This is a genomic window from Aquimarina sp. AD1, assembly GCF_003443695.1.
GTDB lineage: Bacteria > Bacteroidota > Bacteroidia > Flavobacteriales > Flavobacteriaceae > Aquimarina > Aquimarina latercula.
In genome coordinates this window covers 1,812,501-1,927,843 of record NZ_CP031966.1, presented here as the reverse complement: position 1 = coordinate 1,927,843, position 115,343 = coordinate 1,812,501, and the positions used below count along the sequence as shown (strand labels likewise).

Sequence of the window (115,343 nt, the reverse complement as noted above, 5' to 3'; positions counted from 1 at the left end):
CGATTATAGCAACCGTGAATGCTACGGGTACGTATGTAAATGTAGCCGAAGTAACGGCTAGTGATAACTTTGATCCTGACAGTACACCAGACAATGATGTATTGGCCGAGGATGATCAAGATGATGCAGATCCAGGCGTTGCACCCGTAAGTGATTTATCGCTTAGTAAAGGCGTTGTATTAACAACAGATGCAGATGGTAGTACGACTGCTACTGCAGGAGATACGGTTACCTTTACCGTTACAGTAAGTAATGGCGGTTCGGCAAATGCTACTGGCGTTGAAGTAACGGATCAGGTTCCAAATGGGTATACGATTGTAGGTACTCCAACGGTAAGTCAAGGTACGTATACCGTAGGTACTGGCGTTTGGGATATTGGTACGATCAATACGAGTGGTACAGCTACCTTAACGATTATAGCGACTGTGAATGCTACGGGTACGTATGTAAATGTAGCCGAAGTAACGGCTAGTGATAACTTTGATCCTGACAGTACACCAGACAATGATGTATTGGCCGAGGATGATCAAGATGATGCAGATCCAGGCGTTGCACCCGTAAGTGATTTATCGCTTAGTAAAGGCGTTGTATTAACAACAGATGCAGATGGTAGTACGACTGCTACTGCAGGAGATACGGTTACCTTTACCGTTACAGTAAGTAATGGCGGTTCGGCGAATGCTACTGGTGTTGAAGTAACGGATCAGGTTCCAAATGGGTATACGATTGTAGGTACTCCAACGGTAAGTCAAGGTACGTATACTGTAGGTACTGGCGTTTGGGATATTGGTACGATCAATACGAGTGGTACAGCTACCTTAACGATTATAGCAACCGTGAATGCTACGGGTACGTATGTAAATGTAGCCGAAGTAACGGCTAGTGATAACTTTGATCCTGACAGTACACCAGACAATGATGTATTGGCCGAGGATGATCAAGATGATGCAGATCCAGGCGTTGCACCCGTAAGTGATTTATCGCTTAGTAAAGGCGTTGTATTAACAACAGATGCAGATGGTAGTACGACTGCTACTGCAGGTGATACGGTTACCTTTACCGTTACAGTAAGTAATGGCGGTTCGGCAAATGCTACTGGCGTTGAAGTGACGGATCAGGTTCCAAATGGGTATACGATTGTAGGTACTCCAACGGTAAGTCAAGGTACGTATACTGTAGGTACTGGCGTTTGGGATATTGGTACGATCAATACGAGTGGTACAGCTACCTTAACGATTATAGCGACTGTGAATGCTACGGGTACGTATGTAAATGTAGCCGAAGTAACGGCTAGTGATAACTTTGATCCTGACAGTACACCAGACAATGATGTATTGGCCGAGGATGATCAAGATGATGCAGATCCAGGCGTTGGTCCCGTAAGTGATTTATCGCTTAGTAAAGGCGTTGTATTAACAACAGATGCAGATGGTAGTACGACTGCTACTGCAGGAGATACAGTTACCTTTACCGTTACAGTAAGTAATGGCGGTTCGGCAAATGCTACTGGCGTTGAAGTGACGGATCAGGTTCCAAATGGGTATACGATTGTAGGTACTCCAACGGTAAGTCAAGGTACGTATACTGTAGGTACTGGCGTTTGGGATATTGGTACGATCAATACGAGTGGTACAGCTACCTTAACGATTATAGCAACCGTGAATGCTACGGGTACGTATGTAAATGTAGCCGAAGTAACGGCTAGTGATAACTTTGATCCTGACAGTACACCAGACAATGATGTATTGGCCGAGGATGACCAAGATGATGCAGATCCAGGCGTTGGTCCCGTAAGTGATTTATCGCTTAGTAAAGGCGTTGTATTAACAACAGATGCAGATGGTAGTACGACTGCTACTGCAGGTGATACGGTTACCTTTACCGTTACAGTAAGTAATGGCGGTTCGGCAAATGCTACTGGCGTTGAAGTAACGGATCAGGTTCCAACTGGGTATACGATTGTAGGTACTCCAACGGTAAGTCAAGGTACGTATACTGTAGGTACTGGCGTTTGGGATATTGGTACGATCAATACGAGTGGTACAGCTACCTTAACGATTATAGCGACTGTGAATGCTACGGGTACGTATGTAAATGTAGCCGAAGTAACGGCTAGTGATAACTTTGATCCTGACAGTACACCAGACAATGATGTATTGGCCGAGGATGACCAAGATGATGCAGATCCAGGCGTTTCTCCCGTAAGTGATTTATCGCTTAGTAAAGGCGTTGTATTAACAACAGATGCAGATGGTAGTACGACTGCTACTGCAGGTGATACGGTTACCTTTACCGTTACAGTAAGTAATGGCGGTTCGGCAAATGCTACTGGCGTTGAAGTGACGGATCAGGTTCCAAATGGGTATACGATTGTAGGTACTCCAACGGTAAGTCAAGGTACGTATACCGTAGGTACTGGCGTTTGGGATATTGGTACGATCAATACGAGTGGTACAGCTACCTTAACGATTATAGCGACTGTGAATGCTACGGGTACGTATGTAAATGTAGCCGAAGTAACGGCTAGTGATAACTTTGATCCTGACAGTACACCAGACAATGATGTATTGGCCGAGGATGATCAAGATGATGCAGATCCAGGCGTTTCTCCCGTAAGTGATTTATCGCTTAGTAAAGGCGTTGTATTAACAACAGATGCAGATGGTAGTACGACTGCTACTGCAGGAGATACAGTTACCTTTACCGTTACAGTAAGTAATGGCGGTTCGGCAAATGCTACTGGCGTTGAAGTAACGGATCAGGTTCCAAATGGGTATACGATTGTAGGTACTCCAACGGTAAGTCAAGGTACGTATACTGTAGGTACTGGCGTTTGGGATATTGGTACGATCAATACGAGTGGTACAGCTACCTTAACGATTATAGCAACCGTGAATGCTACGGGTACGTATGTAAATGTAGCCGAAGTAACGGCTAGTGATAACTTTGATCCTGACAGTACACCAGACAATGATGTATTGGCCGAGGATGACCAAGATGATGCAGATCCAGGCGTTTCTCCCGTAAGTGATTTATCGCTTAGTAAAGGCGTTGTATTAACAACAGATGCAGATGGTAGTACGACTGCTACTGCAGGAGATACGGTTACCTTTACCGTTACAGTAAGTAATGGCGATTCGGCGAATGCTACTGGTGTTGAAGTAACGGATCAGGTTCCAAATGGGTATACGATTGTAGGTACTCCAACGGTAAGTCAAGGTACGTATACTGTAGGTACTGGCGTTTGGGATATTGGTACGATCAATACGAGTGGTACAGCTACCTTAACGATTATAGCAACCGTGAATGCTACGGGTACGTATGTAAATGTAGCCGAAGTAACGGCTAGTGATAACTTTGATCCTGACAGTACACCAGACAATGATGTATTGGCCGAGGATGATCAAGATGATGCAGATCCAGGCGTTGCACCCGTAAGTGATTTATCGCTTAGTAAAGGCGTTGTATTAACAACAGATGCAGATGGTAGTACGACTGCTACTGCAGGAGATACAGTTACCTTTACCGTTACAGTAAGTAATGGCGGTTCGGCAAATGCTACTGGCGTTGAAGTAACGGATCAGGTTCCAAATGGATATACGATTGTAGGTACTCCAACGGTAAGTCAAGGTACGTATACTGTAGGTACTGGCGTTTGGGATATTGGTACGATCAATACGAGTGGTACAGCTACCTTAACGATTATAGCAACCGTGAATGCTACGGGTACGTATGTAAATGTAGCCGAAGTAACGGCTAGTGATAACTTTGATCCTGACAGTACACCAGACAATGATGTATTGGCCGAGGATGACCAAGATGATGCAGATCCAGGCGTTGGTCCCGTAAGTGATTTATCGCTTAGTAAAGGCGTTGTATTAACAACAGATGCAGATGGTAGTACGACTGCTACTGCAGGTGATACGGTTACCTTTACCGTTACAGTAAGTAATGGCGGTTCGGCAAATGCTACTGGCGTTGAAGTGACGGATCAGGTTCCAACTGGGTATACGATTGTAGGTACTCCAACGGTAAGTCAAGGTACGTATACTGTAGGTACTGGCGTTTGGGATATTGGTACGATCAATACGAGTGGTACAGCTACCTTAACGATTATAGCGACTGTGAATGCTACGGGTACGTATGTAAATGTAGCCGAAGTAACGGCTAGTGATAACTTTGATCCTGACAGTACACCAGACAATGATGTATTGGCCGAGGATGATCAAGATGATGCAGATCCAGGCGTTGCACCCGTAAGTGATTTATCGCTTAGTAAAGGCGTTGTATTAACAACAGATGCAGATGGTAGTACGACTGCTACTGCAGGAGATACAGTTACCTTTACCGTTACAGTAAGTAATGGCGGTTCGGCAAATGCTACTGGCGTTGAAGTAACGGATCAGGTTCCAAATGGGTATACGATTGTAGGTACTCCAACGGTAAGTCAAGGTACGTATACTGTAGGTACTGGCGTTTGGGATATTGGTACGATCAATACGAGTGGTACAGCTACCTTAACGATTATAGCAACCGTGAATGCTACGGGTACGTATGTAAATGTAGCCGAAGTAACGGCTAGTGATAACTTTGATCCTGACAGTACACCAGACAATGATGTATTGGCCGAGGATGACCAAGATGATGCAGATCCAGGCGTTTCTCCCGTAAGTGATTTATCGCTTAGTAAAGGCGTTGTATTAACAACAGATGCAGATGGTAGTACGACTGCTACTGCAGGAGATACGGTTACCTTTACCGTTACAGTAAGTAATGGCGATTCGGCGAATGCTACTGGTGTTGAAGTAACGGATCAGGTTCCAAATGGGTATACGATTGTAGGTACTCCAACGGTAAGTCAAGGTACGTATACTGTAGGTACTGGCGTTTGGGATATTGGTACGATCAATACGAGTGGTACAGCTACCTTAACGATTATAGCAACCGTGAATGCTACGGGTACGTATGTAAATGTAGCCGAAGTAACGGCTAGTGATAACTTTGATCCTGACAGTACACCAGACAATGATGTATTGGCCGAGGATGACCAAGATGATGCAGATCCAGGCGTTTCTCCCGTAAGTGATTTATCGCTTAGTAAAGGCGTTGTATTAACAACAGATGCAGATGGTAGTACGACTGCTACTGCAGGAGATACGGTTACCTTTACCGTTACAGTAAGTAATGGCGATTCGGCGAATGCTACTGGTGTTGAAGTAACGGATCAGGTTCCAAATGGGTATACGATTGTAGGTACTCCAACGGTAAGTCAAGGTACGTATACTGTAGGTACTGGCGTTTGGGATATTGGTACGATCAATACGAGTGGTACAGCTACCTTAACGATTATAGCAACCGTGAATGCTACGGGTACGTATGTAAATGTAGCCGAAGTAACGGCTAGTGATAACTTTGATCCTGACAGTACACCAGACAATGATGTATTGGCCGAGGATGATCAAGATGATGCAGATCCAGGCGTTGCACCCGTAAGTGATTTATCGCTTAGTAAAGGCGTTGTATTAACAACAGATGCAGATGGTAGTACGACTGCTACTGCAGGAGATACGGTTACCTTTACCGTTACAGTAAGTAATGGCGGTTCGGCAAATGCTACTGGCGTTGAAGTAACGGATCAGGTTCCAAATGGGTATACGATTGTAGGTACTCCAACGGTAAGTCAAGGTACGTATACCGTAGGTACTGGTGTTTGGGATATTGGTACGATCAATACGAGTGGTACAGCTACCTTAACGATTATAGCAACCGTGAATGCTACGGGTACGTATGTAAATGTAGCCGAAGTAACGGCTAGTGATAACTTTGATCCTGACAGTACACCAGACAATGATGTATTGGCCGAGGATGACCAAGATGATGCAGATCCAGGCGTTGCACCCGTAAGTGATTTATCGCTTAGTAAAGGCGTTGTATTAACAACAGATGCAGATGGTAGTACGACTGCTACTGCAGGAGATACAGTTACCTTTACCGTTACAGTAAGTAATGGCGGTTCGGCAAATGCTACTGGCGTTGAAGTAACGGATCAGGTTCCAAATGGATATACGATTGTAGGTACTCCAACGGTAAGTCAAGGTACGTATACTGTAGGTACTGGCGTTTGGGATATTGGTACGATCAATACGAGTGGTACAGCTACCTTAACGATTATAGCAACCGTGAATGCTACGGGTACGTATGTAAATGTAGCCGAAGTAACGGCTAGTGATAACTTTGATCCTGACAGTACACCAGACAATGATGTATTGGCCGAGGATGACCAAGATGATGCAGATCCAGGCGTTGGTCCCGTAAGTGATTTATCGCTTAGTAAAGGCGTTGTATTAACAACAGATGCAGATGGTAGTACGACTGCTACTGCAGGTGATACGGTTACCTTTACCGTTACAGTAAGTAATGGCGGTTCGGCAAATGCTACTGGCGTTGAAGTAACGGATCAGGTTCCAACTGGGTATACGATTGTAGGTACTCCAACGGTAAGTCAAGGTACGTATACTGTAGGTACTGGCGTTTGGGATATTGGTACGATCAATACGAGTGGTACAGCTACCTTAACGATTATAGCGACTGTGAATGCTACGGGTACGTATGTAAATGTAGCCGAAGTAACGGCTAGTGATAACTTTGATCCTGACAGTACACCAGACAATGATGTATTGGCCGAGGATGATCAAGATGATGCAGATCCAGGCGTTGGTCCCGTAAGTGATTTATCGCTTAGTAAAGGCGTTGTATTAACAACAGATGCAGATGGTAGTACGACTGCTACTGCAGGAGATACAGTTACCTTTACCGTTACAGTAAGTAATGGCGGTTCGGCAAATGCTACTGGCGTTGAAGTAACGGATCAGGTTCCAAATGGGTATACGATTGTAGGTACTCCAACGGTAAGTCAAGGTACGTATACTGTAGGTACTGGCGTTTGGGATATTGGTACGATCAATACGAGTGGTACAGCTACCTTAACGATTATAGCAACCGTGAATGCTACGGGTACGTATGTAAATGTAGCCGAAGTAACGGCTAGTGATAACTTTGATCCTGACAGTACACCAGACAATGATGTATTGGCCGAGGATGACCAAGATGATGCAGATCCAGGCGTTTCTCCCGTAAGTGATTTATCGCTTAGTAAAGGCGTTGTATTAACAACAGATGCAGATGGTAGTACGACTGCTACTGCAGGTGATACGGTTACCTTTACCGTTACAGTAAGTAATGGCGGTTCGGCGAATGCTACTGGCGTTGAAGTAACGGATCAGGTTCCAAATGGGTATACGATTGTAGGTACTCCAACGGTAAGTCAAGGTACGTATACTGTAGGTACTGGCGTTTGGGATATTGGTACGATCAATACGAGTGGTACAGCTACCTTAACGATTATAGCGACTGTGAATGCTACGGGTACGTATGTAAATGTAGCCGAAGTAACGGCTAGTGATAACTTTGATCCTGACAGTACACCAGACAATGATGTATTGGCCGAGGATGATCAAGATGATGCAGATCCAGGCGTTGCACCCGTAAGTGATTTATCGCTTAGTAAAGGCGTTGTATTAACAACAGATGCAGATGGTAGTACGACTGCTACTGCAGGAGATACGGTTACCTTTACCGTTACAGTAAGTAATGGCGGTTCGGCAAATGCTACTGGCGTTGAAGTAACGGATCAGGTTCCAAATGGGTATACGATTGTAGGTACTCCAACGGTAAGTCAAGGTACGTATACCGTAGGTACTGGCGTTTGGGATATTGGTACGATCAATACGAGTGGTACAGCTACCTTAACGATTATAGCAACCGTGAATGCTACGGGTACGTATGTAAATGTAGCCGAAGTAACGGCTAGTGATAACTTTGATCCTGACAGTACACCAGACAATGATGTATTGGCCGAGGATGATCAAGATGATGCAGATCCAGGCGTTGCACCCGTAAGTGATTTATCGCTTAGTAAAGGCGTTGTATTAACAACAGATGCAGATGGTAGTACGACTGCTACTGCAGGTGATACAGTTACCTTTACCGTTACAGTAAGTAATGGCGGTTCGGCGAATGCTACTGGCGTTGAAGTAACGGATCAGGTTCCAACTGGGTATACGATTGTAGGTACTCCAACGGTAAGTCAAGGTACGTATACTGTAGGTACTGGCGTTTGGGATATTGGTACGATCAATACGAGTGGTACAGCTACCTTAACGATTATAGCAACCGTGAATGCTACGGGTACGTATGTAAATGTAGCCGAAGTAACGGCTAGTGATAACTTTGATCCTGACAGTACACCAGACAATGATGTATTGGCCGAGGATGATCAAGATGATGCAGATCCAGGCGTTGCACCCGTAAGTGATTTATCGCTTAGTAAAGGCGTTGTATTAACAACAGATGCAGATGGTAGTACGACTGCTACTGCAGGAGATACGGTTACCTTTACCGTTACAGTAAGTAATGGCGGTTCGGCAAATGCTACTGGCGTTGAAGTAACGGATCAGGTTCCAAATGGGTATACGATTGTAGGTACTCCAACGGTAAGTCAAGGTACGTATACCGTAGGTACTGGCGTTTGGGATATTGGTACGATCAATACGAGTGGTACAGCTACCTTAACGATTATAGCGACTGTGAATGCTACGGGTACGTATGTAAATGTAGCCGAAGTAACGGCTAGTGATAACTTTGATCCTGACAGTACACCAGACAATGATGTATTGGCCGAGGATGATCAAGATGATGCAGATCCAGGCGTTGCACCCGTAAGTGATTTATCGCTTAGTAAAGGCGTTGTATTAACAACAGATGCAGATGGTAGTACGACTGCTACTGCAGGAGATACGGTTACCTTTACCGTTACAGTAAGTAATGGCGGTTCGGCGAATGCTACTGGTGTTGAAGTAACGGATCAGGTTCCAAATGGGTATACGATTGTAGGTACTCCAACGGTAAGTCAAGGTACGTATACTGTAGGTACTGGCGTTTGGGATATTGGTACGATCAATACGAGTGGTACAGCTACCTTAACGATTATAGCAACCGTGAATGCTACGGGTACGTATGTAAATGTAGCCGAAGTAACGGCTAGTGATAACTTTGATCCTGACAGTACACCAGACAATGATGTATTGGCCGAGGATGATCAAGATGATGCAGATCCAGGCGTTGCACCCGTAAGTGATTTATCGCTTAGTAAAGGCGTTGTATTAACAACAGATGCAGATGGTAGTACGACTGCTACTGCAGGTGATACGGTTACCTTTACCGTTACAGTAAGTAATGGCGGTTCGGCAAATGCTACTGGCGTTGAAGTGACGGATCAGGTTCCAAATGGGTATACGATTGTAGGTACTCCAACGGTAAGTCAAGGTACGTATACTGTAGGTACTGGCGTTTGGGATATTGGTACGATCAATACGAGTGGTACAGCTACCTTAACGATTATAGCGACTGTGAATGCTACGGGTACGTATGTAAATGTAGCCGAAGTAACGGCTAGTGATAACTTTGATCCTGACAGTACACCAGACAATGATGTATTGGCCGAGGATGATCAAGATGATGCAGATCCAGGCGTTGGTCCCGTAAGTGATTTATCGCTTAGTAAAGGCGTTGTATTAACAACAGATGCAGATGGTAGTACGACTGCTACTGCAGGAGATACAGTTACCTTTACCGTTACAGTAAGTAATGGCGGTTCGGCAAATGCTACTGGCGTTGAAGTGACGGATCAGGTTCCAAATGGGTATACGATTGTAGGTACTCCAACGGTAAGTCAAGGTACGTATACTGTAGGTACTGGCGTTTGGGATATTGGTACGATCAATACGAGTGGTACAGCTACCTTAACGATTATAGCAACCGTGAATGCTACGGGTACGTATGTAAATGTAGCCGAAGTAACGGCTAGTGATAACTTTGATCCTGACAGTACACCAGACAATGATGTATTGGCCGAGGATGACCAAGATGATGCAGATCCAGGCGTTGGTCCCGTAAGTGATTTATCGCTTAGTAAAGGCGTTGTATTAACAACAGATGCAGATGGTAGTACGACTGCTACTGCAGGTGATACGGTTACCTTTACCGTTACAGTAAGTAATGGCGGTTCGGCGAATGCTACTGGCGTTGAAGTAACGGATCAGGTTCCAACTGGGTATACGATTGTAGGTACTCCAACGGTAAGTCAAGGTACGTATACTGTAGGTACTGGCGTTTGGGATATTGGTACGATCAATACGAGTGGTACAGCTACCTTAACGATTATAGCGACTGTGAATGCTACGGGTACGTATGTAAATGTAGCCGAAGTAACGGCTAGTGATAACTTTGATCCTGACAGTACACCAGACAATGATGTATTGGCCGAGGATGATCAAGATGATGCAGATCCAGGCGTTTCTCCCGTAAGTGATTTATCGCTTAGTAAAGGCGTTGTATTAACAACAGATGCAGATGGTAGTACGACTGCTACTGCAGGTGATACGGTTACCTTTACAGTTACAGTAAGTAATGGCGGTTCGGCGAATGCTACTGGTGTTGAAGTAACGGATCAGGTTCCAACTGGGTATACGATTGTAGGTACTCCAACGGTAAGTCAAGGTACGTATACTGTAGGTACTGGCGTTTGGGATATTGGTACGATCAATACGAGTGGTACAGCTACCTTAACGATTATAGCAACCGTGAATGCTACGGGTACGTATGTAAATGTAGCCGAAGTAACGGCTAGTGATAACTTTGATCCTGACAGTACACCAGACAATGATGTATTGGCCGAGGATGATCAAGATGATGCAGATCCAGGCGTTGCACCCGTAAGTGATTTATCGCTTAGTAAAGGCGTTGTATTAACAACAGATGCAGATGGTAGTACGACTGCTACTGCAGGAGATACAGTTACCTTTACCGTTACAGTAAGTAATGGCGGTTCGGCAAATGCTACTGGCGTTGAAGTGACGGATCAGGTTCCAAATGGGTATACGATTGTAGGTACTCCAACGGTAAGTCAAGGTACGTATACTGTAGGTACTGGCGTTTGGGATATTGGTACGATCAATACGAGTGGTACAGCTACCTTAACGATTATAGCAACCGTGAATGCTACGGGTACGTATGTAAATGTAGCCGAAGTAACGGCTAGTGATAACTTTGATCCTGACAGTACACCAGACAATGATGTATTGGCCGAGGATGACCAAGATGATGCAGATCCAGGCGTTTCTCCCGTAAGTGATTTATCGCTTAGTAAAGGCGTTGTATTAACAACAGATGCAGATGGTAGTACGACTGCTACTGCAGGAGATACGGTTACCTTTACCGTTACAGTAAGTAATGGCGGTTCGGCAAATGCTACTGGCGTTGAAGTAACGGATCAGGTTCCAAATGGGTATACGATTGTAGGTACTCCAACGGTAAGTCAAGGTACGTATACCGTAGGTACTGGCGTTTGGGATATTGGTACGATCAATACGAGTGGTACAGCTACCTTAACGATTATAGCGACTGTGAATGCTACGGGTACGTATGTAAATGTAGCCGAAGTAACGGCTAGTGATAACTTTGATCCTGACAGTACACCAGACAATGATGTATTGGCCGAGGATGATCAAGATGATGCAGATCCAGGCGTTTCTCCCGTAAGTGATTTATCGCTTAGTAAAGGCGTTGTATTAACAACAGATGCAGATGGTAGTACGACTGCTACTGCAGGAGATACGGTTACCTTTACCGTTACAGTAAGTAATGGCGGTTCGGCGAATGCTACTGGCGTTGAAGTGACGGATCAGGTTCCAAATGGGTATACGATTGTAGGTACTCCAACGGTAAGTCAAGGTACGTATACTGTAGGTACTGGCGTTTGGGATATTGGTACGATCAATACGAGTGGTACAGCTACCTTAACGATTATAGCGACTGTGAATGCTACGGGTACGTATGTAAATGTAGCCGAAGTAACGGCTAGTGATAACTTTGATCCTGACAGTACACCAGACAATGATGTATTGGCCGAGGATGATCAAGATGATGCAGATCCAGGCGTTGCACCCGTAAGTGATTTATCGCTTAGTAAAGGCGTTGTATTAACAACAGATGCAGATGGTAGTACGACTGCTACTGCAGGAGATACGGTTACCTTTACCGTTACAGTAAGTAATGGCGGTTCGGCAAATGCTACTGGCGTTGAAGTAACGGATCAGGTTCCAAATGGGTATACGATTGTAGGTACTCCAACGGTAAGTCAAGGTACGTATACCGTAGGTACTGGCGTTTGGGATATTGGTACGATCAATACGAGTGGTACAGCTACCTTAACGATTATAGCAACCGTGAATGCTACGGGTACGTATGTAAATGTAGCCGAAGTAACGGCTAGTGATAACTTTGATCCTGACAGTACACCAGACAATGATGTATTGGCCGAGGATGATCAAGATGATGCAGATCCAGGCGTTGCACCCGTAAGTGATTTATCGCTTAGTAAAGGCGTTGTATTAACAACAGATGCAGATGGTAGTACGACTGCTACTGCAGGAGATACAGTTACCTTTACCGTTACAGTAAGTAATGGCGGTTCGGCAAATGCTACTGGCGTTGAAGTGACGGATCAGGTTCCAAATGGGTATACGATTGTAGGTACTCCAACGGTAAGTCAAGGTACGTATACTGTAGGTACTGGCGTTTGGGATATTGGTACGATCAATACGAGTGGTACAGCTACCTTAACGATTATAGCAACCGTGAATGCTACGGGTACGTATGTAAATGTAGCCGAAGTAACGGCTAGTGATAACTTTGATCCTGACAGTACACCAGACAATGATGTATTGGCCGAGGATGACCAAGATGATGCAGATCCAGGCGTTTCTCCCGTAAGTGATTTATCGCTTAGTAAAGGCGTTGTATTAACAACAGATGCAGATGGTAGTACGACTGCTACTGCAGGAGATACGGTTACCTTTACCGTTACAGTAAGTAATGGCGGTTCGGCAAATGCTACTGGCGTTGAAGTAACGGATCAGGTTCCAAATGGGTATACGATTGTAGGTACTCCAACGGTAAGTCAAGGTACGTATACCGTAGGTACTGGCGTTTGGGATATTGGTACGATCAATACGAGTGGTACAGCTACCTTAACGATTATAGCGACTGTGAATGCTACGGGTACGTATGTAAATGTAGCCGAAGTAACGGCTAGTGATAACTTTGATCCTGACAGTACACCAGACAATGATGTATTGGCCGAGGATGACCAAGATGATGCAGATCCAGGCGTTTCTCCCGTAAGTGATTTATCGCTTAGTAAAGGCGTTGTATTAACAACAGATGCAGATGGTAGTACGACTGCTACTGCAGGAGATACGGTTACCTTTACCGTTACAGTAAGTAATGGCGGTTCGGCAAATGCTACTGGCGTTGAAGTAACGGATCAGGTTCCAAATGGGTATACGATTGTAGGTACTCCAACGGTAAGTCAAGGTACGTATACCGTAGGTACTGGCGTTTGGGATATTGGTACGATCAATACGAGTGGTACAGCTACCTTAACGATTATAGCGACTGTGAATGCTACGGGTACGTATGTAAATGTAGCCGAAGTAACGGCTAGTGATAACTTTGATCCTGACAGTACACCAGACAATGATGTATTGGCCGAGGATGATCAAGATGATGCAGATCCAGGCGTTTCTCCCGTAAGTGATTTATCGCTTAGTAAAGGCGTTGTATTAACAACAGATGCAGATGGTAGTACGACTGCTACTGCAGGAGATACGGTTACCTTTACCGTTACAGTAAGTAATGGCGGTTCGGCGAATGCTACTGGTGTTGAAGTAACGGATCAGGTTCCAAATGGGTATACGATTGTAGGTACTCCAACGGTAAGTCAAGGTACGTATACTGTAGGTACTGGCGTTTGGGATATTGGTACGATCAATACGAGTGGTACAGCTACCTTAACGATTATAGCAACCGTGAATGCTACGGGTACGTATGTAAATGTAGCCGAAGTAACGGCTAGTGATAACTTTGATCCTGACAGTACACCAGACAATGATGTATTGGCCGAGGATGATCAAGATGATGCAGATCCAGGCGTTGCACCCGTAAGTGATTTATCGCTTAGTAAAGGCGTTGTATTAACAACAGATGCAGATGGTAGTACGACTGCTACTGCAGGTGATACGGTTACCTTTACAGTTACAGTAAGTAATGGCGGTTCGGCGAATGCTACTGGCGTTGAAGTAACGGATCAGGTTCCAAATGGGTATACGATTGTAGGTACTCCAACGGTAAGTCAAGGTACGTATACTGTAGGTACTGGCGTTTGGGATATTGGTACGATCAATACGAGTGGTACAGCTACCTTAACGATTATAGCAACCGTGAATGCTACGGGTACGTATGTAAATGTAGCCGAAGTAACGGCTAGTGATAACTTTGATCCTGACAGTACACCAGACAATGATGTATTGGCCGAGGATGACCAAGATGATGCAGATCCAGGCGTTGGTCCCGTAAGTGATTTATCGCTTAGTAAAGGCGTTGTATTAACAACAGATGCAGATGGTAGTACGACTGCTACTGCAGGAGATACAGTTACCTTTACCGTTACAGTAAGTAATGGCGATTCGGCGAATGCTACTGGCGTTGAAGTAACGGATCAGGTTCCAACTGGGTATACGATTGTAGGTACTCCAACGGTAAGTCAAGGTACGTATACTGTAGGTACTGGCGTTTGGGATATTGGTACGATCAATACGAGTGGTACAGCTACCTTAACGATTATAGCAACCGTGAATGCTACGGGTACGTATGTAAATGTAGCCGAAGTAACGGCTAGTGATAACTTTGATCCTGACAGTACACCAGACAATGATGTATTGGCCGAGGATGATCAAGATGATGCAGATCCAGGCGTTAATACAGCAAATGACTTAAGTATTGCTAAGAGTGCAGTATTAACTACTGATGCAGATACTAATACTGTGATTAGTGTTGGAGATACAGTGACCTTTAGCATTACAATTAGTAATGATGGTCCAAATGATGCTACAGGTGTTGGTGTTGGAGATACGATTCCTGATGGATATACTGCAATTGGTAGTATTAGTAATGGTGGTACCATTAGTGGAAGTATTATTAGTTGGAATGGTTTAAATATTTCAACAACAACTCCATTAGTGTTAACCTATACTGCTGTAATTACAGATACAGGTAATTATACGAATTTTGCTGAAATTACAGCGAGTGATAACTTTGATCCAGATAGTACACCGGATAGTACTCCAGATGCAGATACCCCGATAGAGGATGATGAGACAAACTATACAGTTCCAGTTCCAGAATTAACCTTAGTTAAAACAGGAGTGGCTAGTGGTTCTAATGTAGGAGATGTTATTACATACACTTTTACAGTTACTAATACAGGAAATGTAACAATTGATAATATCTTCATAGATGATATGCTAACAGGAAGTATTAATCTACCAGTTACACCATCTATTTTAGCTCCAGGAGAAACAGGAACGGCAACTGCTACTTATGCAATTTCACAAGCTGATATTAACAATGGAGAAGTGATCAATAGTGCAACTGTAATTGGAGATGATCCTGATGATAATGATGTTATCGATATATCTGATAATGGAGATGAGACTGTTGATGATAATGGAGATAATGACCCTACAAATGATGAGACGATTACGGATATTGAACAGCTACCTAATTTAGCTTTAACTAAGACAGGTTTCTATGTTGATGTTAATGGTGATGATTTGCCAAATGTAGGCGATGAGATTCAGTATACCTTTACGGTAGAGAACACAGGTAATGTTGATGTTACTAATATTATTCTTACAGATCCATTACCAGGTATTGTTGTTACTGGAGGTCCAATAGATCTAGCAGTTGGTGAGATAGATATGACCACATTCACTGCTACTTATGTATTAACGGCAGAGGATATTCTATTAGGAGAAGTTATAAATCAAGCTACAGTGACTGGTCAGGATCCAAATGGAGATGATGTTATTGATCTTTCTGATGATCCTACAGATACAACAGATGTAGATCTTGATAATGACGGAGATGCAGAAGATGAAACAGTGATCGAAATCCTTTCTGATGATCCAATCATAATCTATACTGGTATAACTCCTAATGGAGATGGAATTAATGATGATTTCAGGATTGTAGGGTTAAGAAACTTCCCAGATAATACATTAAGAATCTATAACAGATGGGGAGTTCAGGTGTTTGAAGAAGATGGTTATGAACAACCAGGTGTAGAATTGTTTGCAGGAATAAGTAATGGAAGAGTTACTATTTCACAGAACAACAAGTTGCCTGTAGGAACATATTATTATGTTTTGGAATATGTCACAGAAACGGGGCAAACAATAAATAAGGTTGGTTATTTATATATCAATATGTAAAGTGAATATAACAGATATTCACAGTGGAAACCTGTAAGGGTTTTACTTGAATTTTTTAAATAAAAGTTAATGAGAAAAAAATATATACTAATTGTAACAGTTCTTTTAGGCTTCGTCTTCCAACAAAATAATTGGGCCCAACAAGATGCTCAGTATACTCAGTACATGTATAACACAATTAGTGTAAATCCTGCTTATGCAGGTAGTCGAGGGGTTATGAGTATAATGGGTTTACATCGTAGTCAATGGGTAGGACTTGATGGAGCTCCACGCACTCAAACATTAACTCTAAATACACCCATAGGAGATAATAATCGAGTTGGATTAGGCTTGTCAATTGTAAATGACGAGATCGGACCCACTGATGAAACATATTTTGATATTGATTTTTCTTATACGATTCCTACTTCGGATACCGGGAAATTAAGTTTTGGAATAAAGGCAGGTGGACATTTATTAAATGTGGATTTTGATCGATTGTCACAGTTTGATACTGGAGATCCTCTTTTTAATAATGGAAATATAGATAATAAATTTAGCCCTAATGTTGGTGCTGGTATTTATTATCATACTGATAAGTTTTATTTAGGATTAAGTGCTCCTAATTTATTAGAGACAGATCATTTTGATGAAAGCGCAGCGATAGATAGTAATGGAAACTCCTCATTTATAGCAGAAGAAAGAATTAATTATTATTTAATAGCGGGTCATGTTTTTGATTTAAGTGATACTGTAAAGTTTAAACCAGCGATTTTAAGTAAGTTGGTTTTTGGAGCCCCGCTACAAGTAGATTTATCAGCTAATTTCTTGTTGTATGATAAACTTACTCTTGGGGTAGGATATAGATGGAGTGCAGCATTTAGTGCGATGGCTGGGTTCCAGGTATCAGATTCTTTAATGATCGGATTTGCATATGATAAGGAGTCTACAGAATTGGGTAGAACACAGTTTAATGATGGAAGTTATGAAGTTATGTTACGTTTTGAATTATTCAGAAAATATAACAGAATGCTAACTCCTAGATTCTTTTAGAAAAAATGATTAGGAACTTTATGAAATATATAATTTCTACATTTTTAATTTTTATGTTTTCATGTGCTTTGATTTCACAAGAAAAGCAGCTCTTAAGGGCGGATGAAAACTTTAAGAGATACGCGTTTGTAGATGCTCGTAAAATTTATTTGAATGTTGCAGAGAAAGGATATTCTTCTGCTGATTTATTCAAAAAACTTGGAGACTCTTATTATTTCAATGGACAATTAGAAAAATCTGTTATATGGTATGAAAAAATGATAAATGATTACCCCGATGATATAGATACAGAATACCTGTTTAGATATTCACAAAGTTTAAAAAGTATCAAAAAGTATGATGAAGCAGATAAAATAATGGAAATGTTTTATAACATAACCAATACGGATCAACGAGCAGTATACTTCGTGAGTACTCGCGACTACCTTAGATTTATTGAAATGCAATCTGGAAAATTTACGCTAAAAAGAATAAATATTAATTCCGCTTTTTCAGACTACGCGCCTAGTTTCGATAACCTTGGAAATCTTGTTTTTGCCTCTTCAAGAGGAAACTATAGTTCTATGTCAAAGGTTATTCACGAATGGAATGAAATGCCATTTTTAGATCTTTATAAATCTGATATTGGAACACAAAAAAATGTGCTAGGACCAGCTAAAAAGTTGAAGGGTAAGATAAATACTAAGTTTCATGAATCCTCTACCTCTTTTAGTTCAGATGGCAAAACAGTGTACTTTACACGAAATAATTTCACAAAAAAGAAACTTAAATCTGATGCGAGTGGAACTATTCTTTTAAAATTGTATCGAGCAAAGTTAGAAGGGAATAAATGGGTTGATATAGAAGAACTACCATTTAATAGCGAAGAGTATTCAGTTGCTCATCCTGCACTAACCGCAGATGGGAAACATCTATATTTTGCTAGTGATATGCCTGGCACTAGAGGGTTGTCGGATTTGTATAAAGTAGAAGTATTTGAGGATGGTACTTTTGGTGAGCCAATTAATCTTGGAGATAAAATAAATACAGAGGGAAGAGAAACTTTTCCATATGTAAGTGATTCTGGAAGACTTTATTTTGCGAGTGATGGACACGTTGGGCTAGGTGGATTAGATATATTCGTTACAGTTCCAGAAGAAGGTACTTTTTCTATACCATACAATATAGGAAAACCAGTAAATAGTTCGGAAGATGATTTTAGTTTTGTATTAAATGAAGAAACTAAAATAGGTTATTTTTCTAGTAATAGACAAGGAGGTAAAGGAAATGATGATATTTACAGTTTTAAACAAATAGATGAATTAATAACTACCTGTAAACAATATGTTTCTGGAGTAGTAACAGAGGATCCTACGGGTGAAATATTAGCCAATTCTGATGTGATCTTATTGGATGATGATGGTAACGAAATCAATAAAACAACAAGTGATAATAATGGAGTGTATACTTTTGAAGTAGAATGTGAGAAATCCTACATCATTAGAGCGCTTAAAGATGGGTATAATCCGTCAGAAGAAATGCTATTGACCAATACAGCTTTAGAGTATACCCATCAAGTACCATTACAATTATCAAAAGGAGGTTTTAGTAATAAAGAGGTGCTTCCAGGTGATGACCTAGCAAAAGTGTTAGATCTTCAAATTATTTACTTTGATTTGGATAAATCTTTTATTAGGCCTGACGCAGAAATAGAATTACAAAAGATAATAGCTGCGATGAAAGAATATCCTACTATAAAAATAGATGTTCGTTCTCATACAGATAGTCGTGCCCCAGATGATTATAATTTGGCTTTGAGTGAACGTAGAGCAAAAAGTACAATTAAATATATAGTAGAAAAAGGAGGGATAGATAGATCCAGACTCACTGGTAGAGGATATGGAGAGTCTTCATTAGTAAATAAATGTGACAATAATACTAACTGTAATGAACAACAACATCAGGAAAATAGAAGAAGTGAATTTATTCTATTAGAATGATAAACGATATTTTTTGATCTTTTTAATCATTAAGAGTATAGTTAGGCATAAATATTGAAATGATTTGATAAGTTTTATTTTAAAAAAAATATGAGAAAGAACAATGTGATTTGTTAATGGGAGCTAATTTAATTTCAAAATATTGTGTTTTTTATTTTTATATGACGATGGGAATAAAAACGTTAAGCAACATTTTACAAAATTTTTGATCTTATTTTAGTATGGCCTCTCTTATGTTTGGGTGACATTAGAGAGGTCTCCCTTATTAATAGTCTTTCTATTACCTTCTCTTTGCTTTTATTTCCAGAATAATCTTTGTAATGAATAAAGCAGGATCAATTTTTTTATCTCTAAATTATCAATGTTTCCTATTTTAGCAGTCTATGGTAGATCATAAACTATTAGCGTATTTAGAATCTTTTCTTACGCCCAGACGACAAGGCCTTTATAAAAAGGTAATTGAGGAACGTACTAATTATTTTACGGTTGCGGTAGAAGATGTATATCAATTACACAATACAAGTGCAGTAATTAGGAGTTGTGATGTTTTTGGAATTCAGAATGTACACGTGATAGAAGAAATAAATGCTAAACGTATTGATAGAGAGATTGCAATGGGAGCCCAAAAATGGGTAGATATAAATAGATATACTACTTCTAAAGCTTGTATTGCTGAGTTAAAAAATAAAGGATATCAAATAGTAGCTACTACACCACATGATAATTCGATAGAGTTAAAAGATTTCGATATTAATAAGCCTTCTGCATTTTTCTTTGGGCAGGAACAAGAGGGATTAAGTGATATGATCTTAGATGAAGCCGATGTAAAATTACACATACCTATGGTTGGTTTTACAGAAAGCCTTAATATTTCGGTTTCAGCTGCTATTATTTTGCAGCAGGTAACATCTTTATTAAGGAACTCTAAGATCGATTGGAAGTTGTCAGAAGAAGAAAAATTAGAAAAAAGATTGGATTGGGCTAAAAAAGTAATCAAAAGCCACGAGAAAATTATTGCTAGATACAGAAAGGAGAATACCTAACAGATACTAAATAACTCATTACGAATTATTTTTAATAAGTTACAAATTCTAGATAAATACTGCTTTTATTTTTTGTAAGTAACTTATAAATAAAGGTTTACACGTAAAAGGTTAATGTCCTTAAATCAGAGGTTTTATTAATTAATTCGCTATATTTGATAAGGACTAATCGTTTTAACTCCCTAAAAACATGTTTGTCATGAGCAAAAAACAGTCGCCTACCAACAAGATTAAGTCACTTTTTAAACAAGTGAAAACAGGAATTAAACCTAATAAAACTACAATTAATTATACATCCGAAGTAGTACACGATATTTTTCAAAAAAGAACAAGTACTTCTTAATTCTATTTAAAACATAGAAGAAAAGTATATCCAAAGAGATTAAGTAAGCCTTGGATATACCTCTAAAATCATAAGATTTACCTTTTGGTTAAGTATATGTTTTGTGTAAAATAATTGTTGTAGTCATAATTCTCTTTTACTTCAATGTTTCTTGAAAAATGCTGATATGCAACATTTGATACTTTTAATTCCCAGTTACCTCTTGGTAGTTGCAGAGAATAAGATCCGTTCTCGGATGTAGTTGTAAAGTGTCTAATTCCGTTTTTAAAAACTTCAATTGATATAGGTTCTTGAATAGTTTGAAAAGTACTATTATTAAAAACACGACCCTTTACATTGTAAAAACTTTGAAGAATAGGTTCTTTTTTTGATGTTTTAGTGCCATTCCAATTATACCAATTTGGTGTGTTACCCCAAGTCCATTTACCAGAGAAAGAATTATTAAAATTAGAGTTATTCATTTCAAAACGAATTATCCCTTTTCTATTCATCCTGTAATTGTCAAAAGTTCCTTCAAAATATTCTTTACCATTTATATAATGTCTATATCCATAAATGACGCCAATATCTGCATAATCTCCATATATTAATTGTCCTTTTTCTACAAGTCTTAATTCTCCATAAGTGGAGTTCCAGGTTCCTACCCAGTTTATAGTATTGCTTTTTTCTAAAAGAGATATTTCATCTACAAATGTTATATCGTCTTCATTAGAACAGCTAAACAAGAATAAAGAAGTTAAGCATAGACAAACTATTTTCAATTTTTTCATGGTATGTATGTTATTTAAAAGTTACATCCATTAGTATTAAAAAATTAGAAAGGTTAACAGATAACTATTTTTTTATAAAACAGTTATTGGTTTTTAAATCTAATTTGTAATTTAAAGACTTAATTTTTAGATCAATAATTATGGTTACATGGTTTGAAATTCCGGTTATAGATATGGATCGTGCTAAATCCTTTTATGAAAAAGTTTTTGAAATAGAAATAGCTATCCACAAAGTAGAAGGGTTACAAATGGGTTGGTTTCCTAATAAAAATGTAACGGGTGAAGTTACAGGATCATTAATACTTGCGGGAGATCATTATAAACCTAGTGAAGACGGAGTTATGATCTATTTTTCTTGTAGTGATGTAGCTAATGAAATAAGTAGAGTAGAGGATGCTGGAGGAAAAGTATTATCTAAGAAAACACAAATATCAGAAGAACATGGATACATGGCTTATTTTGTAGATTCGGAAGGGAATCGAATATCATTACATTCCCTTCGATAAGATAATGTATTATTATTTTCTATCTAGAACTTTATACTCTTCATAGCATTCACTGATTGCATCAAGAATTTGTAAGTCATTAGCAAACTTTATGAAATCAGCAGAATAGTTACAATTACGTAATATTTCATCAATGTCGATACGTTCTACTTGAAGCAATGCCATAAGTGTAGCTCTATCGAATTTTGTTTCCAGTAGGTTCCTTATTTCATCATCTTTCTTCATCTTTCTTAGCTTACGCAGTTCATTAGACCGTTTACTAAAAATGTTATAGAGAAAGTCTGCGGGATTAAAAATAGCACCTAACACTTTATTAACAGCTCCAGGTTGTCTGCTACCTCCTTCATATCCAGAGTTTAAACCAGAAATGCTATATCTGTAATTATTATATACAGGGATTTTTTTCGCATCAATTTCTAAGTATCCAGTAAGTTGTACATCTGCAACGACAACTTCTTCAAGAGCGATACCAAGTTCAGTCATTTTGATTTTTACATCACCAAATTTTTTCCAGTCATTAGTAACTCGAACTCTAAGAGGTTTATATCCAATGTATGTAAAATATAGGGTGTCATTAACTTTAGCTTTAATCTCAAAATCACCTTCTTTGTTAGTAATGGTACCTATAACCTGACTTAGGTTTACTACGTGAACACTCTGTAATTTACTATCAGTAGAGGCATTCAGTACTTTTCCCGATACTGTTTGTGAATCAGTTTCTTGGGCATTAATACTGATGCCTACAATAAGTAATATGTATATTAAAAATCTTTTCAAAAGCTTATTTTTATAATTATTCTATATCGTTAACTACTATATATGACGACCAATCTATACGAACATAACATAAAAATCGGACCAAAAATCATATAATTTAGTTAATTCATAGAAAAATTATCTACGATCACTACGTTTTCTTCGGTCTCTTCTTCCATTACCTCCGCGGTCACCACCATCATTATCACGACGGTTTCTTCCTTTTGGTTTAAAACCATCACTTCTTCTCTTTCCTTTAAAACCGCCACCGCCGTTATTATCTCTTCTTCGTCTACCGCCTCGGCTTCGACCAGAATCTTTAGAGATCTCAACGTTAACTTTTCTACCTTCTATTCTAAAATCTTCGAAAACTGCAAGAATTGCATCTTGGTGTTCAGAGTCTGTATTAAAGAATGAAAAACTTTCCTTAACATCAACACGACTAACTCCATCTCTTCCTAATCCTAAGTTTTCTTTTAAGAAATCTTTTAGGGTCATCCAATCAAATCCATCTTTTTCACCTACGTTAATAAAATAACGCGTGCTTCCGTCTCTTCCTCTAGATCCATCTCCACCGCTATCTCTGGATGCATTTAGATCTTTAGAGTTTTTATAGTAATTATGAAAACGAGAGAATTCTACAGAAAAGAATTTTTTAATAAGTTCTTCTTTAGTAAAATCTTCTAATACCTCATTAATTGATGGTAAGTAGCTTTCAATTTCGTCATTAATTTCCGATTTAGCAATATCATTTGCTAAATGAAATAATTGTACTTGACATATTTCTTCACCACTTGGTATTTCTTTTTCTTCAAATTTCTTTTTGATGATTCGTTCTACAGACTTAATCTTTCTAAGTTCACTTTTAGAAACGATAACCATAGATACACCACTTTTTCCTGCACGTCCTGTTCTACCACTTCTATGCGTATAGGTTTCTATCTCATCTGGTAGTTGATAATTAATCACGTGAGTAACATCATCTACATCAATACCTCTTGCAGCAACATCGGTGGCCACTAACATCTGAATTTGTCGATTTCTAAAACTCTTCATCACCAAATCTCGTTGGTTCTGACTTAGATCTCCGTGCAAGGCAGCGGCATTATATCCATCTTCGATAAGTTTTTCTGCAACTTTTTGTGTGTCTCGTTTGGTACGACAAAAGATTACAGAAAAAATATCTGGATTAGCATCTGCAAGACGTTTTAAAGCTGCATAACGATCTCTAGAGTTCACCACATAATATTCGTGAGAAACATTCTTAGATCCCGTGTTTTTATGTCCTACAGTAATTTCTATAGGATTGTGCATAAAACGTTTTGCAATTGTAGAAACTTCTTTTGGCATTGTAGCAGAAAATAACCAAGTACTTTTATCTTCTGGTGTGTGAGAAAGTATAGAAGTTATATCTTCATAGAATCCCATGTTAAGCATTTCATCTGCTTCATCAAGAACACAATAACCGATATTAGATATGTCAACCATCTTTCTATTGATCATATCCTGCATACGTCCTGGAGTTGCTACAATAATTTGAGCTCCACGTTTGATTTCTTTAGCTTGATCATGGATACTTGCACCACCATAAATGGCTACAGTACGCAATCCTTTACTAAACTTAGAATAGTTTTTTAATTCATTGGTAATCTGTAAACAAAGTTCACGGGTAGGAGATAGTATTAACCCTTGCGTGATTCTACTATCAATGTCTACTTTTTCTATTAAAGGAAAACCAAATGCAGCGGTTTTTCCTGTTCCGGTTTGTGCAAGAGCAACAATATCCGTTTCTTCATTAAGCAAAATAGGGATAGCCTTTTCCTGTACTTCACTTGGGGTCTCAAACCCCATTTCATTCACCGCCTTAATAATGGCTTCACCGAGGCCTAATGCTTCAAATTTGTTCATATAAATAAAAATAAGCCGCAAAGGTACGGTTTATTATCTGTCTATAATAATAACGAAGTACTTATTCTGATGTTACAAAAGAATTGTTTTAAATGTAAAATTAGATTAGGTGTTTGATTACTTAATTATCTCAATTTCAAAAAGTTTGTCCCAATTCTTGCCGGTAACAAATAATTGTTTCGTGTCCTTTTTGTAAGCGATACCATTTAGCACATCTAGATCAGAATGTTGACTCACCTTTTCTCTTAGACCAGATAAATTAATAACTGCTTCTACAGCTCCATTTGCTGGATTAATTACAGCAATTCCGTCTTTTTGCCAAGTGTTAGCATAAATTTTTCCTTCTATCCATTCTAATTCATTAAATTTTGACTTTACCTTGTTGTGAGTTGCAACTTCAATGAATGTTTTTTCTGCCAAGCTTTCTGCGTCTAATATCCAGATTTTTTCAGTACCGTCACTTTTATATATTTGATTACCATTATTACATAATCCCCATCCTTCTTTACTCTTATTATAAGCAAAGCTTCCTGTTTTTTCTAGAGTGTTTAAATCGTAGATAAAACCTTCTTTAGATTGCCATGTAAGTTGAAACACTTTATCATTAATAATAGTAATACCTTCTGCAAAATATTTCTTATCGATATCTTTTTTGATAATCACTTTTCCAGTTTTGTAATCTACCTTACGTAATGAGGACAATCCATTTTTACCAGTACTTTCATAAAGTGTGTCACCAATAAATTCTAATCCTTGAGTAAAAGCATTTTGATCGTGGGGATATTCTGCTATAACTTTATACTTATATAATTTAGGAGGGGCGTTGTTAAAAAAAGAAAGTTTTTGATAGATATCTTCCTCTTTTCCTTTATAATGAACAATAGCTTTTAGAAGGTGTTTTCCCAATCTCTCGTTATCGATTTTTTCTTCTAATTGATTCTCATTATTAGTTGTTAATCTAATATCTTCTAAAAAGTAAACGACAGAATCAATTTTGATGTTTTGGTCATTAACAATACTAGCTTTTATGGTTTCTCCAAGCTTATATTTGGTCTGGTTATTATCGGTTTTAATCGAAAAATGTTTTTTTTTCGTCTCAATATTACTACCACAAGAAAAAATAATAGCACATAATGTAATGATGACGAAGAGGTTACGTTTGTTCATGATATTTGGTAATATTTATAGCAAGATATTTATTTTAATTGGGTTTAAAAAATCATTGTTTTATATAGTAAAGATTGTATCTTTGCAGCGGCAAGTCCTACACAACTAGCTCCTGTTGAATCCTCCAGGGCGGGAACGCAGCAAAGGTAAACGGTTGTAGCAGTGTGATGTAGGTAGCTTGCCTTTTTTTATGCCTTTTAGTTTCGTCTTTTAAGTATTTTTAAGTTTATTTCGTAAATCTAAATTCATAATTCTAAATTCCGAATGTATATTTGCGAACATGAACGCAAATCAAAACTCTAAAGTTGTTTTAATAACCGGTGGTTCTTCAGGTATTGGAAAATCTATCGGTACATTTCTTACCAATAAAGGATATATCGTATACGGTACTAGTAGAAACCCTTCGCGTTTTTTGGATTTTAATGCTTTTACTTTGTTGCAACTTGATGTAGCGGATAAAAAAAGTATTTCTAATGCTGTTAGTATAATTGAGCAGAAACACGGACGATTGGATGTTTTGATTAATAATGCGGGAGCAGGAATTACAGGACCGTTAGAAGAAATACCAGAAGAAGAGATTATAAGGAATTTTACGACCAATTATTTTGGGCCTATCAATGTCACTAAAGCAGTGTTGCCTTTAATGAGGAAACAGCATAGTGGTTTAATTATTAATATAACTTCTATTGCAGGATATATGGGATTGCCATATCGTGGAATTTATAGTGCTTCTAAATCTGCCTTAGAGATAACCACAGAAGCTTGGAGAATGGAGTTAAAAGCATTTAATATTCATATGACCAATATTGCCCCTGGTGATTTTGCTACTAATATTGCAGCAGGAAGGTATCATGCTCCAGTTATCAGTGGTTCTCCTTACGAAAAATCATATGGTGATTCTTTACAGTTAATGGATGAACATGTAGATGAGGGTAGTGACCCGGATGAGATGGCTAAAGCAGTGTTTAGGGTTATTTGTACTTCTAGTCCTAAGGTACATTATAAGGTTGGTGCGTTTATGCAGAAATTCTCTGTGGTTTTAAAGCGAATTTTACCAGATAAAGTATATGAGAAATTACTAATGAATCATTATAAGTTGTAATTTTGACCGCATATTTTAAAAAACATATTATAGTTAATAATCATAATAAATAAATCATAAATTTAAACACAACAATATGAAGTTTTTTATTGATACTGCTAACCTTGATCAAATCAAAGAAGCACAAGATCTAGGTGTACTTGATGGAGTAACTACAAATCCATCATTGATGGCTAAAGAAGGTATCACAGGGAAGGATAATATTATAGAGCATTATAAAAAAATATGTGATATAGTTACTGGAGATGTAAGTGCTGAAGTGATTTCTACAGATTTTGAAGGAATCGTTAAAGAAGGTGAAGAACTTGCTAAACTTCATGATCAGATTATTGTAAAAGTACCTATGATTAAAGAAGGTATAAAAGCAATAAAATATTTTAGTGATAAAGGAATTAAAACTAATTGCACATTAGTTTTTTCAGTAGGACAAGCTTTATTAGCTGCAAAAGCAGGAGCAACTTATGTTTCTCCGTTTATAGGAAGATTGGATGATATTTCTACAGATGGTCTTAATTTAATAGCAGAAATAAGAATGGTATACGATAACTATGGTTTCGATACACAAATCCTAGCAGCTTCAGTAAGACATACGATGCATGTAATCGATTGTGCAAAAATTGGAGCAGATGTTATGACAGGACCTCTTTCTTCAATAGAAGGTTTACTAAAACATCCTTTAACAGATATCGGTTTAGCTAAGTTTTTAGCAGACTACAAAAAAGGAAACTAATTTTTTTTGAAATAATAAAATTCTAAAAACTGTTCTTTTAGTCGAGAACAGTTTTTTGTTTTTCGATACTTGCCATTCTGCTATAACTCATCAACTGTTTTTCGAAAATTGATGAGAATAAATCAGCATTTGGATTGATTATTTTTCCTTGTTGATTAACCAAAATTACCTTGTTAGAATAATGAATAACCAATTCATCAGAAGAACATTTAGGAAACTTAAACTCATATTCATTTGATAGATCGTAATTATGACGATTAATCGTTTTTAGCCAATTGTCCGTTTGTTCATCATCCGTATTAATAGCGATAAAATCAATATCTGGATATATTTTACTTAAATGATCAGTTTTCTTATGTGCTTGGATATAATGATCTTTTCTTTCAATAGACCAGAAATATAAAGCAGTAATAGGCTTTTCGAAAAGAGAGGATAGCTTAGTCATTTCTCCGTTGGAAGAAATAAGATCCTGATCAGGAATAATACTATTTGGTTTCAATCTAGCAGTAGCTTTTGCTAATTTCACCAGTTCTTTTTGGATCTTTTTATCGGTACTTATAGATAAGTAATGATTAAGTACTTTTTGAGAAGTATAGTCATTTTTATTATCTAAAATAAAATTAGTCGTTATACCTCTTAAAAGATTGTTTTTGATGTAAGAATGTTCGATTAAACTATCTACAAGATCCAACTTATACATGGTATACTCAACTTTACTTTTAGAAAAAGATTTTTTATTCATGTATTTTGTGTAGGAAGAGTTGGTGAAATAATGATTAAGGAATCTATTATACGAGTATAACCTCATTAGATCATCATCATTAAAATTAACCTGCTTTCTGTAATCGAAAAAATCTTCGGAAAACTCTTTGTTTGGATCAAGATTTTTAAGTCTGTGGTATTGGTATTTATATAAATATAATTCATATCTCGAAAAGAAATCATACTCAAAACTAGATCTACATATTTTTTTCGAAAGATCACTTATGTTGTATTTACTGGTAAGACGATCAAATCTTTTGATTCTTATGTCTAATAAGGAGTCTTGTTCTTTCTTAAAGAATCTAGGACTTTTTTTAAATTTTCTTTTTTGTAATTGATTGCGCTCAATTTCATTTTGCAAAAACATATCAATTAGAAAATTATTTTTCCTAGCTCCTTTTCCAGTAAAAACTAAAGATTCATCAAATTCTAATGTGTTTAGACGCATTAGAATACTATCTCCTTTTTCTAGTAATATCAACTGAAATTCTGGATTATGTCTAAAGGAGTATAAACCTTCTTTAATACCTTCTATCTTATGTAAAAACCTATTGTTTTTATCTAAATAAATCGTGTCCTGAAAATCTTTGTCTTTATAAAGAACAATATAATCAGCATTAGGGTTGATAATCTCACCACCGAAATAGATATGTTCATTCGTTATCTCTGTAGTTGTTGATTCACAACCACATAAACAAAAACCAATAATCGAGATATAAATAAAATATTTTATCCTGAAGAAATACATTTTGGGTGCTATTATTAAACTGACAAACATTCAAAAATAAATGGAATGACCTCTAAGATTTGTTAAGAATACGTTAATTGTGTTATTATTAGGCAATTCGTAGGGAGCTTTAATAATTACTTATGTTGCGAAAGTATGATATGACAAGAACTTTTATTTGACAAACTCTCATTTAAAATACTTTTATATTCTTTCAAGTTCTGGATCCATTTTTCTACTTTTGCCGAAAATACAATTTATACCTATGTTATCAGTTTCTAATCTTTCAGTACAATTCGGTAAAAGAGTTTTATTTGATGAAGTAAATACTACCTTTTCGCAAGGTAATTGTTATGGTATTATCGGAGCAAACGGGGCAGGAAAGTCTACTTTTTTGAAGATTCTTTCTGGTGTTTCTGAACCAACTTCAGGTCATGTTCACTTGGAGCCTGGAAAGCGCATGTCAGTCTTAGAACAAAACCATTATGCGTATGATGAATATACTGTGTTAGAAACAGTCATCATGGGTAATAAAGATTTGTATAAGATTAAGACTGAAATTGATGCTTTGTATGCTGATTATACAGATGAGAATGCAGAGAAAATAGGGGAACTTCAAGTACAGTTCGAAGAGATGAATGGATGGAATGCAGATAGTGATGCTGCAACTATGTTATCTAATCTTGGGATAAAAGAGGATTTACATTATACAAGTATGGCAGATTTAGATACTAAACAGCGTGTACGAGTGTTACTTGCGCAATGTTTGTTTGGTAGTCCAGATGTGCTGATAATGGATGAGCCTACCAATGATTTGGATTATGAAACCATATCTTGGTTAGAAAATTTCTTGGCCAATTATGATAATACCGTAATTGTTGTTTCTCACGACCGTCACTTCTTAGATTCTGTGTGTACACATATTTCAGATATTGATTTCGGAAAAATTAACAACTATAGTGGTAATTATACATTCTGGTATGAATCATCTCAACTAGCTGCAAGACAAAGAGCGCAACAAAACAAAAAAGCTGAAGAGAAAAAGAAGGAATTACAAGAATTTATAGCTCGTTTTAGTGCAAACGTAGCAAAATCAAAACAAGCTACTTCTCGTAAAAAGATGATCGAGAAATTAAATATAGAGGATATTAAACCATCTAGTCGTCGTTATCCAGCAATTATTTTCGAAAGAGATAGAGAAGCCGGAGATCAAATCCTTAATGTAGAAGGGTTGGCAGCAAGTATAGAAGGAGATGTTCTTTTTAAAGGAGTAGATATTAATTTAGCTAAAGGCGATAAAGTAGTAGTTTTTTCAAAAGATTCTAGAGCGACTACAGCTTTTTATCAAATTCTTAATGAGAAACAAAAAGCAGATAATGGTACTTTTTCTTGGGGTATTACTACTACACAATCTTATTTGCCAGCGGATAACAGTGAATATTTTCAGAATGATTTAACGTTAGTAGATTGGTTGCGTCAGTGGGCAACTACAGAAGAAGAAAGAGAAGAAGTATTTATTCGAGGTTTTCTTGGTAAAATGATTTTTAGTGGAGAAGAAGCGTTAAAGAAGTCAAATGTATTATCCGGAGGAGAAAAAGTTAGATGTATGTTATCTAAGATGATGATGACAAGAGCAAATGTATTAATGTTAGATGAACCAACAAACCATTTGGATTTGGAATCAATTACAGCATTTAATAATTCTTTGAAAAATTTTAAAGGTACTATTCTTTTCACTACACACGATCATGAGTTTGCTCAAACCGTAGCAAATCGAGTAATTGAGTTAACTCCCAATGGAGTAATTGATCGTTACGCTACTTTTGATGAATATATGAGTGATAAAAAAATTAAAGAATTACGAGATAAGATGTATGCCGTTAATGTTTAATGAATACGTTTTTACTAAGTAAAAAAATCTCGCAAACAACGAGATTTTTTTGTTATTTTAATACCAAACCTTCGAACTTTATGTACATATATTCTTTGATTGCAGATTCTAAAGTTTGCTGATTATTATTAAAGAAAGTATGATCAGTAATAAGCTGCATGATAAAATATTCATCCAGTTTGATTAATAATTCGGGAGAAACTTCCTTAAACATCTTATTCTCTATTCCAAAAACATAAAAATGTTTAAGGTCATCTAATAAACCCTGTAAAAAGTCATTTACGATACTCCAGGCACTAGGATAATGCGTTTGTAATTGCTTTAGATAAAAAGGAGAAATATCTTTAACTCCTTCAGCTAGAATCTTTGCTAAGGTTTCATAATGGTAGTTTATAGTAGACAGTTCGCCAGAAATTTCGTTTTTATAAGCTTTAAGGCGATCAACCCTTATTTGAGTGATGTATTCAAAAATTTCTTCTTTAGTAACAAAGTATTGATAAATCGTAGACTTACTTTTGTTCATTAGTAGCGCTAGATCATCAATAGTTAGTTCTCCAAGAGCCATATTACTCAGTTTAGGAAGTATAGCTTGAGTCCATTGTTCTACCTTTTTAGTTTTATCCTTTCTTTCTCGATGAATTGATTTTCTTCCCATATTTGGTATTCTCTAATAATCGAACTATATTTGATTAAATAGTTCGAAAAAATAAATATCTTTTTCAAACATAACCATTTGACCTGTGAAAAATCAAGCAGTTTGGCAAAAATATTCGGGAAAAGTAGCCTGGCCAACTATAATTTTGTTTTCCATTTTATGTATTGGATATATTTTGCTTTGGAATTTTTATTTATTAGGGTTCTCACCAATATGGACCTCTATTATTGGAGCTTTGATAGCTTATGGGATGTTTACAATTGCCCACGAAGCCAGTCATGGTAATATTTCTGGTGGAGTTCAGTCGTTTGTAAAATTAGAAAAAGCCTTGGGTTGGGTATCTAGTTTCTTTTTGATATTTCCTTTTTCTGCATTTGTAGTGATACATCTTAGACATCACGCACATACAAATGATCCGGTAAATGATCCAGATCATTATGTTAATGGTAGTAATCCTTTGTCAATTTTCTTTCGTTGCCTAACATTGATCGGCTATTATTTCGAATTAGCGTTAGGTAAGGACAGTAAAAAGAACGAAGCAATGAACAAAATTAGAGGTCAATCTATTTTATTTTTATTTTTTCTTACTACGATCTTAAGCGCTGTGATTTTTTTTGGATATGGAAGTGCGTTGTTTTTTGTTTTTATTTTATCAGCACTTATTGCGGCACCAGTATTGGCTTTTTCTTTTGATTGGTTACCACATTATCCACATAATAATTTAAGTAGGTATCATAATACACGTATCATTACGATTCCAGGCTTAGAGTTTCTGTCACTATACCAAAGTTATCATCTAATACATCATTTACACCCTAGAGTACCCTTTTATAAATATAGAAGTTGTTTTTTGGATATGGAATCCGAATTATTAGAAAAACAATCTGTGATTGAGGGTTATAGAGATCAGGATTTGAAATTGTTAGACAAGAAAAATACATATGTAGATATTCAATTAGGAAAAAAATGGAATTACGTTTTATTAGTGGAAGAAGTATATAGAGAAACATCAAACACTATTAAACTTGTTTTCAAAAATTTAGACCAGATTCCTTTTCTTTATGAAGCTGGTCAATATGTAGTTATTTCAGACTTCGTTAATGAAGATTTAATAAGTAGGTGTTATTCTATTTGTGAGGATCCTGTTACAGGAAAGCTTGCGGTAGCTATAAAAAGAATAGCAGGAGGAAAGTTGTCTAATCATTTAGTAAATACTATAAAGAAGAAGGATAAGCTAAGAGTTTCTGGTCCATTTGGTAAGTTTTTATTGCCAAAAAGTATTAGTAAACCATTTGTTTTTATTGCCGGCGGAAGCGGTATTACGCCTATCATGTCTATGATCAAATTTGTTTTAAGGACTTCAGAAGAAAAGGTGACATTACTTTATGGATCTAGGAATAAAGAAGAAGTAATATTTGATCAAGAACTTAAAGAACTTTCTTTACGCTATACAAACCGTATAGTTATAATATTAAGTTTCGAAATATTGAATGCAGATTTACAACACAAATATTTATCAAAGTTATCGGTAGATTCCTATTTTTATATCTGTGGTCCATCGGCAATGATGGAAGCTTCTAAGAAAGTGTTAGGTGGGCTTGGAGTTTTGGATAATTTAATTAAAGTGGAAGAATTTTCTCAGAACGTTAATAAACTTTCTGGTGTAACACGTAAAATTGATATAACGATGAGTGGCAATCAATTTTGTTTTAATACCGATAGTTCTGAAACAATATTACAAGGGTCAATGAAAACTAAAAACACATTACCACATGCTTGTAAAATGGGAGATTGTGGTACTTGTAAAGCTTTATTGATAAAAGGGGAAGTAAACTGGAATTCTAGAGAAGATATTGTTCTTTTAAAAAATGAAATAAATCAAGGATATATACTTACTTGTATGTGCACTCCAAAAACCGATATAATATTAAAAGTATGAATATTGAAAAAGAGTATGATTATGTAATAATTGGTAGCGGTTTTGGAGGATCAGTTAGTGCATTACGTCTTTCAGAAAAAGGATACAAAGTTTTGGTCATCGAAAAAGGAAGATGGTATAAACCCAAAGATTTCCCTAAATCAAATTGGAATCTTAGAAAATGGCTTTGGGTTCCTTTTTTAAGATGGTTTGGAATTATGAAGATGTCTTTTTTTAAACATGTTGTAGTAATTTCTGGTACAGGAGTAGGAGGAGGTTCGTTGGTTTATGCTAATACATTACCGGTCCCTAAAAGAGATTTTTTTACATCTGGTAGTTGGAAGGAATTAGCGGACTGGCAGTCAGAATTGAGACCATTTTATCAAACAGCATTAACCATGTTAGGGGCTCAGAAAAACCCATATTTGTTCGATGGAGATAAGGCACTTAAAGAATTAGCTGATAAAATGAATATTAAAGAGGGTTTTTCTAAAACAGATGTAGCTGTTTTTTTTGGAACTCCTGATAAAAAAGTACCTGATCCGTATTTTGATGGAAAAGGCCCTGATCGCACTGGGTGTAATTTTTGTGGTGGCTGTATGACCGGATGTAGGGTTGGAGCAAAAAATACATTAGATAAGAATTATTTATACTTGGCACAGCAATTAGGAGCTACTGTTCTTGCAGAAAATGAAGTTATCGATGTAACTCATTCCTTAGATGGATACTCGGTTAAGTATAAGTCATCTACCAGACTATTTGGTTCTAAAAAAGAATTAAAAGCTAAAGGGATTGTTTTTTCAGGAGGAGTTTTAGGAACAATAAAATTATTACTAAAACTAAAGAAAGAATCCTTACCTAATTTATCAGATCATTTAGGATCCGATATCAGAACTAATAATGAAAGTCTGATAAGTGTAACTAACTTAAATGGCAATAAAGATATGTCAAAAGGTGTAGCTATAGGATCTATTTTGACTACTGATAAGAATAGTCATCTAGAGATTGTTAGGTATGCTAAAGGTTCTGGATTTTGGAGATTATCACACTTACCTTTAACCCATGGTAAGAATACCGTTGTCCGGGTAACTAAAATGATCACAAGTTTTATAAGCCACCCAATATCTTATCTTAAATTATATACGGCTAAAGATTGGAGTAAGAGTACAGCTATTCTTTTGTTTATGCAAACATTGGATAGTACATTAAAATTTAAACGAAACTCCTTAGGGTTTATGAATACGAGTATTGCAGAAGGTAAAAAACCTAGTGCTTTTATACCACAATCACTTAGTTTAGCAAAACAATATTCTGAACTAACAGAAGGTAAAGAAACTGTTTTTGGACTAGAACCATTAGCAGGAATACCGTCTACAGCTCATATATTAGGAGGAGCAGTAATGGCTGCTACCACAGAAGATGGGGTGATTGATAAAAATAACAGAGTATTTGGATATAAGAATATGTATATATGCGACGGATCTATGATTTCTGCAAATCCAGGAGTAAATCCTTCTTTATCTATTACAGCTATAACTGAGCGTGCAATGAGTAAAATCCCGAAAAAGGGAAATTAGTCCGAAGTATTATTTTTATTTTGAAGATGTCTATAAATTAAAAAACCTCCATATAGGATAAATGAAATTGTAAGAAAAATTTTATAATTCCATTCAAATTCAACTCTTGTACGCTGGTATAACCGAAAACTTCCGAATAGGACCAATGCTATTCCGATCATAAAATCCCAGTTTTTCCTTGGGTTATTGTTTTCTTGACTCATAATACTTTAAGATAAACTTTTTTCTATAATAGGAATAGCCTCTTCTACGTCTGTCTTTTTTACAAAGAGCTGAATGTGATCCGGAATTCCACCGCCAAAACCGGCTGCCATACCTGATTTCATGTCATCTCTAGTTATAGAATTAATACCGCTATCCTGCAGTATATTTTGAAGAAATTGTATATTAATTAGACTTCCCGTGTATACTCTTTCATATTCACTTTTTGGAAACATATGTGTTTTTTTATGCATTAAAATATTTACTATCCCAAATTGCAGTATTAAAATTCTTACCTAATGCGAATCCATAAAATAAAACTACTGCAGCAACAGATTTAAACATAAAAAAGAATATCATGATAAATTCTGAAGTATTACTTTCTTTGCTAAATAAACCTTGTGGGACCATAAAGGTAACTAAAAGACTTACTAAAAAGGTAAGAATTAATAAGTTTTCAAAACTCTTAAAAAACCACATCATTATTTTACGAAATGGATGAAGATCATCACCCCATTTATGAATTAAATAATAGTAATCATTACCCATTGGGGCAAATAATAAAGGGTCATCAGCATTAGCTAACTTAAATAGCTTTGACGGAGCTATAATTTTAAACCCTTTTAATTCTGTATTATGAGTTTTTTCTAACTCCTTTATTTGCGAAATAGCTTCTTGAGGAAGTTTTCCCTTAAAATATTTAGTATCTAAAAAACGCAATCGATAATCAACACATATTTTTTTAATTTGATCAATATGATAAATTTTAGAACTTTCTGTATTATCAAAAATGAAATCATTTGTTTCAGACGTAGTGCCTTTTTCTAGAGTTTTAAGAATTCGGTGATCTTTTTTCTCTTCTCGTTCAAAAATAGACTCAACTTGTTTTTCCCAAATAGAAGGATTAAACTGCTTGTTCTTAAGTTGAGTTAACTTTTTTTCGATATTGGTTTTTGGAAATAGCATGTCTTTTTCTTTAGCTCCACTAAATTAAGTATTTACGATATAGATTACAAGATTTCATTGTTTTTAACAAATGTTGAATTAATTTCTAGATTCACTTTCTTTATGGTTGTAGGGAACATAGTTTTGCCATTTCCAAGGGGTGTAGATGTCCCCTAATGCAACTTCTAGTAGTTCTTTAAAAATACTTTCTCCATTATCACTATTGGTCATTATCATGATTCCTTTTTTAGCTTTTGGGAATAATATAGAATAATGTTGAAAACCATCACCATGTCCTTCTTTAAAAGCTCCTGTGCCATATGGAGAATTTAAAACTCCCCAGCCTAATCCATAGCCTAATTGAATGGCATCATTAATATCACTCTTTTTATGGGATAGTGGGCCAAATTGGGCTAATGTTCGAATTCTTATTTGTGGCTTGAACATTTCATCCCATGAACTTTTTGTAATAATTTTGTTTTGTAATACAGCTTCCAAGAATTTACTGTAATCTTTAGTGCTAGTTTCTAATGTTCCTCCACCTCTTGGTTCATTATCTTTATCTTTTTTAAATAGTTTTCCTTCCTTAGAATGTCCATGAGCAAAGTCATTTTCGAATTTTTTATTCCATTGGTAACTAGAATGATTCATGTTTAATGGTTCAAATATTTTTTCCTGTGCTATTTCCTCAAGCCCTTTGCCAAGTAGTTTTTCTAATATTACCTGTAAATAGATAAACCCTTCTCCAGAATAACTATAACGAGCCCCAGGCTCAAAATGAACTCTTAATTTATGATCAGGTTCGTACCATCTGTAATTATGAAAACCAGTTGTATGAGCCAAACACATCCTTGCAGTAATTTTATGATATAGAGAATCTGTTTGTAAAGCAGAGAAATCATCATGCCATCTGGTCATTGGTTTGTATTCGTATATTTTTTTTGGGAGGTAAGATTCTAAAGGAGTGTCTAGGTCAATCACATTTTCTTCTACGAGTTTCATTACTAACACAGCAAAAACAGCTTTGCTAAAAGATGCTCCATACATATTAGTAGAATCAGTTAGCTGCTTTTTATGGTTATAATTCTTATATCCGAAAGTTTTTTGATATGTAATTTGATTCTTATTAAAAAGAGTTATCGCAATACCATGGACATTCGCATCATATACTAATTGGTTTACTTTAGAGGTTAAGGAATCTTTAGTGATTACAGAGCCATCAAGCCTAACAATTTGTTTTGATTTGGTATCAGTGCATCCTATGAATCCTATCGATATTAGAATGATCAAAAAGTTAATATGTTTTATTGATTTGTTTTTCTTTAAGAATGGAATTGATAAAGGATAATAAAATTTTTGAGAGTTTAGAACAGAAACTATATTGATAATCATTACAATAACACAAAAAGGAATAACCGCAATAAATAAAAAGAAGCCAACACCTTCAATTGTAACTAAACCGATAAATGATAATAGGAACAATATTGTCATTGTTATCTGGAAGTTTATAATTGCTCTTCCGTGTACATCGTAGATTTTGTTGTCTTCTCTTTTGTGGATCCATAGAAAAAGGGGTAATAGAATATTACATAGAGGAATCATTAGTCCTAAGAAGGGTGTAGCATGCAATAGTAATAGCCATTTTTGTTGTATAGATTCTTCTTTTGGATTTTCTATGGGTAAGAGGTCTTCTACCTTAATTTCTAAAGCTGTTGCTAATAGTTTTATGGTTTGTAAATGTGGAGTTACTTCTCCTTTTTCAATACGCTGGATAGTTCTTATTCCTACGGTTGTTCTATCCGATAACTCTTCCTGTGTGTAGCCTTTTAATTTACGTTGGTATAGTAAGTTTTTAGAAATAGATTGATTTTCCATGATTATGTTTTTTGTACAAGACAAAACTATTAATTGCTATTGGTATTTAGTACGCCATTTAGGTGTCACCTATCTGTCATTTACTACTATTATTGAGGTTTAAGGTTAAAGGTATTGTTTTATTAAATAAATAGTGCCTTTAAGAAACTTAAAGGCACTATTGTGATTTTTATAATGAGATTGCTTTTTTATCGTAATTCTGCTCCTAATTTGTTCTCAAAATTATACTGAAGCTTATTCATGATTTTATCAATTTGCTTATCTGTTAATGTCTTATGCTCATCTTGCAATGTAAAACTTACAGCATATGATTTTTTACCATCAGGCAAATTCTTCCCTTCATATACATCAAATAAATTAATGTTTTTTAGAAGTTGTTTTTCTGTTTGTTTCGCAATAGTATGAATTTCTTCAAAAGTAACAGTGTTATCTAATAACAGTGCAAAATCTCTCTTAACTTCTGGGAATTTAGGAATATCTCTAAATTTAATTTTACTTCGTCTAGCGAACTCTAATATTGTATCCCAGTTAAAGTCTGCAAATAATACTTCTTGAGAAATTGAAAAATGCTTTAATACGGATTTCTTTACAATTCCAAATTCTACTAATTTAGACTTTCCTAGACTATAAGAAACTCCTTCAGAAAAAATATCATTTTTAGCTGGAGTTGTTTTGGATCTTTTAATCCCTAAACGATCTAGGATTGTTTCGATAATTCCTTTTAAATAAAAGAAATCACTTTTTTCTTGTCCTATTTTCCAGCTTTCTTTCGTCTTATTTCCTGTAACTAGTAAGGTAAGATGTTTGTTTTCAATTCTTCCATTTTCATAATTATGATAGGTTTTACCAAACTCAAAAAACTTGAGATCAGAACGTTTCCTATTAATATTGTAAGAAACTGCTTCTAATCCAGAAAATAACAAAGACTGACGTAATACTGCTAGGTCATTACTTAATGGGTTTAGCATTTCTACATTATTATCAGCATTTAATTGTTCTGATAAAGAAATATATTCTGGAGCGGTTAGAGAATTTGCTAGCATTTCATTAAATCCTTGACCTACCAATTGGTTAGAAATGGTGTTTTGTATATTATGATCAGAAAATTTATCAATATTAGAGATGGATGCATTTAGTTTTTGTGTAAACTTAATGTTATTGTAGCCATATACTCTTAGAATTTCTTCAATAACATCTGCTTCTCGCTGAACATCATTTCGATATGCAGGAATGGTAAGACCTAGACCACCTTCTGTGACACTATTTACTTTAATTTCTAGTGAGCTTAAAATATCTTTAATAGTTTCTTGGGGAAGTTCTTCACCAATTAATTTTGTTGTATTTTCAAAAGATAAAAATACCTGAAAGTCCTCTGTCTTTTTAGGATAGAGGTCTGTAATTTCACTTGTAATATCTCCACCTGCTAATTCTTGTATAAGTAATGCAGCTCTTTTTAGTGCGTATTCTGTGATATTAGGATCTATACCTCTTTCGAATCTAAAAGAAGCATCAGTATTTAGTCCATGACGTTTGGCTGTCTTACGAACACTTACAGGATTAAAATAAGCACTTTCTAAGAAAATTGAAGTGGTTTTTTCAGTTACTCCAGAATTAATTCCACCAAAAACTCCAGCAATACAAAGCGGTTTTTCTGCATCGCAAATCATTAAATCTTCCGAATGAAGCTCTCTTTCTACCTCATCTAATGTGGTGAACTTTGTTCCAGCTTTAAGAGTCTTAACTTCTATCTTATTCCCTTCTATGTAATTGGCGTCAAAAGCGTGTAGAGGTTGTCCTAGTTCGTGTAGTACGTAATTAGTAACATCAACGACATTGTTTTTTGGAGTAAGACCAATAGCCTTTAATCGATGCTGTAACCAAGAAGGAGATTCTCCTACTTTTAATCCAGAAATAGAAACACCACAATATCTTGGTGCTAATTCAGGATTTTTTACATCGATATCAAATTTATGTAATCTGTTTTCTATTTTAAAATTACTAACAGATGGAGTGATCAGTTCTAAATTAAGATCTTTTTGCTGTAAACCTGCTTTTAGATCTCGAGCAGCACCCCAATGACTCATAGCATCCGCCCGGTTTGGTGTTAAACCAATTTCGAATACGTGATCGTTTTCTATATCAAAAATATCAGCAGCAGGTGTTCCAACGGGAATATCTTTGTCCAGAACCATAATTCCATCATGACTTTTTCCTAATCCTAGTTCATCCTCAGCGCAGATCATTCCATGGCTTTCTTCTCCACGAATTTTACCTTTCTTTATGGTCCATTCTTCTCCATCTGGATTATATAGTTTTGTTCCTATAGTTGCAACTGGAACTTTCTGACCTTCTGCCACGTTGGGAGCACCACATACAATTTGCACAGGTTCTCCAGTACCTAAATCTACTTTGGTTACTTTTAATTTATCAGCATTAGAGTGTTGTGAACAACTAATAACTTGTCCAACAACTACACCTTGTAGGCCACCTTGCACACTTTGATAGGTTTCGATTCCTTCTACTTCAAGCCCCAAGTCAGTTAGTAACTCCCCAGCTTTTTCTGCATCCCAATCAAGCTTAATAAATTGCTTGAGCCAGTTATATGAAATTTTCATTAATGATGATTCTGAAATTAGGGGGTAAAGATAATACTTTGGGTAAAGCTAACAAACAAGAAATTTGGGATATATTTATGGAAATTAAGTATATTTATGATAGTATTAATCTAACCCTTATTATATGAAAAATATCTTTAAGCTTTTTACTTTATTATTGTTTGTTGGAGTAATTTCTTGTACAGATAAAAAAAAGGAAGAAGAAGAAACAAAAGCTGCAGTCGAGAAAATTGAAGCGGTTGAGTCAGAGTTAGAAAGTGTTACAGAAGAAGTAACAAAAAAAGCTGACGAACTGGAGGACTCATTAAAAGATTTAGACAGTATATAAACCTTTTGTCTATTTTTAAATTATTCATACCCAAACTTTCAAAGTACTAACTATAAAATATTTAAAAATGAAATTAGTAAGAATTATTATGGTATTGATGTTGATTTCCATTTGTGGCAATCATACAGCGTTGTCCCAAGGAAAATCAAAAGAAGCTAAAGAGAAAGTATCTAAGAAAAAAGCTAAGGGACAGGAGAAAATGAAGGGAAATAAGGAAAAAGTTAAGGAAAAACTCGATAAAGAAAAACAAAAGGGAAAGGATAAAATAAAGGAATCTGAAGAGGCAGTGGAAAATGGACTGAAAGATGTTAAAGAAGAAGGTAGTAAGTTAAAGGGCGAGGCTAAGAAAGCCAAAAAGATGGCTGAGAAGGAAACAAGAAAAGCAGAGAAAAAAGCCGATAAAGAACTCAAAGGAAACGCATATGGTAAAAATAAGGATGGACTTACTGGTAGGGAGTATGGACAGGCAAGAGCCGCAGATGCTAAACTAATGGCGGCAAAGAGTGAAGAAAGTTTAAATAAAGATGAGGAACGGTTAAAAAAAGGAAGATCTAAAATTGATGCTGCTCGAGAACGATTAGAAAAAGCTAAGGTCAAAGAAGGTGAGGATGCAATGACACCAGAAGAAATTGCTGATAAAGAAAGTAAGATTGCTAAAGCTGAAAAAAAATTAAAAGCACTTGAAGAGTCCTTAGAAAATGGTAAGAAAAAAGTAAAAGAAGAAAAAGATAAACTGAATAAAATATATCAGGAGAAGCAATAAATATTGTTCAAATTTTTTAAAGCCTTCTTTTTGTTTTAGTAAAAAGGAGGCTTTTTCAATATACTCTTTTAGATTACAAGATGTTTAAGTAATTTATATGAATTTCTCATTACTATGATTTTGAAATTATGTGGCATTACTAATGCTTTTACTTTGGCAAAGTAAACAAACAAGGTTTTTGGAATACCTGGAACAAAAATATTTTAGTTTAGAAGGTTATTTGCTAACTAGAGAATACTCTGATATTTTCTTTAAATAGCTATTAGATTTAGATTGCTTATTTTTGAATATTAGTTTTATTAAAATAATGCCCCTATGAATATGAAAACCCTACTTGTTATTTTTCTTTTTATTAATTGTTTTGCTTTATCTGCACAACATGCTGATGAAAAAGTCCCAAAAACAGAAAAATCCCAAAATACATTGGTGAAAGCTAAAAAAGCTGATAAAAAGAGTTTGAATACTAAGAAAAGAAGTAAATCAACTAAATTGAGTGCTAAAGAAGAACAAGATTTACAAATATCTCATAAAAAGCGCTTGAAAAAAAATAAAGAATTGAAAGAAAAGTCTTTGTCCAAAAAAAGGGGAAAAGAAAATATCAAAGTATACGATAAAAAAGACCCTGATAGTTTATAAATACTCTTCATTTTATTTTTTCAATAAATAACCAAATACTCTACAATAATTTTTTAATTATCCAAGTAAATGATAAGATTCAATTTTCTTAAAAATATAAGTAAATTATTTTTTTTAATGTTTTTAATAAACTTTACTTCTTGTAAAAAAGAAGTTGAGTCAAGAGAAATGTTTCTCAAAAGTGGCCTTTGGAAGGCTTCTTTAACTGTACAGGATAATAAAGAGTTGCCTTTTCTATTTGAGGTTTTTGAAGATCAAACATTGAAAATTTTTAATGCAGAAGAAGTAATTGATGTTGATGAGGTGAGTATTAAAGGAGATTCTATATTTATTAAATTCCCAGTTTTTGAAGGGTATGTAGCTGCGAAATTTCAAGATTCTATGACGATTTCGGGAAGTTTTATAAAAGAAAGTTTGGATAGAATCGTACCTTTTAAAGCAGAATTTGGTGTTAAAGATAGGTTCGAAGTGATTTCAAAACCTGCTGCCAATATAAAAGGGAATTGGGAATCAATTTTTAGTCCCGAAACTCCAGAAGATAGATATATAGCTAAAGGTGTTTTTAAGCAAAACGGAAATGTTGTAACCGGAACTTTTAGAACGACAACGGGAGATTACCGATTTTTAGAAGGAGTTCTTAACAATAATAAATTAGAACTATCAGCTTTTGATGGAGCTCATGCCTTTCTATTTACTGCACAAGTTACCGATAGTACAATGAATGGTCATTTTTATTCTGGAAATCATTGGAAAGAACCTTTTACAGCCAAACGTAATGAACAGTATGAATTACCTTCTGCAGATTCTTTAACTTTTATCAAAGAAGGATATGATAAACTAGAGTTTAGTTTTCCAGACGCTAAAGGAAATCAAGTTTCCTTAAATGATGAACGCTTTAAAGGAAAAGTAACGATGGTACAAATCATGGGAACTTGGTGTCCTAATTGTATGGATGAAACCAAATATTATGTAGATTATTATAATAAAAACAAGGATAAAAATATAGCATTTGTTGCATTAGCATTTGAGTATGCTAAAACTTCAGAAAAAGCATTTAAATCTATAGAAAGGCTTCGATCAAAATTAAAAGTAGAATACCCAATTCTTTTAGCTCAATATGGAACATCTGATAAAGAAAAGGCTCAGGAAAAGTTACCAATGCTAAATCATATTTTGTCTTATCCTACTACAATTTTTGTTGACAAAAAAGGAGAAATACGTAAAATCCATACAGGATTTAACGGCCCTGCCACTGGTCAAAAATATATTGATTATAAGAATGAGTTCGAAGGTTTTGTTAATCAGCTGTTAAAAGAATAATTGATTTAACAATTATTAGGACTTGTATCGTTAGTTTAACACTACGGTAACATCTTGATTAAGAATATCATCTTATTATTGTTTGAAGTGTATGACTTTTCTTTCATACAGAATTCAAAATATAATTCAAACAATTCAAGTCATGAAACAGACCAAACTTATAAGAGCATTTTTTGTGAGTGCAATAATGTTATTATCGATTCCGATGAATGCTCAGCTAAAAACTCCAGAAGCAAGTCAACGAGCTCAAGTTACTCAAAGAGTCGGAATAACAGATATTACTATAGATTACGGTAGACCAAGTGTAAAAGAACGAGAGGTTTGGGGTAAACTAGTTCCTTATGGATATAATAATTTAGGATTTGGGACATCCACGGCAGCACCTTGGAGGGCGGGAGCTAATCAGAATACTACTATAGAATTTTCACATGATGTAAAAATAGAAGGAAAAGATATTAGAGCAGGACTTTATGGACTTCATATCGCTTTAAAAGAAGGAGGAGGAGCAACAGTCATATTTTCTAAGAATTCATCATCATGGGGGAGTTATTTTTATGATGAAAAAGAAGATGCTTTGCGTGTTGATGTGCAATCCAAAGAAGTAGGGCATACAGAAACGTTACTGTTTTTATTTCCTTCTTTTGATGCTACTAGTACTACTGCAGCTTTAAGATGGGAGAAGAAAGAAATTCCGTTTAAGATAGAGGTGGACGTTGATGATATTGTAATGAAAGGGATTAAAGATGACCTCAGGAGTAATGCTGGATTTACACAATCAAACTGGGATAATGCGGCTAATTATGCTTTTAATTCAGGAGATTTAGATCAAGCACTTGATTGGGTAAATGCCTCAATAAGTGGTAATTTCTTTAGCAAAGAAACTTTTGGTAACCTATCTCTTAAGTCTAGAATTTTATCAAAACAAGGAAAGACAGTAGAGGCTATGGCAATAGTGGATAAAGCAACAACCAAAGGAAACGCTTCTCAGGTATTCCAATTAGGGAATGGACTTATTGGTCAAGGACAAAAAGATAAAGCTTTAGAGGTTTTAAAAAACAATGTAAAGAATAATAATGGCGTTTGGCCTTCTAATTATGGATTAGCTAGAGCTTACTCGGCAACTGGAGATTATAAAAATGCAATTAAATCAATGAATACTGCTATGAGTAAAGCTCCTGAAAGATTTAAAGGAAGATTATCTGGAGAATTAGAAAAACTAAAAAAAGGAGAAGATATTAATTAATGTCTTCCTAAAAATATAGATCAGTAATAAAAGGATTAGAGTTTTTCTGATCCTTTTTTTGTTGATTTAAAAGAAATAAAGTTAATGTTTTTAAAGCTTAATCTATTGATTATTTCTTGTTATATTACCTAGTATTATTACCATATCTTTGTACCACCAAATTTATATACATGAGTAAAGCTGTTTATATCGCTACTATCGAACCGAATAGTGGTAAATCAATTGTTGTTTTAGGGTTAATGAGAATGTTGCTGGGTAAAGTGGCAAGAGTAGGATACTTCAGGCCTATTATCGATGACCCAAAAGAAGGTGAGATAGATAATCATATCAATACTGTAATATCACATTTCGAATTAGACATTAATTATAAAAACACCTATGCTTTTACAAGAAGTGAGGTTCTTCAAAAATATAATCAAGGAAGATCTGGAGCAATTATAGATGGTATTATCCAAAAATATAAAAATTTAGAAGAAAAATTCGATTTCATTCTTGTAGAAGGAACTGATTTTTCCGATGAAGGTTCTATTATTGAGTTTGATATAAATGTAATTATAGCAAAGAATCTGGGAATCCCTTCGATTATTGTGGCTAGTGGAGTCGATAAAACTAAAGAAGAAATAACGGGGAATCTTAAGCTGGCATATGATACATTTACGAGTAAGGATGCAGAAGTATTAGCAATTGTTGCTAATAAAGTGGTTAATGGTTGTGAAAAAGAATTGAGTGCAAAATTAGATGATGATTTTGGTGCTGCTGTGGAAAAAATTATCATACCTAAAATTGGTTCCTTAATTAACCCAACAATAAGAGAAATTGTAAATGAATTAGATGGGAATGTTCTTTTTGGAAAAGAATTCTTAAATAATCAAGCAGGTAGTTTTGGAGTAGGAGCAATGCAGTTAAGAAATTATCTTACACATCTTAAGGATAATAGTTTAGTTATTACTCCTGGAGATAGAGCAGATATTATTTTAGGCGTTTTACAGGCAAATATTTCTGATAATTACCCTAAAATTTCAGGTATTATTTTAACTGGAGGAATAATTCCGGAAGAACCAATTCTTAAACTAATAGAAGGTGTTTCTCTATCTGTACCTATTGTGTCAGTATCACAAGGCACTTTTTCTATAACTAATAGAATAGGTGCTATCAGATCGAAAATACACGCAGATAATTTACAAAAAATTAATACTTCTATTAGCACTTTTGAACAGTATGTAGATGAAGATCGTTTAGTAGATCCATTAATTACTTTTGAATCCGATAGTTTGACTCCAAGTATGTTTCAGTATAATCTATTGAAACGGGCATTAAAAAACAAAAAACACATTGTATTACCTGAAGGATCAGATGAGAGAATATTGAGAGCAACTTTTAGGTTACAGGCGTCAAATGTAGTTGATATTACTTTGATTGGGGATGAAAAGAAAATCAAGAGTAAAGCAGTTAAACTAGATATTCCTATTGATTTTAGTAAGGTTAAAATTATTTCACCTATAAATTCACCACATTTTGACGATTACGTACAAACATTTTATGAATTGCGAAAGCATAAAAATGTGAATTTAGACATGGCAAAAGATATGATGGCCGATGTATCATATTTTGGAACTATGATGATTTATAAAGGTCATGCTGATGGCATGGTTTCTGGAGCGGTACATACAACACAGCATACCATTCGACCAGCATTACAATTTATTAAAACAAAACCGGGAGTAAAAGTGGTTTCTTCTGTCTTTTTTATGTGTTTAGATGATAGAGTTTCGGTATTTGGTGATTGTGCTATTAACCCAAACCCAAATGCAGAACAACTAGCAGAAATAGCAATTTCTTCAGCTAAATCGGCTGCAGCATTTGGTATAGAACCTAAAGTCGCTATGTTATCATATTCTTCTGGAACATCAGGTAAAGGAGAAGATGTGGAAATAGTAAGAGCTGCTACTAAAATTGTAAAAGAGAAACATCCAGAGCTTAAGATAGAAGGTCCTATTCAATATGACGCTGCTGTGGATATGAGAGTAGGTCAGAGTAAACTTCCGGATTCTGAAGTAGCTGGACAAGCAAGTGTATTAATATTTCCAGATCTTAATACAGGAAATAATACATATAAAGCTGTACAACGAGAAACTGGTGCTTTGGCAATTGGTCCTATGCTACAAGGATTAAATAAACCGGTAAATGATTTGAGTAGAGGATGCACGGTAGATGATGTTTACAATACAGTAATTATAACAGCAATTCAGGCACAAGGATTATAAATAGTAAGATAATAACATGCGAATACTAGTATTAAACTCGGGGAGTTCATCAATTAAATTTCAACTCTTTAATATGCCTTCTGCTGAGGTTCTATGTTCAGGACTGGTAGAACGTATTGGTTTGGAGAATGCCAAAATAAACTATAAAACCAGCACCGATGATATCGAAAAAGAAGAGGCTATAGAGAATCATAAAATCGGACTTCAGTTAATTGCAAATTATTTATTAGACGCTAAAATTGGGGTAATAACTACAGCTTCAGAAATACAGATAGTTGGTCATAGAGTAGTTCACGGAGGAAGCACATATGCGGAGACTGTTTTGATTGATAATGAAGTAAAACAAAAAATAGAAAAACTTTCAGCATTAGCACCTCTTCATAATCCAGCTAACTTGCAAGGAATTTTGGTGTCAGAAGATATTTTTAAACAAGCTAAACAAGTAGCGGTATTTGATACTGCATTTCATCAAACAATGCCCGTTGAAGCTTATAAGTATGCTATTCCTAACTCTTTTTTAGAAGAACACAATATAAGAGTGTATGGATTTCATGGTACTAGTCATAAATACGTTTCGGAAAAAGCAATTGATTTTTTAGAAAAAAAGAATACTAAGATCATTACTATACATTTAGGAAACGGATGTAGTATGACGGCAGTTAAGGATGGTAAAAGTATAGATCATACTCTAGGCTTTGCACCAATGAATGGATTAATTATGGGTACTAGATCAGGCGACATAGATCCAGCAGTTATCTTTTATATGGTTAATTCATTAGGGTATTCTTTAGAAGAGGTTAATTCATTATTGCAAAAGGAAAGTGGAATGCTTGGATTAACAGGCTTTAGTGATTTAAGAGATATAGAGTCTGCAGCAGAAAAAGGGAATATTAACTGTCAGCAGGCTTTAGAAATGAACGCATACCGTATTAAAAAATTTATTGGCTCATATGTTGCTGTTATGAATGGTCTTGATGCTATTGTTTTTACAGCAGGAATAGGCGAAAATTCTGATGTGGTAAGAAATTTGGTTTGTACTGAATTAGAATCTTTGGGAATTGAATTGGATCAAGATGAAAATGCTATCAGATCTAAGGAGATAAGGGACATAAGTAAATCTTCTTCCAAGGTTAAAATATTGGTAATTCCAACGAATGAAGAATTGGAGATAGCTAGACAGTCCTTTAATTTAATTTCATAAAAATAAAAACGATTACCCGAGAACTGTTCGGGTAATCGTTAAAGTATTAAAAACATTGGTTTTTTTAGTTATGCCCAAATACAACTTCCGTTAGGTTGACAATAACCAAAATCGCAAAACTCAAAACCGTTGAACATTTGACAACATTTTCTAGGAGGTCCACAATAAACGTAGTTACTCCAAGAACCTTTTATTTGTTCTTGATCCTTTTTCGTTAATTTTTGAATTCCTTCAAGGTTTAAGATTTTTTTCATTGTGTAAGTATTAAAGTTATTTTATATCTACAAGATAGGGGGTTAATGAATTGAAATACAAACGGAATTACTTGATATTTATAAATTTCAAGAACTTTTGGTTATAGTTCAAAATTCATTTAGAATAGAGTGAAATATAAAAAAGAGGCAGTTTTCCTAGCCTCTTTTTATTTTATCTTTCAATATTATTGATACGCCGTTTAATAAAGAATACAACCTCCAAAACTTGTACATCTACCAGGTTCGCAAAAGCTTCCTCCTGGGAAACTAATACGGCATCTGTTTCCACTACCATTAATTGGATTTGGATTGCAACAAGAGATATATGTATTTGCCCCTTTTATTGATCTTTGTTGTCCTTTACTAAGTTCTTGGACTCCTGTTAATTCTAAGATTTTTTTCATTGTGTATTATTTTTGAGTTAAAAATATTAAGATGTGTTTTTGAGAAAGGCATACTAGTTTTGCTTGCCTATAACATTATAAACCTTATTCTAATTAATATAGAATACATCTTCCGAAGCTATATGGATCACAATAACCAGGTTCGCAAAAACTTCCGCCTGGAAAACTGATTTGACAACCTCTTCCAGAACTACAGCAGGATATATTACCCCATGCACCCTTGATAGATCTTTGTTGTCCTTTACTTAATTTTTGAATTCCTTGTAAATCTAAGATTTTCTTCATTGTGTAAGATATTTAAGTTAATCTCCTAAAAATAAGTGAAAATTCCCTAATTAAGCTAGGTTAAAAACATTAAATAAATGCGGTTTTGTAGTAGTTTTTACGTTGAATAAATTCTGCTTGTTGATTTTTGAACTGTTTTTGAAGTATTATTCTGATATGCTATTGTAGGTGATAACTTATTAACAAACATGGTTTTGTGTAAGGTGCTGATTATTAATATTTTACAGCTAATGTTGGTTCTAATCAATACATTTTCAACAGGTTGGGTAATGATTTGGTAACATAACCTTCTAGTAAATTAAACAAAATAGTTTTAGTTTCGAAACTGATAAAACTTACTAACTTAACTCACAACACTCAATGAAAAAAATAGTACTATTACTAGTAATGGGGTACTCTTTGGCTAGTTTTGGCCAAATTCCTTCTTACTATAATGATGTCAATCTTTCTTTATCTGGTCAATCACTAAAGAATGAATTAGCGACTAAAGTAACTAACACACAAACAAATACTCTATCTTATACTCCTGGAGTTTGGGATGCTTTAAAGCAAACTGATCTTGATCCAACAAATTCTTCAAGAGTTATTTTAATTTATGGGTATAATGATACGGATGGAAATACTACAACGGATAGAACTAGAGGTGTAGATAATAATGGAGGAGGTTCTACGGATTGGAATAGAGAACATGTGTACCCAAAATCATTAGGTAATCCAAATTTAGGAACTTCTGGACCTGGTGCTGATGCACATCATTTAAGGCCTTCAGATGTACAAAGAAATTCTAGCAGAGGTAGTCGAAAGTTTGCAGATGGTTCTGGTAATTCTGGACCAACCTCACAAGGGCATTGGTATCCTGGAGACGAGTTTAAAGGTGACGTAGCTCGAATGATGATGTTTATGTATATAAGATATGGTAATCGATGCTTGCCATCTAACGTAGGTATTGGTACAGCTGTTTCTGGAGATTCTGATATGATCGAGTTGTTTTTAGAATGGAATGCAGAAGACCCAGTTTCTACCTTAGAATTACAAAGAAATCCAATTATAGAAAATTTACAAGGTAATAGAAATCCATTCATTGATAATCCTGCTTTTGCTACTCAGATATGGGGAGGACCACAAGCTGAAGATCGTTTTGGAAGTACTGGAGGTGGTGGGAATACATTGTGTAGCTCTACAGTAACTACATTTCCTTATAATGAAGGGTTCGAAAACACATTTGGAGCATGGAAGCAAGCTACATCGGGAGATGATTTTAATTGGGCTACTCGTTCCGGAAGCACTCCTTCTTCTAATACTGGTCCGAGTTCGGCCAATGCTGGTTCCTACTATATTTATATGGAATCTTCAAGCCCTAATTATTCAAATAAAAGGGCGATATTATATTCTCCTTGTTATGATATTACGAGTGCTACCCAAGCAACTATTTCATTTAAGTACCATATGTATGGAGCTTCTGCTATGGGAAGTCTCGCATTGGAAGCTAGTTTGGACGGAACAAGTTGGACCTCTATATGGAGTAAATCAGGAAATCAAGGGAATTCTTGGGAAACAGCTTCTGTAAACTTAGCAGCTTATTTAGGTGAAAAAGTACAATTACGTTTTAATGGAATTACAGGTACTACTTGGCAAGGCGATATGGCTATTGATGCAGTCAGTATATCTACTTCGGGAAGTACAGGAGGAGGATCCACAACTAGTGATGTAAATCTAAGAATTACTTTTGATCAGTATCCAGAAGAAACTAGTTGGGAAATAAGAAATGAAAGCAACCAATTAGTTTTTTCTGGAGGTACTTATGGGTCTCAGACTGATGGTTCTACGATTAATTTATCAAGAACGTTAGATGTAGGATGTTATACATTAGTAGTAAAAGATTCTTATGGCGACGGTATCTGTTGTAGTTATGGAAATGGTTCTTATGAATTAACAGATACTAGCGGTAGTGTATTGGTTTCAGGAGGCTCTTTTGGTTCTCAAGATACTAAGAGTTTCTGTGTTACTTCTACATCTAGAGTTGGGATTGATACTATTGAAGAGAAAGTAGAGAAATCAAATGTCTTTGATTTTAGTTTTTATCCGAATCCTGTGAAAGGTAATTTGAACTTACAACTGAATGATGCTGTTGAAGCAAACTATCAAATTGTAAATTATGTAGGTCAGATTATGAAAAAAGGAGAGCTTACTGCAGAATCAATTCAACTTAATGGATTATCATCTGGGATGTATTTTATAATTATAGATACTGGAGAGCAAAAAGTAAGTAAGAAGTTTACTAAAGAGTAGTCAGAATAACAATATGTTAAATATATCATCAATCCTGCTTTTTTAAGTGGGATTGATTTTTTGTATAAAAAAGATGTAGATGTTTTTTAAAGGCTACACTTGATGTTTTTTATTAGTTAATTTTTGCCATATAAATATTAGTATTTTATAAAGTAAGTAAAATAAAGGAATTCCTATAACTAAGCTAAAAATGATTAATAAAAAAGCAAGTTTACCACCTATAAATGGAATCTCACTTACTTTCGAAATAAGAGTTACCTCGCTATACATATAATATGCACTTATAACCGATAGTGTTCCTAAGGTAACATACAGGAGGTCTTTTGAGAAATTAAAATTACTGTAAATATCTGCAATTGTAACACATTGATAGATGTGGTATAATAAACCAATTCCTAAACTGATAGAAAGGATATATATAAGTTCTTTCTGGTTTTTATATTGACTACCGGTAATAAAATTATTTTTTAAACAAGCTGCGCATAACGTTGGATTATTGTGTACACAAGTATGACACATACCTTTAAAACAATTATTACATCTACTTTGCGCAAAAAGGTTACGATGCGTATGGCAAAAATATTTTTGTTTCTCCTCCTCTGTCATGTGTTTTATTTTGGGAAATAAATGTGATGTAAAAATATTAAAAAAGCGCAAAATAGTTAGTTTTGCGCTTTTTGATTTAGTCCAATGTATGTTATGAGTTTGTGTTACTTCAATTGGCCTAATAATTTTTCTGCAACGAGTTCAGAAGAAGCAGGGTTTTGTCCAGTAATTAACAATCCGTCTTCTATTGCGTATGGTGCCCAATCATCCCCTTTGGAGTACGTTCCTCCATTATTCTTTAACATATCCTCTACTAGAAAAGGTACTACATCGGTTAATTGAACTGCAGCTTCTTCTGTATTAGAAAATCCAGTAACTTTTTTTCCACTGACTAAAGGTGATCCATCATTAGCTTTTGTATTCTTAAATATAGCAGGTGCATGACATACCGCTGCAACAGGTTTAAGTTGTTCATAAAAAGTTTCAATCAATTTGATCGAATTTTTATCTTCGGCTAAATCCCACAATGGTCCATGACCACCAGGATAAAATATAGCGTCGTAATCACTAGCATTAATGCTCTCTAGTTTTACACTGTTTTTTAAAACATTTTGAGTTTCTTGATCTTCGTTAAATCGCTTAGTAGCTGGTGTCTGAAAATCTGGAAGTTCACTTTTGGGATCAATTGGTGGTTGTCCTCCTTTAGGAGATGCGATGGTGATATCTATACCTTTATCTTTCAAAAAATAGTAAGGTGAAGCGAATTCTTCAATCCAGAACCCTGTTTTTTCTCCTGTATTTCCTAAATCACTATGGCTTGTTAATACAAATAGTACTTTTTTCATTTGGTTTTTTTGTTTTGTTATTTTCTTACTTTCTGTTTCTTTCCCGCACGAAGCAAATAATACAATTATTGCGGTAAGACCGATGATCTTTTTCATGAATAAAATTCTTCTGTTGTTTATTAGAAACAAAATTAGAATATCAGAAAAACCAAAAAAATGATCTATGGTAAGAAAAGTATTTATTTTTTGGCAATCTCTTTTCGAATTCTACTAAGACTTTCTGATGTTATTCCTAAATAAGAAGCAATATGATAGTTCTTTACTAATTGCTCGATATTAGGATATGTATTTACGAATTCGATATATTGTTCTTTTGCTGTTTTTGATAAATCTCCAATGATTCTCTTTTGAAAGGAACCGATATACGATTCAGTTTTTATTCTAAAGTAACGCTCTATTCCAGGGATCAAATCAAAAATTTCTTTCATATCATCTCTAGAGAGTCTTAAAACTGTAGCATCCTGAATACATTCAATTTGAAGAATTGCTTTTTCTTTCTTGAAAAATGCAGTATAATCACTAATCCACCAGTCTTTTATTGCAAATTGTATGGTATGTTCCTTTGCTGATGTATCTGTAAAAAAAGATCTTAAACAACCGCTTTCTACATAGTATTGATAAAAAGTGGTATCATTTGGATGCAATAAAGTTTCTCCTTTATTTATGGTTGTTTTTTTAAGCTTTTTACTGATAATACTTTTATGCATTTCGCTCAATGTTAAACCCTGAAAAATTTCTTGGAGATGCATATGGTATAGGTTCTAAATACGTTTTTTACTACTGTAAAAATATTAAAAAAGAATAAGCTTTATGAGCTAGGTATATACAAAATAAAAGAGTCTGACTATAAATGATAATCAGACTCTTTTTATGTTGTTTTCAGGTAATATGTACTAGTTGTTTAGCATTACGGGCATTACAAGCATGGTAACGCTTTCACCTTCATCTAATCCATCAATAGGAGTTAAAATTCCGGCTCTGTTAGGTAATGACATTTCTAGCTGTACATCATCTGCATTAAGATTATTCAACATTTCACTTAAGAAACGAGAATTGAAACCAATCTGCATATCATCTCCTTGATAATCACAAGTAAGACGTTCTTCGGCTTTGTTAGAATAGTCAATATCTTCTGCTGAGATATTTAATTCTGCACCTGCTATTTTTAATCTTATTTGATGTGTAGTTTTGTTTGAGAAAATAGAAACCCTACGTACAGAATTTAAAAATTGAGTACGCGCAATTGTTAATTTATTTGGGTTTTCTTTAGGGATTACTGCTTCGTAATTAGGATACTTACCATCGATCAATCTACAGATTAACTCTGTATCTTCGAATGTGAATTTAGCATTAGACTCATTGTATTCTATTAATACTTCTGTATCACTACCAGCTAAGATACCTTTTAAAAGGTTTAAAGGTTTTTTAGGCATAATAAATTCAGCAGATTGAGATGCTTTTACATCTTCACGAGAGTATTTTACTAATTTATGCGCATCCGTAGCCACAAACGTCAAACTTTCTGTAGAGAACTGAAAAAATACTCCACTCATAACCGGTCTAAGATCATCATTACCAGTAGCAAAAATAGTTTTGCTAATCGCAGTAGCTAAAATATCTCCTAATAATGTTGTAGAACTTGGATCTTCTAATTCTACAGCTTTCGGAAATTCTTCTCCATCTGCATATGCCAATGCATATTTACCGTGATTAGAACTGATTTCTATAGTATTATTATCTCCTGCAACGAAAGTAAGTGGTTGCTCTGGAAACGTTTTTAAAGTTTCTAATAATAATTTTGCTGGTACTGCAATAATTCCTTCATCTGATGACTCAACTTCTAGTTTAGCAGACATAGTAGTCTCCAAATCAGATGCTGAAACTGTCAAGGAGTTATTATCTAATTCAAATAAGAAGTTATCTAGGATAGGTAGTGTATTACTATTATTGATAACTCCACCTAATACTTGAAGTTGTTTTAATAAATACGAACTGGAAACTATGAATTTCACCCGTTTAATTTTTTTAGATTAGTACTGTTTTTACAGTAGCCATATATTAATGGCTAACGCAAATATAATTGTAATCTACAAGGATTTCATTATGCCAAAAACGTTAGTTATTAACAAACAGCTAGGAGTTATTGACTATGCTCGATGAGATGTAGATATTACCTTGAATATCTTATAAGATGATTCTTCAAAATAAACCATCGTTTAGTGTTAGTTTTTACTGTAAATATCGACGTATTAAGCAAAAATTCAGCTTTAATACTTATGAAATCCAAGATCCAATTTATACTATGTCTGTTACTTACAAGTAACCTTCTTTTGGCTCAGAAAACAACTGATCCTTATAATCAAAATGAAGAATTAGGAAAAGTACGATGGTTGCGGGATTATGATACTGCAATAGCGCTCGCTAAAAAGGAAAATAAAGATGTGTTGATTTTATTTCAGGAAGTCCCAGGTTGTAGTACTTGCAGAAATTATGGGCATAATGTTTTAAGTCATCCTCTTATGGTGGAGGCCATAGAAAATTCATTTATACCTTTAGCCATATTTAATAACAAAGGAGGAAAAGATGCACAAATACTTCGTAAGTATAATGAACCTAGCTGGAACAATCCCGTAGTTCGTATTGTTGATAGTAATGGAGATGATGTAGTAAAACGCATAGGAAATGACTATTCTGCGTTGCGTTTATGTGAAAGTATGCAGCAAGCTATTGAAGAAAAAGGGCAAAAAATTCCTAAATATATCAATTTATTAGCACAAGAATTATCTGTAAAGAAAGCACATAAAGCTTACTATAAAATGTCGTGTTTTTGGTCTGGTGAGAAAGAGTTAGGTAAATTAACAGATGTATTAAATACAGAATCAGGTTTTATAAATTATAGCGAAGTGGTAGAAGTTACCTATGACCCTAAGGAATTGACCAAAAAAGCATTAGATACATATGCAACATCTAATGGGATGATCGTAATTGATAATCAACAATCGTATCAATCTTCATCAAAGGATACACATTACTATCTACAACAAACAAAGTTCAAATATATACCGTTGACCAAAATTCAGCAAACGAAAATTAATAGTGCTTTGGGTGATGGTAAGCCTACATTACATTTCTTAAGTCCTACTCAGTTAAAATGGTTTAAAGCGATTAAAAATAATACAGATGAGGTATTGTTTCATATAAGTTTTGCTAAAGCCTGGACCAAAAAAAGCAAAGGAAAAGGAGCTATCTAATACTTGTTATAGTCTGGTAGTTTTACGAGAGGGAGATTTATAATATCACTTTTATCTTGAGGATATGATATTGTTTTAATTTATTCACCTTTCATCAACTTATCTGTATAATGTACTTTATGTTTTGGTTGGGCAAAACGTTTTGTATTATAAGATTTAGAAGCTCCTTTAGCTATAGAGAGTGTTTTCCAAGACTGCGTACTAACCATTTTTCCTATAAATACAATTTGTCCAATATGATAAGAATAATGTGCAAGTTGCCTATTAATTGCCTCTGTAATGGTATGTTCAATATTTCGTATATATATAGTTTGATCGAAATTGGTTTCATTAATAGTGTCCAAGGCATTAAAAAGACATTGCCATCCATCGTTCCATTTGATTAATAATTCTTCTTTAGATCTTATGTCATTTTCAAACTCTTTATCACGCTCTCTCCATTTTTTTTCTCCATCAGAGGTTAGAAAATCTGTCCAGCGAGATTTCATATTACCCCAAAGATGTTTCACAATAATTGCAATACTATTGCTGTCTTCATTATGCTGCCAAAATAAATTTTCATCAGAAACTTGATCAATTGTTTTTTCCCCTAGAGATTTGTAGTACAGGAACTGTTTTTTGATTCCTGATATATATATAATAGTATCCATTGTTCTTATTTAGTGATTAGAATATAATAAATTTTGAGCATATAGGTTTATAATGCTATATCATATTTTTGATAAATAACGGTAAAAAAAAGGCAGGATGGTTAGTGGTGATTTTAGTTAAATAACAGATTTATAACACTTTATTTGTTTTTTAGATTGTAGTTTTAAAGGGAAAAATTATGTTAATTTTAAAATTAATGTAGTGCAGTTTAAAATCTTAAAACCTTTATTATGAAAAAAATGATGAATTCAATTTCTGGAATTAAAACATTACCTAAATCTTCTCAAAAAGAAATCAAAGGAGGAATGCCTATTTTGTCTGATTGCCAAAGAGGATGTTACAGATTTTATCTTGTAGATATTGATGGAATCAATTGTGCAGTTCCAAGTCCTAGTGGAGCAGTTTGTTTTGGTACCGTACAAAATGGACAGTGCTGTATTTAATTGATTAAATTAGTTGTTTTGATCAGAAAGCTCTTAACAAAGGGTTTTCTGATCGATTTAAAATGTAGCACTATTTTTGATACTTTCTTTTTCTAAGAAAAGAAAACCCAACTCCAAATAGCCCTAAAATTATTAGTGGAACCACGATGTTGATTATCTGCCAAAAACTTCTAGTTGCTACTACTTTTTCTATATTTAAGAAGGCAATGTTTATTTCTTTACCTCTTACTTGGGTTAGTCCAGAATCATCTAGTAAATAGTTAACGGTGTTTAATAAAAACTCCTTATTTCCGTATTGCAGATTTAAATAGGGGTCATATCCTAAGGTGATTGGCCTTCCTTTTCTAATGCCATTTTTAATCACATCACCATCCGCAATTACTACCATTTTAGTTTCAATACTGATATCTTTTCCATCAATAATTTTAAATGGCTTTACACGATCTTTATATGCAGATTTAAAACTTCCCTCTAACAAGACAGCCAGGTTATGATTTCCTTCGGTATAACCAGTAATATCTGGTTTTTGCCCGATAATATTGTCAAGTCTTATTTCTGTTGGTATTCCTTCTAATTTTGATCTTTCAGAACTGGTTAATAATATGGTTTTAGTAAGATCATTTTTTAAAGTATCTATTTGGTTCGAAAATTCAAACTTCACAGATTCTATGTTTTTAACAATAGGATGATTTCCGCTGTTTTTTGTTAACGAAGCATAAAACCATGGATGCGGAGTAAATTGAGTATCATTTCCTTGGCCAGAGGCAAGCATTAATGGAGCAGAGTAGAGGTCATTTACTATAACCGGATTAATTCTTACTCCATAAGAAAATAATGCATCTCCAAGTTTTAAATCTTGCATAAATGCTACAGCCGATCCTTGAGATTGAGGTGTAAATAAGCTGTCAATCTCCATGCCAACTGATTCTACTAGCCACAGCGATTTTCCACCGTTCATAATAAACTGATCTAATACATATTTTTCTTTTTCAGAAAATGGTTTTGTTGGTTTTGCATTAATTACGAGATCAAACTTTTGTAAATCTTGTAATGTTTTTTCGGGATTGGAAGCAACCGAATCTAAAGTAAAAGCCCCAACAAAATAATACTCCTGAAGCGTTTTTACAAAATCTGCTATTTTTACATCAGGTAATTGTCCATTCCCCTTTATTACGGCAATTTTATGTTTTTTGGGATGGATTAGCTTTTTTAGAGCATCAGCAAAAACATATTCTAATTGTTGAATAGAGTTGTTGACTCTTTCTTCGGTAGTGGCTCCAATTGTATTTTTTACCAAAGCTACTTTAACACTTCGATTTTGATAATTCATAATGGCCCAAGGAACAACAGTTTCAATTTCAGTTTTCCCGCTTTCTTGGACACTAACTTCCATAGGAGTCAATCCTAATCTTTGTAATTCCTCTAAGGTCTCTTTTCTAAATTCTTCTTCCTCTATTGGGTTTGTAAAAACATACTGGATATTAGAGTTTATAGCATTAAACTCTTCTAGAATTTGTTTAGTTTCTCCTTGTAGCTTTCTAAATTCTGATGGAAAATCACCTTCTAATAAAACGTCTATAGAAATTGGGACTTCTGCTTCTTTTAGCAAGTTTTCGGTTGCTTCAGACAGCGTAAAACGATTATCTACTGTTAGATCAAAACGATTATACAAAGAATTTCCTCCTATGTTAAGTATAATAACTGCAATGGCAGCAAAAGAGGCAAATTTTAGAATAGTTTTTAAAGGATATTGTCGTAGTATAATGGTTGTGAGAAATACGAAAAATCCAATAATACTGATAAAATACACAATATCTCTTGTATCTATAATCCCTTGACTAATACGCTCGTAATGTAATTGAATTCCGATTTGTTCGATAGTGTAATCCGTAGCTCCAAGCAATTGGTAGTCTGCTAATCCACTAAATCCAAAATAAAACAGAAAGCATAAAAATACACCTACTAAGAATGCTACAATCTGATTGTTTGTTATGGAAGATGAAAACGTCCCTATAGCCGTATAAGCACCGCAGAGTAATAAAATAGCAATATAAGATCCTATCGTACTACCAATATCTATATTCCCTATTGGATTTCCCAACTGATGTACTGTGATTACATATAGTAAACTGGGGATTAGAGCAATAATAATGAGTAAAAGACTTCCAAGATATTTTCCCAAAACTATCTGCCAGCCTGGGAGCGGTTTTGTTATTAGAAGTTCTAAGGTCCCTTGTTTTCTTTCTTCTGCAATACTTCTCATGGTTATTGCAGGAATCAAAAACAACAAAATCCAAGGAGCAATCAGAAAAAATGGCGAAAGGTCTGCAAAACCACTATCCAAGATATTAAACTGCCCTTTAAATACCCATAAAAAAAGTCCATTAAGAACTAAAAATATACCTATTACTAAATACCCTACAGAGGAGGCAAAAAATGTATTGATTTCTTTTCTTATAACTGCAAGCATATTTTTGTATTGTCGTTTTTTATGAATTAGTTTACGGTGAAAATAAGAATTTAGTAGACTCTTTTTACCAAAGGTAGAAAGATACTATCTATATTTCTTGAACACTCCAAGCTTCTGGTTTTTGGTTAAACTTATTTTTGGTATTTGCCCAAACACCTTTAAATAACGAAGAGTTTCTGTAGTTATTGAGATGTTCTTCAGATTCCCAATGACTGTAGGTGAAAAATTGATTGGTTTTATGGATATCTCTTATTAGTTTTAAGTGTGTGCATCCTTCAAAATTTCGAATTTTATCCTTGTTTTGATGGAAATTCTCCAAAAAAGCATCGATTTGTTCTGGAATGAAACCTAATTTCACGATTCTTATGATCATTGTTATTTTAGTATTTTAAAATTTAAAAGAATTATGGATCATTCAAAAGTAATACTTACTGTATCTCGAAAGTGCAATCCAAACAGACTTGAGGCACCTCCTACAGTTTTTGGGTTACTTTTATAAATTGCTAATTCTAAATATCCAGATGAATTAAATACAGCTAATTTTTTTCCATCTTCTTCGCGTTTGCTTTTTTCTATATTGAAATTTATGGCATCACTATAGCGTTCATATATTGTACTAAATACAGCACTTCTTGCTGTAATTTTAAACGCTCTTCCTTTACCTATATCATCGAACAATTTGCGGGTAATATTTGTAATTAAGTTCCCGTAATTATCAATATATATTATGCTTCCTACGATCTGCTTATCACCAAGATTTACAATAGGAGTGATTCCTTTAATTAGTTTAATATCAGAAATAGATTTCCCAATAACCTCTAGTGTTCCCCCACGTGCAATATGACAAGCCACAGCAACAAAAACATCTAATACAGGGAAATTGGTTCCAATAGCATCATGTATATTTATCTCTACTATTTTCTCGGGTCTAAATTCTGAAGCAATTAACGAAATCAATCCATTATTAGCACAGATAAAATAATGATCATCAAGTTGTACTGCAATGTGTTTGTTCTCTGGATTAAGTTCACTATCAATTCCTACAATATGAATACTTCCTTTTGGGAAGCTTTTATAAGCGTTTTGGATAATATAGGCAGCTTCAGTAATATGGAATGGTGAAATTTCATGAGAAATATCAACAATTGTGGCTTCAGGTAATTCCGTATAGATAGCACCTTTAACCGCAGACACAAAGTGATCTTTGATTCCGAAATCAGTAGTTAAAGTTATTATTGGCATCTATAAGAATTGTTAATATCTTTTAATTATAAGCGCTTAAAAATATGTAAATTTGCTATGAAGTTATTCAAAGTTTTTTTGAATCTAGAAATCAATCAATAAAAACATATGAGTTTATTATTTTAGACCACTAATATTCTTTATGATCTTTAACAAAATCCAACTTATAATACGTTTTTCATTTTTGATTCCCCGACAAAAACTTCAAACAATCCCAATAGCTATTGGGACCACAAACTTAGTCAATCCAAAAAACAAATCATACTAAAATTTCTATAGCTTTTGAACGAACTTATTATTGAACTGACAGAAATCAATCCGCGGGAGTTTTTCGGACTTCAGAATAGCAATATCCAATTATTGAAAAAATACTTTCCTAAGTTAAAAATTGTAGCTAGAGGAAGTAAAATGAAGGTATATGGAGACGAGGAGATGCTCGAGGAATTCGATGCACGCCTTAATATGCTTTTGGAACATTTTGGGAAATACAACAAACTTGATGAGAATGTTATAGAACGTGTACTTACTAGTGATACTAAAGCGGATTATGAAACTTCTGCTGTTAGTGGAGAAACACTTGTTCACGGAGTAGGAGGTAAGGCGATTAAAGCGCAGACAGCAAATCAACGCAAGTTGGTGGAATTGACGCATAAGAATGATATGGTTTTTGCTATTGGACCTGCAGGAACTGGTAAAACATATACTGGTGTTGCTTTAGCTGTTAAAGCATTGAAAGAAAAACAAGTAAAGAGAATCATACTTACACGCCCTGCAGTAGAAGCAGGAGAGAATTTAGGGTTTTTACCTGGAGATTTACAGGAAAAACTGGATCCGTATATGCAGCCACTATATGATGCATTACGCGATATGATCTCTCCAGAAAAACTAGAAAGTTTTATAGAAAAAGGAGTAATACAAATTGCTCCGATGGCATTTATGCGAGGACGCACTCTGGATAATGCGTTTGTAATTCTTGACGAAGCACAAAACACTACGCATGCCCAAATGAAAATGTTCTTGACCCGTATGGGTAAAAATGCAAAGTTTATGATTACCGGTGATCCTGGACAAATTGATTTACCGCGTAGAGTAACATCTGGTCTAAAAGAAGCATTATTAGTGTTAAAAGGAGTTTCAGGAATTGGAGTAATACACTTAGATGATAAAGACGTGATCCGTCATAAATTGGTGAAAAAGGTGATTGCGGCATATAAAGAAATAGAAAACAGAAACGATTAAGTACTTCATACTAGAGAGATACTACTCTAAAAAATAAAATATTAAAGTGAATACGATTACAGATACAAATTATAGTTTTCCTGGACAGAAATCTGTTTATAAAGGAAAAGTAAGAGAAGTATACAATATAAATGATGATCTGTTGGTAATGATTGCTACAGATCGTTTATCTGCATTTGATGTAGTAATGCCAAAAGGAATTCCTTTTAAAGGACAAATACTGAATCAGATTGCTACTCAGATGATGGAGGCTACAGAAGATTTAGTACCTAACTGGTTAATCGCTACTCCAGATCCTAATGTAGCTGTAGGACATCTTTGTGATCCTTTTAAGGTAGAGATGGTGATTAGAGGATACCAATCTGGTCACGCTGCTAGGGAATATAAGGCTGGTAAAAGAATGTTATGCGGTGTTCCTATGCCTGATGGAATGAAGGAGAATGATAAGTTTCCCAAACCTATCATTACGCCATCTACTAAAGCTGATAATGGAGAGCACGATGAGGATATCTCTAGAGAAGAAATTTTGGCTAAAGGAATTGTTTCTGAAGCTGATTATATAGTTCTTGAGGATTATACTAGAAAATTATTCCAGAGAGGAACAGAGATTGCTGCAGAAAGAGGGCTGATCTTGGTAGATACCAAATATGAATTTGGAAAAACAAAAGATGGAAAAATCGTTTTAATTGATGAAATTCATACTCCAGATTCTTCGCGTTATTTTTATGAAGAAGGATATGAAGAAAGACAGCAAAAAGGAGAAGCCCAAAAACAATTATCCAAAGAGTTTGTAAGACAATGGTTAATCAGTAATGGTTTCCAGGGAAAAGAAGGACAACAAATTCCAGATATGAGTAATGAGTATATAAATTCTGTATCAGATCGTTATATTGAGTTATTCGAGAATATAACAGGAACTTCTTTTGAAAAAGCGGATGTTTCTAATATTGATAGTAGGATAGAAGAGAATGTATTAGCGTATTTGAAGACTGTTTAATTTATGCAGCTAATTTAAAAATTATCGCAGAACGTGAGCATATGTCATTCCGGACTTGATCCGGAATTCACAGAAGATGATAAGGATTTTAAATAAGTTATGTCATTCCAGATTTGATCTGGAATCTATTGTAGATAATAAACTGATTGGTTTAATTCTTAATTCTCAATTCTTGTCTACGCATTGGCATTTGATCTATCTGATCAAAAATTTGTGTAGATAATAATACCTTGTTTGACTTTAATTTTATACCGCCATCTAATCCAATTAGGATAATTTTAAAGTCTTCATTAGATGGGTTATACTCCTTATAAACAGCATTACTTTTGGTTGATGTGTTTTTATCTATTCCTGTTTGATAGGAGGTAGGTGTTATCTGATATACTATTAGTTTTCTTTCTTCTAGGCTTTTCGATTTGTTTTTAAATTCCTTTAGTTGTTTAACTAATTTGGGGTTTTTATAGGAATCTGCTAAAACTAAAATCAAGCGATCCTCCCATCGATGTTTATCAAGATCTTGAGAGAAAGATAGAATTGGTAATAGAAGTAAAAGAAATACTATGTTTTTCATGAATATAAGATATGAAAAATATAGACTTCATATAGTTAGAATACTATTAGAAAGGTATTGCCATAAAAAAACAAAAAGCAACCAGATAGAATCACCTGATTGCTTTTTAATAAAAATATATAACTAATATTATATGATCGTAGATTGTCCTACGTGTATATTTTCAAAATTGATATTAGAATCTTCTGGATTTAGTATGTAATCATAAATAAAGTCTCCAACTTTTTCTGTAGTTAAAGGATTTAAACTATTAAGATCAGGAGTGGTAATGTTTAGCTCTAGTGCCTTTTCTACAGCTTCTTTTATTGCGTTAGCTTCGTCCATAAGATCAAAATGCTCCAATAACATAGCTGCAGAAAGAATTGCCGCGATTGGATTAGCAATTCCTTTTCCTGTTGCTTGTGGATAGGATCCATGAATCGGTTCGAACATACAACAAGTGTCACCAACAGAAGCAGACGCTAATAAGCCAATAGAACCACCAATTACACTGGCCTCATCAGAGATAATATCTCCAAACATATTTTCTGTCAAAATTACATCGAATTGGCTAGGATTTAGGATCATTTGCATAGCAGCATTATCTACGAATAAGAAATCTAAATCTATATCTGGGTATTCTTTTGCAATTTCTGTAACTACTTTCCTCCAGAGACGAGAAGATTCCAGTACATTAGCTTTGTCTACTAATGTTAATTTTTTTCTTCTCTTTTGAGCTGCTTTAAACGCCAGGTGAGAGATGCGTTCAATTTCTTCCTTGGAGTACTCACATAAATCTGAAGCAACTGTTCCTTCTTCATTTAGCTGTTTTTTTCCAAAATAGATACCACCAGTAAGCTCTCGGTATATCGAAATATCAGTACCTTCTATTATTTCTCTTTTAAGAGGAGACTTGTCTAACAGAGTTTCATATGCTTTTACCGGACGTATATTTGCATATAAACCTAATTCTTTTCGTAATCTCAATAATCCTTGTTCTGGGCGTACAGGAGCACTAGGATCATTATCATACTTTGGATCTCCAATAGCACCAAAAAGTACTGCATCTGTGTCTGCACAGAGTTGTAGTGTTTTGTCCGGCAATGGATTACCAGTCTTATCGATAGCTATAGCTCCAACTAAAGCATCTTTAAAAGTAAATAAATGATCAAAACGATGCGCAATGGCTTCCATTGCTTTTACGGCTTGGCCAGTAACTTCTGGTCCAATTCCGTCTCCTGATAATACAGCAATTTCTAGTTTCATAAGTAGTTTGTTATATCATAATGAGCTTTATAGTTTTCTATGGCCTAATTATGATCTTTGTACATTATATCCTTGCTTTTTCGAAAGCTTCTATTTCTGATTGGTTACTAATTAAGAAATCAATGTCGTCATAGCCATTCATCAAGCACATTTTTTTATAATTATTAATTTCAAAATTGGCTGAAGATCCTGAAGAAAGAATCGTAATTTTCTGTTCTTCTAAGTCTACTTCAATAGACGTAGAAGGATCTTTTTTGATTTCTGAAAATAGTTCCTGAAGATATGCTGGCGATACCTGAACAGGTAATAACCCATTGTTCAGTGAATTTCCTTTAAATATGTCAGCAAAAAAACTGGATACAACCACTTTTATTCCATAATCATGAATAGCCCAAGCTGCATGTTCTCTACTAGAGCCGCAGCCAAAATTATCACCAGCTACTAGAATACTACCAGAGTAATTGGTGTTGTTTAATGCAAAATCGGTGTTAATACTTCCGTCTTTATGAAAACGCCAATCTCTAAAAAGGTTTTCTCCAAAACCTTCTCGATCCGTTGCTTTAAGAAAACGAGCAGGAATGATTTGGTCCGTATCTACATTTTCTATAGACAATGGTATTGCAGTGGATGTTAGTTTGATAAACTTATCCATAATTTTAATTTAGGTGTTTAGTGATATCAATAATTTTTCCTTCAACTGCTGTCGCGGCGGCAATTAATGGGCTGGCAAGAATTGTTCTAGCTCCTTGTCCTTGGCGGCCTTCAAAATTTCTATTAGATGTAGAAACACAATATGCTCCTTCAGGTATTTTATCATCGTTCATCGCTAAGCAAGCAGAGCATCCAGGTTGTCTTAGTTTAAATCCGGCTTCTTCAAAAATATTGTGTAATCCTTCATCAACAATTTGCGAAGCTACTTGTTGCGATCCTGGTACCAACCATGCTGTTACACTTTCTGCTTTTTTCTTACCTTTAATATAATTAGCAGCTACTCTAAAATCTTCAATTCTACTGTTTGTACAACTTCCTATAAAAACGTAATTAATTTCTTGATTGATCAAGGATTGTCCTTTTTCAAAATTCATATATGCTAATGATTTTTCGAAAGAAGCGTTGTTTTCTGAAGGTATATTTTCTGTAACCTTAATTCCCATTCCTGGGTTGGTTCCATAGGTAATCATAGGTTCTATATCAGCTGCATCAAAATGGTATTCTTTATCAAAAATAGCACCTTGATCTGTAGGCAATGTTTTCCAATATGTTACCTTTTTATCATAGGCATCTCCTTTTGGAGCGAATTCACGTCCTTTTACATATTCGAAAGTAGTCTCATCAGGAGCAATCATACCTCCACGAGCTCCCATTTCGATACTCATGTTACATACGGTCATACGACCTTCCATCGACATTTCTTCAAATACATTACCTGCATATTCGCAGAAATATCCGGTACCAGCATTGGTTCCTAATTTTGCAATTATGTATAGTATAACATCTTTTGGTAGTACACCAGATCGTAACTTTCCATTTACACTTACTCTAAGGCTTTTAGGTTTTTGTAGTAATAAACATTGACTAGCAAATACCTGGGCTACCTGGCTGGTTCCTATTCCGAAGGCAATAGAACCAAATGCACCGTGGGTAGAGGTGTGGCTATCACCACAAACCATAGTCATGCCTGGTTGTGTAATACCAAGTTCTGGAGCCATTACATGAACAATTCCATTATACTTATGTCCAAGGCCATAAAGAGTGATATTGTTTTTCTCACAATTCTTTGTGAGCTGCTCTAGCTGATTTCGGGATAACGGATCTTTTATGGGTAGATGCTGATCTACGGTTGGTGTATTATGATCAGCAGTTGCAACGACTTGATTAGGTCTTAAAACAGGAATTCCACGCTGTTCAAGTTCATTAAATGCTTGTGGACTTGTAACTTCGTGGATAAGATGTTGGTCTATATAAAGTATTTGAGGGCCATTCTCTACTTCTTTGACGACATGAGCGTCCCAAACTTTATCAAATAATGTCTTCTTCATATGTTATGTTATTCTGGAAGTAATCAGGAAAAAAATTATGCTACTGCGACAGCTTCTACTTGAACAGTTTTCATAATTTCATGAATATCATCATTAATTACTTCTTTCTTTCTATCAGCATAGCTTAAGAATTCTTTGTACACTTGATCTAGTTGAAGTTTTGTTAATTCGTATCCAATTTTTTTCGCTCTATAGGCTAATGCCGCTCTACCACTTCTAGCAGTAAGTACAATGGCGGATTCCGTAACTCCAACTTCTGCTGGATCAATAATTTCGTATGTTTCACGATTTTTAATAACTCCATCTTGATGTATTCCTGAGCTATGTGCAAAAGCATTTGCTCCAACGATAGCTTTGTTTGGCTGTACTATCATTCCCATACTTTCAGAAACCATTAAACTAGTGTCGTATAATAATCTAGAGTTAATATCAGTATTAAGGTGTAGATATGGATGTTGTTTCATAATCATTACCACTTCTTCTAGAGCAGTATTTCCTGCACGTTCTCCAATACCGTTAATGGTACATTCTATTTGTCTAGCACCATTGATAGCTCCGGCAATAGAATTAGCTGTTGCCAACCCAAGATCATTATGACAGTGACAAGAAATAATAACATTATCAATACCTTTTACATTTTCTTTTAAATATTTTATTTTTTCACCATATTCTTCTGGTAGGCAATAACCTGTTGTATCAGGAATATTAAGTACTGTTGCTCCAGCTTTGATCATAGCTTCACAAACTTTGGCTAAAAACTCATTATCTGTACGACCAGCATCTTCTGCATAGAACTCCACATCTTCAACAAAAGATTTAGCATATTTTACTGCGGCAATTCCTCGTTCAATTACCTTGTCTTGAGTGGAATTAAATTTGTATTTAATATGTGATTCTGATGTTCCAATTCCTGTATGAATCCTTGGTTTTTTGGCATATCTCAAAGCTTCTGCCGCCACTTTAATGTCATTTTCTACGGCTCTTGTTAATCCACAAACAGTTGCGTTTTTTACAATTTTTGCAATTTCATTTACAGAAGTGAAATCCCCTGGACTGGAAACTGGAAACCCAGCTTCTATTACATCAACTCCTAGAAGATCTAATCGCTCCGCAATCACTAACTTCTGTTTCGTATTTAATTTACAACCAGGGACCTGTTCTCCGTCTCTTAACGTGGTGTCAAAAATTTGGACTTTATTATCGCTCATAGGAATTATGTGAATTGTTAATTTTGATAATTTCTTTTGAAAATATATTCTAAGATGTTTTAGTATTCTCTTACGAATTTATATTTTGGTTATTCAAAAAGAAGGGATTTAGCTACATGTTTTACAATGTTGAAATGTTTTTAAATAAACTTAACTCTTTTTTAATCAGTTAATTACAATATATTTTCTTACAATGACTAATGATCAAAAAGATCCTTTGTTTGTTTTAGTGAAGTCACTATCTAAGTCCGAAAAACGACAGTTTAAGGTATATGTTGGCAGGCTTGGTGTAAATACAGATTCTAAATTTTTAGCGCTTTTTAATCATTTAGATAAGAGTGAAACTTTAGACGAAGAATTAATTGTGGCTAAAGGGATTGTAAAAAAACAACAATTATCTAATCTCAAAGCACATTTATATAAACAAATTTTGATCAGCCTTAGATTAAGTCCTTTGCATCAGAATGTCAGGTCACAAATAAGAGAACAACTTGATTTTGCTACTATTTTATATCATAAAGGATTGTATAAACAAAGTTTAAAGATTTTAGATAAAGCAAAAACTTTAGCAAAAGAAAACGAAGAGAATAATATTGCCTATGAAATAGTAGAATTAGAAAAGGTAATAGAAACTCAATATATAACAAGAAGTATCAATAGTCGTGCAGATGAGTTAACCATAGAAGCAAAGATGTTGAGTATGAAAAATGTGCTTACAAGTCGATTGTCTAATCTGTCACTTCAGTTGTATGGTTTGATGATAAAAAGCGGGTATGTACGAAATGATAAGGAACATAATGTAATTACTAATTATTTCGAAAGTAAATTACCTAAGTACGATTGGAATATTTTAGGTTTTAGAGAAAAACTATGGTTATATAAAGCTCATTTGTGGTATAGTTTTATGGTTCAAGATTTCTTGTCCTGTTACAAGTATTCTAAAAAATGGGTTGATCTTTTCTATGAAAACCCAAAAATGATCATTCTTAATCCGGTATTTTTTCTTAGAGGAAATCATTATTTGTTAGAATCCTTATATCTTATTCAGGATAAAACACAATTAAAATTGACATTGAGTAAGTTTGAAAAAACTATTAAATCGGATGATTTTCCGATAGATGATAATATTGAAGTACTTTCATTTCAATTTATTTATAATAATAGATTGAATGTACATTTTCTGGAAGGTACTTTTGATGAAGGAGAGTATTTAGTTACTGAGATTTTAGATGGTATCACCGAGTATAAAAACCGTTTGGATGATCATCATATTATGGTTTTATATTATAAAATAGGTTGTTTGTATTTTGGGATGGCAGATCATCGTAAGTGCATAGAATATCTGAGCAAGATCATTAATAATAAGTCACTAAAGATGCGTGAAGATTTAATGTGTTTTGCTAGAGTATTAAGTCTTGTGGCACATTACGAGGCAGGTATGGATTATCATTTAGAAACCCAGTTAAAAGAAACCTACAGATTTTTAATTAAAATGGATGATCTTTATGAGGTACAAAAGGAGATGATTAAATTTCTGAAAAACCTTGGAGATATATTTCCACATCAAATTAAGGATGAGTTTAGAAAACTCCATAAAACTCTAAAACAATATGAGGATCATCCTTACGAAAAAAGAGCATTTTTGTATTTAGATATTTTATCTTGGCTGGAGAGCAATATCGAAAGTAGACCAGTTGCAGATATTATTAAAGAAAAATCAAAAAAGTTAGTTCGCTAACTATATATTTTATGCCAAAAAATTCTCATCATCTACGTAATATTTTAGAATTAAACCTCGCCATGCTTTTTATAAGCACTTCTGGTGCATTGGGCAGGTATATTGATATGCCAGTTCCAGTAACTATTGCCTTTAGAGCTATTTTGGCTGGAGTTATACTGTTTTTGTTTTGCAAATGGAAAAAAATATCTTTTGGAATCGCTTCTTCTGATCGATTTACAATTATTATCGGAGGTGTATTGATGGGGTTGCACTGGATTACATATTTCTATGCTCTAAAAATGTCTAATGTTGCTATCGGTATGTTATCTTTATTTACATACCCTGTAATTACTTCGTTTTTAGAACCAATACTTTTGAAGACTAAATTTCAGAAAATGCATTTGGTTTTAGGAGCTTTAGTGTTATTAGGAATTTATTTTTTAGTTCCAAATTTTAGTTTAGATAACTCTTATGCCCAAGCCGTTGGATTTGGAGTAGTATCTGCTTTATGCTATGCACTACGTAACTTAATCATGAAAACTAAAGTAAGTAATTATCATGGTTCCGTGCTAATGTGGTATCAACTTGTGATTATTAGTATTATGTTATTGCCAACACTCTTTATAATGGATAGTTCAGCGATTGTAACACAGTGGCCTTGGACATTAGTACTAGCAATTCTTACTACAGCAATTGGTCATACACTATTTTTGTTTAGTTTAAAGCGTTTTTCTACAACAACAGCGAGTATTATAAGTAGTATACAGCCAGTATATGGTATTATTATAGGCATAATTTTTCTTAAAGAAATACCTGTTTTAACAACAATTATTGGTGGGATGTTAATTCTAACTTCAGTGGTAATTGAGAGTGTGAGATCATATAAATAAATCATTTAACTCGTAAATACGTGTTATCAGGAATTATAACATTTTTATTCGGCTAGTTTTGGGGACGTATCTTGGAGCGATCCATTTTTTGTAAATAAAATATTCTAACAGGGGAGTAATTAGAATTAGAAATAATAGTATTAATAATGATTTTACCATTGCATTGTATTGGGAGCTTATTACTAATGCAAACCACTCATTTAGTTTACTAATGACTACTTTTTCTATATCTCTATATCCTACTTTTAATAATAAATCCATTACAGTACTAAACTCCTCATACGGTAATGCTTCAGAAAAATCGATATGTCCTCTTCCTGCGGATGTTATAAATGCATACACTGTTAATTTATAAAGGTCATCACTGTAATGATTAACAATATATTTTGCTAATTTGTTTTTTGTTTTATTGAGAACAGAATTTCCTGTATTATGGTTTTTTAGATAGTTTTCGAAAATGACTGCATAATCTTGCGAACCTGATTTTGCTTGTATAGCAAGTCCTTGTATGGAAATTATAAATTTATTTTTGGCTTCTTCGGATTCAAATACTTGAGACATAGATCCTTCATATACTTCTTGTACAATAACCGCTTTTTCGTTATCTAGTATTTTATATATACCTCTTAAAAACCCCCATTGTCCAAAGATGTATAGTATACCAATCAGCAATAATGGAATATACAACTTTACTGCCCAATTGTAATACCGCGGAGTTCTTTTTAAAATACCTTTACGCCATAATAAAATACAGTATATAGTTGCGATAATCAACCCTAGAAATAAAAATAGGATGATATTAAAAATTAAAATTCCAGAATTAGGAAGTACAATATCCCTAATAATACTCCAGATAAAATTCCAATCAATGTTTTTAAATAATTCTGATGAATATGAAACATACTCCATGTATTCTTAATTAGCAATGAAATAAAAAAATGAGTTTTCTTTTGCCTATTAGTATAATAATTATTGGAAATGTTACTACGAATAAAATATAAGTAAAAATACCGTTAAAAACAGTCATTCCATATAGAATCCAATGGAGGAGGAGCTATTATGGTGAGCGCTTCTTTTTTTACAGGATGTATAAATGTAAGTTTTCTTGCATGTAAATGGATACTACCATCTTTATTGCTTCGATCTGCTCCATATTTTAAATCTCCTTTAATTACAGATCCAATATATGATAGTTGAGATCTTATTTGATGATGTCTACCAGTATGAAGGTCGATTTCTAAAAGACAATAGTTGTTTAGTTTTTTTATGATTGCATAGTCTAAAATAGCTTTTTTGCTATCCGTTACCTCATTTTTATGAGCATATGATTTATTTTGTTTAGGATTACGTTTCAACCAGTGTATAAGCCTATCTTTTTCTTTTGGAGGAGGTTTTTTTACAATTGCCCAATATGTTTTTTTAGCTTCCTTATTAGCAAAAAGTTTATTAAGTCTTGGTAATGCTTTACTTGTTCTTGCAAATACTACAATTCCACTTGTTGGTCTATCAAGTCTATGAACTACGCCTAAATAAACAGCACCTGGTTTATGATACTTTTCAGCAATATATTCCTTAACCACTTCACTTAGAGGTTTATCTCCTGTTTTATCTCCTTGCACAATATCTCCAGCTCTCTTATTAACGATAATCAGGTGATTATCCTCATAAAGAACCTGAAGATTAGTTTTGTTAGAAATTATTTTTTGAGACAATTTTCTTAGGGAATAAAACTATTTTCGACTAACAACTAATACTGTTCATTATCATTAGGGAAGTCTAACGATTTTACATCAGAAACATATTTTTGAAATGCATTTGTCATTTCTGTATATAAATCTAAGTAACGTCTTAAGAAACGAGGGTTGAACTCGTGAGTCATTCCAAGCATATCATGGGTGACCAATACTTGTCCATCGACACCATTTCCTGCACCAATACCAATAACAGGGATGGTAAGGCTTTCTGCAACTTCTTTTGCCAATTTTGCAGGTACTTTTTCTAATACCAGTGCAAAACACCCTGCTTTTTCAAGCATTAAAGCATCTTCTTTAAGTTTTTTGGCTTCTTCTTCTTCTTTGGCACGAACAGTATAAGTACCAAACTTATAAATAGATTGTGGTGTTAACCCTAAATGTCCCATTACAGGAATACCTGCGTTTAAAATTCTCTTAATCGATTCTTTTACCTCTTTTCCACCTTCAAGTTTTACTGCGTGTCCTCCTGATTCCTTCATAATTCTTATTGCAGAACGCAACGCTTCTTTAGGGTCACTTTGGTAACTACCAAAAGGTAAATCTACCACGATTAATGCTCTGTGTATTGCTCTGATAACAGAAGATGCATGATAGATCATTTGGTCTAACGTAATAGGTAATGTTGTTTCGTGACCAGCCATAACATTAGATGCAGAGTCACCTACTAAAATTACATCAACTCCAGCGCCATCTACAATTTTTGCCATCGTATAGTCATATGCAGTAAGCATTGAAATTTTTTCTTTATTGGCTTTCATCTCGACTAGAGATTTTACAGTAACACGCTTGTAATCCTTTTTTGCTGTAGACATTTTATAAGTTAATTTAGTGTCGTAAAAGTAATCAATTAGAAAGATCGTAACAAGAGTATATTATTTTTGATTTAAATTTATTTAAAAGAAGTATTACTTATATTTTTAATAGAATAATTAAAAGCCTAATTTTAGGTAAATTAAAGTTTGATTTGTTATGTGTAGATTCTTAATTATATGTCTTTTGTTAATTTCTGGTAATGTTGCTTTTTCACAGAAAGAATTAAATACGAATCATAAAAATGCGAAACAAGCTGTATTAGATTTTTTTGAAGGATTTCATAAAGGAGATACTTCTATGATTAGAAAAACGATATCCCCAAGTATTGCTATGCAAACAATTGCTAGAACAAAAGAAGGCAAAACAAAGGCTATTAATACTGATATGAGTAAGTTCTTAGAGGTTATACATAATAGACCAAAAGATCAAAAGTGGTTAGAAAAATTGTTGGACTTTAGGATTGATGCTGATGCACATATTGCGCAGATCTGGACTCCTTATGAATTTTATGTAAATGATCAGTTTAGTCATTGCGGAGTTAATATTTTCCAATTATTTAATGATGGAGATACCTGGAAAATAATAGCTATAGCAGATACTCGAAAAAAAGAAGGTTGTAAATAACTTAGTATCTGCTACTTATTATTAAAAACACAACTCCATTATTAATAGCATGTAAAAGTATCGGCCAAATCATATGGTTGTTTTCTATTTTTATCTTACCAAACATATGGCCAGCAATAATTCTGGGAACAATTAATAAAAACAAAATACTATCTATTCTAAAAGAATCCACGTAGTTAAAAATGTGGAGGAAACCGAAAATTATTGATGTAACCTGGAGTGTAATTGATCGATGTTTATTTAAGTAAATAATAGCTTTTTCTAAAAAAGAGTTAGATATTACTTTCTTATAAGAAAAAAATAATACGATTACTAAAAAGGTTAATAAAAGGAATCGGTAATACCATTCAAATTCAATTGTAATAAACAGTCCGGTTAGAAAAAGAGACCAAGAGGTTAAAAATAATATAAGATCCGAAGTTTTTGGTCTTAACAATGTTCTAAACATCAATTCTTCTATAAAAGGAGCAAAGATCACCATTGCGAAAAACGCTTTGAGCTTGTTTTCTTTTAGAATTTCGAAAATACCATCTTGAGAATATTTTTGTAAATCTAAATATGGGAATATGCTCTGAAGTAATGCTACGCAGATAAAGAATAGTATGTACAATCCGAATAACCGAAAGTAGCTGACAAGTAATTTTTTTATTTTATAAAATAAAACTTCTTTAGACATTAACTTATATTAACAGTCGCTTAAACTTACTTTAATAGCTAAACCTCCTTCACTAGTTTCTTTATATTTAGTATTCATGTCTTTTGCTGTTTCCCACATAGTTTCTATCACTTTATCCAATGGAACCTTGGCATTTGCTGCATCAGAGTCTAAAGCCATTTCGCAGGCATTGATCGCTTTTATGGCTCCCATTGCATTACGTTCGATACAAGGAATTTGTACTAATCCACCTATAGGATCACATGTTAATCCTAAATGATGTTCCATGGCAATCTCACTAGCCATTACTACTTGTTCAGGTGATCCTCCCATTAATTCGGTCAAAGCCCCTGCCGCCATTGCAGACGAAACTCCAATTTCTGCCTGACAACCACCCATCGCAGCGGATATTGTGGCTCCTTTTTTAAATAAACTGCCAATTTCTCCTGCAACTAGCATAAATTGTTTTATATCATCAAAATTGGCATCGTGATTTTCAATAACCATATAATACATCATTACTGCTGGTATAACTCCTGCACTCCCATTTGTAGGAGCAGTAACTACTCTTCCCAGAGATGCATTTACTTCATTTACAGCGAGAGCAAAACAAGAAACCCATTTTAATATCTGACGAAATTTCACTTCAGTATCTCTAATAGATTCAATCCATTCTGTTGGATTCGTATAGGTGGCAGAATCACTAATTAATTTCTTGTGTGTATCAAATGCCCTGCGTCTTACATTTAATCCTCCAGGAAGTGTTCCTTCAGTATGACAACCGAGGTACATAGATTCTAGCATAACATTCCAAATATCACTTATTCTAGCATCTATTTCTTCATGGGGCTGAAGAGAGAGTTCGTTTTCTAATACAATTTCGGATATCTTTTTATTTTTCTTTTTACAATATTCTAAAAGATCTGTAGCTTTTTGAACTGGAAGAGGAAATTCTCTAAATGCTTCCATTTTTTTCTTTTCTCTTTTTCGGGTTTCCTGAACTACAAAACCACCACCAATAGAATAGAAGGTTGAAGCTATTTTTTTTTTATCCTTGAGAGTAGCTGTAAATGTTATGGCATTTGGATGAAATTCTTTAAACTCTCTGTTAAATACAATTTGAGTTTCAGGATTAAAGCTAATAGCTAATTCTTTATTAAATACTAAAACTTTATTCAGTTTTATATCTTCAATAATAGAAGAAATAGCAGCTACATCAATTGTTTGGGGATCATAACCGCACAAACCTAATATAGAAGCTATATCGGTAGCATGACCTTTACCAGTAAGGGATAAAGATCCGAATAGATCAACTGTTATTGATTCTACCAGATGAAACTGGTTGTTTTTTTTAAGTTCCGCAATCCAACGTCGTCCGGCTCTCCAAGGGCCAAAAGTATGGGAGCTAGAAGGGCCTACACCGATCTTTAACATATCAAAAACACTGATACATTCCATAATTCTTAATTGAGTGTAAAATTATGTTGGTAAATATAATGTATTGATAAAAAAGAACGCTTTTTTTTATTAAATAGTTAGATTGTTTATTTGGTTTTATTTTTTGAAAGTATTTCGAATATTATATTACTTAGAATAAAGTAATGACATCCTGTCAGATAAATTGTCGTGGCATAATCATTGACTTAAGTGGAATAAATAATTTAGAACAACACTAAAACATTTATATACTAATATGAGTAAGATAATAGGAATAGATTTAGGGACAACAAACTCTTGTGTTTCTGTGATGGAAGGTAATGAGCCTGTTGTTATCCCTAATGCAGAGGGAAAGAGAACAACTCCGTCTGTAATTGCATTTGTAGAAGGAGGAGAAATTAAGGTGGGGGATCCTGCAAAGCGTCAGGCAGTAACTAACCCTACTAAAACAATCTCTTCTATTAAAAGATTTATGGGGAATAAATTCTCTGAATCCGCAAAAGAAGCAGATAGAGCTGCATATAAAGTAGTAAAAGGAGATAATGATACGCCTCGAGTTGATATCGATGGTCGTTTATATACGCCACAAGAATTATCTGCAATGACACTTCAAAAAATGAAGAAAACTGCAGAAGATTATCTTGGACAGGATGTAACCAGAGCTGTAATTACTGTACCGGCTTATTTTAATGATGCGCAGCGTCAGGCTACTAAAGAAGCTGGAGAAATTGCTGGTCTTAAAGTAGAAAGAATAATCAATGAGCCTACTGCGGCTGCATTGGCATATGGCCTTGATAAAAAAGGTACTGATCAGAAGATTGTAGTATTTGATTTTGGTGGAGGAACTCATGATGTATCGATCCTTGAATTAGGAGATGGTGTATTCGAAGTATTATCTACTGATGGAGATACACATTTAGGAGGAGATGATGTAGATCAAAAGATAATAGACTGGTTAGCAGAGGAATTTAAGAGTGAAGAGGATATGGATCTACGAAAAGACCCAATGGCACTTCAACGTCTTAAAGAAGCTGCAGAAAAAGCGAAGATAGAATTATCTTCTTCTTCTCAGACAGAAATTAATTTACCATATGTAACAGCTACTGCTAGTGGTCCTAAACACTTAGTAAGATCATTGACAAAAGCTAAATTTGATCAACTGATTGATGATTTGGTAAAACGTACTATTGATCCTTGTCGTACTGCACTTGATGCTGCAGGTTTATCTACAAGTGATATCGATGAGATTATATTAGTAGGAGGTTCTACTCGTATTCCTGCAGTTCAGGAAGCAGTGGAAAAGTTTTTTGGTAAGGCACCAAGTAAAGGAGTAAACCCGGATGAGGTAGTTGCTGTTGGAGCTGCTATCCAAGGAGGAGTTCTTACAGGAGATGTAAAAGATGTATTGTTATTAGATGTAACACCACTTTCTCTAGGTATTGAGACAATGGGTAATGTTATGACTAAGCTGATTGAAGCAAATACAACGATTCCTACGAAGAAATCACAAGTTTTTTCTACAGCAGCAGATAATCAACCTTCTGTAGAAATTCATGTGTTACAAGGAGAGCGTCCTATGGCGGCGGATAACAAAACGATAGGTCGTTTCCACTTAGATGGAATTCCACCTGCGCAAAGAGGTACACCACAGATCGAAGTTACTTTTGACATAGATGCTAATGGTATTATCAAAGTTTCTGCTACTGATAAAGCTACTAATAAGTCACAGGATATTCGTATCGAAGCATCTTCTGGATTAACAGAAGAGGAAATCGAGAAAATGAAGCAAGAAGCAGAAGCGAATGCTGAAGCAGATAAAGCAGCAAAAGAAACTGCAGATAAGTTGAATGAAGCGGATGGAATGATTTTCCAGACGGAAAAACAACTTAAAGAGTTTGGCGATAAAATCTCTGATGATAATAAGAAACCAGTAGAAGAAGCTTTAGAAGAATTAAAGAAAGCTTACGAAACTAAGGATCTTGCAATTATACAGCCAGCACTTGATAAAATGAATGAAGCATGGAAAGCAGCTAGTGAAGAAATGTACAAAGCACAAGCCGAAGCGCAAGGTGGTGCGGCAGGTCCAGAAGCTGGAGCACAACCAGAAGGAGGAGACTCTGAAGGAAGTGATGTAGAAGATGTAGATTTTGAAGAAGTGAAATAACATTTGTTATTCTATATAAAAAAAAGCACAGTGAAAACTGTGCTTTTTTTGTGTTTATATTTATGAATAACAAAAAAAAGTTTACTTTTATCAAGGCTTAACAATACCCCTGTTTATAATTTTATTCACACACAGTTATTCTTAATAGAGGAAATCGCTATACTACCTATATATAGGGTTAAAGTAATGGAATATACTAATGAATCTATCACAAGTTTTTCGTAGAAAAATCTTTTGGTTTTTTGATATTCTTAAGGGAAATGATATCAAAAGCCATTTTAAGGATATTAAAGAATTGATTGAGAATCCAAATTCTCAATCGGTTCAAGCTAAAAAAGATAGATATCTTCAGAAAATACTCAAGCATGCTGTTAGTACTACCTGGTTTTATCAGAAATATTCAGGTTATAATTCAATTTTAGATTTTCCAGTAATTAATAAAAACATAATTCGTGATAATTTTGAAGAATTTAGATCTTCTAAATATAAAGCGAAGAATTGCGTGTTAGTTTCTACTAGTGGTTCTACGGGAGCTCCATTTTCTGTGTTACAGAATATGAGTAAACGCTGTCGTAATACAGGGGATAATTTATATTTTTCTTATCAATCGGGATATGAGATCGGGCAAAAATTAATTTATGTAAAAATTTGGCCTGATAATTACAAGCATAATATACTTTCGAGATTTTGGTGGCAGAACATATATCCTAAAAGTGTTTTCCAACTTTCGGATAAAGAAATAGAAGTTTTTATAAAAGAATTAAGATTAAATTCTTCAAAAAAGAGTTTTCTGGGATACACTTCTGCGTTTACTAAAATTTGTCAACACCTTGATAAGGTAGAGGCAGATCCTGTAGATACCAATGTGCAGTCAATTATTACAATGTCAGAAGGGCTTAATGATTATGTGAGAAATCGTATGAAAAAGTATTTTGGAGTTTCACCAATTTCGAGATATTCTAATAATGAGAATGGAATTTTAGCCCAAGAAGATAGACAGGGACGTTCTAAATTTATTATCAATTCTGCAAGTTATTTTATTGAGGTTTTTGATTTCTATAAAGATGTTCCAGTGTCTCCAGGTGAAAGGGGGAGAATTATTGTTACTGATTTACATAATTATGCAATGCCAATAATTCGATATGATACAGGAGATATAGGAGTTGTAAGTTTAGATAAAAATAATATCAGTTATCTCTCGTCAATTGAGGGTAGAAAATTAGATTTGATTTATGATACTAAAGGAGGTATAGTTCCTTCTCATGTTTCTTATAAGCTATGTAAATATGGTGATTATAAACAGTTTCAGTTGGTTCAGTATGGTGAAAAGAGCTATAAGATCAAATTAAATACGGATAAGAAAGTGGATGAAGCTACTATGTTAGAAGAATTTAAAGGGTATTTGGGTCAAAATGCTCGTATAGATATATTGTATGTAGATGAAATCCCCTTGCTTTCTTCTGGGAAAAGAAGAGAAGTTACAAACACCTATCATTCGAAGTTATAAGGTAACAGCTGCTTTTCGAAGTATTGAATTCATTAAATAGATAATGTTTTACGATAAATAAAGCCAATGAAATGCATCATTGGCTTTTTGTTTATTTTTTGACCTTAATATTTTTTAATTCTGTTATATTTTATCTAATAAATTTTAAGAATTTCGAATCAGATCGTGCAATATATAACCCTTTTGGGAGCGTTGATAAGTTGATATTTGTGGTGTTTTTTACATCTTCAACTTCATATACTTTTTTACCTATAATGTTATAAATACTTAAAGACTTTATTTCATTTACATCATTGATTACTAAAGATGCCGAAGTATTATTAAAGTATAATTTATCTCTATCGAAAGTGGTGAAATCACTAGTGCTAAGTACAGGTGAAATAGTAATTTCTGGGTATTCTCCAGATACGCTCCAATCCGCATCAGAACTAGCATCTGGATTATCTGCAGAAGACAATTTTCCAAAAATGTAATACTTGGTTCCTGAAAGTGATGCACTTATTGGGAGGTCTGACGGTATGTCAAGAGTAACTGTAGTTGATATATCTGTTCCAGCTACAACAGTCGGAGTAACAATTACAGCAGTACCGTTTGCAGTAGTTCCGCCAAAAATACCTGGAACATCAGCCTCGAAAATTTGAAATTGTGTAGCAACATCCATAGATGCTGTATATGTATAATTTAATGTAATAGATTCTCCAGCAGCTACAGTAACTGGATTTGCAGAGTCGTATGTTATAGAATAAGGAGGAGATGTAACTATTATTGAAGGATATACTCCTCCAGTATCCCAGGTTACATCCGCTGTAGCATCAGAGTTTGCTTCGGAAGATAGTTTTCCGAAAATACGATATTCCGTTCCGGAAAGGGAAGAACTTAATGGCAAATTGGCTGGGATATTAAGAGTAATTGTACCCATAACATCTGTTCCTGCATCTAGCGTAGGAAATTCAGCTACTGCAGTTCCTATAGCTGTAGCGCCTCCGAAAATACCTGAATTATCAGTTTCAAAAATCTGAAATTGAGCACCAACCTCCATGGATGCCGAGTATGTATAATTTAATGTTATAGATTGACCGGCAACAACAGTAACAGGATCTGCAGAATCATAACTAATCGAATATTGCGCGGTTACGCTAAAAATAGAGCATAAGCATAGTAGGAGTGAAAATAATTTTTTAATCATAATTACATATTTTAAACATTGTATTTTTTTAAAATCTGTTTACGTTTTAACAATGTTAATTAAGTTTCCACTAATGTATTCTTAAGGATAAATCTCTAGTGTAATAATTGTTGCAATTAATGATAATATTGTTGCATTAGCTCTGAATAAAGGGCTATGAAGTTTGTTTTTGTTATGATAATTTAAATTTTTTAACTTTTTTTATAGTAATAGTGGTGTTTTATAGTTAACAAGTTTAGAATAATATATGGTTTTTGTTTTTTGGTAAAACGAAGATTTGATTTTAAAATCCAACTGCCGTATCATCTCCGCGTTTATCAGCACCTCCTTCTAAAGTTCCATCAGATAATACTAAAATGCCATCTACTTTACCAATAATTCTACTTTGTTCTTCGTTTGTCTTGTATCCTTTACTTCTTAAGCTATCTAGCACATTTTTGTCAAATGAATTAGGTTCAAAAATAACAACATCTGGCAGCCATTGGTGATGAAAACGAGGTGCATTTACTGCGTCTTGCATGGTCATTCCATATTCTTTAACATTTAAGATAGTTTGTAAAACTGATGTGATAATAGTAGATCCTCCAGGAGTTCCAACGGACATCCATAATTTACCATCTTTTTCGACTAGGGTTGGAGTCATTGAACTAAGCATTCTTTTTTCTGGAGCAATTGCATTAGCTTCAGCTCCTAGAAGCCCAAACATATTAGGAGTTCCAGGTTTAGCACTAAAATCATCCATTTCATTATTTAGAAAGAAACCTAGTTCAGGAACAAAAAGTTTAGAGCCATACGCGCCATTTAATGTTGTAGTTACAGAAATTGCATTTCCGAATTGATCAACGATAGAATAATGAGTAGTCTCACTACTTTCATATCCAGGAATACTTCCGTAGCTAAGATCTGTAGATAAAGTAGCTTTATCCATATCGAAATCATTCATTCTTTCGGATAAGTATGCATCACTTATTAAAGTGTCGATTGGAATTTTTACAAAATCTGGATCACCTAAATAGAAGCTTCTATCTGCATAAGCTCTTCTTTCTGCTTCTGTTATTACTTGTATCGATTTTAAAGAATTATGTCCGTACGTACTAAGGTCGTAGGGTTCAATCATCTTCATGATTTGCGCTAAGCATACTCCACCACTAGAAGGAGGAGACATTGATATGATATTTAAATCTTTATATGAGAATTTAACTGGATCCCGCCATTTAGCTTCGTATTTATTTAGATCCTCCATAGTCATTATTCCACCTTGTGATTGGATATATGCAACTAATTTTTCTCCCGTTTCTCCTTTATAAAATTCATTTTTTCCATTCTTAATAATTCGCTCAAGTGTTTTTGCTAACATTGGATTTTTTAGGGTGTCATTTGCTTTAATTGTCTGAGCATAAAGAATGGTGTCTTTATTAGTTTCAATAAACAGGTCTTTAAAGTGGTTAAGCCGTTTTTCTTGATTTTCTGTAATTACATACCCTTTTTTAGCAAGTTTTACCACAGGAGTTAACAGCTCTTCTATAGAGAGTGTTCCAAATTTTTCGTGTACTTCGAAAATACCAGCGATTGTGCCAGGAACACCTACAGCTAAAGAACCTAGTTGACTTTTTTCTGGGATTGGATCTCCATTTTCATCGAGATACATATCTTTAAATGCGGCGAGAGGAGCTTTTTCACGATAATCAATAGCGCCAGTTTCTCCATTAGCTTTTCTATATACCATAAACCCACCACCTCCTAGATTACCGGCATACGGGTAAGAAACTGCCAATGCCATTTCTGTAGCTACCATAGCATCAAATGCATTACCACCTTTCTGAAGAATATCTTTACCAATTTTAGAAGCTTCTTCTCGCGCAGATACAACCATCGCATTTTTTTCAATTACACCAAAAACAGGTTTTGTTTCAGAAATAATTTCTTGTGCTGATTCTGGATTGGTTTTACATGAGATAACTAGAATAAAAAGTAAAAGATAAAGCAATCGCATAGTATTAGATGTTTTATTAGTAATTAATTTCTTTAATTGTGTTGTTTTTTTTATCATAAAATTTCCAATAACCTGAAGGTTTACAATTATCTATATGTCCCTCAGACTTTACATTTCCATTGGTGTGATATTCTTTCCAATATCCTTGTTTTTTACCATTTTGATAATGCCCTTCAATTTTTACACTTCCATTTCGATAAAAATATTTCCAAAAACCCTGTTTAACTCCGTTATTATAATGGCCAAGACTTTCTAAGTTTATTGAATTAGGGTAGTAATTTTTAGTATATCCATTTTTAGTAGTTGTAATGACTTCTTCATCACATATGTTTTTTATTGTAACATTGCTTTCTCTTTTATTACAAGAAAATATCAGGAGCAATAAAAAAAGATATAATATTTTCACAGCGTTCTCATTTCATTTTTTGTAAACAACTCTAATTCTTCAAAGAAAGATCGGAATTCTTTTTCGAACTCATTGTAATACTGTTCTAGTTCTACAACGGCAAAGTTCATTTTTGATTTGTTTTTAGTGCGATGGTTCATTTGATAAAGAATTCTTCCTATCCCTGGAATTGTAGCATAACTAAGTAGCCAATTGTCACGAAACATATAGGGAAGAAAATCCTGTACTCGTTTTGGAAGAACTTCATAATATTCTTGTAATAACGTATAGAAATCAGAGACATATTTATCTAATGGAATTTTAGAATAATCACTCCAATATGCAGCTAAATAATGATCATATAATATGTCCACGATAACAGTGCTGTAGTGTCCATATTTTGGGAATAATCTCAAAACACTTTCTCTTACAATTGGATGACTATCGGTATATGAGTCTATTTTACGATGTAGAGTAATACCTTGTTGTATCCGTTCTGGGAATTGAGCAAACTTTTTTCCTTTAACAGAATCGGCAATAAAATTACCTATTTTAAGTTCTTGATCTTCTCCAGAAAGGTAGATATGGGCTAAAAAATTCATTATGTGAATTTACAATTTTTTGGAAAGTTGTTATTGTTTTTATGTAAACTTTAATCATAGGGTTGTGGTAATGACTTGTAGCACGTACATTTGTTAAAAACAAAAAATAATCAATCGATATATGACATTAATCAAATCAATATCTGGTATTCGCGGAACTATTGGGGGAAAAGTAGGAGATAATTTAACACCTATAGACGCAGTTAAATTTGCATCAGCGTATGGAAGCTGGCTAAAAGCAGAGACCAATAAAGAACATCCTATCGTAGTTGTTGGTAGAGATGCCCGTATTTCTGGATCAATGATTCAGCAATTAGTAATGAATGGATTAATAGGTTTAGGTATTCATGTTGTGGATTTAGGATTGTCAACCACTCCTACTGTCGAGGTAGCAGTTCCTTTAGAAAAAGCAGATGGAGGAATCATCTTAACCGCAAGTCATAATCCAAAACAGTGGAATGCACTTAAGTTATTAGATGGTAAGGGAGAGTTCTTGAATGCAGAAAACGGAAAAAAGATTTTAGATATAGCAGAAAATGATGACTATCAGTTTGCAGAAGTAGATGACTTAGGTTCAATAACGACAAATGATACTTATATTGATAAGCATATTGAAGAGGTGTTGAATCTATCTTTAGTGAACTCAGAAATCGTTAAAGAAGCAGGTTTTAAAGTTGTTGTGGATGCTGTTAATTCTACTGGAGGAATAGCTATTCCAAAACTACTTAAAAAGATGGGGGTTGAGGTAGTAGAACTTTATTGTGAGCCTAATGGCCATTTCCCACATAATCCAGAACCTCTAAAAGAACATTTAACCGATTTATCAGAACTTGTTGTAAAGGAAAAAGCAGATTTTGGTCTTACTGTAGACCCTGATGTTGATCGTTTAGCATTTATGAGTGAAGATGGAGAAATGTTTGGAGAAGAATATACATTAGTTGCATGTGCGGATTTCGTACTAGGTAAGACGCCAGGTAATACAGTATCCAATTTATCTTCTAGTAGAGCATTAAGAGATGTTACCGAAAAACATAATGGTACTTATGAAGCCAGTGCAGTAGGAGAGGTGAATGTAGTTTCAAAAATGAAAGCTAATAATGCAATCATTGGGGGAGAAGGAAATGGTGGTATTATTTATCCAGAGTTACATTATGGAAGAGATTCTCTAGTTGGTGTCGCATTGTTTTTAACACATTTGGCTGAGAAGAAGTGCAGTGTAAGTGCGTTGCGTAATAGTTACCCATCTTATTTTATGAGTAAAAATAAGGTGCAATTAACTCCAGAATTAAATGTTGATGAAATTTTAAAAGGATTTCATAATAAACATGTTGCGGAAGAAGTTAGTACGGTTGATGGTGTAAAAGTGGATTTTAGTGATTCTTGGGTTCATCTAAGAAAAAGTAATACAGAACCTATTATTAGAATATATACAGAAGCTTTAAGTCAGAAAAAAGCGGATCAATTAGCAAATGATACAATTGCTACTCTTAAAGAAATAGCAGGAATTTAATATTATTTCAGAACACTCTTGTTAATCCAATTAGCAAGAGTGTTTGATTAATGTATTGTTGCATCTTTAGGTATTTCTGCATTACGATGTTTCCATCGCTTGTGTGTCCACAAATAATATTCCGGAGCTTTACGGATTTGTTCCTCTACCATTCTTAAGTAAGTTTCCACAATATAAAAATCTTCGCAGTTTTTTGCATTTTCTGTAATTGGAATAAATCTAGCTTGGTAATACCCTCTCTTTATTTTTTCTACCTGTAAATAGGCAACGGACATGTCTAGTCTTTTAGCTAATACAGCTCCACCAACATGAGTGGGTACTTTGATCCCCATAAAATTGGTCCAATATGTTGCTTTTGTCAAACTTGGTGATTGATCAGATAAGAATGCATAGGAACATAATTTACCATTAACCTTATCTCTTGTAATTTCTTTCATAGCGTTATAACTAGCAATAAGTCGTGCATCATATCGCTTTCTTATGCGATGTACAAGTTGGTCAAAGTATTTGTTTTTAACTTGTTTATAAACACCGACTGTCGGGAAATTAATTAATAATTGTGTAACTGTAGCCCATTCATAACTGGCATAATGCGCCATTAGGACTACTATACTTTTGTTTTTTGCTTCTAATTTTTTAAGAGATTCGATATCAATAATTTTAAATCTATCCAGAAGGTCCTTATCACTTATAGAAATTGATTTAATCATTTCTAAAAACATATCGCACATATGTTTATAAAAAGCTTTTCTTATTTTGGAGATCTCTTCAGAAGATTTTTCAGGAAAAACCAGTGTCAGGTTCTCTGTTACAGCTTTCTTTCTATATGCAATAATGTGATATACAAGAATGTATACACCGGTAGAAAACATATAAAACAGACGCCACGGTAGTTTAGAAATAATCCATAAAATTGGATACACAAGGCGATATACCAATAGTTGCATTATATTAATTTAGCCTACAAATATAAAATTATTTGAGGTTCAAAAATCTTAGTATAATCTTAAATAAAAGTGAAATTTTAAGCAATTACAGCATCCTTAGGAGGTTTAGCATTGCGATGTTTCCATCGTTTATGAGTCCATAAATAATTCTCTGGTTTATGCTTGATTTGTTCTTCAAGTAGTTTTGTGAATTTCTTGGTAATAGCATATTCATCTTCATTTTTTGGATCTTCAGAAATTGGAATCAAAGTTGCCTCATAATACCCTCTTTTTATCTTCTCTACGTGAAGATAAAATATACTAAGACCTAATCTTCTAGAAAGAACTTCTCCTCCTACAAATGCCGGTACCTTTATTCCCATAAAGTCTGTCCAGAATGTTGCATTATTTAGTTTAGGTGATTGATCAGAAATTAAACCATATAAACTTAATTCAGGATTCTCCTTTCTTTGATCCATCGTCATTTCTCTGAAAACTTTAGCGCTTGGAATTAATCTAGAGTTAAATCTGCCCCTAATTCTATGTACTAACTTGTCAAAATATTTGTTCTTGATAGGTTTGTAAATCCCAACGCATCTAAACTTACTTATTAAATCAATCGAATTGGTCCATTCATAACTATTATAATGCCCCATCATCGCAATGATACTTTTATTTTTATTCTCTAAGTCTACTATAGCATCTAGGTTGGTAATATGAAAACGTTTTACGATTTCTTTTTCACTTATAGATAAAGAACGAATCATTTCTAAGAACATATCACACATATGTTTATACGAAGCTTTTCGAATACGATTTATTTCCTTGGTATCCTTATCGGGAAAAGCTAAGTTTAGATTTTCTGTTACTGTTTTTCTTCGATACCTTACAATATGATAAGTAAGGATGTAAACACAAGTTGAAAACAAGTAAAATAATCTCCAAGGTAGTTTAGATATGATCCAAAGTATGGGATATACTAAACTATAAATCACTAATTGCATTAAATTCTATTTTTAGCGGCTAAAGATAATCTATTTTAGCTTACTATTACTAAACTATAAAATCATCTTATTTCTAAATAAATTCGGTACTCATTGGGTTGAAATATATATTATATTTGGATGATAAAATATTATGTATGCTAAATCTTGATGTAGTAGTAATTGCCATTATATTGGTAAATGTGCTAGTTTCTTTAAAGGGATTAAATGATTTTTCTTTTTTGGAACGCTATAAGTTTAATATTGGAGGTATAAGACGTGGTGAGCAAATACGAATGCTTACTTCTGGTTTTTTGCATGTAGATCATATGCATTTATTTTTTAATATGTTTACCTTATACTTTTTTGCACCAGTAGTTCTTAATGCATTAGGAAATATTAAGTTTCTTGTAATCTATTTTTGTAGCTTGATTGTAGGGAACTTGTTTTCTCTCTTTTTTCATAAGGATGAGTATCATTATAGTGCTGTTGGAGCTAGTGGAGCGGTTTCTGGAATTATTTTTTCTGCAATATTATTTCAACCAGGAATGAAATTGTATCTGATGTTTATTCCTATTCCTATTCCTGCCTATATTTTTGGTATTGGATATTTGCTATATTCAATTTATGGGATGAAGAGTAGGTCTGGTAATATTGGACACGACGCCCATTTTGGTGGAGCAGTTGGAGGATATGTAGTGACATTAATTCTTGCCCCTTTTTTGTTTCAAGAAAACCTTTTAATGATAGGGTTGTTAGCAATACCCATAATTGTTTTGTTTGTCATGCAACGACTCGGGAAACTTTAAATAAAAAAAGATCTGATTATCAGATCTTTTTTTATTTAAATTGTTATCGTTCCGAATCTACAGAGATTCTTCTCCTAATAATTCTGAAATTTTTGTTTCTAAAGCAGGACCTCTAAGGTTTTTAGCAATTACGTTCCCTTTATCATCGATAATAAAAGTAGCGGGGATTGATCTTACTCCATAGGCTTTTGCTATTGGATCTTGCCAAAATTTTAGGTGGGATACGTGATTCCATTCTAAATTATCTTGATCGATTGCTGTTGTCCAATGGTCTTTTTTTCTGTCCAGAGAAACTCCTATGATATTTAGTCCTTTATCATGATATTTATTATAAACTCTAACTACATTAGGATTCTCTGCTCTACAAGGTTTACACCAAGATGCCCAAAAATCAATTATAGTAATTTTACCCATGGATTCTTTAAGAGAAACCATTTTTCCCTCAGGATTAGGAGCAGAAAAATCTTCAGCCTCACTACCTATATCTATTTTACCAATAGAAGCTGTAATTAATCGATCTAGGTTTTTACCTAATCGTGATGTTTTTAAGGTATCCTGGACAGTAGCATATATTTTTTTAATTTGTTTTGCGGGAGCAGCTTTTAGATTTAATAAATCTGTAAGCGCCATTACTGCTACTAAAGAATTGGGGTTATTTTCAGCAATTTCTCTTCTGTATTTATTTTCGTCAACACGTATCTTTTGTAATTTTCTAGATAGGTTAACTGTTTTTTCAGTTTCTTTTAACTTAGAAGCTATCTGATATTGGTTACTAAGTTCTTGCTTTTCTTTCCCAAAATCAGTCATCTTACTTAAGTACTTGAAAAATAATTGATTTTCAGGTCCTCCTTTAATAATTGAAGATCGTAAGCTATCTTTATAGATAGTCATTTTGATGGGGTTATTTTCGGCAAGGAATAATACATTTTGGGGCGTCCCATTAAAAGTTAAATAGTTAAAATCATTATCTTCTACCACAGGTAGCGATATCGAAAATTTACCTTGCTGTATCGTAGTAGAATCTATGATAGTAGGTCTGTTTGATTGGTTTATTGCATTTATATATACTGTAACTCCATCCTCAAACCCATTTGTTTCAGCTGTAATTGAATATCCCTTTTCCTCTTTTTGACATGCTGCTATTAGCAATATGAGAGCAAGCAGTACTATTTTTTTCATTCTATTTCTTTTTTGATCTGTAAAAATATGTAATATGGACCTTAAACCCCAAAAATTAACTTTTAAATATAAGTATTTGTTAATATTTAATTTGTATTCTAAAAATAAAGATGATAAAAAAATATAATAGGTGTAACAAAAACCATTTGTTTAGAGTCTAATGAGATAGATAACATGGGTTTTTGTTCTAAAATTATAAAGAAAATTATTTTTTTATTGTTTTTAGTCCTAATTGTATGTTAATATTCGTCTATTAATTATTGATAAATGACTTATAAAGTAAGCTTTTCAATTAATTAATTGTTAATACCGATATTAAGTGACAAAGTTTTGTGTTATTTTTGTTAAACTACCGTAAATAAACCGTTATGAAGGTCCTGGAGCATGAATTTCCGTTGGATATTAGGATAAGTTTCTCTTCATTCTTTGACCAATACAGAGAGTTTTTAAAAAGTGATAATAAATTACTACGTGATCGTGCGGAAAGTATTTTAAAAATTGCAGAAGATTATCCTGAGTTAGAGGAAGGAATAAGGACAGAAGAACGTGTGCAGGAGTTGTTGCCGCAGATAGAGTTCGTTTTGGAAGATTCTTTTGCTCAAATTCTACAAAAAAATGAAATAAAGATTGCAACAATACCTTTTAATAATACTGTAGTAAAATCAACTGAACGTTACAAAAACATTGTAAAAGCAGCGGGTTCTGATTTTGAACCACAAATTAAGAACTTAGATGAGGACCATTATTTTATAATGGGATGTAGTATAATTTTGAGTCAATATTACGGTTATAAAATTGATTTTAGAAGACCGTTTTTTTATGATATACCGGATGCATCTGGGATAATGCGTCATTATAGAATTTTATATAACGGAGATTTTATTGAAGTAATTAAAACAGATAATGCAAGAGATATTACTGAAGAAGATGTTGCTGTTTTAATCGATAATTTTGATAATGTAGAGATTTGGAAAGAAAAATTTCCTCCCAATAGCTGGATATTTAAAGGAATTGTTATCGCAAATTTATTTGACGTAACAGCGGATGTATCTTTATCAGAATTTAAAACAAGCCTTTTAAAATACGATAAGACACAAGGAGATTTTATTGGAAGTTTTCAGAATATCTTTAGAGGGATATTTAATCTCCCTGAGATTAAAGTAGGTTTCTCTAACTATAATGAGGAAGAAAGAGTTTTAGAACGAGTTCCGTTCAAAACTATAGATAGTTATGTGTTATATGATAAGTTTTCTGATTGCTGTGAGACAGCTTTGTGTAAAGGAACGTATCAATACTTATTTGAAAAATCAGAACCTTTTGCGGTTTCTAATATTCAAAAAATGCATGAAACTTATCCAGATGAACTTATGTACAGCAATCTGGCAAAGCAAAATATTAAAAGTGCAATTATAGCACCAATAGAAAATAATGGAAAGCTATTAGGGGTTTTAGAAATTGTTTCGCCTAATATTAAGGAGTTAAATAGTATCAATGCAAACAAACTATTAGATATTATGCCATATCTAGTAGATTCTGTTTTAAGGTCTAAAGCAAAAGCCGAAGATGAATTAGAGCTGGTTATCCAACAAGAATGTACTTCTATACATCCAAGTGTATATTGGAAATTTAGACAAGAAGCTAAGCGTTTTATTTTATCTAAAGTAGAAGAAAATCCAACTTCTTTTAGAGAAGTGGTTTTTGAAGATGTATATCCTTTATTTGGACAGATTGATATCAAAGGATCTTCTGAGGCGCGAAATGGTTCGGTTCAAAAGGATTTAATTCTTCAATTAAAGGCTATTGCCAGGGTTATTAATAAGGTTAGAGAAATAGATTCTTTACCAATTTATGATCAAATTAAATTTAGAATAGAGAATTATATAAATTCAGTTTCTTCTCATTTACAGGTAGATACAGAACAACGAATTCTTAATTTTATAAAAAATGAAATTAAGCCGTTATTCAAACATTTAAAGGGAACTAATATCGAACTAGAGGGATTGATAAATCAATATAATAATTCATTAGATAAGAGTACTAAAATGCTATATAAGCATAGAAAAGCGTACGATGAATCTGTTATGTTGATTAATAAAAAGATGGCAGCATTGTTAGATGAAAAACAAAAGGAAGCCCAAAAAATGTACCCGCATTATTTTGAACGATTTAAAACTGACGGAGTAGAGCATAATATGTACATAGGTGAGTCTATTACTAAACAGAATAGTTTCAATAAAATATATCTTTATAACCTTAGGTTATGGCAGTTACAGGTAATGTGTGAAATGGAGAATGAGTATTACCAACTAAAACAAGATTTACCTGTTCCGTTGGATGTAGCTTCTATGGTACTGGTTTTTAATGCTTCATTATCAGTAAGATTTAGAATGGATGAAAAGCGTTTTGATGTTGATGGTACTTATAATGCAAGATATGAAGTAGTTAAGAAAAGAGTAGATAAAGCTAAGATTAAAGGTACAAACCAGAGAATCACTGAAAAAGGAAAATTGGTTGTTGTCTATTCTCAGCGTACTGATGAAAAGGAATACATCAAATATATCAACTTCTTACAGTCCAAGAATTATTTAGAAGATGAGATAGAAGTGGTAGAATTGGACGATTTACAAGGTGTTACTGGGTTAAAAGCATTGAGAGTGAATATTCTTTATAATAAGAATAAAGAGGATAAAGAATATTACACGTATGAAGATTTAATGAAAGAAATTAATAAATAGCTTTTTTTATTGCAACGTATTGAACGCAATTACAAAGGATAATGCCGAAGTAATAAAGCCAATCATAAAAACGGTATAAGTAATTCTGAGGATTTTATATTTTCTATGTAGTACCTTACCCAAAAAGTATAAATCTTTTATCATAGTATCGTAAATATATTCCTTGTCATCCATTAGTTCATGCATCGCCGATTTGTAATCATTAAGAGGCATTTTATGAAAATTACCAAAGAATAAAAGATTAACCTTCTTTTCTTCTATTTCCTTGCGTGTAAATTCTCCACTAGTAACATTAGGTCTTGTAGCCAATACCGATAATAACATCGATATAATACTAAATACGATAAATATTAGTGTTGGATAAATTAAATATTGGTTAGAAGGATTATCTAGTTTAGGAATTAAATTAGATAGTGCTAATGAAATGATAATAGCATTTACAGATAATAAGATATTCGCTTTGGTATCTGCAATATCACTTAGTTTTAAATGGTTTCTAAGAGTTACTCTAAACAGGGTTTGGATGCCTTTTTCAGGACTTTCTTCTTTAACTAACTTTTTCAACTTGGCTTTTTTCTTTTTCTTTTTTAAAGCTGTTTGTTCATTAAGTATTTCTAATAGATGTTCTTCTTTTTTTGGTTGCCAATTCTTTAAAGCATATTCTGTGTAAAATTCGTGTTTATTTTTTAAGAAATCGATATTAATCTTTAACCAGTCAGCGCTACTATATTTTTCTTTGTTGTTAAACTCAAATTCCTGTCTTAAAAATTCACTAGTTTCCTTAAAATACCCTTTAGCCAAGTGAGAAGCATCGGCATCTCTAATAATTTTCTCTAATAAATTATTTGGTTTGTGCTCCATTTTTGTAGCCAATATCAAAGAAGATACTTTATTAATAATATCGTCAGAAATATTTTGTTCTTTTAAAAAGGCTTTAGAGATAATAACACTGTGTTCCTCGTGATTATCAAGGCTTTCAGAATAGCCTGTATCGTGAAGTAATGCGGTCAATAATAATATATCTTTATCTTCTTCTGAAATATTAGTATTGTCAATGATTTCTTTCGTACTTTTAAATACTCTTTTGGTATGTGTATAATTATGATAGATACAGGTTTCAGGAAGTTTTTTAGTAAAAAGTTCAGAAACAAAATTATCAGTTTTTTCAACTAACTCGTTCATGTTATAATTTTTCAGTAACCAAAATAATTAAAAAAAATGAATGTACTCCATTATGAATAAAAATATACAAACGTTCTTAATCATTTCAATTTTATTATTAAACTCTTGCGCAACATATCAGACTCAATATTTAGACGAAAATTTCCCAAAAAAATTACCTAATAAAGAAATAGAAAAAAGTTTCTATTTGGTTGGAGATGCAGGAAATGCCTCAATGAACCAAAGCACAGCTGGATTAGAAGCGTTAAAACAAATTGTAGAAAAAGAAAATACTGTTGACGATTACCTTATTTACCTTGGGGATAATATATATCAGAAAGGGATGCCCGAAAAAGGATCAGAAGATAGAGCCTTGTCAGAGCATAGGATAGATGCACAGGTAGAAGCTGCTGATTCTTTTAAAGGAGATGTAGTTTTTATTCCGGGAAATCATGATTGGTACAATGATGGGGTAAAAGGTTTAAGACGAGAAGAAAAATACGTAAGAAAAAAGTTAAGTAATAAAAGATCTTTTTTACCCTCAAAAGGATGTCCTATTGAGAGTATCGAAGTAAGTGACCAAATTCAATTACTTATTTTAGATACGCAATGGTATCTTGCTGATTGGAATAAAAATCCTACAATAAATGATAATTGTGAAATAAAAACTAGAGATAAGTTTTTAAATGAAATACAAGGTGAGCTTAAAAAGCATAATGGAAAAACTGTTTTAGTAGCAATGCATCATCCGATGTTTACAAATGGCCCACACGGAGGGAAATACAGTTTTAAGAGTCATATATTTCCTTCTAAAAAGAAAATTCCTCTTCCTATCTTAGGTTCTTTGGTTACTCAAATAAGGTCACAAGGAGGTGTTTCTCCTCAGGATAGGTATAATGAAAGTTATAATAAATTAATGAGAAGATTATCCACTATGGCGAGGGATAGTGAAAGAGTTATTTTTGCTTCTGGACATGAACATTCATTACAATACATTGACAGTAAAGGGTTAAAGCAGATAGTTTCAGGATCAGGATCCAAAGCTTCTGCAGCTACTTTGGGAAAAGATGGATTGTTCTCTTACCCAAATCAAGGTTTTGCAGTTTTAGATGTTTATAAAGATGGCTCCTCAAATGTACGTTTTTATGGAAATGAAGAAGGAGAAATAAAATTGGTATATCAAACAGATGTACATAAACAACCAGAAAATTATGATAGTGGTAATTTGAGTAATTCTTTTGATAATGATATTTCTGCAGCCATATATAATAAAGAAGAAACAGCAAAGTCTAATTTTTATCAATCTTTATGGGGAGATCATTATAGAAAGGTTTACAGTACAGATATTAAAATTCCTATTGCTACACTAGATACGTTGTTAGGAGGATTTACTATTGATAGACGAGGAGGAGGACAAGTTACTAGATCACTACGTCTGATAGATAGCACAGGGAAACGTTATAGTTTAAGGGCTATGAGAAAAAGTGTTACTCAGTTTCTGCAAAAAGGAGCATTTAAAGATACATATTTAGAAGACGATTTTGATGACACTTTTACAGAAGAACTTCTATCTGATTTCTATACTTCTAGTTATCCTTATGCATTTTTAGTTGTTGGCGGATTGGCGGACGCAATCGACGTATATCATGCAAACTCGAAAGTGTATTATATTCCTAAACATCCAGCATTAGGACAGTACAACAAAGATTTTGGTGATGAAATGTATTTTCTGGAAGAAAGACCTGGAAAAGAACACAAAGATTTAGCGTCATTTGGTAGGCCAGATGATATAGAAGGCACAGATGACTTACTTAAAAATTTGAGAAAAGATGAAGAGTATCAAATGGATGAAGCACATTATATCCGAACAAGATTGTTTGATATGATTTTAGGGGATTGGGACAGACATTCTGATCAATGGAGATGGTCTCGTTTTGATACAAAAAAAGGAAAATTATATCGTCCAATTCCTAAAGATCGAGATCAAGTCTTTTCTAATTACGATGGTGGACTTTTAGGTGTTATAAAGTTTATTGTTCCTATTACGCGTAAGTTTCAAGTATATCAAGGCGAATTAAAAAATGTAAGATGGATTAATGAGTCAGGAATTAGATTAGATCGAACTTTTGCACAAAATTCTGGTAAGAAAATATGGCTAGAAGAAGCAAATTATATTAAAGATAATCTTAATGACGAAGCTATAGATAAAGCGTTTAGTAACCTGCCTGTAGAGTTACAGGATGCAACGATAGAAAGAATTAAAGGCTATTTAAGAAAGAGAAGAGATAATATTGAAGATATAGCAGAGAGATATTATAAATACCTTTCTAAACAGGTGATTATTAGAGGAACGGATAAAGACGATCGTTTTGAAATAATAAGAAACGATAATAGTACAACCGTTAAAATTTCAAGGATAAAAGATGGAGTTCCTCAAGAACCATTTTATGAAAGAACTATTTTATCTAAAGAGACTAAAGAAATATGGATATATGGTTTGGATGATGATGATGAATTTATAGTTACCGGAAAAGGAAGTAACCCTATTTGTACGAGAATAGTCGGAGGACAAAATAATGATAAATACACAATAGAAAATGGGCGGCAAATAAGAGTTTATGATCATAAGTCAAAACCTAATACAGTTGTTAAAAAAGGTGGAGCTAAATTTATCTTTAGTAATAATTATAATCATAACACCTATGATTATAATAAGTATATAGATAAGACAAATACATTGACACCACTAATAGGGTTTAATCCAGATGATGGAGTTAATATAAACGTTACCGATGTTTATACAGTAAGAGGTTTTAATAATAATCCCTACCAGAGTAAGCATACGATTAAAGCAGCGTATTATTTTGCTACAGAAGGATATGATATCTCTTATAAAGGAGAATTCTTAAATGCAGTAGGAGATTGGAGGTTAGTAATTGGTGGAAAATATACAAGTGAAAATTTTGCGCAAAACTTTTTTGGTTTTGGTAATAATACAGTGAACCTTGATGATGATCTTGACTTGGATTATAATCGCGTCAAAACGGGTATTTGGGGTCTAAATGTTGGAATTGGTAAAAATGGTAGATACGGTAATGGCTTTACTGTTACAGCATCCTACGAAGGCGTAGAAGTACAAGATTCTCAAGGACGATTTATTACTTCTGGATTAGGTTTAGTAACATCGGATCCTGATTTTTTTGAAAGAAAGTTCTTTGCTGGAATTGATGTTAATTATGAGTATAAAAGTTTTGATATTAGTGCTAATCCAACTAGAGGTATGTTGTTTAAACTTCAAGGAGGTTCTAAAATGAATTTAGATGATACTGATAGAACTTTTGGATATATAAGTCCGAAATTAGGTTTTTATAACGCGATTACTAAAAATCGAAAATTAGTATTAAAAACTGATGTACAAGCAGAATTTCTGATCGGAGATGATTTTGAATTTTATCAAGCGGCTACTTTAGGAGGAATCAATAGTTTACGCGGTTTTAGAGAAGAACGTTTTACAGGAGATAAAGCATTAGCATTTAGCGGAGATCTTAGATATAGTTTTAATAAATTTAAAACAGGTTTGTTGCCATTGCAATTAGGGGTTTATGGAGGTTATGATATAGGTAGAGTATGGTTTGATGGTGAGGATGCGGATAATTGGCACGATTCAATAGGAGGAGGATTTTGGGTCAATGCTTTGGATACAATTGCCGGACAATTTAATTTGTTTAGTAGTGAGGATGGTTTACGTTTTACTTTTGGATTAGGACTAAGTTTTTAAAAACCACCTAAGAACTAAACTTAGGCGGTTTTTCAATAATCTAATTTATTATTAACTAGAAATTAGGTTGTATACTTGATATTTCTGTTTGAATAGCAGGTTGAGAATTCATCCATATAGTTGGATTCTCTATAGATTTATAATGAAAATGGTTATCCGTTATGGTATTATTGCTTTTACCTGTATTGGATTTCATAATTATCATTGGTTTTTTGGTGTTAGCTTCGTTTGATGTTGAAGTAATAGGGTTTTCGTAGGAACCGGAGGCAATTACTTTAGAACCATTTTCAATGCTAATTGTAATTTTTGGGTTATTATTGTTTTTTAGAATTACACCTTCTTCTATGGTTAATATGGAGCCATTGGTCAACAGGATTTCTTTAGGAACTATATAGGTAGTATTTGCTATTAATGTAATGTCATTAATAATAGGACTTTTTAATTCTTTTTCTTGACTAAAAGAAAAAGAAGATAATAGGATTAGAACAAAACTTAGGGGCATGTAGTTTTTTATCATAATATTGTATTTGGGGTTAATATAACATGTAGGTTATTTCCTTCAAATTTATTAATAATTATATTAAAATGCGTTATTCGGCTTTGTTTAATGTTATTTTATTGTGAATATTATTGTTAATAACTTTTGTTTTACGGTTTTTTTATCTCAAAAACATAGTGTTACTAATAGGTTGATTATCAACTAAATTTATGAAGCGTCCCTCTTGTTGTTAATAACTATTTTCTTGTAATTGATTGTTTTGGTGTTTTTTACGATAATTAGAGTTCTATTCCGTTTGGAATATTGTAGTATTATTTTGTAAAAAAGGAGAGAAAATAAGAAACTCCCAATATAAGATGCGAAATATTAGGAGTTTCTATTAAGGAGCAATGAATTGCTCACAAAACAAAATATTATTTTAAAATAAATCTAAAGTAGTTCTTGGTATTGGTTTCGTTGATTTATTAACAGGTTCTAAATTAGTCTTAACTTTTTTATTGTTTATTTTGGTTTTATCAATCAATTCAACTTTTCTAATATTAGAAGAAGCTAATTTTTTTTCGACAGTTTTTGAGTTATTATTTATAATTTCATGTGTTTTGTATTGATGAACTTTGTTAGCATCGTTAGTTACGTTTTGTTGAGAAAAAAGTAAACCAGATGAAAAAAAAGATATCATCATGAGATAAGCTGGATAAGCTTTCATATATAGATAGGATTTTGGGGTTATATAGAGAAAAATAGTATGACGATATAGTATTCTTCAATAGCTAATTTACTAATAAAAAAATCTATAAAGTACTAATAATCAACATGAAAAGCGTGTTTATCTCTTGTTAATTGTTAAAAAGTAAGTTTTGTACTACTTTTTTTGATTTGTTTGGTACTGATTTTACTGTTTTTGTCGATTAAAAGTTAAACCTTTAGTTTAAGTACTTAAGTGTTAATAACTTTTTTGTTTATTTTGGTAGTTTAGAGTTTGTAAGTGTTCTTGTATAATCTATAATTTAAATTATTTTGAAAGAGTTGGAGTTATTTACTGATCGATTACAATTAAAAATTGTTGATACGTCAAATTTATCTAAAATTCATGAGTTGCTCTCTGTTCCAGAAGTTGATCTTTATAACGCTTTGGGTATACCTACTAATAAAGAAGTTACAGATGTATATCTTCAGGAATGGATAGATGATTTCGAAATGAGAAAAGAGTTTGTTTTTGCAATATATATACAATCAAGTAAAGAATTTATTGGTTTAGTTTCTCTAAAAATTGGAAACCCTAAGTATAGTATAGGGTCCATTTGGTACAAGTTACATCCTAATTATTGGTCTAAGGGATATGCTACGGAGTCAGCTAAAAGAATTTTAAAATTTAGTTTCGAAAAAATTGGATTGCATAGGGTAGAAGCTGGTTGTGCTATAGATAATATAGGTTCTGTGAGAGTTTTGGAAAAAATAGGAATGATTAGAGAAGGTCATAAAAGAAAAGTGTTGCCACTTAAAACTGGTTGGTCAGATAATTATGAATTTGCTATGCTAGAGGAAGATTGGAATAACTAAGTGTAATTATTTTTCTAGCTGATATTGATATATTTTTCCTTTGGAATTCTTTCTTCGCTCATCGACAATAAATAAGGTAGAGTCATTTTTAAAACAAATCCCTTCTTTTTGAGAGAAGTGATTAAGTTTTATTTTTTCAATTTTTCCATTAAATAGATGATCACCTTCAAAGTCTGATAAGATAAATATTTTGTTATAAGTAAGAAGAGCAATTTTATTTCCTTTGGAATTTATGGCGGCACCAGATATAAAACAGTCATTAGGGTCACTACATGTTTTATACGTACCAATTAGTTTAGCAACTTGCTTTTTTCCAGGTGTATTTAAGAGTTTGTATAATTTTGTTTCACCATTAAATTTAGTACTCCTGTTTTTAGTAAAAAGATAGAAGCTCCCATCTTTATATATGAAAGCTTCTATATCAAAATTTCTTTTCTTTTTAGAGGGTGGAAACTTTTTTTGATCTTCTAGTGTAAACTCTATACTGCTTGTTTCAGGAGAATTTGATGTAATTCCTGATACAGTATAAATGGTAAGCTTCTTTCTCTTATTTTCATTATTCCCAAAATCTCCTATGTATAAATTATTCTGATGATCATAGGTCAAATCCTCCCAATCAATATTCTTGCTATTTGGGATTTTGATCTCATCTAAGATTTCTCCATTTTCAAGCAAACGAAAAAGTGTATGATCATTTCCAGAATCATTAATAGCATATAGATGTGAGTCATTTGGTAATCTGGTTACGCCAGATATTTCCTTTAAAGAATTTGATAAATGATTTACACTTAAAAAATCATGTTGACTTTTCTTTTGGCAACTAACAGATAGGGTAATACCTATTAAAAAAATGGAAATTTTTAGTTTCAATATATAAGTTTTAACTTTTTTGATTCCAGGCGTCTAACATCCAACTTGTTTTTTCTAAATCAGCAATATATGTGCCAGTAATATCTAAGGTACCTTCATCTCCAGCTACTTCAGCTTCTTTTGTTACAACTCTTAATTGCTTTAAAATAGTATCATGATCCTTAAGTATAGTTGTTATCATTTCATGATCTATTAAATTAGTTTCAGCTTCTTCTAAAGATGAAGTAGTTAAGTAAGAACTATAATTACTAATAGGTTTTGCTCTAAGAGTCAAAATTCTTTCAGCAATTTCGTCAATTTTTAGTTTAGCATCTTCATATAGCTCTTCAAATTTTAGATGTAATTCAAAAAAATTACGCCCGGTAATATTCCAATGAAAGTTTCTTAGCTTTTGATAGTACAAATGATAATCTGCTAATAAGACATTTAGTTCTTTTACGGTGTTGTTATTTAAATTTTTCATAGTTTTTATTTATTGATTTGTTTATTTCAATACAAAAATACTATAGTTTAAATGGTTTCAATTGAATTTACGATAGTTAGTAGTAATCGCGGCATTATTGGAATCGATTTGTGATTTCTTTAAGAATGAAATTATAATATTCGATATCATGAGGCACATATTCCTTTTTTATTTCTAAATCCTCCAGATGATTTTTAATAACTTGAATAGGAATTAATTTAACATCACAAACCTCTTCTTTCTGCAATGTAAGGTGCTCTATTGGCTTAGTTAATTTAGCTAAATACACATAATGAAATTCATTATCTATTATATGAACGTTCGGTTGCTTTTCTGATAGATAATTTCCAATAAACTCTAAGTCTGTTTTTTTAAGAGATAACCCAATTTCTTCTTCAGCCTCACGTATAGCAGAATCTTCTTTAAATTCTCCGGCACCAATATGCCCAGCAACAGAAACATCCCAAAGGTTTGGATAGGTATCCTTATTCCCAGCGCGTCGTTGGACTAAAACTTTTTCATCTATAGTATATAACCATATATGAACACTAGCGTGATATAATCCTAATTGATGTGCTTCAGATTTTAATCTAACTTCTCCAGTAGATTCAGCATTTTTATTTAAAATATCTATTAATTCGTCTGCCATTTTTTTGAAATACGATTATACTAATTTCCGATAAAATCATTCGTTATTATGAATTTTATATATAAATAACATTTATTTTTAGTATTTGTTGGTGTTTAATGTAATTGTTTGTTAAATTTTTATTGCTAAATTAATATATTTATGCAAATTTAATATATATGAAAATCGAAACCTGCCCAAACTGTGGATCTAACAAATATATTAAAAGTGGAATAGTTTCTAATAGACAAAGATACAAGTGTAAATCCTGCAATTATTATTTTTCGGTAAATAAGATAGGTAAGAAAATCGATGATTATTATGTTAATAAAGCGCTGCAACTGTATTTAGAAGGGTTAACTTATCGAGAAATCGAACGGGTTTTGGGGGTGTCTCATGTTAGCATTATGAATTGGGTAAAAAAATATAATATAAAGAGGCCTTATAATCATAATTATCATCCTACATATAAGATTCTCAGTGGATCAGAGTTGTCGATTTACTTTCAAAACTCAACTAATTTATCAGGAGCAGGTTTCGTAATTACAGAACTAGGAGATAAGTTTATGTTAATAAGATGGGAACGATTTAGGAATTAGATATATTAAATTAACAAAAAAGTATAGTACTTTTTTGTTAACTCATTCTTTTTATGAGATTAGCAGTGTGCACACAATCATTTTAATACTAATCTAATCTCTAAAACTTTATGATAAAGCAATTTATATTGCTGGTTGGGATTTTTCTATTTCTCTTTCAGTATTCATATTCACAGGGGTCTCCAGACTATACTGGTGGTTTAAAAGTGAAACTTAATGAAGATGGGTCTAAATATTTCAGAGTAATATCGTGGGCTCAGTTCTGGGCTCAATATAATGATGATGTCCCCGATGATGTAAGTAATACTAATTTTAGTATCAGACGTGCAAGAGTACTTTTGTATTCGCAAATCAATAAAGACTTTCTTATTCTTACGCATTTTGGGCTTAATAGTTTAAATGCGGATAATCAAAGTCCAACCGGACTGGGCGAAAGTTCTCAATTATTCTTCCACGGTGTGTGGGTACAATATAGTTTAGGAACAAATCATGCAATAGGAGCAGGGTTGCACTATTGGAATGGTATTTCTAGGTTAAATAATCAGAGTACTTTAAATATAATGACTTTAGATAATAATCGACAATCTTGGGCAACTATTGGTTTATCTGATCAGTTTGCTCGACATATTGGGGTTTATGCAAAAGGATCTTTTGGTAATTTCTCATATCAAGTATCCGTTAATGAGTCTATAACAAACAATCTTCAAGAAGCGGTAGATCCAGTAGCCAATGGTTCGGCAGTTTATGCAGGACGCAGATTATTGGGATCTAAAGATGCAGGTAAAAACTTTGCTGGATATTTTGAGTATAATTTTATGGATAAAGAATCAAACTTCTTACCTTACAAAGTAGGAACATACCTAGGTGGTAAGAAAGTCTTTAATGTTGGTGCTGGATTCTTCTATCATCCAGATGGTAGCGTACTTGCTAACGATGATGGGACATTAGAAGGAGAAGATGTAGCTATATTAGCTGTGGATGCTTTTTATGATGCACCTATAGGAAGTAATGGCTCCGCAATTACGGCATATGCAACTTATCAAAATAATGATTATGGAAAAGATTTTACTTTAGGACAAACGTATGAAACAGGATCCATGTTGTATAGCCATGTTGGGTATGTGATTCCTAATACAGATAAGAAAATAAAGTTTCAACCTTATGCATTGTTTAAAACCAGATCTATAGATGCTATTGATGATAATGCTACAAGTTTTGGAATTGGAGCAAATGCATATATCAGCGGACATAACTCTAAATTAACACTAGAGTATCAAAATACAAAATATGGCGATAATAGTGCCCAAGGATTATTAACGTTGCAAGCAATGATTTATCTATAAAATCTAATATTATGACAGAAAAAAGGAAAAAAGCAAAAGCGTACTGGAAGGAAAATGTAAAATACCTTTTTATACTACTTGCTATCTGGTTTTTAGTTTCTTACGGAGCAGGAATTTTGTTTAAAGATGCTTTAAATAATATTCGACTTGGAGGTTTTAGGTTAGGTTTTTGGTTTGCTCAACAAGGTTCAATTTATGTGTTTGTGATCTTGATTTTCGTATATGTTCGGTTAATGAATAAGCTAGATAAAAAGTACGGATATGATACTGATTAGGATTTTGTTGTTGTGGTTAGAAATTAAGCACACACGTTGAATGAGGCTTTATTGCTTGTAACTAACCTTGGTGTTTAATAACCAAAGGTTAAATAAAATTAAAATAACAATTTAAGATATAAAATTATGAATGTTCAATTATGGACTTATATTATCGTAGGAATTACGTTTGCATTATATATAGGTATTGCAATTTGGTCAAGAGCGGGATCTACCAAAGAATTTTATGTTGCTGGAGGTGGAGTATCACCTTTAGCTAATGGTATGGCAACAGCCGCGGATTGGATGAGTGCTGCTTCTTTTATTTCCATGGCGGGAATCATTGCTTTTGCGGGATATGACGGTGCGGTCTATTTAATGGGATGGACTGGCGGTTATGTGCTGTTGGCATTATTATTGGCACCATATCTCCGTAAATTCGGGAAATTTACTGTTCCAGATTTCATTGGCGATCGATATTATTCTAAAACGGCTAGATCAGTAGCGGTGTTCTGTGCTTTGTTGGTTTCTTTTACCTATGTCGCAGGACAGATGCGAGGCGTGGGAATTGTTTTTTCTCGTTTTTTAGAAGTTGAGATTAATACAGGTGTAATCATTGGGATGATTATAGTTCTTTTTTATGCGGTATTAGGAGGAATGAAAGGAATTACATATACACAAGTAGCACAATATTGTGTTTTGATATTTGCTTTTATGGTTCCAGCAATTTTTATCTCTATTCAAATGACAGGGAATCCAATTCCTCAATTAGGATTTGGAGGTACTGTAACTGACGGCTCCGAAATGTATTTATTAGATAAGTTAGACGGACTTAGTACTGAACTGGGTTTTGCAGCTTATACTGATGGTTCTAAATCATTATTAGATGTTTTTGCAATAACATTGGCTTTAATGGTTGGTACAGCAGGTTTACCACACGTGATTGTTCGTTTTTTCACTGTAAAGCGAGTAAAAGATGCTCGTAAATCGGCGGGATATGCACTTCTTTTAATTGCAATTTTATATACAACTGCACCGGCAGTTGCGGTTTTTGCAAAAACCAATTTGATAGAATCAGTTCAGAATAAGAAGTATGAAGAACTGCCAGCTTGGTTTAAAAACTGGGAAGATACTGGTTTATTAGGATGGGTAGATAAAAACAAAGATGGTCAAGTCCAATATTCGAGTGGTCACGCGGTGGAAGGAAATAAGAATAAACCTGTATTTGATGGAAAAAATCGCGGCGAAAAAGGTGAACGAGTAATTACAAATGTTAATGCAGCTACGAAAAACGAACTTTTTGTAGATAGAGATATTATGGTTTTAGCGAATCCTGAGATTGCAAATCTACCAAACTGGGTAATAGCATTAGTTGCTGCAGGAGGATTGGCAGCTGCTTTATCCACAGCAGCTGGTTTGTTACTTGTGATTTCTTCTTCAGTATCTCATGATTTGATAAAGAAAATGATTAAGCCGGATATTTCTGAAAAAGGAGAGCTGATCGCTGCACGTCTTTCTGCAGTAGCAGCGGTATGTGTTGCTGGTTATTTTGGTATTAATCCACCTGGATTCGTAGCAGCAGTGGTTGCCTTGGCCTTCGGCTTGGCAGCAGCATCATTTTTTCCAGCGATTGTATTAGGTATTTTTTATAAGAGAATGAATAAAGAAGGTGCAATAGCCGGAATGGTAGTTGGTATTTTATGTATGCTGTTGTATATGATAAAATATAAATTAGGTTGGTTTGATGAAACACTTCCTTCATCTAGTGAATGGTGGTTTGGTATTTCTCCAGAAGGTTTTGGTGCAGTAGCTATGGTTATTAATTTTATAGTTTCTATAGTAGTCTGTAAACTCACTGCGGCGCCACCTCAAGATGTTCAAGAAATTGTAGAAAATATTAGAATACCGAGCGGAGCAGGAGAAGCCGTAAATCATTAATAAAAGATATAGAGGCCTATGTGAGTTTTGTTAATCGCATAGGCTTTAAAAGCATAATAATATTGCATGAAAAAACGACATCAACAAAAATTGATCATACTATCATTAGTGTTGTTATTACTTTTTAATATCCCATTGGTGTTAATATTTAACCATTCAGGAAGTGTATTGGGGTTTCCTATAATGTTTTTTTCTATTTTTTTGATTTGGGCTATTGGAGTTTTAATAGCTGCAATTATTTTAATGAAGTATTATGAATAATTATATTTTAATATTCATAATTATAATATACCTGGCACTTTTGTTTGGGATTGCTCTATGGGCAGAAAAAAAAGCGAAAAGTAGTTGGGTCAATAATGCATATGTATATACTTTATCATTAGCGGTTTATTGTTCAGCTTGGACATATTATGGTAGTGTCGGGATTGCAGCTACATCAGGTATAAGCTTTTTGACAACATATTTGGGGCCGGTAATTGCATTTCCTCTATGGATTATAGTATTAAAAAAGATAATAAGAATCTCCAAGGAACAAAAGATATCAAGTATCGCTGATTTTGTTTCTTTACGCTATGGTAATAACCGATTCTTGGGAGCGTTGGTGACTATAATTTGTGTGATCAGTATTGTACCATACATTTCATTGCAATTAAAAGCAGTATCCGAAACATTTGCGATTATTTCTATAGATACAAGTCTTTCTTCATCTTCAATTTTTCAAGACACTACGTTTTACGTAGCATTATTATTAGCTGTTTTTGCGGCGTTTTTTGGAACTCAACTTACTGATGCTACCAGAAGAAGACAGGGAATTGTGTTTTCTGTAGCAGTAGAATCAGTTTTAAAATTAGTTTTCTTTTTAACAATTGGGATTTACGTCACTTATTTTTTATTTGATGGAACCACTGATATTTATGATAAAATTTCCAAAGTTGAAAATTTTGAATCACTTACTACACTTAATGGTTTAGAAGCCGGTATTAATTGGTATTTTATGATCGCATTGTCGTTTTTTGCTATTTTTCTATTACCGAGACAGTTTCAGGTTTCTGTTATAGAAAATACATCAGAAAAGCACCTTAAGAAGGCAATTTGGTTATTTCCATTATATCTTTTGTTATTTAATTTATTTGTAATATTTGTTGCTTGGGGAGGAAAATTAAGTCTTGGCGATAATCTTAATCCGGATTATTATACATTGTTGTTGCCACTGCAAAATGATAACATATTTCTGGCTACTTTGGTCTTTTTAGGAGGATTTTCTGCAGTAATTTCTATGGTAGTAGTTTCTACATTGGCATTATCGGTAATGCTAAGTAATAATCTAATTATTCCTTATGGTTTTCTTGATAAATTTAGTAGAAGTCATCCGGAACGAAATGCTTATTATATTAAAAACATTAGAAGAACTGCAATCTTTATATTGATAGTTGGAGCCTATTTGTTTTATATTAATTTTAATGTGCAATTATCTTTGTTTTCAATCGGACAAATTTCTTTTGTAGTTATATCGCAATTAGCACCAGCATTTTTTATTGGATTGTTTTGGAACAGAGGTTCGGCGATTGCCGCCAAAGCATCGATAATTACGGGAACATTGATAACAGTGTATACATTAATCTTACCATTCGTAATGGATATTATATTGGGCGATACTGGTTTTATTCGCAATGGAGCTTTTGGGATAGAACTATTAAAACCGTATGAATTATTTGGAATAGATTTTATGACACCGGTTACTCATGCATTCTTTTGGAGTTTGTTTTTTAATACCTTGGTGTATTTATCAGTTTCTCTTTCTAGAAAAGGAAATTATAGGGAGCGTAATTATGCCGAAATGTTTGTGAATAATAGTTATAATTCTCTTCAGGAGAGTGCATATGTATGGAAAGGAGAAGCCTATGTTTCAGATATTAGAAACCTATTAACTAAATTTCTTGGTACCACAAGAACCGAAAGAGCTTTGAAATTATTTTATAAAAAATATGGTTTATCTATTAATGAAGAAAAAGCAGATGCCCGATTAATTAATTTTTCAGAAAAACTATTAACCGGAAGCATTGGAGGAGCTTCTTCACGAATCTTGATTGCTAGTGTTGTAAAGGAACAACCTGTTACGTTGGTAGAAGTTTTAAAAATTTTAGAAGAAAGCAAAAAAACAATTTCAACAAATAAATTTTTAAAACAAAGATCAAATGAACTTATTGAACTAACGGAAGAGTTAAAACAAGCGAATGAAGAATTGAAACTTCAGGATAAAATAAAGGATGAATTTTTAGATACAGTAGCGCATGAACTTAAAACTCCGATTACATCTATAAGAGCAGCGGCAGAAGTTTTATTAGATGATGAAGATGATATGCCAAGTGAATTGAAAACACAATTCTTAAGTACTGTTCTAATGGATGCAAAAAGACTTTCTCGATTAATACATAATATACTCGATTTAGAGAAACTTTCTTCTGGTAGAGAAATTTTTGATAAAAAGAATAATAATTTGGTTGATACCTTAAAACAAATAATTACTGGGGTATCAACGATAACAAAACAAAAGGAAATTAAAATTATTACCTCTGATTTACCTGACAAAATTCTTGTTTTTTATGATGAGGACAGGATGCAACAGGTCTTTACTAATGTTTTATCTAATGCGATTAAGTTTGTAGAGAATAAAAATGGATTGATAACAATTACACTTTCAGAAGTTGATAACCTTGTTAGAATAATAATACAGGATAACGGGAAAGGTATTTCCGAGGGAGATAGAAAATACATTTTTGATAAGTTTTACCAGTCAAATAATCAAAATATTAAGAAACCTGTTGGTAGCGGATTGGGATTGGCTATCTGTAAACAAATTATGGAAGGGCATTCAGGTAAAATATGGATTGATGATTCTTTTAGTAAAGGGGCCAGGTTTATTATTGATTTGCCACAAAATGTAATAAGCTAATTTTTAGAAATGAAATAAAAAGAAATTTTATCTTACGAAAGGATAGAAAACCTACGACAAATGCAGAAAAAAATATTAATAGTAGATGATGAGCCTAATATAGTAATGTCTCTAGAATATACTTTTAAAAAACAAAATTATGAAGTTTTTATCGCTAGAGATGGAAGTGAAGCTATTCAGATTTTAGAAACACAGATACCGGACGTAGTATTATTGGATATAATGATGCCCAACGTGGATGGATATCAAACAATTGAATATATAAGAAAGAATCCAAAAACAGAAAAAATTAAAGTAGTGTTCTTAAGTGCTAAAAACAAAACTGCTGATATAGAAAAAGGATTAGAAATGGGGGCTGATAAATATTTATTAAAACCATTTTCGGTTAAAAAAGTAGTGGCAGAAATAAAAACTTTAATTGAATAAAAAAAACAGAGTATTAGATGTTAAAAAAACATAAGTAAATGTTTTTTAGCAACAATAAAGTGTTGTTTGCCTAAATAATTATGTAAGGTAAAATGATTATTAAGAAATTGAATATTAAAAAAATATAAAACCAACTATAATGAGTAATTATCACATAAAACATCTTGAAGAATATTTTCAGGTATATAGAAAATCTGTTAGAAATCCAGAGCTTTTTTGGAGTGAAATAGCAGAAGAACATTTTTTATGGAGAAAGAAATGGGATAAGGTACTGGAATGGGATTTTACCAAACCAGAAGTAAAATGGTTCCAAGGCGCAAAATTGAACATTACAGAAAATTGTATAGATAGGCATTTATATGTTCGAGGAGATAAAACTGCCATTTTGTTTGAGCCTAATAATCCTAAAGATCCTACAGAGCATATTACATATAATCAATTGCATGAACGAGTATGTAAATTTGCGAATGTTCTTAAAAGTAAAGGGATTCAAAAAGGAGATAGAATTTGTATTTATCTTCCAATGATCCCAGAATTAGCAATTTCAGTTTTAGCTTGTGCAAGAATAGGTGCTATTCATTCTGTAGTATTTGCGGGGTTTTCTGCCACAGCATTGTCAACTAGGATTAACGACTGTGATGCTAAAATGGTTATTACCTCCGATGGATCCTATAGAGGAGCAAAAACAATTGATCTAAAAAGTATTGTAGATGATGCATTAGAAGATTGTCCTGGGATTAACTCTGTTCTGGTGGTAAAAAGAATAAAGTCTGATATACAGATGAAACCAGATCGAGATGAATGGTTACAGCCTTTACTAGATAGTGCAGATACCGAATGTATTCCTGAGGTCATGGATGCAGAGGATCCTCTATTTATATTATATACCTCTGGTTCTACAGGAAAACCAAAAGGTATGATGCATACTACTGCGGGTTATATGGTCTATACTGCATATAGTTTTAAAAATGTTTTTCAATACAAGGAAGATGATATTTATTGGTGTACGGCTGATATAGGGTGGATTACAGGACATTCATATATTGTATATGGCCCATTAGCAAATGGAGCGACAACAGTAATGTTTGAAGGAGTACCATCCTATCCCGATTTTGGAAGGTTTTGGGATATAGTTCAAAAGCATAAGATTACTCAGTTTTATACTGCTCCAACAGCTATAAGAGCTTTGGCGAAGGAAAATTTAGACTATGTTACTGAGTACGATTTATCAAGTCTAAAGGTGTTAGGTACGGTTGGAGAACCAATAAATGAAGAAGCTTGGCATTGGTATAATGATCATGTAGGTGAAAAGAAATGTCCAATAGTAGATACTTGGTGGCAAACTGAAACAGGAGGAATCTTAATTTCACCTATTCCTTTTGCGACACCAACAAAGCCTACATATGCAACACTTCCAATGCCTGGTGTACAACCGGTACTTATGGATGAAAATGGAAATGAAATTGAAGGAAATCAGGTAGAAGGAAGATTGTGTGTTAAGTTTCCTTGGCCTTCCATAGCAAGAACTATTTGGGGTAACCATAAGAGATATAAGGATACTTATTTTTCTGCGTTTAATAATAAATACTTTACTGGAGACGGAGCTTTCAGAGATGAGGTTGGGTATTATAGGATAACCGGTAGAGTAGATGATGTGATTATTGTATCCGGTCATAATTTGGGAACTGCACCAATAGAAGATGCAATTAATGAACATCCTGCGGTAGCAGAATCGGCCATTGTCGGCTTTCCGCACGATATTAAAGGAAATGCCTTGTATGGTTTTGTAATTCTTAAAGAAGTTGGAGAATCTAGAGATCGTGATAATTTGAGCAAAGAGGTGAATCAACAAATAACTGAACGTATAGGACCGATTGCTAAATTAGATAAAATTCAATTCGTATCCGGATTGCCTAAAACCAGAAGTGGGAAGATTATGAGGCGTATCTTGAGAAAGATAGCTTCTAAAGATACATCGAACCTTGGAGATACGAGTACATTATTAAATCCAGAAGTAGTTCAAGAGATAATGGATAATGCACTGTAGTATTTTCTGTATTAATTAAAAAGCCTCGCATTTGCGAGGCTTTTTAATTTGTTATTTTTTTGATTTAGCTCTTGCTCTAGGTTTAGGTTTTTCAAAATAACTAAAAGTTTCTCCCGATTTTATAGAAAGCAAACTTTCGTAAATAAGACGTATAACATTTTCTACATCATCTCTATGAACCATTTCTACAGTAGTATGCATATAGCGAAGAGGTAAAGAGATTAATGCCGATGCAACACCACCATTACTATATGCAAATGCATCAGTGTCCGTTCCTGTTGATCTACTTGATGCCATGCGCTGAAAAGGTATTTTCTTTTTTTCTGCAGTATCAATCAACAATTCTCTAAGTCTATTTTGTACAGCAGGAGCATAAGAAATTACAGGGCCATCACCAATTTTGGTTTCACCTTCAGTTTTTCTTTCTATCATAGGAGTGGTTGTGTCATGACAGACATCCGTTACGATAGCTACATCGGGTTGTATAGTATGCGTGATCATTTCGGCACCTCTAAGACCAATTTCTTCTTGTACAGAATTAGTAATATAAAGACCAAAATCAAGTTTATCCTTGTTTTCCTTTAGTAAACGAGCAACTTCAGCGATCATAAAACCACCCATTCTGTTATCTAAAGCACGACAAACAAACTTATCATTATTAAGAATAAAAAACTCGTCAGGATATGTTATTACACAACCAACATGAACTCCAAGAGCTAATACTTCCTCTTTGGTATTGCACCCAACATCAATACATATGTTACTTAATTTAGGAGCTTCTTCTTTAGCTTTATTTCTTGTGTGGATTGCTGGCCAACCGAATACGCCTTGTACAATTCCTTTTTTTGTATGAATGTTTACGCGTTTTGATGTCGCTATTTGGTGATCACTACCGCCATTTCTAATAACATAAATTAAACCATTGTCCGTAATATAGTTTACATACCATGAAATTTCATCAGCGTGCCCTTCAATTACTACTTTGTATTTAGCTTTAGGATTAATGACAGCAACAGCAGTTCCATATGTATCAGTAATAAAATCATCTACATAAGGTTTTAAATAATCCATCCAGATTTTTTGCCCTTCCCATTCATAACCTGTAGGCGCCGCATTGTTCAAATACTTCTCAAGAAAAGTCAAAGACTTTTTATTTAGTATACTTTTTTTAGCCATTTATATAAATTTGTTTTGTACGAAGTTAATAATATTCACAAAGATTTTACAGTTTACAAACTGTTTATTGTTAATTTTGGAATGATTTTAGAAGATCAATATCTATTATGCAGAAAAAAATAATGTACATATTAATGATATTATTTCCATTGACGGTTTTGTGTCAAAAGGAAATAGATTCAATAAAAACTGATTCTACGGGGTATGTACAATACTATATTATAGAAGGAGATACGATTCCACACGATGCTATTGACCTTGATGAAGTGGTGATATTGGGTAAGTTGAAATTTAAAGATAGACTAGCAAGAAGAAAGTATCTTATATTAAGACGCAAAACAAGAAAAGTTTATCCATACGCAAAATTAGCATCAGATAGGCTAACAACGTTAAATGAAAGATTAAAAAATATTAAGTCTAAAAGTGCTCGTAAAAAATATGTAAAAATACTTCAGAAGTATATGGAAGAAGAATTTACAGCAGAGTTAAAAAAGATGACGCGTACGGAAGGACAGATTTTAGTAAAGTTAATTCACAGGCAAACTGGTCAGACAATGTTTGATTTGGTAAAGGAATATAGAAGCGGTTGGAAAGCATTCTGGTATAATAGTACAGCTAAACTTTTTAGCATTTCCTTAAAAGAAGAATATGACCCTATTAATGTAGAGGAAGATTATTGGATCGAAGATATTCTACAAAGAAGTTTTCAATCTAATATATTAGAAGAACAAAAAACGGCATTGGATTTTAGTTTTTATGACCTTAGAAACAAATGGAACGATACAATTAAAACTACTGCCACAAAGAATTAGTGTTATTATATTTCTTTTATTTAATAAGTACTCTTTTTAATACTATCTCCTAGAAAACTTCTGATTTATTGATATTGATAATCTAAGTTTTAATTTAAGATGTTGTATTTGTGGTTGTTATGGATTTAGGGAGTGAGAAAAGCTGTACTTGTATTGTTAAAAACTTTTATCCTTTATTTTGATTTATTTTATTATCTTCGCTTTCCAACTTTTTAAAAACCAGTAAGTTCAAAATTTCTTTAAAAAAATACTTATTTTTTTTGTTGTTGATTAGAAAAAGGGTTGTATGTTTGCACCCGCAAAACGGGATATTGTTTTGTTGTGTTCATTGAGATTGATTTTGTTTGTTTGAGTTAGGTTTTACTGAGGTTTAGATGCTTTTGTAGATTTGGTTCAGGTTCTAAAAAAAACTTTATTTTTTTTCAAAAAAGTTTTGTGGAATTAAAAAGAGGTTGTATATTTGCACCCGCTTTGAGAAACAAGCGAAGTTCATAAGAATAAAAGTTGTACTGGAGTAGAGTGATTAGGTTCATTTATAGGGTTCGATTCCTTGTTAATTTTCGATTAACGACTGGCAATGAAGATTGTTTTCAGTTAGTTAAAAAAGTTCATTGATATATTGATTGACAGCGCGTATTATGGTTGTATTTAATTACGATCATATTACAATAAGAATTAAGACTAGAAGCATTTTTGAGATACGATTTAAAATTCCTGTTGTTATTGTTAAATAATATTTAAGAATACACGATGAAGAGTTTGATCCTGGCTCAGGATGAACGCTAGCGGCAGGCTTAACACATGCAAGTCGAGGGGTAACGTGAGTGCTTGCACTTGACGACGACCGGCGCACGGGTGCGTAACGCGTATAGAACCTACCTTATAGTAAGGGATAGCCCAGAGAAATTTGGATTAATACCTTATAGTATGATAAGATGGCATCATTTAATCATTAAAGATTTATTGCTATAAGATGGCTATGCGTTCTATTAGCTAGTTGGTATGGTAACGGCATACCAAGGCAACGATAGATAGGGGTCCTGAGAGGGAGATCCCCCACACTGGTACTGAGACACGGACCAGACTCCTACGGGAGGCAGCAGTGAGGAATATTGGACAATGGAGGCAACTCTGATCCAGCCATGCCGCGTGTAGGAAGACTGCCCTATGGGTTGTAAACTACTTTTATAGAGGAAGAAACAGTTCCACGTGTGGAACTCTGACGGTACTCTACGAATAAGGATCGGCTAACTCCGTGCCAGCAGCCGCGGTAATACGGAGGATCCAAGCGTTATCCGGAATCATTGGGTTTAAAGGGTCCGTAGGCGGGTCTGTAAGTCAGTGGTGAAAGTTTTCGGCTCAACCGGAAAATTGCCATTGATACTGCAGGTCTTGAATCATTATGAAGTGGTTAGAATAAGTAGTGTAGCGGTGAAATGCATAGATATTACTTAGAATACCGATTGCGAAGGCAGATCACTAATAATGTATTGACGCTAAGGGACGAAAGCGTGGGTAGCGAACAGGATTAGATACCCTGGTAGTCCACGCCGTAAACGATGGTTACTAGCTGTTCGGACTTCGGTCTGAGTGGCTAAGCGAAAGTGATAAGTAACCCACCTGGGGAGTACGTTCGCAAGAATGAAACTCAAAGGAATTGACGGGGGCCCGCACAAGCGGTGGAGCATGTGGTTTAATTCGATGATACGCGAGGAACCTTACCAGGGCTTAAATGTAGTATGACAGGTTTAGAGATAGACTTTTCTTCGGACATATTACAAGGTGCTGCATGGTTGTCGTCAGCTCGTGCCGTGAGGTGTCAGGTTAAGTCCTATAACGAGCGCAACCCCTGTTGTTAGTTGCCAGCGAGTAATGTCGGGAACTCTAGCAAGACTGCCGGTGCAAACCGCGAGGAAGGTGGGGATGACGTCAAATCATCACGGCCCTTACGTCCTGGGCCACACACGTGCTACAATGGTAGGTACAGAGAGCAGCCACTTTGCGAGAAGGAGCGAATCTATAAAACCTATCACAGTTCGGATCGGAGTCTGCAACTCGACTCCGTGAAGCTGGAATCGCTAGTAATCGGATATCAGCCATGATCCGGTGAATACGTTCCCGGGCCTTGTACACACCGCCCGTCAAGCCATGGAAGCTGGGGGTACCTGAAGTCCGTCACCGTAAGGAGCGGCCTAGGGTAAAACTGGTAACTGGGGCTAAGTCGTAACAAGGTAGCCGTACCGGAAGGTGCGGCTGGAACACCTCCTTTCTAGAGAA

The 115,343-nt window shown here is 33.8% G+C and carries 88 protein-coding genes, 1 rRNA gene and 1 other RNA gene (1 of these 90 only partly in view); 44 read left to right on the top strand and 46 right to left on the bottom strand.

Annotated elements, in window-relative coordinates; translation table 11 throughout:
- The 5 genes from D1815_RS08650 to D1815_RS23590 all read left to right on the top strand — a co-directional run.
- On the top strand, positions 1 to 16,451 hold the 3' portion of the coding sequence (locus tag D1815_RS08650; protein ID WP_118386633.1) for a gliding motility-associated C-terminal domain-containing protein. Its footprint begins 5,641 nt before the window's first position; only the last 16,451 of its 22,092 coding nucleotides appear in the window; its start codon lies beyond the left edge, outside the window; it ends in the stop codon at positions 16,449 to 16,451.
- Between the two features lie 69 nt (positions 16,452 to 16,520).
- Entirely contained in the window at positions 16,521 to 17,483 is a 963-nt protein-coding gene (locus D1815_RS08645; protein WP_118386632.1) for a type IX secretion system membrane protein PorP/SprF, read from the top strand.
- Between the two features lie 20 nt (positions 17,484 to 17,503).
- The gene (locus tag D1815_RS08640) at positions 17,504 to 19,462 is read left to right on the top strand and encodes an OmpA family protein (protein ID WP_118386631.1); all 1,959 of its coding nucleotides are present in this window, start codon (positions 17,504 to 17,506) and stop codon (positions 19,460 to 19,462) included.
- A 383-nt stretch (positions 19,463 to 19,845) separates the two neighbouring features.
- The gene (locus D1815_RS08635; RefSeq protein WP_027394043.1) at positions 19,846 to 20,505 is read left to right on the top strand and encodes an RNA methyltransferase; all 660 of its coding nucleotides are present in this window, start codon (positions 19,846 to 19,848) and stop codon (positions 20,503 to 20,505) included.
- 199 nt (positions 20,506 to 20,704) lie between these two features.
- Entirely contained in the window at positions 20,705 to 20,848 is a 144-nt protein-coding gene (locus D1815_RS23590) for a hypothetical protein (RefSeq protein WP_155839710.1), read from the top strand.
- Between the two features lie 77 nt (positions 20,849 to 20,925).
- Here D1815_RS23590 and D1815_RS08630 read toward each other — a convergent pair whose 3' ends face one another.
- Positions 20,926 to 21,618: a hypothetical protein gene (locus D1815_RS08630; protein WP_118386630.1), complete on the bottom strand. Its 693-nt coding sequence runs from the start codon at positions 21,616 to 21,618 to the stop codon at positions 20,926 to 20,928.
- 140 nt (positions 21,619 to 21,758) lie between these two features.
- On the opposite strand from D1815_RS08630, the gene D1815_RS08625 reads away from it, so the two are divergent.
- A complete protein-coding gene (locus tag D1815_RS08625) occupies positions 21,759 to 22,124 on the top strand; it encodes a VOC family protein (RefSeq protein WP_118386629.1) in 366 nt (121 codons plus the stop codon).
- A 12-nt stretch (positions 22,125 to 22,136) separates the two neighbouring features.
- On the opposite strand, the gene D1815_RS08620 is transcribed toward D1815_RS08625, so the two are convergent.
- From D1815_RS08620 to D1815_RS08610, 3 genes are all read right to left on the bottom strand, one after another.
- A complete protein-coding gene (locus D1815_RS08620; RefSeq protein WP_027394040.1) occupies positions 22,137 to 22,901 on the bottom strand; it encodes a carboxypeptidase-like regulatory domain-containing protein in 765 nt (254 codons plus the stop codon).
- Positions 22,902 to 23,018: 117 nt separating this feature from the next.
- Positions 23,019 to 24,788, bottom strand: a complete 1,770-nt coding sequence (locus D1815_RS08615; protein WP_118386628.1) for a DEAD/DEAH box helicase — start codon at positions 24,786 to 24,788, stop codon at positions 23,019 to 23,021.
- 117 nt (positions 24,789 to 24,905) lie between these two features.
- A complete protein-coding gene (locus tag D1815_RS08610) occupies positions 24,906 to 25,955 on the bottom strand; it encodes a glutaminyl-peptide cyclotransferase (RefSeq protein ID WP_118386627.1) in 1,050 nt (349 codons plus the stop codon).
- Positions 25,956 to 26,043: 88 nt separating this feature from the next.
- Between D1815_RS08610 and ffs the strand changes: the two genes are divergently transcribed.
- The 3 genes from ffs (at position 26,044) to fsa (ending at position 27,787) form a co-directional block, all read left to right on the top strand.
- An RNA gene (gene ffs, locus D1815_RS08605) (signal recognition particle sRNA small type) lies at positions 26,044 to 26,142 on the top strand.
- A gap of 93 nt (positions 26,143 to 26,235) precedes the next feature.
- A complete protein-coding gene (locus D1815_RS08600) occupies positions 26,236 to 27,057 on the top strand; it encodes an SDR family oxidoreductase (RefSeq protein WP_118386626.1) in 822 nt (273 codons plus the stop codon).
- Between the two features lie 76 nt (positions 27,058 to 27,133).
- Positions 27,134 to 27,787: a fructose-6-phosphate aldolase gene (gene fsa, locus D1815_RS08595; RefSeq protein WP_027394036.1), complete on the top strand. Its 654-nt coding sequence runs from the start codon at positions 27,134 to 27,136 to the stop codon at positions 27,785 to 27,787.
- A 37-nt stretch (positions 27,788 to 27,824) separates the two neighbouring features.
- Here fsa and D1815_RS08590 read toward each other — a convergent pair whose 3' ends face one another.
- Positions 27,825 to 29,297 carry a hypothetical protein gene (locus tag D1815_RS08590; protein ID WP_027394035.1) on the bottom strand — a complete coding sequence of 491 codons (1,473 nt, stop codon included), beginning with the start codon at positions 29,295 to 29,297 and terminating at the stop codon, positions 27,825 to 27,827.
- A gap of 244 nt (positions 29,298 to 29,541) precedes the next feature.
- Here D1815_RS08590 and D1815_RS08585 point away from each other — a divergent pair, with 244 nt between their 5' ends.
- The gene (locus tag D1815_RS08585; protein ID WP_027394034.1) at positions 29,542 to 31,167 is read left to right on the top strand and encodes an ABC-F family ATP-binding cassette domain-containing protein; all 1,626 of its coding nucleotides are present in this window, start codon (positions 29,542 to 29,544) and stop codon (positions 31,165 to 31,167) included.
- 52 nt (positions 31,168 to 31,219) lie between these two features.
- Here the strand turns inward: D1815_RS08585 and D1815_RS08580 are convergent, their stop codons facing one another.
- Complete coding sequence (locus D1815_RS08580) at positions 31,220 to 31,822, bottom strand: TetR/AcrR family transcriptional regulator (protein WP_027394033.1); 603 nt, start codon at positions 31,820 to 31,822, stop codon at positions 31,220 to 31,222.
- A gap of 85 nt (positions 31,823 to 31,907) precedes the next feature.
- Here D1815_RS08580 and D1815_RS08575 point away from each other — a divergent pair, with 85 nt between their 5' ends.
- Complete coding sequence (locus D1815_RS08575) at positions 31,908 to 33,761, top strand: fatty acid desaturase (RefSeq protein WP_118386625.1); 1,854 nt, start codon at positions 31,908 to 31,910, stop codon at positions 33,759 to 33,761.
- Positions 33,758 to 35,317: a GMC oxidoreductase gene (locus D1815_RS08570; RefSeq protein WP_035085833.1), complete on the top strand. Its 1,560-nt coding sequence runs from the start codon at positions 33,758 to 33,760 to the stop codon at positions 35,315 to 35,317. Before D1815_RS08575 ends, D1815_RS08570 begins: the two co-directional genes overlap by 4 nt.
- Here D1815_RS08570 and D1815_RS08565 read toward each other — a convergent pair.
- From D1815_RS08565 to pheT, 5 genes are all read right to left on the bottom strand, one after another.
- On the bottom strand, positions 35,314 to 35,520 hold the full coding sequence (locus D1815_RS08565; protein WP_027394030.1) for a hypothetical protein: 207 nt from the start codon (positions 35,518 to 35,520) through the stop codon (positions 35,314 to 35,316). The two genes, D1815_RS08570 and D1815_RS08565, sit on opposite strands and share 4 nt — an antisense overlap.
- A 6-nt stretch (positions 35,521 to 35,526) precedes the next feature.
- Positions 35,527 to 35,754: a putative signal transducing protein gene (locus tag D1815_RS08560; RefSeq protein ID WP_118389932.1), complete on the bottom strand. Its 228-nt coding sequence runs from the start codon at positions 35,752 to 35,754 to the stop codon at positions 35,527 to 35,529.
- A 10-nt stretch (positions 35,755 to 35,764) separates the two neighbouring features.
- Positions 35,765 to 36,484: a hypothetical protein gene (locus D1815_RS08555; protein WP_118386624.1), complete on the bottom strand. Its 720-nt coding sequence runs from the start codon at positions 36,482 to 36,484 to the stop codon at positions 35,765 to 35,767.
- 78 nt (positions 36,485 to 36,562) lie between these two features.
- Positions 36,563 to 38,338: a serine hydrolase gene (locus D1815_RS08550; RefSeq protein WP_118386623.1), complete on the bottom strand. Its 1,776-nt coding sequence runs from the start codon at positions 38,336 to 38,338 to the stop codon at positions 36,563 to 36,565.
- A 188-nt stretch (positions 38,339 to 38,526) separates the two neighbouring features.
- Positions 38,527 to 40,953 (bottom strand): phenylalanine--tRNA ligase subunit beta, encoded by a 2,427-nt coding sequence (gene pheT, locus D1815_RS08545; protein ID WP_118386622.1) that lies wholly within the window; start codon positions 40,951 to 40,953, stop codon positions 38,527 to 38,529.
- A 124-nt stretch (positions 40,954 to 41,077) separates the two neighbouring features.
- On the opposite strand from pheT, the gene D1815_RS08540 reads away from it, so the two are divergent.
- From D1815_RS08540 to D1815_RS08510, 7 genes are all read left to right on the top strand, one after another.
- Positions 41,078 to 41,281 (top strand): hypothetical protein, encoded by a 204-nt coding sequence (locus D1815_RS08540; RefSeq protein WP_118386621.1) that lies wholly within the window; start codon positions 41,078 to 41,080, stop codon positions 41,279 to 41,281.
- Between the two features lie 67 nt (positions 41,282 to 41,348).
- On the top strand, positions 41,349 to 42,044 hold the full coding sequence (locus D1815_RS08535; protein ID WP_120650370.1) for a hypothetical protein: 696 nt from the start codon (positions 41,349 to 41,351) through the stop codon (positions 42,042 to 42,044).
- 315 nt (positions 42,045 to 42,359) lie between these two features.
- Positions 42,360 to 42,680: a hypothetical protein gene (locus D1815_RS08530; protein WP_027394023.1), complete on the top strand. Its 321-nt coding sequence runs from the start codon at positions 42,360 to 42,362 to the stop codon at positions 42,678 to 42,680.
- 117 nt (positions 42,681 to 42,797) lie between these two features.
- On the top strand, positions 42,798 to 44,000 hold the full coding sequence (locus D1815_RS08525) for a peroxiredoxin (protein ID WP_118386619.1): 1,203 nt from the start codon (positions 42,798 to 42,800) through the stop codon (positions 43,998 to 44,000).
- A gap of 142 nt (positions 44,001 to 44,142) precedes the next feature.
- Positions 44,143 to 45,243: a DUF2911 domain-containing protein gene (locus tag D1815_RS08520; protein WP_118386618.1), complete on the top strand. Its 1,101-nt coding sequence runs from the start codon at positions 44,143 to 44,145 to the stop codon at positions 45,241 to 45,243.
- Positions 45,244 to 45,413: 170 nt separating this feature from the next.
- On the top strand, positions 45,414 to 47,507 hold the full coding sequence (pta, locus tag D1815_RS08515; protein WP_027394020.1) for a phosphate acetyltransferase: 2,094 nt from the start codon (positions 45,414 to 45,416) through the stop codon (positions 47,505 to 47,507).
- A 16-nt stretch (positions 47,508 to 47,523) separates the two neighbouring features.
- Positions 47,524 to 48,708, top strand: coding sequence for an acetate/propionate family kinase (locus D1815_RS08510; RefSeq protein ID WP_027394019.1), 1,185 nt, complete (start codon positions 47,524 to 47,526; stop codon positions 48,706 to 48,708).
- A gap of 68 nt (positions 48,709 to 48,776) precedes the next feature.
- Here D1815_RS08510 and D1815_RS08505 read toward each other — a convergent pair whose 3' ends face one another.
- From D1815_RS08505 to D1815_RS08495, 3 genes are all read right to left on the bottom strand, one after another.
- Positions 48,777 to 48,962 carry a hypothetical protein gene (locus D1815_RS08505; RefSeq protein WP_027394018.1) on the bottom strand — a complete coding sequence of 62 codons (186 nt, stop codon included), beginning with the start codon at positions 48,960 to 48,962 and terminating at the stop codon, positions 48,777 to 48,779.
- Positions 48,963 to 49,162: 200 nt separating this feature from the next.
- Entirely contained in the window at positions 49,163 to 49,366 is a 204-nt protein-coding gene (locus D1815_RS08500; protein ID WP_027394017.1) for a hypothetical protein, read from the bottom strand.
- Positions 49,367 to 49,459: 93 nt separating this feature from the next.
- On the bottom strand, positions 49,460 to 49,651 hold the full coding sequence (locus D1815_RS08495; protein ID WP_027394016.1) for a hypothetical protein: 192 nt from the start codon (positions 49,649 to 49,651) through the stop codon (positions 49,460 to 49,462).
- Positions 49,652 to 50,011: 360 nt separating this feature from the next.
- Between D1815_RS08495 and D1815_RS08490 the strand changes: the two genes are divergently transcribed.
- The gene (locus D1815_RS08490; RefSeq protein WP_118386617.1) at positions 50,012 to 51,940 is read left to right on the top strand and encodes an endonuclease; all 1,929 of its coding nucleotides are present in this window, start codon (positions 50,012 to 50,014) and stop codon (positions 51,938 to 51,940) included.
- A gap of 93 nt (positions 51,941 to 52,033) precedes the next feature.
- On the opposite strand, the gene D1815_RS08485 is transcribed toward D1815_RS08490, so the two are convergent.
- The 4 genes from D1815_RS08485 to dnaN all read right to left on the bottom strand — a co-directional run bounded on the left by D1815_RS08485 (position 52,034) and on the right by dnaN (position 55,343).
- Entirely contained in the window at positions 52,034 to 52,546 is a 513-nt protein-coding gene (locus D1815_RS08485; RefSeq protein WP_118386616.1) for a hypothetical protein, read from the bottom strand.
- Positions 52,547 to 52,650: 104 nt separating this feature from the next.
- Positions 52,651 to 53,427 carry a type 1 glutamine amidotransferase domain-containing protein gene (locus D1815_RS08480; protein WP_118386615.1) on the bottom strand — a complete coding sequence of 259 codons (777 nt, stop codon included), beginning with the start codon at positions 53,425 to 53,427 and terminating at the stop codon, positions 52,651 to 52,653.
- 83 nt (positions 53,428 to 53,510) lie between these two features.
- Positions 53,511 to 54,038: a Crp/Fnr family transcriptional regulator gene (locus tag D1815_RS08475; protein WP_118389930.1), complete on the bottom strand. Its 528-nt coding sequence runs from the start codon at positions 54,036 to 54,038 to the stop codon at positions 53,511 to 53,513.
- Positions 54,039 to 54,224: 186 nt separating this feature from the next.
- Positions 54,225 to 55,343 carry a DNA polymerase III subunit beta gene (dnaN, locus tag D1815_RS08470; RefSeq protein WP_118386614.1) on the bottom strand — a complete coding sequence of 373 codons (1,119 nt, stop codon included), beginning with the start codon at positions 55,341 to 55,343 and terminating at the stop codon, positions 54,225 to 54,227.
- Between the two features lie 264 nt (positions 55,344 to 55,607).
- Here dnaN and D1815_RS08465 point away from each other — a divergent pair, with 264 nt between their 5' ends.
- Complete coding sequence (locus tag D1815_RS08465; protein ID WP_118386613.1) at positions 55,608 to 56,582, top strand: VPGUxxT family thioredoxin-like (seleno)protein, type 2; 975 nt, start codon at positions 55,608 to 55,610, stop codon at positions 56,580 to 56,582.
- An 80-nt stretch (positions 56,583 to 56,662) separates the two neighbouring features.
- Here the strand turns inward: D1815_RS08465 and D1815_RS08460 are convergent, their stop codons facing one another.
- The gene (locus D1815_RS08460) at positions 56,663 to 57,232 is read right to left on the bottom strand and encodes a DUF1572 family protein (protein ID WP_118386612.1); all 570 of its coding nucleotides are present in this window, start codon (positions 57,230 to 57,232) and stop codon (positions 56,663 to 56,665) included.
- Positions 57,233 to 57,463: 231 nt separating this feature from the next.
- Here D1815_RS08460 and D1815_RS08455 point away from each other — a divergent pair, with 231 nt between their 5' ends.
- A complete protein-coding gene (locus tag D1815_RS08455; protein ID WP_027394010.1) occupies positions 57,464 to 57,676 on the top strand; it encodes a hypothetical protein in 213 nt (70 codons plus the stop codon).
- Positions 57,677 to 57,746: 70 nt separating this feature from the next.
- Here the strand turns inward: D1815_RS08455 and gldG are convergent, their stop codons facing one another.
- The 3 genes from gldG to D1815_RS08440 form a co-directional block, all read right to left on the bottom strand.
- On the bottom strand, positions 57,747 to 60,146 hold the full coding sequence (gldG, locus tag D1815_RS08450; RefSeq protein ID WP_118386611.1) for a gliding motility-associated ABC transporter substrate-binding protein GldG: 2,400 nt from the start codon (positions 60,144 to 60,146) through the stop codon (positions 57,747 to 57,749).
- Between the two features lie 88 nt (positions 60,147 to 60,234).
- Positions 60,235 to 60,519 carry a putative quinol monooxygenase gene (locus tag D1815_RS08445; protein ID WP_118386610.1) on the bottom strand — a complete coding sequence of 95 codons (285 nt, stop codon included), beginning with the start codon at positions 60,517 to 60,519 and terminating at the stop codon, positions 60,235 to 60,237.
- A gap of 38 nt (positions 60,520 to 60,557) precedes the next feature.
- Entirely contained in the window at positions 60,558 to 61,388 is an 831-nt protein-coding gene (locus D1815_RS08440; RefSeq protein WP_027394007.1) for an S-adenosyl-l-methionine hydroxide adenosyltransferase family protein, read from the bottom strand.
- Between the two features lie 282 nt (positions 61,389 to 61,670).
- Between D1815_RS08440 and D1815_RS08435 the strand changes: the two genes are divergently transcribed.
- Together D1815_RS08435 and D1815_RS08430 are read left to right on the top strand one after the other, a co-directional pair.
- Positions 61,671 to 62,627 (top strand): PhoH family protein, encoded by a 957-nt coding sequence (locus D1815_RS08435; protein ID WP_118386609.1) that lies wholly within the window; start codon positions 61,671 to 61,673, stop codon positions 62,625 to 62,627.
- Between the two features lie 46 nt (positions 62,628 to 62,673).
- Complete coding sequence (locus tag D1815_RS08430) at positions 62,674 to 63,624, top strand: phosphoribosylaminoimidazolesuccinocarboxamide synthase (protein ID WP_118386608.1); 951 nt, start codon at positions 62,674 to 62,676, stop codon at positions 63,622 to 63,624.
- Positions 63,625 to 63,775: 151 nt separating this feature from the next.
- Here the strand turns inward: D1815_RS08430 and D1815_RS08425 are convergent, their stop codons facing one another.
- From D1815_RS08425 to D1815_RS08405, 5 genes are all read right to left on the bottom strand, one after another.
- Positions 63,776 to 64,195, bottom strand: coding sequence for a DUF4174 domain-containing protein (locus D1815_RS08425; RefSeq protein WP_118386607.1), 420 nt, complete (start codon positions 64,193 to 64,195; stop codon positions 63,776 to 63,778).
- Positions 64,196 to 64,324: 129 nt separating this feature from the next.
- The gene (gene leuB, locus D1815_RS08420) at positions 64,325 to 65,440 is read right to left on the bottom strand and encodes a 3-isopropylmalate dehydrogenase (RefSeq protein ID WP_118386606.1); all 1,116 of its coding nucleotides are present in this window, start codon (positions 65,438 to 65,440) and stop codon (positions 64,325 to 64,327) included.
- A 64-nt stretch (positions 65,441 to 65,504) separates the two neighbouring features.
- Complete coding sequence (leuD, locus tag D1815_RS08415) at positions 65,505 to 66,092, bottom strand: 3-isopropylmalate dehydratase small subunit (protein WP_118386605.1); 588 nt, start codon at positions 66,090 to 66,092, stop codon at positions 65,505 to 65,507.
- Positions 66,093 to 66,096: 4 nt separating this feature from the next.
- The gene (leuC, locus tag D1815_RS08410) at positions 66,097 to 67,479 is read right to left on the bottom strand and encodes a 3-isopropylmalate dehydratase large subunit (protein WP_118386604.1); all 1,383 of its coding nucleotides are present in this window, start codon (positions 67,477 to 67,479) and stop codon (positions 66,097 to 66,099) included.
- Between the two features lie 35 nt (positions 67,480 to 67,514).
- On the bottom strand, positions 67,515 to 68,687 hold the full coding sequence (locus tag D1815_RS08405) for a 2-isopropylmalate synthase (RefSeq protein WP_118386603.1): 1,173 nt from the start codon (positions 68,685 to 68,687) through the stop codon (positions 67,515 to 67,517).
- 193 nt (positions 68,688 to 68,880) lie between these two features.
- Between D1815_RS08405 and D1815_RS08400 the strand changes: the two genes are divergently transcribed.
- Positions 68,881 to 70,425, top strand: a complete 1,545-nt coding sequence (locus tag D1815_RS08400) for a hypothetical protein (RefSeq protein ID WP_027394000.1) — start codon at positions 68,881 to 68,883, stop codon at positions 70,423 to 70,425.
- Between the two features lie 11 nt (positions 70,426 to 70,436).
- Entirely contained in the window at positions 70,437 to 71,297 is an 861-nt protein-coding gene (locus D1815_RS08395; RefSeq protein WP_118386602.1) for a DMT family transporter, read from the top strand.
- A gap of 33 nt (positions 71,298 to 71,330) precedes the next feature.
- On the opposite strand, the gene D1815_RS08390 is transcribed toward D1815_RS08395, so the two are convergent.
- The 3 genes from D1815_RS08390 to panB all read right to left on the bottom strand — a co-directional run bounded on the left by D1815_RS08390 (position 71,331) and on the right by panB (position 73,863).
- On the bottom strand, positions 71,331 to 72,206 hold the full coding sequence (locus D1815_RS08390; RefSeq protein ID WP_118386601.1) for a hypothetical protein: 876 nt from the start codon (positions 72,204 to 72,206) through the stop codon (positions 71,331 to 71,333).
- A 104-nt stretch (positions 72,207 to 72,310) separates the two neighbouring features.
- A complete protein-coding gene (locus D1815_RS08385; protein ID WP_118386600.1) occupies positions 72,311 to 73,009 on the bottom strand; it encodes an RluA family pseudouridine synthase in 699 nt (232 codons plus the stop codon).
- Between the two features lie 35 nt (positions 73,010 to 73,044).
- Entirely contained in the window at positions 73,045 to 73,863 is an 819-nt protein-coding gene (gene panB / locus D1815_RS08380; protein WP_027393996.1) for a 3-methyl-2-oxobutanoate hydroxymethyltransferase, read from the bottom strand.
- Between the two features lie 157 nt (positions 73,864 to 74,020).
- On the opposite strand from panB, the gene D1815_RS08375 reads away from it, so the two are divergent.
- Positions 74,021 to 74,488, top strand: a complete 468-nt coding sequence (locus tag D1815_RS08375) for a nuclear transport factor 2 family protein (protein WP_118386599.1) — start codon at positions 74,021 to 74,023, stop codon at positions 74,486 to 74,488.
- A gap of 1 nt (position 74,489) precedes the next feature.
- On the opposite strand, the gene D1815_RS08370 is transcribed toward D1815_RS08375, so the two are convergent.
- Positions 74,490 to 75,164 (bottom strand): type II CAAX prenyl endopeptidase Rce1 family protein, encoded by a 675-nt coding sequence (locus D1815_RS08370; RefSeq protein ID WP_118386598.1) that lies wholly within the window; start codon positions 75,162 to 75,164, stop codon positions 74,490 to 74,492.
- 9 nt (positions 75,165 to 75,173) lie between these two features.
- Positions 75,174 to 76,601, bottom strand: a complete 1,428-nt coding sequence (locus D1815_RS08365) for an L-serine ammonia-lyase (RefSeq protein WP_027393993.1) — start codon at positions 76,599 to 76,601, stop codon at positions 75,174 to 75,176.
- 235 nt (positions 76,602 to 76,836) lie between these two features.
- Between D1815_RS08365 and dnaK the strand changes: the two genes are divergently transcribed.
- Positions 76,837 to 78,744, top strand: coding sequence for a molecular chaperone DnaK (gene dnaK / locus D1815_RS08360; protein ID WP_027393992.1), 1,908 nt, complete (start codon positions 76,837 to 76,839; stop codon positions 78,742 to 78,744).
- Between the two features lie 199 nt (positions 78,745 to 78,943).
- Positions 78,944 to 80,251 (top strand): CoF synthetase, encoded by a 1,308-nt coding sequence (locus D1815_RS08355; RefSeq protein ID WP_118386597.1) that lies wholly within the window; start codon positions 78,944 to 78,946, stop codon positions 80,249 to 80,251.
- 130 nt (positions 80,252 to 80,381) lie between these two features.
- Here D1815_RS08355 and D1815_RS08350 read toward each other — a convergent pair whose 3' ends face one another.
- The 4 genes from D1815_RS08350 to D1815_RS08335 form a co-directional block, all read right to left on the bottom strand.
- Complete coding sequence (locus tag D1815_RS08350) at positions 80,382 to 81,437, bottom strand: T9SS type A sorting domain-containing protein (protein ID WP_027393990.1); 1,056 nt, start codon at positions 81,435 to 81,437, stop codon at positions 80,382 to 80,384.
- 283 nt (positions 81,438 to 81,720) lie between these two features.
- Entirely contained in the window at positions 81,721 to 83,430 is a 1,710-nt protein-coding gene (ggt, locus tag D1815_RS08345) for a gamma-glutamyltransferase (RefSeq protein WP_118389928.1), read from the bottom strand.
- A gap of 16 nt (positions 83,431 to 83,446) precedes the next feature.
- The gene (locus D1815_RS08340) at positions 83,447 to 83,812 is read right to left on the bottom strand and encodes a toxin-antitoxin system YwqK family antitoxin (protein WP_162897350.1); all 366 of its coding nucleotides are present in this window, start codon (positions 83,810 to 83,812) and stop codon (positions 83,447 to 83,449) included.
- 20 nt (positions 83,813 to 83,832) lie between these two features.
- Positions 83,833 to 84,417 carry an ACP phosphodiesterase gene (locus D1815_RS08335; RefSeq protein WP_027393988.1) on the bottom strand — a complete coding sequence of 195 codons (585 nt, stop codon included), beginning with the start codon at positions 84,415 to 84,417 and terminating at the stop codon, positions 83,833 to 83,835.
- A gap of 121 nt (positions 84,418 to 84,538) precedes the next feature.
- Between D1815_RS08335 and glmM the strand changes: the two genes are divergently transcribed.
- Positions 84,539 to 85,927, top strand: a complete 1,389-nt coding sequence (gene glmM, locus D1815_RS08330) for a phosphoglucosamine mutase (protein WP_118386595.1) — start codon at positions 84,539 to 84,541, stop codon at positions 85,925 to 85,927.
- A gap of 47 nt (positions 85,928 to 85,974) precedes the next feature.
- Here glmM and D1815_RS08325 read toward each other — a convergent pair whose 3' ends face one another.
- Together D1815_RS08325 and D1815_RS08320 are read right to left on the bottom strand one after the other, a co-directional pair.
- Entirely contained in the window at positions 85,975 to 86,874 is a 900-nt protein-coding gene (locus tag D1815_RS08325) for a lysophospholipid acyltransferase family protein (RefSeq protein ID WP_118386594.1), read from the bottom strand.
- A 77-nt stretch (positions 86,875 to 86,951) separates the two neighbouring features.
- Entirely contained in the window at positions 86,952 to 87,857 is a 906-nt protein-coding gene (locus D1815_RS08320) for a lysophospholipid acyltransferase family protein (protein ID WP_027393985.1), read from the bottom strand.
- Positions 87,858 to 87,994: 137 nt separating this feature from the next.
- On the opposite strand from D1815_RS08320, the gene D1815_RS08315 reads away from it, so the two are divergent.
- Positions 87,995 to 88,645, top strand: a complete 651-nt coding sequence (locus D1815_RS08315) for a rhomboid family intramembrane serine protease (RefSeq protein WP_027393984.1) — start codon at positions 87,995 to 87,997, stop codon at positions 88,643 to 88,645.
- A 57-nt stretch (positions 88,646 to 88,702) separates the two neighbouring features.
- Here the strand turns inward: D1815_RS08315 and D1815_RS08310 are convergent, their stop codons facing one another.
- Positions 88,703 to 89,824, bottom strand: a complete 1,122-nt coding sequence (locus D1815_RS08310; protein WP_118386593.1) for a TlpA disulfide reductase family protein — start codon at positions 89,822 to 89,824, stop codon at positions 88,703 to 88,705.
- A gap of 368 nt (positions 89,825 to 90,192) precedes the next feature.
- On the opposite strand from D1815_RS08310, the gene D1815_RS08305 reads away from it, so the two are divergent.
- Positions 90,193 to 92,559 carry a GAF domain-containing protein gene (locus tag D1815_RS08305; RefSeq protein WP_118386592.1) on the top strand — a complete coding sequence of 789 codons (2,367 nt, stop codon included), beginning with the start codon at positions 90,193 to 90,195 and terminating at the stop codon, positions 92,557 to 92,559.
- Between the two features lie 6 nt (positions 92,560 to 92,565).
- Here the strand turns inward: D1815_RS08305 and D1815_RS08300 are convergent, their stop codons facing one another.
- The gene (locus tag D1815_RS08300) at positions 92,566 to 93,741 is read right to left on the bottom strand and encodes a Pycsar system effector family protein (RefSeq protein WP_118386591.1); all 1,176 of its coding nucleotides are present in this window, start codon (positions 93,739 to 93,741) and stop codon (positions 92,566 to 92,568) included.
- Between the two features lie 52 nt (positions 93,742 to 93,793).
- Here D1815_RS08300 and D1815_RS08295 point away from each other — a divergent pair, with 52 nt between their 5' ends.
- Positions 93,794 to 97,498: a metallophosphoesterase gene (locus D1815_RS08295; RefSeq protein ID WP_118386590.1), complete on the top strand. Its 3,705-nt coding sequence runs from the start codon at positions 93,794 to 93,796 to the stop codon at positions 97,496 to 97,498.
- Between the two features lie 55 nt (positions 97,499 to 97,553).
- Here D1815_RS08295 and D1815_RS08290 read toward each other — a convergent pair whose 3' ends face one another.
- Positions 97,554 to 98,015 (bottom strand): hypothetical protein, encoded by a 462-nt coding sequence (locus D1815_RS08290; RefSeq protein ID WP_162897349.1) that lies wholly within the window; start codon positions 98,013 to 98,015, stop codon positions 97,554 to 97,556.
- A 400-nt stretch (positions 98,016 to 98,415) separates the two neighbouring features.
- Entirely contained in the window at positions 98,416 to 98,703 is a 288-nt protein-coding gene (locus D1815_RS08285) for a hypothetical protein (protein WP_118386588.1), read from the bottom strand.
- A gap of 311 nt (positions 98,704 to 99,014) precedes the next feature.
- Here D1815_RS08285 and D1815_RS08280 point away from each other — a divergent pair, with 311 nt between their 5' ends.
- Complete coding sequence (locus tag D1815_RS08280; protein ID WP_118386587.1) at positions 99,015 to 99,557, top strand: GNAT family N-acetyltransferase; 543 nt, start codon at positions 99,015 to 99,017, stop codon at positions 99,555 to 99,557.
- Between the two features lie 6 nt (positions 99,558 to 99,563).
- Here D1815_RS08280 and D1815_RS08275 read toward each other — a convergent pair whose 3' ends face one another.
- The 3 genes from D1815_RS08275 to D1815_RS08265 all read right to left on the bottom strand — a co-directional run bounded on the left by D1815_RS08275 (position 99,564) and on the right by D1815_RS08265 (position 101,539).
- Positions 99,564 to 100,427 (bottom strand): SdiA-regulated domain-containing protein, encoded by an 864-nt coding sequence (locus D1815_RS08275; protein WP_081415641.1) that lies wholly within the window; start codon positions 100,425 to 100,427, stop codon positions 99,564 to 99,566.
- Positions 100,428 to 100,437: 10 nt separating this feature from the next.
- Entirely contained in the window at positions 100,438 to 100,890 is a 453-nt protein-coding gene (locus D1815_RS08270; protein WP_118386586.1) for a Dps family protein, read from the bottom strand.
- 94 nt (positions 100,891 to 100,984) lie between these two features.
- On the bottom strand, positions 100,985 to 101,539 hold the full coding sequence (locus tag D1815_RS08265) for an NUDIX domain-containing protein (RefSeq protein ID WP_118386585.1): 555 nt from the start codon (positions 101,537 to 101,539) through the stop codon (positions 100,985 to 100,987).
- A 158-nt stretch (positions 101,540 to 101,697) separates the two neighbouring features.
- Here D1815_RS08265 and D1815_RS08260 point away from each other — a divergent pair, with 158 nt between their 5' ends.
- The 8 genes from D1815_RS08260 (at position 101,698) to acs (ending at position 111,078) form a co-directional block, all read left to right on the top strand.
- Positions 101,698 to 102,117 carry a helix-turn-helix domain-containing protein gene (locus D1815_RS08260; protein WP_027393974.1) on the top strand — a complete coding sequence of 140 codons (420 nt, stop codon included), beginning with the start codon at positions 101,698 to 101,700 and terminating at the stop codon, positions 102,115 to 102,117.
- Between the two features lie 110 nt (positions 102,118 to 102,227).
- On the top strand, positions 102,228 to 103,460 hold the full coding sequence (locus tag D1815_RS08255) for a hypothetical protein (protein WP_118386584.1): 1,233 nt from the start codon (positions 102,228 to 102,230) through the stop codon (positions 103,458 to 103,460).
- 11 nt (positions 103,461 to 103,471) lie between these two features.
- Positions 103,472 to 103,735, top strand: coding sequence for a DUF4212 domain-containing protein (locus D1815_RS08250; protein WP_027393972.1), 264 nt, complete (start codon positions 103,472 to 103,474; stop codon positions 103,733 to 103,735).
- Between the two features lie 126 nt (positions 103,736 to 103,861).
- Positions 103,862 to 105,652: a sodium:solute symporter family protein gene (locus D1815_RS08245; protein ID WP_027393971.1), complete on the top strand. Its 1,791-nt coding sequence runs from the start codon at positions 103,862 to 103,864 to the stop codon at positions 105,650 to 105,652.
- 66 nt (positions 105,653 to 105,718) lie between these two features.
- On the top strand, positions 105,719 to 105,913 hold the full coding sequence (locus D1815_RS08240) for a hypothetical protein (RefSeq protein WP_027393970.1): 195 nt from the start codon (positions 105,719 to 105,721) through the stop codon (positions 105,911 to 105,913).
- Entirely contained in the window at positions 105,906 to 108,605 is a 2,700-nt protein-coding gene (locus tag D1815_RS08235) for a sensor histidine kinase (protein WP_118386583.1), read from the top strand. Before D1815_RS08240 ends, D1815_RS08235 begins: the two co-directional genes overlap by 8 nt.
- A 60-nt stretch (positions 108,606 to 108,665) precedes the next feature.
- A complete protein-coding gene (locus tag D1815_RS08230; RefSeq protein ID WP_118386582.1) occupies positions 108,666 to 109,031 on the top strand; it encodes a response regulator transcription factor in 366 nt (121 codons plus the stop codon).
- Between the two features lie 139 nt (positions 109,032 to 109,170).
- Positions 109,171 to 111,078, top strand: coding sequence for an acetate--CoA ligase (gene acs, locus D1815_RS08225; protein ID WP_118386581.1), 1,908 nt, complete (start codon positions 109,171 to 109,173; stop codon positions 111,076 to 111,078).
- 51 nt (positions 111,079 to 111,129) lie between these two features.
- On the opposite strand, the gene D1815_RS08220 is transcribed toward acs, so the two are convergent.
- Positions 111,130 to 112,254 carry a M42 family metallopeptidase gene (locus D1815_RS08220; RefSeq protein WP_051336190.1) on the bottom strand — a complete coding sequence of 375 codons (1,125 nt, stop codon included), beginning with the start codon at positions 112,252 to 112,254 and terminating at the stop codon, positions 111,130 to 111,132.
- Between the two features lie 107 nt (positions 112,255 to 112,361).
- Between D1815_RS08220 and D1815_RS08215 the strand changes: the two genes are divergently transcribed.
- Complete coding sequence (locus tag D1815_RS08215; RefSeq protein WP_027393966.1) at positions 112,362 to 113,066, top strand: DUF4294 domain-containing protein; 705 nt, start codon at positions 112,362 to 112,364, stop codon at positions 113,064 to 113,066.
- Positions 113,067 to 113,813: 747 nt separating this feature from the next.
- Positions 113,814 to 115,335, top strand: a 16S ribosomal RNA gene (locus tag D1815_RS08210).
- Positions 115,336 to 115,343 lie beyond the last annotated feature (8 nt).

Coding starts and splice junctions, on each gene's coding strand:
- D1815_RS08550 (WP_118386623.1), bottom strand. CDS start 38,338: ATGGAAAATCAATCTATTTCTAAAAACTTACTATACCAACGTAAATTA.
- D1815_RS08600 (WP_118386626.1), top strand. CDS start 26,236: ATGAACGCAAATCAAAACTCTAAAGTTGTTTTAATAACCGGTGGTTCT.
- pta (WP_027394020.1), top strand. CDS start 45,414: ATGAGTAAAGCTGTTTATATCGCTACTATCGAACCGAATAGTGGTAAA.
- D1815_RS08460 (WP_118386612.1), bottom strand. CDS start 57,232: ATGGATACTATTATATATATATCAGGAATCAAAAAACAGTTCCTGTAC.
- D1815_RS08625 (WP_118386629.1), top strand. CDS start 21,759: ATGGTTACATGGTTTGAAATTCCGGTTATAGATATGGATCGTGCTAAA.
- D1815_RS08615 (WP_118386628.1), bottom strand. CDS start 24,788: ATGAACAAATTTGAAGCATTAGGCCTCGGTGAAGCCATTATTAAGGCG.
- glmM (WP_118386595.1), top strand. CDS start 84,539: ATGACATTAATCAAATCAATATCTGGTATTCGCGGAACTATTGGGGGA.
- D1815_RS08555 (WP_118386624.1), bottom strand. CDS start 36,484: ATGCTATTTCCAAAAACCAATATCGAAAAAAAGTTAACTCAACTTAAG.
- D1815_RS08285 (WP_118386588.1), bottom strand. CDS start 98,703: ATGAAAGCTTATCCAGCTTATCTCATGATGATATCTTTTTTTTCATCT.
- D1815_RS08310 (WP_118386593.1), bottom strand. CDS start 89,824: ATGAAAAAAATAGTACTGCTTGCTCTCATATTGCTAATAGCAGCATGT.
- D1815_RS08220 (WP_051336190.1), bottom strand. CDS start 112,254: ATGGCTAAAAAAAGTATACTAAATAAAAAGTCTTTGACTTTTCTTGAG.
- leuD (WP_118386605.1), bottom strand. CDS start 66,092: ATGGATAAGTTTATCAAACTAACATCCACTGCAATACCATTGTCTATA.
- D1815_RS08215 (WP_027393966.1), top strand. CDS start 112,362: ATGCAGAAAAAAATAATGTACATATTAATGATATTATTTCCATTGACG.
- D1815_RS08455 (WP_027394010.1), top strand. CDS start 57,464: ATGAAAAAAATGATGAATTCAATTTCTGGAATTAAAACATTACCTAAA.
- D1815_RS08350 (WP_027393990.1), bottom strand. CDS start 81,437: ATGATTAAAAAATTATTTTCACTCCTACTATGCTTATGCTCTATTTTT.
- D1815_RS08245 (WP_027393971.1), top strand. CDS start 103,862: ATGAATGTTCAATTATGGACTTATATTATCGTAGGAATTACGTTTGCA.
- D1815_RS08230 (WP_118386582.1), top strand. CDS start 108,666: ATGCAGAAAAAAATATTAATAGTAGATGATGAGCCTAATATAGTAATG.
- fsa (WP_027394036.1), top strand. CDS start 27,134: ATGAAGTTTTTTATTGATACTGCTAACCTTGATCAAATCAAAGAAGCA.
- D1815_RS08510 (WP_027394019.1), top strand. CDS start 47,524: ATGCGAATACTAGTATTAAACTCGGGGAGTTCATCAATTAAATTTCAA.
- D1815_RS08335 (WP_027393988.1), bottom strand. CDS start 84,417: ATGAATTTTTTAGCCCATATCTACCTTTCTGGAGAAGATCAAGAACTT.
- D1815_RS08535 (WP_120650370.1), top strand. CDS start 41,349: ATGAAATTAGTAAGAATTATTATGGTATTGATGTTGATTTCCATTTGT.
- D1815_RS08565 (WP_027394030.1), bottom strand. CDS start 35,520: ATGAGTCAAGAAAACAATAACCCAAGGAAAAACTGGGATTTTATGATC.
- D1815_RS08300 (WP_118386591.1), bottom strand. CDS start 93,741: ATGAACGAGTTAGTTGAAAAAACTGATAATTTTGTTTCTGAACTTTTT.
- D1815_RS08445 (WP_118386610.1), bottom strand. CDS start 60,519: ATGATCATAAGAATCGTGAAATTAGGTTTCATTCCAGAACAAATCGAT.
- D1815_RS08290 (WP_162897349.1), bottom strand. CDS start 98,015: ATGATAAAAAACTACATGCCCCTAAGTTTTGTTCTAATCCTATTATCT.
- D1815_RS08325 (WP_118386594.1), bottom strand. CDS start 86,874: ATGCAACTATTGGTATATCGCCTTGTGTATCCAATTTTATGGATTATT.
- D1815_RS08320 (WP_027393985.1), bottom strand. CDS start 87,857: ATGCAATTAGTGATTTATAGTTTAGTATATCCCATACTTTGGATCATA.
- D1815_RS08400 (WP_027394000.1), top strand. CDS start 68,881: ATGACTAATGATCAAAAAGATCCTTTGTTTGTTTTAGTGAAGTCACTA.
- D1815_RS08640 (WP_118386631.1), top strand. CDS start 17,504: ATGAAATATATAATTTCTACATTTTTAATTTTTATGTTTTCATGTGCT.
- D1815_RS08560 (WP_118389932.1), bottom strand. CDS start 35,754: ATGTTTCCAAAAAGTGAATATGAAAGAGTATACACGGGAAGTCTAATT.
- D1815_RS08440 (WP_027394007.1), bottom strand. CDS start 61,388: ATGCCAATAATAACTTTAACTACTGATTTCGGAATCAAAGATCACTTT.
- D1815_RS08635 (WP_027394043.1), top strand. CDS start 19,846: ATGGTAGATCATAAACTATTAGCGTATTTAGAATCTTTTCTTACGCCC.
- D1815_RS08305 (WP_118386592.1), top strand. CDS start 90,193: ATGAAGGTCCTGGAGCATGAATTTCCGTTGGATATTAGGATAAGTTTC.
- D1815_RS08405 (WP_118386603.1), bottom strand. CDS start 68,687: ATGAGCGATAATAAAGTCCAAATTTTTGACACCACGTTAAGAGACGGA.
- D1815_RS08250 (WP_027393972.1), top strand. CDS start 103,472: ATGACAGAAAAAAGGAAAAAAGCAAAAGCGTACTGGAAGGAAAATGTA.
- leuC (WP_118386604.1), bottom strand. CDS start 67,479: ATGAAGAAGACATTATTTGATAAAGTTTGGGACGCTCATGTCGTCAAA.
- D1815_RS08495 (WP_027394016.1), bottom strand. CDS start 49,651: ATGAAGAAAATCTTAGATTTACAAGGAATTCAAAAATTAAGTAAAGGA.
- panB (WP_027393996.1), bottom strand. CDS start 73,863: ATGTCTACAGCAAAAAAGGATTACAAGCGTGTTACTGTAAAATCTCTA.
- D1815_RS08630 (WP_118386630.1), bottom strand. CDS start 21,618: ATGAAAAAATTGAAAATAGTTTGTCTATGCTTAACTTCTTTATTCTTG.
- D1815_RS08265 (WP_118386585.1), bottom strand. CDS start 101,539: ATGGCAGACGAATTAATAGATATTTTAAATAAAAATGCTGAATCTACT.
- D1815_RS08395 (WP_118386602.1), top strand. CDS start 70,437: ATGCCAAAAAATTCTCATCATCTACGTAATATTTTAGAATTAAACCTC.
- D1815_RS08475 (WP_118389930.1), bottom strand. CDS start 54,038: ATGCATAAAAGTATTATCAGTAAAAAGCTTAAAAAAACAACCATAAAT.
- ggt (WP_118389928.1), bottom strand. CDS start 83,430: ATGCGATTGCTTTATCTTTTACTTTTTATTCTAGTTATCTCATGTAAA.
- D1815_RS08425 (WP_118386607.1), bottom strand. CDS start 64,195: ATGAAAAACATAGTATTTCTTTTACTTCTATTACCAATTCTATCTTTC.
- D1815_RS08645 (WP_118386632.1), top strand. CDS start 16,521: ATGAGAAAAAAATATATACTAATTGTAACAGTTCTTTTAGGCTTCGTC.
- D1815_RS08255 (WP_118386584.1), top strand. CDS start 102,228: ATGATAAAGCAATTTATATTGCTGGTTGGGATTTTTCTATTTCTCTTT.
- acs (WP_118386581.1), top strand. CDS start 109,171: ATGAGTAATTATCACATAAAACATCTTGAAGAATATTTTCAGGTATAT.
- D1815_RS08375 (WP_118386599.1), top strand. CDS start 74,021: ATGTGTAGATTCTTAATTATATGTCTTTTGTTAATTTCTGGTAATGTT.
- D1815_RS08540 (WP_118386621.1), top strand. CDS start 41,078: ATGAAAAATATCTTTAAGCTTTTTACTTTATTATTGTTTGTTGGAGTA.
- D1815_RS08465 (WP_118386613.1), top strand. CDS start 55,608: ATGAAATCCAAGATCCAATTTATACTATGTCTGTTACTTACAAGTAAC.
- D1815_RS08590 (WP_027394035.1), bottom strand. CDS start 29,297: ATGTATTTCTTCAGGATAAAATATTTTATTTATATCTCGATTATTGGT.
- D1815_RS08585 (WP_027394034.1), top strand. CDS start 29,542: ATGTTATCAGTTTCTAATCTTTCAGTACAATTCGGTAAAAGAGTTTTA.
- D1815_RS08500 (WP_027394017.1), bottom strand. CDS start 49,366: ATGAAAAAAATCTTAGAATTAACAGGAGTCCAAGAACTTAGTAAAGGA.
- D1815_RS08530 (WP_027394023.1), top strand. CDS start 42,360: ATGAATATGAAAACCCTACTTGTTATTTTTCTTTTTATTAATTGTTTT.
- D1815_RS08270 (WP_118386586.1), bottom strand. CDS start 100,890: ATGAAAAATTTAAATAACAACACCGTAAAAGAACTAAATGTCTTATTA.
- pheT (WP_118386622.1), bottom strand. CDS start 40,953: ATGAAAATTTCATATAACTGGCTCAAGCAATTTATTAAGCTTGATTGG.
- D1815_RS08520 (WP_118386618.1), top strand. CDS start 44,143: ATGAAACAGACCAAACTTATAAGAGCATTTTTTGTGAGTGCAATAATG.
- dnaK (WP_027393992.1), top strand. CDS start 76,837: ATGAGTAAGATAATAGGAATAGATTTAGGGACAACAAACTCTTGTGTT.
- D1815_RS08370 (WP_118386598.1), bottom strand. CDS start 75,164: ATGTCTAAAGAAGTTTTATTTTATAAAATAAAAAAATTACTTGTCAGC.
- D1815_RS08480 (WP_118386615.1), bottom strand. CDS start 53,427: ATGAAAAAGATCATCGGTCTTACCGCAATAATTGTATTATTTGCTTCG.
- D1815_RS08240 (WP_027393970.1), top strand. CDS start 105,719: ATGAAAAAACGACATCAACAAAAATTGATCATACTATCATTAGTGTTG.
- D1815_RS08610 (WP_118386627.1), bottom strand. CDS start 25,955: ATGAACAAACGTAACCTCTTCGTCATCATTACATTATGTGCTATTATT.
- D1815_RS08235 (WP_118386583.1), top strand. CDS start 105,906: ATGAATAATTATATTTTAATATTCATAATTATAATATACCTGGCACTT.
- D1815_RS08260 (WP_027393974.1), top strand. CDS start 101,698: ATGAAAATCGAAACCTGCCCAAACTGTGGATCTAACAAATATATTAAA.
- D1815_RS08355 (WP_118386597.1), top strand. CDS start 78,944: ATGAATCTATCACAAGTTTTTCGTAGAAAAATCTTTTGGTTTTTTGAT.
- D1815_RS23590 (WP_155839710.1), top strand. CDS start 20,705: ATGAGCAAAAAACAGTCGCCTACCAACAAGATTAAGTCACTTTTTAAA.
- D1815_RS08525 (WP_118386619.1), top strand. CDS start 42,798: ATGTTTTTAATAAACTTTACTTCTTGTAAAAAAGAAGTTGAGTCAAGA.
- D1815_RS08315 (WP_027393984.1), top strand. CDS start 87,995: ATGCTAAATCTTGATGTAGTAGTAATTGCCATTATATTGGTAAATGTG.
- D1815_RS08485 (WP_118386616.1), bottom strand. CDS start 52,546: ATGACAGAGGAGGAGAAACAAAAATATTTTTGCCATACGCATCGTAAC.
- D1815_RS08505 (WP_027394018.1), bottom strand. CDS start 48,962: ATGAAAAAAATCTTAAACCTTGAAGGAATTCAAAAATTAACGAAAAAG.
- leuB (WP_118386606.1), bottom strand. CDS start 65,440: ATGAAACTAGAAATTGCTGTATTATCAGGAGACGGAATTGGACCAGAA.
- D1815_RS08295 (WP_118386590.1), top strand. CDS start 93,794: ATGAATAAAAATATACAAACGTTCTTAATCATTTCAATTTTATTATTA.
- D1815_RS08570 (WP_035085833.1), top strand. CDS start 33,758: ATGAATATTGAAAAAGAGTATGATTATGTAATAATTGGTAGCGGTTTT.
- gldG (WP_118386611.1), bottom strand. CDS start 60,146: ATGCTTGCAGTTATAAGAAAAGAAATCAATACATTTTTTGCCTCCTCT.
- D1815_RS08365 (WP_027393993.1), bottom strand. CDS start 76,601: ATGGAATGTATCAGTGTTTTTGATATGTTAAAGATCGGTGTAGGCCCT.
- D1815_RS08490 (WP_118386617.1), top strand. CDS start 50,012: ATGAAAAAAATAGTACTATTACTAGTAATGGGGTACTCTTTGGCTAGT.
- D1815_RS08390 (WP_118386601.1), bottom strand. CDS start 72,206: ATGGAGTATGTTTCATATTCATCAGAATTATTTAAAAACATTGATTGG.
- D1815_RS08580 (WP_027394033.1), bottom strand. CDS start 31,822: ATGGGAAGAAAATCAATTCATCGAGAAAGAAAGGATAAAACTAAAAAG.